The 115,343-nt window shown below is 72.9% G+C and carries 95 protein-coding genes (2 of these 95 running past the window's edge); 52 read left to right on the top strand and 43 right to left on the bottom strand.

What is annotated here, in order from left to right:
- The 11 genes from ACWC9R_RS05120 to ACWC9R_RS05070 all read right to left on the bottom strand — a co-directional run.
- Nucleotides 1–1,192, bottom strand: the 5' portion of a protein-coding gene (locus ACWC9R_RS05120; RefSeq protein ID WP_362607101.1) for a beta-ketoacyl-[acyl-carrier-protein] synthase family protein. It extends 38 nt beyond the left edge of the window; 1,192 of the gene's 1,230 nt are visible here — the first part of the coding sequence; the start codon lies at nt 1,190–1,192; the stop codon falls past the left edge of the window.
- On the bottom strand, nt 1,192–1,455 hold the full coding sequence (locus ACWC9R_RS05115; protein WP_362607099.1) for an acyl carrier protein: 264 nt from the start codon (nt 1,453–1,455) through the stop codon (nt 1,192–1,194). The genes ACWC9R_RS05120 and ACWC9R_RS05115 overlap by 1 nt, the downstream gene beginning before the upstream one ends.
- 345 nt (nt 1,456–1,800) lie before the next feature.
- Entirely contained in the window at nt 1,801–3,411 is a 1,611-nt protein-coding gene (locus ACWC9R_RS05110; protein WP_450729012.1) for an MFS transporter, read from the bottom strand.
- Entirely contained in the window at nt 3,408–4,154 is a 747-nt protein-coding gene (locus tag ACWC9R_RS05105) for a thioesterase II family protein (RefSeq protein ID WP_450729011.1), read from the bottom strand. Before ACWC9R_RS05105 ends, ACWC9R_RS05110 begins: the two co-directional genes overlap by 4 nt.
- A gap of 374 nt (nt 4,155–4,528) precedes the next feature.
- Complete coding sequence (locus ACWC9R_RS05100) at nt 4,529–5,158, bottom strand: dihydrofolate reductase family protein (RefSeq protein WP_450729010.1); 630 nt, start codon at nt 5,156–5,158, stop codon at nt 4,529–4,531.
- 147 nt (nt 5,159–5,305) lie between these two features.
- Nucleotides 5,306–6,718, bottom strand: coding sequence for an MFS transporter (locus ACWC9R_RS05095; protein ID WP_450729009.1), 1,413 nt, complete (start codon nt 6,716–6,718; stop codon nt 5,306–5,308).
- A gap of 111 nt (nt 6,719–6,829) precedes the next feature.
- Nucleotides 6,830–9,406 (bottom strand): AMP-binding protein, encoded by a 2,577-nt coding sequence (locus ACWC9R_RS05090; protein ID WP_450729008.1) that lies wholly within the window; start codon nt 9,404–9,406, stop codon nt 6,830–6,832.
- Nucleotides 9,406–10,881 (bottom strand): MFS transporter, encoded by a 1,476-nt coding sequence (locus ACWC9R_RS05085; protein ID WP_450729007.1) that lies wholly within the window; start codon nt 10,879–10,881, stop codon nt 9,406–9,408. The genes ACWC9R_RS05090 and ACWC9R_RS05085 overlap by 1 nt, the downstream gene beginning before the upstream one ends.
- A 410-nt stretch (nt 10,882–11,291) precedes the next feature.
- Nucleotides 11,292–12,011: a 4'-phosphopantetheinyl transferase family protein gene (locus tag ACWC9R_RS05080; protein ID WP_450729006.1), complete on the bottom strand. Its 720-nt coding sequence runs from the start codon at nt 12,009–12,011 to the stop codon at nt 11,292–11,294.
- A 47-nt stretch (nt 12,012–12,058) separates the two neighbouring features.
- Nucleotides 12,059–13,090: a hypothetical protein gene (locus ACWC9R_RS05075; protein ID WP_450729005.1), complete on the bottom strand. Its 1,032-nt coding sequence runs from the start codon at nt 13,088–13,090 to the stop codon at nt 12,059–12,061.
- A gap of 316 nt (nt 13,091–13,406) precedes the next feature.
- A complete protein-coding gene (locus ACWC9R_RS05070) occupies nt 13,407–14,345 on the bottom strand; it encodes a hypothetical protein (protein WP_450729004.1) in 939 nt (312 codons plus the stop codon).
- Nucleotides 14,346–14,964: 619 nt separating this feature from the next.
- Between ACWC9R_RS05070 and ACWC9R_RS05065 the strand changes: the two genes are divergently transcribed.
- The 5 genes from ACWC9R_RS05065 to ACWC9R_RS05045 all read left to right on the top strand — a co-directional run bounded on the left by ACWC9R_RS05065 (nt 14,965) and on the right by ACWC9R_RS05045 (nt 19,934).
- Nucleotides 14,965–15,933, top strand: a complete 969-nt coding sequence (locus ACWC9R_RS05065; protein ID WP_450729003.1) for an alpha/beta hydrolase — start codon at nt 14,965–14,967, stop codon at nt 15,931–15,933.
- Nucleotides 15,926–17,086, top strand: a complete 1,161-nt coding sequence (locus ACWC9R_RS05060; protein WP_450729002.1) for an acyltransferase family protein — start codon at nt 15,926–15,928, stop codon at nt 17,084–17,086. Before ACWC9R_RS05065 ends, ACWC9R_RS05060 begins: the two co-directional genes overlap by 8 nt.
- Nucleotide 17,087: 1 nt before the next feature.
- A complete protein-coding gene (locus ACWC9R_RS05055) occupies nt 17,088–18,461 on the top strand; it encodes a sensor histidine kinase (protein WP_450729001.1) in 1,374 nt (457 codons plus the stop codon).
- Nucleotides 18,458–19,129 (top strand): response regulator, encoded by a 672-nt coding sequence (locus ACWC9R_RS05050; RefSeq protein WP_450729000.1) that lies wholly within the window; start codon nt 18,458–18,460, stop codon nt 19,127–19,129. Before ACWC9R_RS05055 ends, ACWC9R_RS05050 begins: the two co-directional genes overlap by 4 nt.
- Before the next feature lie 217 nt (nt 19,130–19,346).
- Complete coding sequence (locus tag ACWC9R_RS05045) at nt 19,347–19,934, top strand: hypothetical protein (RefSeq protein WP_450728999.1); 588 nt, start codon at nt 19,347–19,349, stop codon at nt 19,932–19,934.
- 87 nt (nt 19,935–20,021) lie between these two features.
- Here the strand turns inward: ACWC9R_RS05045 and ACWC9R_RS05040 are convergent, their stop codons facing one another.
- A complete protein-coding gene (locus ACWC9R_RS05040) occupies nt 20,022–20,732 on the bottom strand; it encodes a TetR/AcrR family transcriptional regulator (RefSeq protein WP_450728998.1) in 711 nt (236 codons plus the stop codon).
- 162 nt (nt 20,733–20,894) lie between these two features.
- Between ACWC9R_RS05040 and ACWC9R_RS05035 the strand changes: the two genes are divergently transcribed.
- Complete coding sequence (locus tag ACWC9R_RS05035; RefSeq protein ID WP_450728997.1) at nt 20,895–21,851, top strand: NAD-dependent epimerase/dehydratase family protein; 957 nt, start codon at nt 20,895–20,897, stop codon at nt 21,849–21,851.
- Between the two features lie 84 nt (nt 21,852–21,935).
- Here the strand turns inward: ACWC9R_RS05035 and ACWC9R_RS05030 are convergent, their stop codons facing one another.
- Complete coding sequence (locus ACWC9R_RS05030) at nt 21,936–22,475, bottom strand: DUF4232 domain-containing protein (protein WP_450728996.1); 540 nt, start codon at nt 22,473–22,475, stop codon at nt 21,936–21,938.
- A 353-nt stretch (nt 22,476–22,828) separates the two neighbouring features.
- Between ACWC9R_RS05030 and ACWC9R_RS05025 the strand changes: the two genes are divergently transcribed.
- The gene (locus ACWC9R_RS05025) at nt 22,829–25,120 is read left to right on the top strand and encodes an FUSC family protein (RefSeq protein WP_450728995.1); all 2,292 of its coding nucleotides are present in this window, start codon (nt 22,829–22,831) and stop codon (nt 25,118–25,120) included.
- A 41-nt stretch (nt 25,121–25,161) separates the two neighbouring features.
- Here the strand turns inward: ACWC9R_RS05025 and ACWC9R_RS05020 are convergent, their stop codons facing one another.
- A complete protein-coding gene (locus tag ACWC9R_RS05020) occupies nt 25,162–26,142 on the bottom strand; it encodes an NAD-dependent epimerase/dehydratase family protein (protein ID WP_450728994.1) in 981 nt (326 codons plus the stop codon).
- A 101-nt stretch (nt 26,143–26,243) separates the two neighbouring features.
- On the opposite strand from ACWC9R_RS05020, the gene ACWC9R_RS05015 reads away from it, so the two are divergent.
- Nucleotides 26,244–27,467 (top strand): GDSL-type esterase/lipase family protein, encoded by a 1,224-nt coding sequence (locus ACWC9R_RS05015; RefSeq protein WP_450728993.1) that lies wholly within the window; start codon nt 26,244–26,246, stop codon nt 27,465–27,467.
- Here the strand turns inward: ACWC9R_RS05015 and ACWC9R_RS05010 are convergent.
- On the bottom strand, nt 27,464–28,195 hold the full coding sequence (locus tag ACWC9R_RS05010; RefSeq protein WP_450728992.1) for a ribonuclease H family protein: 732 nt from the start codon (nt 28,193–28,195) through the stop codon (nt 27,464–27,466). The genes ACWC9R_RS05015 and ACWC9R_RS05010 overlap by 4 nt on opposite strands.
- A 168-nt stretch (nt 28,196–28,363) precedes the next feature.
- Here ACWC9R_RS05010 and ACWC9R_RS05005 point away from each other — a divergent pair, with 168 nt between their 5' ends.
- On the top strand, nt 28,364–29,584 hold the full coding sequence (locus ACWC9R_RS05005) for an alpha/beta hydrolase family protein (RefSeq protein ID WP_450728991.1): 1,221 nt from the start codon (nt 28,364–28,366) through the stop codon (nt 29,582–29,584).
- A 6-nt stretch (nt 29,585–29,590) separates the two neighbouring features.
- Here the strand turns inward: ACWC9R_RS05005 and ACWC9R_RS05000 are convergent, their stop codons facing one another.
- Complete coding sequence (locus ACWC9R_RS05000) at nt 29,591–30,268, bottom strand: AIM24 family protein (RefSeq protein ID WP_450728990.1); 678 nt, start codon at nt 30,266–30,268, stop codon at nt 29,591–29,593.
- Nucleotides 30,269–30,564: 296 nt separating this feature from the next.
- Here ACWC9R_RS05000 and ACWC9R_RS04995 point away from each other — a divergent pair, with 296 nt between their 5' ends.
- Complete coding sequence (locus ACWC9R_RS04995; RefSeq protein WP_450728989.1) at nt 30,565–32,067, top strand: sugar transferase; 1,503 nt, start codon at nt 30,565–30,567, stop codon at nt 32,065–32,067.
- A gap of 70 nt (nt 32,068–32,137) precedes the next feature.
- On the opposite strand, the gene ACWC9R_RS04990 is transcribed toward ACWC9R_RS04995, so the two are convergent.
- A complete protein-coding gene (locus tag ACWC9R_RS04990; protein ID WP_450728988.1) occupies nt 32,138–33,082 on the bottom strand; it encodes a GDP-L-fucose synthase family protein in 945 nt (314 codons plus the stop codon).
- Between the two features lie 180 nt (nt 33,083–33,262).
- On the opposite strand from ACWC9R_RS04990, the gene gmd reads away from it, so the two are divergent.
- Genes gmd through ACWC9R_RS04975 form a run of 3 tightly spaced genes read left to right on the top strand, consistent with a single transcriptional unit; the run spans nt 33,263 to nt 35,930 of the window.
- A complete protein-coding gene (gene gmd / locus ACWC9R_RS04985; RefSeq protein WP_450728987.1) occupies nt 33,263–34,276 on the top strand; it encodes a GDP-mannose 4,6-dehydratase in 1,014 nt (337 codons plus the stop codon).
- Nucleotides 34,273–34,809 (top strand): DapH/DapD/GlmU-related protein, encoded by a 537-nt coding sequence (locus ACWC9R_RS04980; RefSeq protein ID WP_450728986.1) that lies wholly within the window; start codon nt 34,273–34,275, stop codon nt 34,807–34,809. The genes gmd and ACWC9R_RS04980 overlap by 4 nt, the downstream gene beginning before the upstream one ends.
- Entirely contained in the window at nt 34,806–35,930 is a 1,125-nt protein-coding gene (locus ACWC9R_RS04975) for a glycosyltransferase (protein ID WP_450728985.1), read from the top strand. The genes ACWC9R_RS04980 and ACWC9R_RS04975 overlap by 4 nt, the downstream gene beginning before the upstream one ends.
- Nucleotides 35,931–35,968: 38 nt before the next feature.
- On the opposite strand, the gene ACWC9R_RS04970 is transcribed toward ACWC9R_RS04975, so the two are convergent.
- The gene (locus ACWC9R_RS04970; protein ID WP_450729038.1) at nt 35,969–37,189 is read right to left on the bottom strand and encodes a glycosyltransferase; all 1,221 of its coding nucleotides are present in this window, start codon (nt 37,187–37,189) and stop codon (nt 35,969–35,971) included.
- 186 nt (nt 37,190–37,375) lie between these two features.
- Between ACWC9R_RS04970 and ACWC9R_RS04965 the strand changes: the two genes are divergently transcribed.
- From ACWC9R_RS04965 to ACWC9R_RS04945, 5 genes are all read left to right on the top strand, one after another.
- Nucleotides 37,376–38,881: a hypothetical protein gene (locus ACWC9R_RS04965; protein ID WP_450728984.1), complete on the top strand. Its 1,506-nt coding sequence runs from the start codon at nt 37,376–37,378 to the stop codon at nt 38,879–38,881.
- Nucleotides 38,878–40,542 (top strand): polysaccharide biosynthesis tyrosine autokinase, encoded by a 1,665-nt coding sequence (locus tag ACWC9R_RS04960; protein ID WP_450728983.1) that lies wholly within the window; start codon nt 38,878–38,880, stop codon nt 40,540–40,542. Before ACWC9R_RS04965 ends, ACWC9R_RS04960 begins: the two co-directional genes overlap by 4 nt.
- Nucleotides 40,539–42,110 carry an oligosaccharide flippase family protein gene (locus tag ACWC9R_RS04955; protein WP_450728982.1) on the top strand — a complete coding sequence of 524 codons (1,572 nt, stop codon included), beginning with the start codon at nt 40,539–40,541 and terminating at the stop codon, nt 42,108–42,110. Before ACWC9R_RS04960 ends, ACWC9R_RS04955 begins: the two co-directional genes overlap by 4 nt.
- A gap of 118 nt (nt 42,111–42,228) precedes the next feature.
- Complete coding sequence (locus ACWC9R_RS04950; RefSeq protein WP_450728981.1) at nt 42,229–43,740, top strand: fibronectin type III domain-containing protein; 1,512 nt, start codon at nt 42,229–42,231, stop codon at nt 43,738–43,740.
- A 22-nt stretch (nt 43,741–43,762) separates the two neighbouring features.
- On the top strand, nt 43,763–44,191 hold the full coding sequence (locus tag ACWC9R_RS04945; protein WP_362609032.1) for an adenylyltransferase/cytidyltransferase family protein: 429 nt from the start codon (nt 43,763–43,765) through the stop codon (nt 44,189–44,191).
- Between the two features lie 70 nt (nt 44,192–44,261).
- Here the strand turns inward: ACWC9R_RS04945 and ACWC9R_RS04940 are convergent, their stop codons facing one another.
- Nucleotides 44,262–44,990, bottom strand: a complete 729-nt coding sequence (locus ACWC9R_RS04940; protein WP_450728980.1) for a CDP-alcohol phosphatidyltransferase family protein — start codon at nt 44,988–44,990, stop codon at nt 44,262–44,264.
- 40 nt (nt 44,991–45,030) lie between these two features.
- Between ACWC9R_RS04940 and ACWC9R_RS04935 the strand changes: the two genes are divergently transcribed.
- From ACWC9R_RS04935 to ACWC9R_RS04920, 4 genes are all read left to right on the top strand, one after another.
- A complete protein-coding gene (locus ACWC9R_RS04935; RefSeq protein WP_450728979.1) occupies nt 45,031–46,329 on the top strand; it encodes a glycosyl hydrolase family 28-related protein in 1,299 nt (432 codons plus the stop codon).
- Between the two features lie 203 nt (nt 46,330–46,532).
- The gene (locus tag ACWC9R_RS04930; protein ID WP_450728978.1) at nt 46,533–47,594 is read left to right on the top strand and encodes an HpcH/HpaI aldolase/citrate lyase family protein; all 1,062 of its coding nucleotides are present in this window, start codon (nt 46,533–46,535) and stop codon (nt 47,592–47,594) included.
- Between the two features lie 5 nt (nt 47,595–47,599).
- On the top strand, nt 47,600–48,472 hold the full coding sequence (locus ACWC9R_RS04925) for an HpcH/HpaI aldolase/citrate lyase family protein (RefSeq protein ID WP_362609040.1): 873 nt from the start codon (nt 47,600–47,602) through the stop codon (nt 48,470–48,472).
- A gap of 177 nt (nt 48,473–48,649) precedes the next feature.
- The gene (locus ACWC9R_RS04920; protein WP_450728977.1) at nt 48,650–49,018 is read left to right on the top strand and encodes a hypothetical protein; all 369 of its coding nucleotides are present in this window, start codon (nt 48,650–48,652) and stop codon (nt 49,016–49,018) included.
- Between the two features lie 93 nt (nt 49,019–49,111).
- Here the strand turns inward: ACWC9R_RS04920 and ACWC9R_RS04915 are convergent, their stop codons facing one another.
- The gene (locus ACWC9R_RS04915; protein ID WP_362609076.1) at nt 49,112–49,516 is read right to left on the bottom strand and encodes a hypothetical protein; all 405 of its coding nucleotides are present in this window, start codon (nt 49,514–49,516) and stop codon (nt 49,112–49,114) included.
- 160 nt (nt 49,517–49,676) lie between these two features.
- Nucleotides 49,677–50,960, bottom strand: a complete 1,284-nt coding sequence (locus ACWC9R_RS04910; protein WP_450728976.1) for a PAS domain-containing protein — start codon at nt 50,958–50,960, stop codon at nt 49,677–49,679.
- Between the two features lie 329 nt (nt 50,961–51,289).
- On the opposite strand from ACWC9R_RS04910, the gene ACWC9R_RS04905 reads away from it, so the two are divergent.
- The 4 genes from ACWC9R_RS04905 to ACWC9R_RS04890 are packed head-to-tail and all read left to right on the top strand — an operon-like array spanning nt 51,290 to nt 56,832.
- Entirely contained in the window at nt 51,290–52,663 is a 1,374-nt protein-coding gene (locus tag ACWC9R_RS04905; RefSeq protein WP_450728975.1) for an ATP-grasp domain-containing protein, read from the top strand.
- On the top strand, nt 52,660–54,675 hold the full coding sequence (locus tag ACWC9R_RS04900; protein WP_450728974.1) for a PEP/pyruvate-binding domain-containing protein: 2,016 nt from the start codon (nt 52,660–52,662) through the stop codon (nt 54,673–54,675). Before ACWC9R_RS04905 ends, ACWC9R_RS04900 begins: the two co-directional genes overlap by 4 nt.
- Entirely contained in the window at nt 54,672–56,000 is a 1,329-nt protein-coding gene (locus ACWC9R_RS04895) for an MFS transporter (protein ID WP_450728973.1), read from the top strand. Before ACWC9R_RS04900 ends, ACWC9R_RS04895 begins: the two co-directional genes overlap by 4 nt.
- 22 nt (nt 56,001–56,022) lie before the next feature.
- Complete coding sequence (locus tag ACWC9R_RS04890; protein ID WP_450728972.1) at nt 56,023–56,832, top strand: class I SAM-dependent methyltransferase; 810 nt, start codon at nt 56,023–56,025, stop codon at nt 56,830–56,832.
- A 30-nt stretch (nt 56,833–56,862) separates the two neighbouring features.
- On the opposite strand, the gene ACWC9R_RS04885 is transcribed toward ACWC9R_RS04890, so the two are convergent.
- The gene (locus ACWC9R_RS04885) at nt 56,863–58,017 is read right to left on the bottom strand and encodes an agmatine deiminase family protein (protein ID WP_450728971.1); all 1,155 of its coding nucleotides are present in this window, start codon (nt 58,015–58,017) and stop codon (nt 56,863–56,865) included.
- 93 nt (nt 58,018–58,110) lie between these two features.
- On the opposite strand from ACWC9R_RS04885, the gene ACWC9R_RS04880 reads away from it, so the two are divergent.
- The 7 genes from ACWC9R_RS04880 (at nt 58,111) to ACWC9R_RS04850 (ending at nt 71,803) form a co-directional block, all read left to right on the top strand.
- Nucleotides 58,111–58,686 carry a TetR/AcrR family transcriptional regulator gene (locus tag ACWC9R_RS04880; protein ID WP_450728970.1) on the top strand — a complete coding sequence of 192 codons (576 nt, stop codon included), beginning with the start codon at nt 58,111–58,113 and terminating at the stop codon, nt 58,684–58,686.
- A 411-nt stretch (nt 58,687–59,097) separates the two neighbouring features.
- Nucleotides 59,098–60,399 (top strand): MFS transporter, encoded by a 1,302-nt coding sequence (locus tag ACWC9R_RS04875; protein ID WP_450728969.1) that lies wholly within the window; start codon nt 59,098–59,100, stop codon nt 60,397–60,399.
- 121 nt (nt 60,400–60,520) lie between these two features.
- Nucleotides 60,521–61,816, top strand: coding sequence for a non-ribosomal peptide synthetase (locus tag ACWC9R_RS04870; RefSeq protein ID WP_450728968.1), 1,296 nt, complete (start codon nt 60,521–60,523; stop codon nt 61,814–61,816).
- A 146-nt stretch (nt 61,817–61,962) separates the two neighbouring features.
- Entirely contained in the window at nt 61,963–65,145 is a 3,183-nt protein-coding gene (locus tag ACWC9R_RS04865; RefSeq protein WP_450728967.1) for a non-ribosomal peptide synthetase, read from the top strand.
- Nucleotides 65,145–67,076 (top strand): non-ribosomal peptide synthetase, encoded by a 1,932-nt coding sequence (locus ACWC9R_RS04860; protein ID WP_450728966.1) that lies wholly within the window; start codon nt 65,145–65,147, stop codon nt 67,074–67,076. Before ACWC9R_RS04865 ends, ACWC9R_RS04860 begins: the two co-directional genes overlap by 1 nt.
- A 58-nt stretch (nt 67,077–67,134) precedes the next feature.
- Nucleotides 67,135–68,943 (top strand): amino acid adenylation domain-containing protein, encoded by a 1,809-nt coding sequence (locus ACWC9R_RS04855; protein ID WP_450728965.1) that lies wholly within the window; start codon nt 67,135–67,137, stop codon nt 68,941–68,943.
- Nucleotides 68,933–71,803, top strand: coding sequence for a condensation domain-containing protein (locus tag ACWC9R_RS04850; protein ID WP_450728964.1), 2,871 nt, complete (start codon nt 68,933–68,935; stop codon nt 71,801–71,803). The genes ACWC9R_RS04855 and ACWC9R_RS04850 overlap by 11 nt, the downstream gene beginning before the upstream one ends.
- Before the next feature lie 78 nt (nt 71,804–71,881).
- Here ACWC9R_RS04850 and ACWC9R_RS04845 read toward each other — a convergent pair whose 3' ends face one another.
- The gene (locus ACWC9R_RS04845) at nt 71,882–72,454 is read right to left on the bottom strand and encodes a hypothetical protein (protein WP_450728963.1); all 573 of its coding nucleotides are present in this window, start codon (nt 72,452–72,454) and stop codon (nt 71,882–71,884) included.
- A 316-nt stretch (nt 72,455–72,770) separates the two neighbouring features.
- Between ACWC9R_RS04845 and ACWC9R_RS04840 the strand changes: the two genes are divergently transcribed.
- Entirely contained in the window at nt 72,771–73,280 is a 510-nt protein-coding gene (locus ACWC9R_RS04840) for a mycothiol transferase (RefSeq protein ID WP_450728962.1), read from the top strand.
- A 36-nt stretch (nt 73,281–73,316) separates the two neighbouring features.
- Here ACWC9R_RS04840 and ACWC9R_RS04835 read toward each other — a convergent pair whose 3' ends face one another.
- Together ACWC9R_RS04835 and ACWC9R_RS04830 are read right to left on the bottom strand one after the other, a co-directional pair.
- Nucleotides 73,317–73,820 carry a metallophosphoesterase family protein gene (locus ACWC9R_RS04835; RefSeq protein ID WP_450728961.1) on the bottom strand — a complete coding sequence of 168 codons (504 nt, stop codon included), beginning with the start codon at nt 73,818–73,820 and terminating at the stop codon, nt 73,317–73,319.
- A 62-nt stretch (nt 73,821–73,882) separates the two neighbouring features.
- A complete protein-coding gene (locus tag ACWC9R_RS04830) occupies nt 73,883–74,392 on the bottom strand; it encodes an SDR family NAD(P)-dependent oxidoreductase (protein WP_450728960.1) in 510 nt (169 codons plus the stop codon).
- Nucleotides 74,393–74,636: 244 nt separating this feature from the next.
- Here ACWC9R_RS04830 and ACWC9R_RS04825 point away from each other — a divergent pair, with 244 nt between their 5' ends.
- Both ACWC9R_RS04825 and ACWC9R_RS04820 read left to right on the top strand, forming a co-directional pair.
- Nucleotides 74,637–75,140, top strand: a complete 504-nt coding sequence (locus ACWC9R_RS04825; RefSeq protein WP_450728959.1) for a hypothetical protein — start codon at nt 74,637–74,639, stop codon at nt 75,138–75,140.
- 92 nt (nt 75,141–75,232) lie between these two features.
- Nucleotides 75,233–75,628, top strand: coding sequence for a thiol-disulfide oxidoreductase DCC family protein (locus ACWC9R_RS04820; RefSeq protein WP_450728958.1), 396 nt, complete (start codon nt 75,233–75,235; stop codon nt 75,626–75,628).
- Nucleotides 75,629–75,678: 50 nt separating this feature from the next.
- Here ACWC9R_RS04820 and ACWC9R_RS04815 read toward each other — a convergent pair whose 3' ends face one another.
- Nucleotides 75,679–76,410: a L,D-transpeptidase family protein gene (locus ACWC9R_RS04815; RefSeq protein WP_450728957.1), complete on the bottom strand. Its 732-nt coding sequence runs from the start codon at nt 76,408–76,410 to the stop codon at nt 75,679–75,681.
- Between the two features lie 288 nt (nt 76,411–76,698).
- On the opposite strand from ACWC9R_RS04815, the gene ACWC9R_RS04810 reads away from it, so the two are divergent.
- On the top strand, nt 76,699–77,187 hold the full coding sequence (locus ACWC9R_RS04810; RefSeq protein ID WP_450728956.1) for an EF-hand domain-containing protein: 489 nt from the start codon (nt 76,699–76,701) through the stop codon (nt 77,185–77,187).
- Between the two features lie 13 nt (nt 77,188–77,200).
- On the opposite strand, the gene ACWC9R_RS04805 is transcribed toward ACWC9R_RS04810, so the two are convergent.
- A complete protein-coding gene (locus tag ACWC9R_RS04805; RefSeq protein WP_450728955.1) occupies nt 77,201–78,817 on the bottom strand; it encodes an FAD-dependent monooxygenase in 1,617 nt (538 codons plus the stop codon).
- 634 nt (nt 78,818–79,451) lie between these two features.
- Between ACWC9R_RS04805 and ACWC9R_RS04800 the strand changes: the two genes are divergently transcribed.
- Nucleotides 79,452–80,141, top strand: coding sequence for a transglycosylase family protein (locus ACWC9R_RS04800; RefSeq protein ID WP_450728954.1), 690 nt, complete (start codon nt 79,452–79,454; stop codon nt 80,139–80,141).
- 329 nt (nt 80,142–80,470) lie between these two features.
- Here ACWC9R_RS04800 and ACWC9R_RS04795 read toward each other — a convergent pair whose 3' ends face one another.
- Together ACWC9R_RS04795 and ACWC9R_RS04790 are read right to left on the bottom strand one after the other, a co-directional pair.
- Complete coding sequence (locus ACWC9R_RS04795) at nt 80,471–81,055, bottom strand: LppU/SCO3897 family protein (RefSeq protein ID WP_450729037.1); 585 nt, start codon at nt 81,053–81,055, stop codon at nt 80,471–80,473.
- Between the two features lie 263 nt (nt 81,056–81,318).
- Nucleotides 81,319–81,753: a CBS domain-containing protein gene (locus ACWC9R_RS04790; protein WP_362612207.1), complete on the bottom strand. Its 435-nt coding sequence runs from the start codon at nt 81,751–81,753 to the stop codon at nt 81,319–81,321.
- A 162-nt stretch (nt 81,754–81,915) separates the two neighbouring features.
- Here ACWC9R_RS04790 and ACWC9R_RS04785 point away from each other — a divergent pair, with 162 nt between their 5' ends.
- Nucleotides 81,916–83,943 (top strand): M3 family metallopeptidase, encoded by a 2,028-nt coding sequence (locus tag ACWC9R_RS04785; protein ID WP_450728953.1) that lies wholly within the window; start codon nt 81,916–81,918, stop codon nt 83,941–83,943.
- A 39-nt stretch (nt 83,944–83,982) separates the two neighbouring features.
- On the opposite strand, the gene ACWC9R_RS04780 is transcribed toward ACWC9R_RS04785, so the two are convergent.
- The 3 genes from ACWC9R_RS04780 to ACWC9R_RS04770 form a co-directional block, all read right to left on the bottom strand.
- On the bottom strand, nt 83,983–85,443 hold the full coding sequence (locus tag ACWC9R_RS04780; protein ID WP_450728952.1) for an SDR family NAD(P)-dependent oxidoreductase: 1,461 nt from the start codon (nt 85,441–85,443) through the stop codon (nt 83,983–83,985).
- A 173-nt stretch (nt 85,444–85,616) separates the two neighbouring features.
- Nucleotides 85,617–88,259, bottom strand: a complete 2,643-nt coding sequence (locus ACWC9R_RS04775) for an MFS transporter (protein ID WP_450728951.1) — start codon at nt 88,257–88,259, stop codon at nt 85,617–85,619.
- Nucleotides 88,256–88,807: a MarR family winged helix-turn-helix transcriptional regulator gene (locus ACWC9R_RS04770; RefSeq protein ID WP_450728950.1), complete on the bottom strand. Its 552-nt coding sequence runs from the start codon at nt 88,805–88,807 to the stop codon at nt 88,256–88,258. Before ACWC9R_RS04770 ends, ACWC9R_RS04775 begins: the two co-directional genes overlap by 4 nt.
- 247 nt (nt 88,808–89,054) lie before the next feature.
- Between ACWC9R_RS04770 and ACWC9R_RS04765 the strand changes: the two genes are divergently transcribed.
- A complete protein-coding gene (locus tag ACWC9R_RS04765; RefSeq protein ID WP_450728949.1) occupies nt 89,055–89,447 on the top strand; it encodes a PPOX class F420-dependent oxidoreductase in 393 nt (130 codons plus the stop codon).
- An 82-nt stretch (nt 89,448–89,529) separates the two neighbouring features.
- On the opposite strand, the gene ACWC9R_RS04760 is transcribed toward ACWC9R_RS04765, so the two are convergent.
- From ACWC9R_RS04760 to ACWC9R_RS04715, 10 genes are all read right to left on the bottom strand, one after another.
- Nucleotides 89,530–90,921, bottom strand: coding sequence for a nucleotidyl transferase AbiEii/AbiGii toxin family protein (locus ACWC9R_RS04760; protein WP_450728948.1), 1,392 nt, complete (start codon nt 90,919–90,921; stop codon nt 89,530–89,532).
- The gene (locus tag ACWC9R_RS04755) at nt 90,918–91,637 is read right to left on the bottom strand and encodes a hypothetical protein (protein WP_450728947.1); all 720 of its coding nucleotides are present in this window, start codon (nt 91,635–91,637) and stop codon (nt 90,918–90,920) included. The genes ACWC9R_RS04760 and ACWC9R_RS04755 overlap by 4 nt, the downstream gene beginning before the upstream one ends.
- A 19-nt stretch (nt 91,638–91,656) precedes the next feature.
- The gene (locus ACWC9R_RS04750) at nt 91,657–92,268 is read right to left on the bottom strand and encodes a TetR/AcrR family transcriptional regulator (protein ID WP_450728946.1); all 612 of its coding nucleotides are present in this window, start codon (nt 92,266–92,268) and stop codon (nt 91,657–91,659) included.
- Nucleotides 92,269–92,375: 107 nt separating this feature from the next.
- Entirely contained in the window at nt 92,376–93,242 is an 867-nt protein-coding gene (locus ACWC9R_RS04745) for a 3-hydroxybutyryl-CoA dehydrogenase (protein ID WP_450728945.1), read from the bottom strand.
- A gap of 128 nt (nt 93,243–93,370) precedes the next feature.
- On the bottom strand, nt 93,371–94,543 hold the full coding sequence (locus tag ACWC9R_RS04740) for an acyl-CoA dehydrogenase family protein (RefSeq protein ID WP_450728944.1): 1,173 nt from the start codon (nt 94,541–94,543) through the stop codon (nt 93,371–93,373).
- A gap of 46 nt (nt 94,544–94,589) precedes the next feature.
- Nucleotides 94,590–95,762, bottom strand: a complete 1,173-nt coding sequence (locus ACWC9R_RS04735) for an acyl-CoA dehydrogenase family protein (protein WP_450728943.1) — start codon at nt 95,760–95,762, stop codon at nt 94,590–94,592.
- 35 nt (nt 95,763–95,797) lie between these two features.
- Nucleotides 95,798–97,885, bottom strand: a complete 2,088-nt coding sequence (locus ACWC9R_RS04730; protein ID WP_450728942.1) for an acetate--CoA ligase family protein — start codon at nt 97,883–97,885, stop codon at nt 95,798–95,800.
- A gap of 2 nt (nt 97,886–97,887) precedes the next feature.
- Entirely contained in the window at nt 97,888–98,079 is a 192-nt protein-coding gene (locus tag ACWC9R_RS04725) for a ferredoxin (protein ID WP_450728941.1), read from the bottom strand.
- Between the two features lie 13 nt (nt 98,080–98,092).
- Nucleotides 98,093–99,367 (bottom strand): NADH-ubiquinone oxidoreductase-F iron-sulfur binding region domain-containing protein, encoded by a 1,275-nt coding sequence (locus ACWC9R_RS04720; RefSeq protein WP_450728940.1) that lies wholly within the window; start codon nt 99,365–99,367, stop codon nt 98,093–98,095.
- Nucleotides 99,364–99,774 (bottom strand): hypothetical protein, encoded by a 411-nt coding sequence (locus ACWC9R_RS04715; protein WP_450728939.1) that lies wholly within the window; start codon nt 99,772–99,774, stop codon nt 99,364–99,366. Before ACWC9R_RS04715 ends, ACWC9R_RS04720 begins: the two co-directional genes overlap by 4 nt.
- Before the next feature lie 353 nt (nt 99,775–100,127).
- On the opposite strand from ACWC9R_RS04715, the gene ACWC9R_RS04710 reads away from it, so the two are divergent.
- From ACWC9R_RS04710 to ACWC9R_RS04680, 7 genes are all read left to right on the top strand, one after another.
- Nucleotides 100,128–101,279, top strand: a complete 1,152-nt coding sequence (locus ACWC9R_RS04710) for an aromatic ring-hydroxylating oxygenase subunit alpha (protein ID WP_450728938.1) — start codon at nt 100,128–100,130, stop codon at nt 101,277–101,279.
- A 149-nt stretch (nt 101,280–101,428) separates the two neighbouring features.
- Nucleotides 101,429–102,562: a polyamine ABC transporter substrate-binding protein gene (locus ACWC9R_RS04705; protein ID WP_450728937.1), complete on the top strand. Its 1,134-nt coding sequence runs from the start codon at nt 101,429–101,431 to the stop codon at nt 102,560–102,562.
- 1 nt (nt 102,563) lies between these two features.
- Complete coding sequence (locus ACWC9R_RS04700; protein WP_450728936.1) at nt 102,564–103,466, top strand: ABC transporter permease; 903 nt, start codon at nt 102,564–102,566, stop codon at nt 103,464–103,466.
- On the top strand, nt 103,463–104,299 hold the full coding sequence (locus ACWC9R_RS04695) for an ABC transporter permease (protein WP_450728935.1): 837 nt from the start codon (nt 103,463–103,465) through the stop codon (nt 104,297–104,299). The genes ACWC9R_RS04700 and ACWC9R_RS04695 overlap by 4 nt, the downstream gene beginning before the upstream one ends.
- Nucleotides 104,300–104,304: 5 nt before the next feature.
- Nucleotides 104,305–105,414, top strand: coding sequence for an ABC transporter ATP-binding protein (locus tag ACWC9R_RS04690; RefSeq protein ID WP_450728934.1), 1,110 nt, complete (start codon nt 104,305–104,307; stop codon nt 105,412–105,414).
- 70 nt (nt 105,415–105,484) lie between these two features.
- Nucleotides 105,485–106,798, top strand: a complete 1,314-nt coding sequence (locus tag ACWC9R_RS04685) for a flavin monoamine oxidase family protein (protein ID WP_450728933.1) — start codon at nt 105,485–105,487, stop codon at nt 106,796–106,798.
- Nucleotides 106,791–108,224 carry an aminobutyraldehyde dehydrogenase gene (locus ACWC9R_RS04680; protein WP_450728932.1) on the top strand — a complete coding sequence of 478 codons (1,434 nt, stop codon included), beginning with the start codon at nt 106,791–106,793 and terminating at the stop codon, nt 108,222–108,224. The genes ACWC9R_RS04685 and ACWC9R_RS04680 overlap by 8 nt, the downstream gene beginning before the upstream one ends.
- A gap of 54 nt (nt 108,225–108,278) precedes the next feature.
- Here ACWC9R_RS04680 and ACWC9R_RS04675 read toward each other — a convergent pair whose 3' ends face one another.
- Nucleotides 108,279–109,205 (bottom strand): DMT family transporter, encoded by a 927-nt coding sequence (locus tag ACWC9R_RS04675; RefSeq protein WP_450728931.1) that lies wholly within the window; start codon nt 109,203–109,205, stop codon nt 108,279–108,281.
- Between the two features lie 412 nt (nt 109,206–109,617).
- Here ACWC9R_RS04675 and ACWC9R_RS04670 point away from each other — a divergent pair, with 412 nt between their 5' ends.
- From ACWC9R_RS04670 to ACWC9R_RS04650, 5 genes are all read left to right on the top strand, one after another.
- Nucleotides 109,618–110,742: a PP2C family protein-serine/threonine phosphatase gene (locus tag ACWC9R_RS04670; RefSeq protein WP_450728930.1), complete on the top strand. Its 1,125-nt coding sequence runs from the start codon at nt 109,618–109,620 to the stop codon at nt 110,740–110,742.
- Between the two features lie 225 nt (nt 110,743–110,967).
- On the top strand, nt 110,968–111,153 hold the full coding sequence (locus ACWC9R_RS04665) for a hypothetical protein (RefSeq protein WP_393359432.1): 186 nt from the start codon (nt 110,968–110,970) through the stop codon (nt 111,151–111,153).
- A 276-nt stretch (nt 111,154–111,429) separates the two neighbouring features.
- Nucleotides 111,430–111,720 carry a hypothetical protein gene (locus ACWC9R_RS04660; RefSeq protein ID WP_450728929.1) on the top strand — a complete coding sequence of 97 codons (291 nt, stop codon included), beginning with the start codon at nt 111,430–111,432 and terminating at the stop codon, nt 111,718–111,720.
- Nucleotides 111,721–112,246: 526 nt separating this feature from the next.
- The gene (locus tag ACWC9R_RS04655) at nt 112,247–114,049 is read left to right on the top strand and encodes a M4 family metallopeptidase (protein ID WP_450728928.1); all 1,803 of its coding nucleotides are present in this window, start codon (nt 112,247–112,249) and stop codon (nt 114,047–114,049) included.
- A 126-nt stretch (nt 114,050–114,175) separates the two neighbouring features.
- Nucleotides 114,176–115,343: the 5' portion of an MFS transporter gene (locus tag ACWC9R_RS04650; RefSeq protein WP_450728927.1), read on the top strand. 32 nt of this gene lie beyond the right edge of the window; the window shows 1,168 of its 1,200 coding nt (coding positions 1–1,168); the start codon lies at nt 114,176–114,178; its stop codon lies beyond the right edge, outside the window.

The following is a 115,343-nucleotide window of genomic DNA, read 5'->3' as shown; positions in this document are numbered from 1 at the left end:
CGAAGCCGAAGGAGGTGCTGGCGGCGGCGGACAGCGGCGTGCTGCGCGGGGCCTTGGCCACGATGTCCAGGTCGATGTCGAGGTCGGGGTCCTCGTGGTTGGCGGTGGGCGGGATGGTGTTCTGCTGGAGGCTCATGACCGTGAGGGCCGCCTCGATGGCGCCCGCCGCGCCGATGGCGTGGCCGAGCGCGCCCTTGAGAGAGGTGACGGCGGGCGGCTCGGGGAAGACGGCGTGCAGGGCGCGGGCCTCGGCCAGGTCGTTCAGGCGGGTTCCGGTGCCGTGCGCGTTGACGTGGTCGATGTCCCGGGGCGTCAGGCCGGCGTCGGCCAGCGCCGCGGTGAGGGCGGCCGCGGCGCCCCGGCCCTCGGGGTCGGGGGCGGCGTAGTGGTAGGCGTCGCAGCTCGCGCCGTAACCGGCCAGCAGGGCGCGGGGGCTCGCTCCGCGGGCGCGGGCGTGCTCGGGGCGCTCCAGCACCAGGACGGCGGCGCCTTCGGAGAGGACGAAGCCGTCACGCCCGGCGTCGAAGGGGCGGCAGGCGCCCGCGGGGTCGTCGGTGCGCTGGGACAGCGCGCCCATACGGTGGAAGCAGGCCGCGGGGATGGGGTGGCGGGCGGACTCCGCGCCGCCGGCCAGCACGATGTCGCAGGTCCCGGCGCGCAGCAGGTCGCGGGCGATGCCGAGGGCGCTGGTGCCGGAGGCGCAGGCGGTGGAGACGGCGAAGTTGGGCCCCGTGGCCGTCAGGTCGAGGGCGATCTCGGCGGCCGCCATGTTGGGCACGCTGCGGGTGATGGCGAGGGGCGAGATGTCCAGCGGGCGGCCGGCCGCGAGCTTGGCGAACTCGGCGACATAGCGCTCCATGCTGCCGGTGCCGGTGCCCATGACCACTCCGACGCGTGCGGTGTCCCACGCGGTGGGGTCGAGGTCCGCGTCGGCGACGGCGTGCCGGGCGGCGAGGAGGGCCATGGCGACGAAGCGGTCCAGCCGCCAGGCGGCCTTCCGGCCGACGAGGCGGGCGGTGTCGAAGTCGGGGACCCGGCAGGAGATGTCCACCGGCAGTCCGGCGAGCCCCGGGTCCCGGGCGGCGGTGGACCGGCCGGTGAGCAGCGCGTCCCAGGTCGCCCGTACGCCGATCCCGGCCGGGCTGACGACGCCCAGTCCGGTGACGGCGACCTCGCGGCACTGACCGGGCATCAGCTGCCGCTGTTCGGCGCGGCCGTCAGGGCCTGGTCGGCCTCGCTGCGGTCCATCAGCGCGGCGAGTTCGCCGATGGTGGTCCGCATCGGCACGTCGTCCAGCGAGATCCCGGTGCGCTCCTGGAGCATCAGGCCCATCTCGACGAGCGCGAGGGAGTCCAGGCCCAGCTCCTCGAAGGTGCGCTCGGGGGTGACCTCGGCCGGGTCGAGGTCGAAGGTCTCGGTGAGGGTGCTGGTGATCAGCTCTGCACTGGTGGGCACGGATGACTCCTTCGATTGGGGTGGGGGTGCCGGCCGCCGTGGGCGGGGCGCCATCCGAGGGCTAGGACCTGTCGTCAAACTCCCGTCGTTCGCCCGGGGCAGGCGGGAGTTTGACGACACGCCCTAGGGGTCGCCGCGGACCGGCGCCGCGGGTCCGCGCGGCAGGAGCCCGGGGCACCGTGGGACAGGCGGGTGCGGACGGGGCGTTCATCGTGGCTCCAGGCGGGCGGAGGGGCGGCCGGCACCGGGGGCCGGTGCGCAGGGGTCGGGCTCGCGCTCTACTGTCGCCGACCGCGTCCCCGGGCCAGGAACCTGAAGGCACCTCTGAACGAGTGACTTATCGCTCTATAGCGCCGGGTGCTCCTCTTCCCTGGGCGCCGGCTGCGGTCCGCGGAGCCGGGCGGGGCCGTCTCCGGGCGCGCCGTGGGGGCGGTCCGGCCGGCCGAGCCAGCGGGCGGCGGCCACGGCGGTGAGCAGGGTGACGGCTCCGGCGACGAGGGCGGTGAGGGTCATGGCGTCCGTGAAGGCCCGGCGCGCGGCGGCCAGCACACTGCTGCGCAGCGGGCCGGGCAGCCGCATCGCCTGCGCCGGCACGGACAGCATGCTGTGCCGGGCCGCGGCGGCCACCGGCGCGGGGGCGTGCAGATCGGTGAGGGAGGCGGAGAGCCGGGAGGTGAAGACCGCCGCGAGCAGGGAGCCCTGGACCGCGACGCCGAGGGCCGAGCCGACCTGGCGGGTGGCGTCGTTGATGGCCGAGCCGAGCCCGGCGCGTTCGGTGGCGACCGAGCCCATCACCGACTCGGTGGCCGCGGCCGCCACCAGTCCGGCGCCGACGCCCGCCACCAGCTGGAAGGCCGCGCAGTGCGGGTAGTCGGAGTCCGGGGTGGTGGTCGCCAGGATGGCGAAGCCGACAGACACCAGGGCCAGTCCGCCCACGACGGGGAACCGGCCGCCGAGCCGTGCCCGTACCGGCACCGCGCACACCGCGCCGAGCGCCAGTCCGGCCGGCAGCGGCAGGGTCCGCAGTCCGGCCTGCCAGGGGCTGAAGCCCAGCACTCCCTGGAGGTAGAGGGTCAGCACGAACAGCGCCCCGAACATGGCGAAGGACATCAGCGCCAGGGCCGCGGCGGCCACCCCGATGGCGGGCACCCGCAGCAGCGACAGCGGGAGCATGGGCGCGGGCGTGCGCAGCTGGCGGCGGACGAAGGCGGCCAGCAGCAGTGCGGCGGCGGCGAATCCGGTCAGTGCGGCCGGGCTCGTCCAGCCGCGGTGCGGGCTCTCGGTGATCGACCACACCAGGACCAGCAGCCCCGCGGCGGACAGGGCGGCACCGGGCACGTCGAAGCCGCCGCGCCGCCGGGCACGGGACTCGGGCACCAGGAGCAGGGCCAGGGTGATGAGGACGGCGGCCAGGGGCAGGTTGATCCAGAAGGCGGCGCGCCAGGAGAAGTGCTCCACCAGCCAGCCGCCGATGACCGGACCGCACAGCCCGCCGATGCCGCCGACCGCGGCCCATGCGGCGATGGCCCGGCTCCGCAACCGGGCCTCGGGGAAGAGATGGTGAAGGACCGCCAGGGTCGCCGGCATCAGCAGCGCGGCGCCGGCCCCCATGGTGCAGCGCGCGGCGATCACCTGCCACGGCTGGTCGGCCAGTGCGCCGCCCAGCGAGGCGCCCGCGCAGACCGCCACGCCGCAGACGAAGGAACGCCGCCTTCCCCAGGCGTCGGTGAAGGCGCCCACGGCCAGCACGGTTCCGCCCAGGACCAGGGCGTAGCCGTCGACGATCCACTGGACCTGTGCGGTGGAGGTGTCGAGGCCGCTCTGCAGGTCGGGCACCGCGACGTTGAGGACCGTCAGGTCCAGGCCGAGCATGAACAGGCCGAGACACACCACGGCGGCCGCTGCCGCCCGGCGCCCGGGAACCGCCGGGGCGCGGTCCGGCGCGGCGGCCGTCATGCCGTGGCCACGGGGCGGTTGCGGGTGGCGTCCAGGGTGCCGGCGAGCCGGCCGACCAGGGCTTTGGTCTCGGTGTGCAGGTAGGTGTGGCCGCCGGGGAAGAGCTGCGCCGGGACCGGTGTGGTGACCAGGTCGTTCCAGGCCTGGAGGTCCGGCACTCCGGTGACGGGGTCGCCCTCGCCGCCGTAGAGGGCCAGCGGCACGTCGAGGGGCGGTTCGGGGCGGTGCCGGTAGTGCAGGAGCAGCAGGCAGTCGGCCAGCAGCGGGGTGCAGGCCGCGGCCATCAGGCGGGCGTCGGCGAACAGTTGGTCGGGGATCGGGCCGACGAGTTCCCGGATGCCCTCCAGCCCGGCGGTCAGCCGCGGCGGCAGGCCCGCGGTGTAGGCGTCGAGGTGCGGCGCCGACAGCGAGGACACCGCCAGCAGCGAGGGCAGCCGGCCGTGGGTGCGCCGCAGATGGCGGGTCGCCTCGTAGGCCAGCAGTGCGCCCGCGCTGTGTCCGAAGACGGCGAACGGACGGGGGTCGGTCCAGTCGTCGAGTACCGCGGCGAGCCGGGCGCTGAGGTACGCGGGGTCGGTCAGCGAGGGTTCGTCGGCACGGGTGCCCCGGCCGGGCAGCGCCACGGAGCACGGTTCGATCCAGGGCGGCAGCAACGGCGCCCAGCGCAGATAGCAGTCCGGGCCGGCCCCGGCGGGCGGCACACAGTACAGGCGCAGCGCCGCCTGGGGACGGGCTGCCAGCACGACACGCTCCGGCACCGCCGACGCCGCCGCCACTGACGCCACCGACGTCCCTGACTTCGACCGTTCCGTGAAACCGACACCCACGACACACGCCCTTCGCCTCGCGCTCCACTGGTCCGGGCTCCGCCCGTGCACTGCCGCCGCCCGCAGGGCCGCGCGGCCGTCGTTCCGGGGCGTCCCGGCCGTGGCGCCTGCCGGCCGGCGGGGCCCGGAGACCTCCGGCCGGGCACAGGACCGGTGCCCACGCCGACCCTGCCCTCCCCCGCCCGCGCACTCCACACACCACGCAAGGCGCCGCGCCCCTCTGACACCAACGGCGGCAGCCGGGGCCGGTCATGCCTCGCGGTCGGCGCGAGGCCGCATCCGGGGTCCCCTCACCCCTCCTCGTCGAGCTCGAAGGTGCCGTACTCGGGCTTGCCCGCGCGTGCGTAGACGCAGTACTGGACGCCCGTTCCGGTGGTGCGGGACTCCGTGAGCTTCCAGGCGGTGGGGGCGGCGCCCTCGGCGAAGAGCCGCTTGCCGGTGCCCAGGATCACCGGGTTGATCAGCAGCCGGTACTCGTCGACGAGGTCGTGCTGCTGCAGGGTGCGGATGAGGTCACTGCTGCCCTGGGTCATGAGCACACCGTCGAGCTGCTTCTTGAGCCGTGCGACGGCCTCCGCGGCGTCCCCCTCCAGCAGATGGGAGTTCTGCCACTCCAGACTGCTGAGGGTGCGCGAGGCGACGTACTTGGGCATGGTGTTGAGCTTGACGGCGATCGCGTTGTTCTCGTCGGTGACGCGGGGCCAGTAGGTGGCGAAGATGTCGTAGGTCTTCCGGCCGAGCAGGAGATGGTCGGCGGTCCGCTCGAAGACCCCGGTCATCAGGCCCAGGAAGTCGTCGTCGACGTACGGGACCTGCCAGCCGCCGTGCTCGAAGCCCGCCTCGACGTCCTCCTCCGGCCCGCCGGGGGCCTGCATGACGCCGTCCAGGGTGACGAAGGCGGTGACGATCAGTGTGCTCATGGTGCTGCCCTTCGGGTGCGGAGTCTGCCGGTACCAGGGGTGACTCCCGGGCCGGCGAGAACTCATCGCTCGCCGCGCGACCGGCCGGTCCTGGGTACATACCACGACAACTCGCCACAGTTGCCGTACGCCGTGGACCGCCGCGCCTCAGCCGGCGGCCCGGCCGGGCTCCTTCGGCGTGACGCACAGACACGCGAGGACGGCCGCCGTCAGGTACGCGCCCGCGCCGATGGCCATGGCGGTCCGCAGCCCGGCCGGGAAGCTCTCCGCCGCGGCCAGCAGGGAGCCGCCCAGGGCGACGCCCGCGGCGCTGCCGATCTGGCGGGCGGTGTTGAACAGCGCGGAGGCGGTGCCGGAGTACGCGTCCGGGGCGGCGGACATCACCGTGGCGGTCGATCCGGTGAGCGCGAAGGACGTACCGAAGCCCGCCGCCATCATCGGCCCCACCAGCAGGAGGTAGTCCGGGTCCGGTCCGGCGGCGGCCCAGCCCGCCAGGCCCGCCGCCCCCAGGAGCATGCCGGTGACCACGAGCGGGCGGTGTCCGGTACGGCGGGCCAGCCGCCCGGACAGCACGGAGGCGAACATGGTCATGGCCACCGCCGGGAACAGGGCGAGCCCGGTGCGCAGCGCGGTCAGGCCGCGGAGGTGCTGGAAGTACAGACTGGCCGTGAAGATCATGCCGTAGAAGGCGAAGTTGAACAGCAGGCCGATGGCCGCCCCGCCGCCCATCGCACGGGAGCCCAGCAGCCGCAACGGCAGCACCGGGGTGCGGGCCAGGCGCTCACGCAGCACGAACGCGGCGGCGGTCAGCAGGCACAGGCCCGCTCCGGTGAGGATCAGCGGGTCCGTCCAGCCCCGCCGTCCGGCCTCGTTGAGGACGGTGGTCAGCAGGGCGACCGTCGCGATCAGCGCGCACTGGGCCGGCCAGTCCACGGGCCGGTCGGCGCGCCGGGCCGAAGCGGGCACCTGACGCAGCGTCAGCAGCAGGCAGGCGCAGCCGACGGGCAGGTTGACGAAGAACACCCAGCGCCAGCCCGCGGTGGTGACCAGCAGGCCGCCGAGGAGGGGGCCGGCGGAGGCCGCGACACCGGCCATGGAGCCCCACAGGCCGAACGCCCGGGAGCGCTCGGCGGGGGCCGGGTAGGCCTGCTGGAGCAGGGCCAGGGAGCCGGGCACGATCAGCGCCGCGCCGAGCCCTTCCAGCAGCCGGGCAGCGATCAGGGTCCCGGTGTCCGTGGCCAGTCCGCAGGCCCCCGAGGCGAGGGTGAACACCACGACCCCGGTGCAGAAGATCCGGCGGTTGCCCAGCCGGTCGCCCAGCGCGCCGCCGGTGAGCAGCAGTCCGGCGAAGACCAGGGTGTAGCCGTCGGTGATCCACTGGATTCCGGTGAGCGAGGCGGACAGCTCCCGTCCCACCACCGGGACGGCGACGTTGATCACGGTCACATCGAGGATGACCATGAAGTAGCCCGCACAGACCGCGAGAAGCGGGGCCAGGGACCGGCCCGGGGCCGCAGGCCCGTCCGGTCGGTCGGCCCGGGACCGGTCGGCGCGCACCATGGCGACACCGTAGGGCCGGAACGCGCGCCGCCGGTGCCTTGAGCGGTCCGGCGGCGTGCCGGACGGCCGGCGCCCTCCGGTGAGGTCGGGCGCCGGTGCCGCCGGCCGGGGTCAGCGCTGCGCGCGGGCGTCGAGCCAGTCCCTGACCAGCACGTCGTTGGGTGCTTCGAGCAGCGCGAAGTGGTCGACCGGCAGCCGGTCCACGGCGTCGTCCGGCAGGATGTCCCGCCACTGGCCGAGAGCGGCTCCGGCCGTCCACGGCTGGTCGCCGCCGGCGTCGACGGCTGTCGGTCCGCGGCGGGCGTAGTCGATCTCGCCCCCGGTGTCGCCCTGCAGGATGCGCACCGGCAGGCCGTCGGGCGGGCTCAGCACGAAGTCGTCGAGCACCCGCGCGTTCGAGGCGTACACCGACCAGGCGTCCTCGATCTCCTGCCGGCCGGCGTCCCGCGCCAGGGTCCCCGCGTCCTTGGCCGCCGCGGTGACCGCGGCCAGGTCGAACCCGCCGTCCGCGTCGACGAACCGCTCCGCGGGGACCGGGATCGACCAGCCGACGCGGACGAAGATGTCGAAGGCGTCCTCCAGCCGCACGCGGTGGGCGCCGGGGTCCGGCGGGTCGATGAGCAGGGCCCGCACCTTGTCACCACAGCGGTCGTACAGCCGGCGGGCGACCTCGTAGCCGAAGACACCGCCCAGCGAGAACCCGGACACGCAGATGGTGCCGTACCGGTCGACGTCGTGGGCGAGCAGGACGTCGGCGAGTCCGTCGGCGAGCGCCGCCATGCCCTTGCCGGACAGCTCGGGCGGGGTCTCCATGGCCCACACGGTGTCGTCGGCGGGCAGCATCCGGGACATCGACGCATAGCGGGTGACCGCGCCGGACAGCGGCGGGAGGAAGACCCACAGCCGGTCCGTGCCGGCCGGACGCATCCGGACGAGGGTGGTGCCGGTGGTGTGGTGCGCGGTCGGAATGCCCTCGCGGCGGTCGGACAGCAGCCGCGCCAGCGCGTCGAACCCGGGTGTCCGGTACAGCTCGGCGGCGCGCAGCGGCACGTCCAGCCGCTTGCGCACCTGGGTGATCAGCTCGATCGCCCGGACCGAGTTGCCGCCGACCGCGAAGAAGCTCGTCGTGCCGTCCTGGGGCGGGCTGCCCAGCACCTGCCGCCAGGCCAGCCGCAGTTGCGCCGTGACGTCCGTGGCCCCGTCCTCCTCCCCGGCGTCGCCGCCCGGCCGGTGCTGCGCGCGCTCGGCCAGCGCCGCCTGATCGACCTTGCCGCGGGAGGTCAGCGGGAACTCGTCCACCACGGTGACCTGCGAGGGCACCATGTAGTCGGGCAGCGCGGACGCGAGCTGCCGCACGAGCGCCGCTTCGGGGTCCTCGGGCGGTGCGAGCCCGGGGTCGAGCCGGACGAACGCGGCCAGCAGCCGGCTGCCGGCGCCGTCGAACGGCACGACCAGCGCGTCGAGGACGACGTCCACGGCCAGCAGCCGGGAGACGATCTCGCCGAGTTCCACCCGGAAGCCGCCGTGCACCTTGACCTGGGCGTCGAAGCGGCCGTGCAGGTCGTAGCCGCCGTCGGGCCGCGCGGTGGCCACGTCGCCGGTGCGGTACGACCACTCGCCGTCGCGCACACAGAACGCCGCGGACGACGCCGCCCGCCCCAGGTAGCCACGGCCGACCGCGACGCCCTGGATGACCAGCTCGGACGCGTCCTCCCCGGCGCCGAGCGGGGCCAGCCGGAACCGGACGCCGTCGATCGGGGCGCCGATCGCGACGGGCTCGCCGGGCAGCAGGTCCCGGTAGCAGACGACGACGGCGGTCTCGGTCGGGCCGTAGCCGTTCACCACGCGGGTGCCGCCCGGCGCGACGTTCGCCCAGGAGGTCACGGCGCCCTGGGTCGGCGCCTCACCGCCGGCCATCACCAGCCGCAGGCCCGGTGCGATGTGCCCGGCCGATCCGGCCAGTTCGGCGCCGAAGCGGTTGAACACGCCGGTCGGCAGGCTCAGCACGGTGATGCCGAGCCGGTGGCAGTGGTGGAGGAAGTCCTCGGCTCCGCCGTACACGAACGCCTCGTCCCGGAAGACGAGTTCGCCGCCGACGGCCATCGTGGTGCAGATCTGCTCCAGCGCGAGGTCGAAGGCGATGGAGGAGAAGAGCAGCCGGGTGTCGTCCGAGGTCAGGCCGTACCAGTCGATGGTGCGCAGGACGTGGTTCTCCAGGGCGGCCCGCTCGATGACGGCGCCCTTGGGAACCCCGGTCGAGCCCGAGGTGTAGCCGACGTAGGCGGCCGGTGAGGTGCGGCGGACCAGCCGTTCGTCCAGCGGCGGTCCCGGCTGCGGGCCACGTGCCGGTCCCGCCTCCGTGATCAGCGCGGCCGGGCGGCAGTCGTCGATGATCAGCTGCTTGCGGGGGTCCGGCAGATCCGGCTCCAGCAGGGTGAAGGCGGCGCCGGCCCGGCTGACCGCGGCCATCGCGACGACGGTGTCGAAGCCGACCGGCAGGTCGATGACCACCACGTCCTCGGCCGCTACGCCGAGTTCACCCAGCCGTGCGGCCAACGTGTCCACGGCGGCGGCAAGTTGACGGTAGGTCAGGCGGTGGTCGCCACGGGACAGCGCGGTCTTCTCGGGACGGTCGCTCGCATGCGCGGCGATCGCGGCGCACAGCATGCCGCCGGTTTCCGTAGTCATCAGGCGTTCACCTTTCGCGGACGGGACGTCACGGAGGTACTCGGGGTGGGGGCGGGCAGAACCGCCAGGACGGTGAACGTGGCGACCGCCGCCACCACCGCACCGGTGGTCCAGGCGGCGAACAGGCCGGAGCTGACGCCGTCGGCGAACCAGGCCGCGGCCCGCCCGGAGCCGTGGACGAGCAGGTCATGGCCCGCGCTCACCGACCGGGCCGCGTCCGGCAGGCCGGGCACCGAGGCGATCCGGGACCCGTAGCCCGCCGAGAACACCAGGCCCATGACCGCGACGCCGCCGGCGCCGCAGATCTGCTGGAACATGGCGTTGACGGAGGACCCGACGCCCGCGTCGTCCGGCCGCAGGCTGCTGACGATCAGCGTCAGGGCGGGGCCGACGGACAGCCCCATGCCGAGCCCGCAGCACAACAGGCCCGCGGCGAGCAGCGGATAGCGCAGATCCATGGCGGCCAGGGCACAGAGCGCACAGCCGACGGCGCCCAGGCCGAGGCCGACTGCCACGGCGGCCTTGGGCCCGGTCCGTGCGGTGATCGCGGCACAGGTCAGGGAGGCGGCGGTCAGGCCCACGGCGAGCGGCAGCAGGCCGGCGCCGGCCTGCAAGGGGCTCCAGCCCAGGCCGTACTGGGTGAACTGGCCGGCCAGGAACACCGTGCCGAACAGGGCGAAGAACAGCCCGGACATGGCCACGACGGCCCCGGTGAAGGTCCGCACCCGGAAGTAGCCCAGGTCGAACAGCGGCCGGTCGGTGCGCCGTTCATGGACGGTGTACCCGATGAGCGCCAGCAGGCCGACGGCGCCGAGGCCGCCTCGCAGCCAGCCGGGCAGCCGGTCGTCGGCCGCGAAGATGATCGCCGAGGCGAAGACGCCGACACCGGTCAGCAGCAACAGCGCGCCGACGAGGTCGGGGCGCGCCGCGGTGGGCACCGGTTCCCGGCGCCGGATGAGGGTGGCGGCGCCGGTCAGGGCGATCACCCCGACCGGCACATTGATCAGGAAGATCGATCCGTACCAGAACCGCGTCAGCAGCAGCCCGCCCAGCACCGGGCCGATGGCCACGCCCAGTCCGACGACGGCCGGCCACAGTGCCAGTACGCGACGCCGGCCGCTGTCGGACAGTTCCGTGGCGAACAGTCCGAAGATGCTCGGCACGATGAACGCCGCGCCGACGCCCATGCCCGCGCGGGACAGCACCAGCGCCGGCACCGAGGGCGCGAAGGCACCCAGCAGCGAGGCAGCCGTGAACACGGTGACGCCCACGGCGTACGAACGGCGCGCCCCCATACGGTCGACGAAACCGCCCGCGATGATCAGCGACGAGGCGAACACCAGCATGTACGCGTCGATGGCGAACTGCACGGCCGGTGTACCGGCCCCGAGGGACGCCGAGATTCTGGGTACCGCGGTGTTGATGATGGAATTGTCCGCGGAGACCATGAACAGGCTCAGGTACGCGGTGGCCACGACACCATGGGTGCGCGATATCGGTTTCGGCCGACTTGCTGCCAGCGACATTCGGTTCTCGATCTTCTCTTGAGGCCGGTTGCTAACCGTTGATCAGGAATGCGGTGCCGTCGACGAATTGATGCAGCTGCCGGGCGACTGAGAGGGTGATTGCCGTGGTGCTGTGCCACGACAAGAGAAAGGGTGCGGGGTCGCTTTCCCGGTGATGACCTGGTGTGCCCCCGACGCGCAAGCAATTTTGAGCTTGTCGGCCCCAAACTAGCAGTCGGCCGCGAGGAAGATCAATCGCAGGTGGCTGGGATCACAGGACGTCCGGCCCCGGCCACTGACCGTACATCCGGCCTTGCGGCAAAGGGGATTGACCGGCGCGGTATCGCATCAATACCGCGCCGGAAAAGCACGCCTCTCCGCTACTCCGGGACACGGGCGGCCACGGCCGCCCGGTACCCCTCCCCCGCCTCGACATCACCGATCTCCCAGCCGTCCGGCTGCACGGCCCCGCGGGCCGCCGTCCCCAGGTAGTCCAGGGACGGATCACGGCCGAGGCCGGTCCCCAGGCCCTTGAGGTACGCCTCCTTCCGGACCCAGACCCGCGCGAACGCGGCACCCCGCTCCTCCTCCCGGCAGGCCGTCAACTCCGCGGTCTCGTCGGGGTGCAGGGCGGTGGCGACGTCGAGCACGGACCCGGGGCCGGGCACGGCCTCGATGTCGGCACCGACCGGAACCGCCGCGAGTGCGATCAGGCCGAGATGGCCGGTGTGGGAGAGGGAGAAGTGCACCGGGTTTCCGCGCACGACCGGACGGCCGTGCGGGCCACCGCACAAGGGGCAGGGGTCCCTTTCCAGCGGCACCCGCGACGGCTCGGCTCCGAGGAACCCGCCGAGCAGCATCCGCAGCGCGACATGGGTGACCAGATAGGTGTTCCGGTCCTCCGCACGCCGGAATGCCGCCGCACGGGCCCGCTCCTCCGGACTCAGCGCCGAGGCGGCCGATTCCTCGGCCGCGGACAGCAGATCACCGGTGTGCGTCAGCCAGAGACGCGCCGGGTCACCGGCTTTCAGCGCCCCTGGACGACGGTTCCAGGCGGCGATGCCGAGCGGCGTCGCGGGCCGTGTCGCGGGAATCCTCACCCGCGCAGGATACGAAAATCCCGCGCGCGGCGACGGCGGTCCGCCGGTCAGCCGTTGATGAGGTAGTCGGTGCCGGGAACGAGATGGCCCTGGTGCGGCGCCATGTCGTCCACATTCACCGTCTTGATGATCCAGCGGCTCTGCAGCGCCTCGGGATCGCCGACCTCGACGACCTCCTTGGCGTGGATCGTGTGGTTGTTGTACGTGATCACGAAGTCGCCGGGCTCGATGAAGACCCGCTGTTTGAGGGCGTGCAGGGTGGCGGCGACCTTGGGCACGACGGCCTTGGCCGCCTCGGTGACCCCCACCGTCCGGTTCTCGAAGAACCGCAGGTCCTCGGGGCCCCGGCCACCGATGATCGGGTGCTTGTCCGCGTCGCCGAGCTCGACCCGGCCGCCGCCCATGGTGCTCAGGTCGTCGAAGGGGGTGTAGAACTCGTGGGAGCGCAGCAGCTCCAGTTCCTCCTCGGTGAAGGCGGAGATGACGTCGATGTTCCGGACGAACGAGGTGTAGACCTCGTTCACGGGATTGCTGCGCATACCGACCATGTAGACCTGGTCGGGCCGTACGAAGTGGTTCGCGAGGTCCTTGTGGAAGTGAATCTGCCGCAGCGCCTTCTGTGACTGGCTGCCCTGCAGATGCCGCTGCGGGTAGATGTCCTGGAAGACGTCGCCGTCATTGACGTTGACGTACCCGATGGCCGGGGTGTTCGCCAGCTGGGCGAACAGCGCGAGGAATCCCTCCGCGACGAAGGTCTTCTTCAGCTCGTACTTGGAGCGCACCGGCTGGTCGAAGTCGAACACCGGGACATCGCGGTCGTAGGGGACGTTCTTCAGCACCACGACGGGCTCGGTGCTGCGGTCGCGGGTCGCCAGCCCATCGACATAGGCCCGGAATCGCTCCGGTACCGCACCGCCGGCTATCAGTTGGCCCACCTGGAAGCGGTGGGCGTGGTAGAGGCGATAGGGATTCGCGGTGACGGTGTCGAGTGAATCCTCCAGCGCTTCGCGCTCCGCATCCGTGAACACGAACTCTGGACTGATGGTCCAGCTGGTCCCGATGGCAGCTTCAACAGTCATTACGCTCCTTGTGGGAAATCCCAACCGATGGCGGAGTCAGCTCTTTTCCTTCGACGCACAGCCGGATTACGAGTTCTGTGCTTCGAACCGCAGTCAACTCCCCGGATTTCGCACTGTCCATGCATTTGAGGCAGAGTCAAAATCTTCAACCAACCGCCTCGTTGGCCGTCGGATCGTCTGGTCGGCGCGAAAGTTGACGCCCGTGACGCCGGCCGGACGCCTCCGGTTCCCGAAATGGTTTTTTCTTGACCGAATGAAGAAGTGCGCGGCGCTGCGGCCCGGCCGGACGCAGCGACGCGCACTTCTTACCCAGCCGTCAGAATGACTGAGGGGCGGCCTTTGGCTCTGCGGTGAATTGCGTGAGGATGAGCGCCGAACCGACCGGGGTCAGCACGTGTTTGACCGCTTTGCCCACGCGATGGGTGGCCACCAGGCCACCGTTGCGCAGCGCGGTCACATGCACCGAGGCGGTTCCCGCGCTGACACCCAGCCGGTCCGCGAGTTCGGTGGTCCCGCAGCCGGCTCCGATGTTGAGGAGTGCCGCCGCGCGACCGCGGCCGAGCAGCGCGCCGAGCCGGGTGGCGGCCACCGCCTCGTTGTCGTCCCACAGCCGGCGGTGCCCGGAGGCGGGGTAGGTGACCACGGAGCCTAATTCGTTCGTCAGCAGCACCCTCGTCCGCTGGAAGACCGAGGGCACCAGGATCAGCCCGCGCTCGACGCCGCCCGGCTCACCGCGTACGTCGCGCAGGGTGAGGCCGGGCAGGGTGCGTACGACCTGCCGGGCGCCGCAGGCCGCCAGGCCGTGGGCGCGCAGGGCGACATCGGACTCCAGGGCGGTCCTGATCCGGGGCCAGTCACCGGCGAGGCACTCCTGGAAGAAGGCACGCGCGGCCTCCTCCAGCGGCCCGAGCGCCGCGAAGTCGGCCTCCTGACGGCTGGTCGCCCCGTCCTGCCGGCGGAGCAACTGCCCCGCCACCATTCGCGTCGGGTGCTGCACCGCGGCCTGGGAGAAGGTGACCGCGTGCCGGGCGGCGCACTTCAGAACGCGACGACGCCAGCCGAGCAGGGCCGGATGCTGCCCGCACAGGGCCTCGCCGGCCGCCAGCACCTCCAGCAGCGGCGAGATCAGAAAGCGGCAACCGGACAGCTCCTGCGCGGAAATGCTCAGTGTCACCGGGCCGTTGGACGCCGTCCGGGGCGGCGCCGGCGGGGTCGGCCGCTGACCGGTCAGCGGCGGCTGAGTAGTAAGGGACATCGGGTGTGGTACTCCTCCACTCGACCTTCATGACCGTGGGCAGGCACACCGGCACGGGGTCACGGTAGCGAGCAGTAAAGCCGAACAGCGCGGCAGAGTGGGGGTGTTGGGAGCGGGGCACGGCCGCCGGCGGCCATCACCTGTGGCTGTCCCGCTTACGGCCGTCCCTCCCGGAGTGGGGAGGGAGGCCGCGAACCATTCCGCGGTGGCGGGATATGCCACACGGAAAGCCGGAAGTGCGCACAGGGTCGGCGCTCTGCCTCGGGCACGCGAAACCAAGGGGGCCCTCGGTTTGTGTGCCGCGTATCCGCTGGTGAGCGGGCCCTGATCATAAGCACACATGATCTAGGAACACAGGGCGCTCTCAGATGGTGAGAAGGCGTTCTCCTGTCGGCCTCGGAGCCCCATGACGGGTCGAGTGGCCCACAACACGCCTGCGGTGCAAGCGGGCTGACGCGGTAACAGGCGAGCACTGCTGTGCGCTGCTCCCTCCCCTACCCCTCATACCTGAGAGCCAGCCCGGAAGTACGCTCCCCGGCGGGACGTCGACCAAGCACCCCGCTCCTTACCTTCACTACCGGAAGCACGACCGGCTTCCGGTACGGAAGGACCATCCCCTATGGCGTCCCGCCCGCGCGGCAGCCGTCCGCTGCGCACTCTGCTCGCCGCTCTCGTCGTCACCTCCGTGGTGGTGCCCGTGTCGGGTGCGGCCCGTCCCGCGGCCGTCCCGGCACCCGCCCCGAGGGTCCTCGCCCCGCTGCGGGACGCCGGGCCCGGCGCGCTCGCCGAGCGGTACGCCGTCCACCGCGAGGGCATCCGCGCGGCGGAGCGGATGGCCGAGGCCCACGGCGACCGGGCCCGCGCCGCGGCACTGCGCGAAATGGCAGCCCCGGAACGGCAGTTCCTGTTCTTCGACGGCCGTGACGGCGGCCGCACCACCGAGGTCTACGGCGACCTGGCGCGCGCCGAGCGGATCGCCGTACTGGTGCCGGGCTCGGACACCAACCTCGACCGGTACAAGCGTCTCCGGGACGGCGCCGTGGCGCTCCAGCGGGAACTGGGCGGCCGCTCCGCCGTCATCGCCTGGCTCGGGTACCGGACACCGAGCACGGTGGGCCCGGATGTGCTCACCCCCGGGCGCGCGGCACAGGCCGCTCCCGGACTCCGCGCCTTCGCCGGTGACCTGGCGAGGCTCCGTCCCGGCGCCCGGGTCTCCGTGCTCTGCCATTCCTACGCGGCCGTGGTCTGCGGCCGGGCCGCGCCGGGGCTGGACGTCACGGACCTCGTCCTGTTCGGCAGCCCCGGCGCGGGCGCCGACAACGTCGCCGCGCTGCACACCCCGGCGACCGTGTGGGCCGGCCGGGGCGACGACGACTGGATCGCCGACGTGCCGCACGGGCAGGTGGAACTCCCCTTCGGAACGCTGGGGTTGGGTGCCGATCCGGTCACGCCCGCGTTCGGCGCCAAGGTCTTCCCGGCGGGTCCCGGAGGCCACAGCGACTATCTCGCGCCGGGTTCGGTGTCCCTGCGCAATCTCGCCCGGATCGTCTCCGGCCGGGCGCCCTCCGAGGAGAGCCACGATGCGTGAACTGATCCGGCGGACCGCCGCCATGACGCCGGACGACCGGGACCTGGGTGTCGACGCACTGCGCGCGCTCGCCATTCTCGGGGTGATGCTCGGCCACTGGCTGGTGACCGCGCTGGTCGCCGACAGCGGAACGGTGCGCGCCGTCAGCCCCCTCGGCCTGCTGCCGCAACTCACCCCGGCGTCCTGGCTCTTCCAGACCCTGGCGGTCTTCTTCCTGGTGGGCGGCCGGATGGCGGCGAAGAGCTGGGCCGGCGCGCGGGCCCGGGGCGGAACATACCGCCGGTGGCTCGCTGCCCGCACGGCCCGGCTGTTCCGGCCGGTGGTGGCCGTCCTCGCGATCTGGAGTCTGGTGGCGGGCGCGCTGCTGGTCGCCGGGGCCGGTCTGGAGACCGTCGGCACGCTGGCCCGGCTGGCGCTGTCCCCGCTCTGGTTCCTGCTGGTCTTCGCCGCGCTGACGGCGGCGACTCCGCTGGTCAGCCGGCTGCATCCGCTGTGGCCGCTCGCCCTCGTCCTGCACATCGATCTGATCCGGTTCGGCCTGGGCGGTCCGGCCTGGCTCGGCTGGGTCAATATCGCGGCCGGCTGGCTGGTTCCGTACTGCCTGGGTACGGCCTGGGCCCGGGACCGGCTGCGGAGCCGGGCGACGGGATGGGGCCTGCTGCTCGGCGGCGCCGTCAGCACCGCCGCACTCGTCCTGTGGGCCGGCTACCCGGCGGCCATGGTCGGGGTGCCCGGTGCCGCCATATCCAACCTCAACCCGCCCACCCTCGCGGCCGTCACCTTCGGTCTGGCCCAGTCCGGGGCGGCGCTGCTGCTCCTCGGCCCGCTGCGGCGGCTGCTCCGTCGCCCCGCGGCCCGGGCGGCGGTGGTGCTGATGAACCTCTCGGCGATGACGCTCTTCCTGTGGCACCAGACGGCGATGATGGCGGTCACCGCGATCGGACTGCTCACGGGCGGGTTCCTGCCCGGTCTGCACACCGTTCCCGACGGAGCCGGCTGGGTCCTCGCCCGGCTGGCCTGGCTGCCGGTGTTCGCGCTGGCGCTGCTGGTGTGCTGGGCCGCGTTCCGCACGTATGAGCAGGGGCGACGCGGCGGCACCGAGGCGCTGCGGCCCGGGCGCCCCGTCAGGAGCAGGACGGTGGGGCATGTTTAGGATGCACGATGTGAGCCAGGGGGGCCGGAGAAGCGTGGGTCGGCGGTTGTGGGCGGCCGTGCGGGTGGTTCCGCGTACCCTGCGCGAGGATCTGTGGACCGTGGCGCGGGACCCCCTGCCCCGGTTGCGCTGGCTGGGCCGGCTGCCGCATGCCCATGTGGTGCTGGTGGCGGTGCTGATGGGCTGGCTCAACGCGGTGCAGTACGAGGGGGACCTCGGGCCGGCCGCGCTGACGACGGCTCTGGTGCTCGCGGCGCTCCAGTCGGGCGCCGTGGTCCTCGCGCTGTCCCGCCCGGTGCCCGCCTGGTGGATTTCGACGCTCGCGCTCTTCCTGGCCAGGGACGCCGGTCCGCTCAAGGTCAGCCACGCCCCGCTGTGGTCCTGGAGCATCCCGGGCATCGCCCTGCACGCCCTGGTGCTGTTCCTGCTCGCGCTGCGGGTCCGGCCCCGTGTCGCGGTCGAGGCGCTGGGGCTCTCGCTCCTGGCGGCCATGTCCGCCCTGGTCTTCATGGCGCCGGTGCCGGACCACAGCACCCTGCCGGGTGAGGCCGCTCCGGTCCTCGCGTCCTCCGTCCACGACGTGACGGTCGTCCAGGACGCCGTGACCCTGACGTTGGCGGTGGTGGTGGGCGCCGCGCTGCGCGCCCGCCGGGTGGCGCGCGTCCAACTCGTCGAGCTGGAGGTGCTCACCGCCGAGGAGCGGGCCCGGCGCACGCTGCTGGAGGAGCGCAACCGGATCGCCCGCGAGCTGCACGACGTGGTCGCCCACCACATGACGGTGATCTCGATCCAGGCGCAGGTCGCCCCGCATCTGGTCAAGGACCCCACCGACGAGCTGAGGGAGAACCTCGCGGGCATCCGGGGGAACGCGGTCGAGGCGCTGACCGAACTCCGGCGGGTGCTGGGCGTGCTGCGCTCGGAGGACGCCGCGGCGGACGGTGTGCGGCACGCCCCGCAGCCCACGCTCGGCCGGCTGGACGAGCTGGTCGGCACGGTGCGCGGAGCCGGGCTCACGGTCAGCACCGAAGTCACCGGCGAGCCGCGCCCGCTGTCCCCGGGAGTCGAGCTGTCGGCGTTCCGTATCGTCCAGGAAGCCCTCAGCAACGCGATCCGGCACGCGCCCGGCGCGGAGGTGCGGGTGACCGTCGGGTACCGGGCCGGCGGGGTGGCCATCCGGGTCGCCAACTCCGCGCCGGACCGGCCCGCCCCGCCCTCACCGGGTGCCGGCCACGGCCTGCTGGGCATGCACGAGCGGACCACCATGCTCGGCGGCGAACTCGCCACCGGCCCCACCCCCGACGGCGGTTACGAAGTGACCGCGATTCTGCCCGCCCAGGCCGCGACGCCTGCCGATCCCGGTGAGCCTGTTCCATGACAACCATCCGTGTGCTGATCGCCGACGACCAAGTGATGGTCCGTCAGGGGTTCTCCGTGCTGCTCAACGCCGAGCCCGGCATCGAGGTCGTCGGCCAGGCCGTCGACGGTCTCGACGCCGTCGACCAGGTCGGCCGGCTCGCGCCGGACGTCGTCCTGATGGACGTCCGGATGCCGCGGCTCGGCGGTATCGAGGCGACCCGCCGCCTCACCGAACCGGCCGGTGCCGAGGTCAAGGTCCTCGTCCTGACCACCTTCGACCTCGATGAGTACGTGTACGAGGCGCTGCGCGCCGGCGCCTCCGGGTTCCTGCTGAAGGACGCCTCGGCGAACGAACTCGCCGAGGCCGTACGGGTGGTGGCGGCCGGTGACGCCCTGCTCGCCCCGAACGTCACCAAGCGTCTGATAGCCGAGTTCTCCCGGGTCACCAGCTCGCCGCGCGCCCCGCTCAAGGACCGGGTCGGCACGCTGACGGAGCGCGAGACGGAGGTGCTGTCCCTGATCGCGCAGGGCCTGACGAACGGCGAGATCGCGGAGCGGCTCTTCCTGGCGGAACAGACCGTGAAGAGCCATGTGGGCCGGATTCTGAACAAGCTGAGCCTGCGTGACCGGACCCAGGCCACCGTCTTCGCCTACGAGTCGGGGCTGGTCCGCCCGTCCGGATACTGAGCGGCCCGGCACGAGCCCCACGGCCGGGCCCGGAACGGGTAACCGCAGCTCGCCCGGCATCGGCCTTTGGTCCCCTTTCCGCTCCGCCACGGGGCGGAGCGGCACCCGTCTGTGGAGCGATGCCCGGTGGCGCGGTGGACGGGAGCGTGGTGCTCAGCGGGGAACCGACGCCCTGCCGCACCGGTTCCGGTGTCTGCCTGATCCGCAGGAGGACGCAATGCCCCGCATCCGCCGCCCGTTCGCCGTGGCCGCCACCGCCCTCGCCGTCTGCACGGCGACCGCGCTGCCCCCGGTCCTGACCGGCCCGGCCGCGGCGGCCGGGGCCGGGACCACGGCCGCCCGGCACATGACCGACGAGCCGTCGCTGACGGGCTCCGCCAAGCTCGCGCGGCGGCCCGGCGATAACGTCCACTTCCGCTTCAACGCCCGTGGTTTCGCCGACCGGGCGCGCGGCACCTTCTACGTCAGCCACCACCTCGGCAAGGACTGGGGCGGCTACTTCAAGGGCCGGATCGACTGCCTGCTGACGGGCGGGCCGGTGGCCGTCGCCACCGGCGTCGTGACCGAGACGCACTTCAAGAGCGCACCGGGCCTGCCGCGGGTCGGTGACCTCAGGGGCAAGCGGTTCGGCTTCACCGTCCTGGACGCCGGCCGGAAGGACCGGCTGGGCTACAGCTGGGCGATGGACGGCCTGCCGAAGAACGGCGTCGGCAAGTGCCTGGGCTCGGCCCCGTTCGAGACCCTGGAGAAGGGCGACTTCACCGTCCACCACTGGATGCCGCCGCGCCAGCCCGCCCGCCGCTGATCCACCGCGGCCGACCGGTCCGGGTGCCGGCGCGCACGGCACCCGGTGACCCTGCCGGCCGGGGCCCGCGTCCGCCCCGGTCCGCGGCTACAGCTGGAAGGAGTCGGCCAGGGTGTCGATCTGCGCGGTGAGCAGGGTGCGCGCCCGGTGCCCCATCCCGGCGTACTGGCCGGACACTTCCAGGCTGACCGTGCCGTGCAGCTGCGACCAGGCCAGCACCGTGCCGGCCAGCGCGGTCCCCGCGGCGGCGTCCCGCGGAGCCAGCACGGTGTGCTCCGCCAGCCAGTCGGCGACGGCCTCCTCCGTGCGGACCCAGGCGGCCATCTCCTCGACGAGCGGCCGCAGCGCCTCGGCGGGCGTCCCCGCGGCGAACACCTTCAGGAACGGCCCCAGGACGGCCCGCGCACGCAGCAGGGTGTCGGGCGGCGCCGCGTATCCGGGCAGCGGGGTGCCCTGGATCAGCAGATAGCGGTGCGGCTGGTCGACGGCCCAGTCCCGGTAGGCGTCGGCGAGGGCGTGCAGGGCGGCGCGCGGACCGTCAGCGGGCGCGCCGCCGGCCTGCCCGACGGCCTGCGCCACCTCGTCGTAGGCGTCCCGGATCAGCTCGCTCAGCAGGTCGTCCCGGCCGGCGAAGTAGCGGTAGAGGGCGGGGCCGGACAGCCCCATGTCCTTGGCGATACGGGTGAGCGCGACGGCCTGGATGCCGCCCTCGGCGAGCTGCTGGAGCGCGGCCGCCTTGATCTCCGCGCGGTTCTGTTCGCGGTAGCGCGCCCGGGGGCTGCGTGCCTCGGCGGCCATGGTCTCCTCCTGCGTTCGCGACGGTCTGAAGCAAGCGTGAAGCGTCATCGCCGATCGTAGCCAACAGCCCTCTTGCGATCCTCCATCGCTAAAGTTATGGTCTCTAACCGAAGCGAGGGACCGAAACACGCAGGGCCATCGGCCCGGAGAGAAGGAACCGCCATGTCCGCTGCCTCACACCCGCTGCACGTCGTCCTGGGCGCCGGCCCCGCAGGCACCACGCTCGCCGGTGAGCTCGTGCGCCGCGGCTACGCCGTACGACTGGTCAGCCGCTCGGCACCGGAGAACGCCGCCGAGGGCGTCCAGCCGTTCGCCGCCGATGTGAGCACGGCCGACGGGGCGCTGGCCGCCGTCGCGGGCGCCGCGGTCGTCTACCACTGCGTGAATGTCGCCTATCACCGTCAGGTCGAGGTGATGCCCCGGGTCCAGTCCGCGGTGCTGGGCGCCGTCGAGGCCGTCGGTGCGCGGCTGGTCGTCCTGGACACGCTGTATCCGTACGGCCCGACGCAGGGCGCGGTGATGACGGAGGACACCCCGTGGCGGGCGACCAGCCGCAAGGGGCGGATGCGGGCGCAGCTGGACGAGCGGTATCTCGCCGCCCACCGTGAGGGGCGCGCCCGGGTCGTCCTCGGCCGGTCGGCCGACTTCGTCGGGCCCGGGGTGCTCAACTCGACGCTCGGCGGAGCGGTCTTCCCGGCCGCGCTGAGCGGCGGTGAGGTCCTCGCCATGGGCGACATCGATCTGCCGCACAGCTACACGGACATCCGGGACGTGGCGGCCGGACTCGCCACGCTCGGCACGCACCCGGAGGGCGACGGCCGGGTCTGGCACCTGCCCACCACGCCCGCCGTCACCACCCGCGAGATCCACCGGATGATCGAGGCGCGGGTGGGCCGCCCGCTGCAGCGGGCAGTGCTCACCGAACCCCGCCCCTTCGGGCCGTTCGACGCGGAGTTCATGGCCGAGTACGCGGAGATGTTCTATCAGCACACCGAGCCGCAGATCGTGGACTCCACGGCCTTCGAGCGGGCCTTCGGCATCCGCCCGACCCCGCTGGACGCGACCCTTGACGACACCGTGGAGTGGTACCGCGCCCTGCTGGCCGGCACCCGGAGCTGACCCGGCCGCACGAGCGGCGGCGGGGCGGGAAGAGGCCGGGGGCCGACGCACGGTGCGTCGGCCCCCGGTGCGTTCCGGCAGCGGTCAGGAGGCGCCGGGGGGTGTCGCCGCCCAGGCGGTCACCGCCAGCTTGCCGCCGTCGACCGCCTGGTCGAACGGCACGACGCTGTGCGCGTTGCTGCCCGTCGGCGCGACCTGGAGGTACTTGGCCTGCGCGGACGACGGCCCGGCGTGCGTCCAGACCAGGTCCGCGTAGGCGCTCTTGCCCGGCTTCAGGGTGATCCCGTGCATCCCCGGGTCCTTGGCGAAGTAGGTGTCACCGTGCTGCGCCGTGGTCTTGATCGCCGTGTGTCCGGAGCCCTCCAGCGCCAGCCCCGGGTAGCCGCCTATCGCGCAGGTGCCGCCGCCGGTGTTGGTCACCTTCAGGTAGGTGCCCTGGTGATTCATCCCGGCCTGGCTCGAACCCGCGTCGGTGGTCGTGACCTTCAGCGTCCCCGGCCGGCACGCGCCGGCCGCAGCGGCGCCGGTGGCACCCGCCGCGGAGGCCATCCCGGCACCCGCACCCGCGACCAGCGCGACGGCGGCCGCAACGGTGGCGGCGGAACGCAGCCCACGCATCGTCATCAGTCATCAACTCCCTCTTCTCCGGCACCCGGAGAACATTGCTCGCGCACCACCGACCACCCGCCCGGCTCCGTCGGCACCCCGTGAAGGGGGTCGGGATGCGGACGATCCGGGCCTCGCGGCCGACCGGTGCGCTCTGGTTCGTTTGCGCACCACCCACCCTGGGAGCCGCCACTGATGAACGGCTAACGCCTCACTAACACCAGGAACACCAGGAATGAGGCGTGGGCGGCAAATGTCTGCAAGGGGAGGAATGCGGTGAGTTGAGGGGAGCGGGGAGGGGCGCGGGAGGGCCGGGCCGGTGCGGCGGAAGCCTGTCCGAGCAGGCGTGCGATGCTGGAGCACTCCGGATCATGGCAAAAAATGGGGTGTACGGCGGCGTGCTGGCAGCGATACGGCGGACTGGGACGCGTACCTGGGAGCGCTTCGCGGCATCCGACCCAGGGCTACTGCGGCTGATGGCGGGGCTGCGCACGGTCGGGGCCATCGTGCTCACCCTCGTCGTCCTGGTACTGCTGGACACCGGCGTGACGCTGATGGTCGCGGGCGCCATGACCGCCATGGTGGCCACCTTCGCGGTCAAGGAGAAGGAGGTGCGCGGCCAGGCGCTCACCCTCGCGCTGGGCCTGCCCGTCGCGCTCACCGCGATGTCGCTGGGGGCGCTGCTGCACTCCCTGATCATCGCCGGCGACCTGTTCTTCGTCCTGCTGATCTTCGCCGCCGTCTACTGCCGGCGGTTCGGTGACCGCGGCACCGCGCTCGGACTGATCGGCTTCCAGGTCTACTTCGTCTCGCTGTTCGTGCAGGCCACCGGCCCCACCCTGCCCGAGCTGTATCTGACGCTGGGCGTCGCCTTCGCGTGCAGCGCGGTCGTACGGTTCGCCGTCGTGCCGGAGACGCCCATCCGCACCCTGCGGCGGCTGCGCGAGGCGTTCCGGGCCCGGCTGGCCCAGCTGTTGGCGACCCAGATGGAGCTGCTGGACGCCGGGCCGGACGAGCTCGACAAGGTCCTGGACGACCTGCGGCGGCACACCGCCCGGCTGCACGAGGCGGCACTGATGGTCCAGGGGCACCTGGAGGAGGGCACCCGGGACGCGGCGACGGCGGGGCTGGTGCAACGCCGCGTCGCGGATGCCGAGATAGCCGCCGAACGGCTCGGGATGCTGATCCTCAACGCCCGCAGTGCCGAGCGCGCGGACACCATCACCATGCATCTGCCGGACGCCCCCGTGCCGGCCACCGGGAACCGGATGGGCACCGAGGACGAGGCGATCGCCGCCCTGCACCGGGACCTGAACGCGCTGCTGCTGCTGGTCGCACGGCGCGCGCCCGACGACCGCGGCACCGCGCTGGCCCTGGTGCGCAACCGGCTGCTCGGCTACCGGGAGGAGGACGACCTGCCGCGTGCCTCGGCCGCCGTGCAGGACGTCTTCCGCGGGCTGGGTGAGACCGCGCGCGCCGTCCTGGGTCTGCGGCTGGCGCTGGACGGGCCGCAGGACGAGTCGGACGACTCCCCCGCCACCACACGCTCGCGTGAGGAGTTCGACGCCGAGGACCTCTCGATCGTCGGGGCCGACGAGTCCGAGGACCCGGAGGAGGACCGCACCGGGCTCGAACGGCCCACCACCCGGGCCGCGTTCCAGGTCGCGGTGGGATCGACGCTGGCCATCATCGGGGGCGAGTTCCTGTCCAGCCAGCGCTGGTACTGGGCGGTGCTGACCTGCTGGGTGGTCTTCCTCAACACCGCGTCCACGGGCGAGATCCTGGTGAAGGGCTACCGCCGGCTGGTCGGCACGGTCCTCGGCGTGGTGGCCGGTGTGGCGCTGGCCGGGCTGGTCGGCAACCACACCTGGACGGCGTTCGCGCTGGTGCTGCTCTGCATCTTCGGGATGTGGTTCACCGCGCCGCTGTCGTACGCGCTGATGTCCTTCTTCACCACCGCGATGCTCGGGCTGCTCTACACCCTGCTCAACACCTACAGCCTCGATGTGCTGGTGCTGCGCATCGAGGAGACCGCACTGGGCGCGGCCTGCGGCATCATCGGCGCCGTGGTGGTCCTGCCGGTGCACACCGACCGCCGTACGGACGAGCTGCTGGGCACGGTGCTGGTCCGGCTGCGGGACGTGGTCTCCGCCGCGGTGGAGCAGCTCAGTGGCGGGCCCGCCGTCGACCTGCTGGCCAAGGCCCGCGATCTGGACACCGCGCTGGACGAGCTGCGCGCCTCCACCCAGCCGTTGACGCACCCGATCACCCCACTGCGCGGCCGCCGCCGGACCGTCCGCTATCTGGTGGCGCTCCTGGAGACCAGCGCCTATCACGCCCGTTCCCTGGCGGCGACGGCGGAACTCGTGCCGTACAGCAAGACCATCGCGGCCGATCCGCGCCTCGCCCGCGCCGGCCGGCGCATCGGCCAGAACATCGATCTCCTCGTCGCCCGGGTGCTGGAGGAGACCACGGAGGGCGAGGTCGACTCGGGTTTCAGTATCGCCGCGATGCTGGAAGCGGCCGGCTCGGGGGCGCTGCAGTCGGGCACCGTCACCTTCCGCGTGCTGCGGCATCTCCAGCGTCTCGACGAGGGGGTGGTGGGTCTGGCCCGTCCGCTCGACGTGCCGGTGTCCGGGCCCAAGGCGGGCAAGACCGGCTGAGCGGGCCGGTCGCGGTCCGGCGCTCCCGGGCGCCCGTGCGGTCAGCCGTCGAGGACCGCGCCGTCGTACCGGGCGAGCAGCGCCCGCTCCTCCTCCGGGGAGTAGCCGGCCTCCAGCGGCGGCTCTCCAGCCGCGCGGTCCCAGGCCAGGACGTCGGCCGCGGTCACCTCCAGCGGGGTCGCGGGCAGGCCCGCCGCGCGGGCGCGGGCCGGACTGCGCTGCTGTGTCGGCCACTCCGTCCGCTCCGTCCGCACGAGCGGGAACATCGGCGGCCGCCCCTCGGGCGGCACCGGAACGATCTCGGCCTCCGTGCCCGCCACCCGCGCACACGTCTCGATGAGCCCGCCGAGCGTGGTCGGCTCGTCCGGCCCCACCGCGTGGAACGCGCCGGGACGCGCGTCGACGAGCAACTGCACCACCAGACGGGCCAGATCACGCGAGTCGATGACCTGCACCGGCTGTCCGGGGTCGGCGGGCAGGGCCACCCGTCCGCCGCGCGCGGCCCGGCGCACCCAGTACGTGAAGGCGCCCTGCGGGTCGTGCGGCCCGGCCACCCTTCCCGGCCGCACGATGGTGGCCCGTGCGCCGTACCGGGCCATCACATCGTCCTCGCAGGCCACCTTGAGCGGGCCGTAGGTGTCCTCACGGAGTTCCTCGGTGTGCCGCACGGGCGGGCGGCGCGGGGTGTCCTCGGTCGAGCCCGGTCCCACCCCCGTGTGCTGGTACACCGCGTGGCTGGAGACGAACAGGTATCGTCCGGCCCGGTCCCCCAGCGCGTCCATCGCCTGCCCGACATGCCGTGGCACATAGCCGCTGACATCCACGACCGCGTCCCACCTGCCGTCGCGCAGCGCCTCGTAGTCACCGGTCTCCCGGTCACCGATGAGCCGCGGCACCCCGGGGAACAGCCCGCCCCCGGTCCGCCCCCGGCCGAACAGGGTCACCTCGGCGCCTGTGCGCAGTGCATCCTCCACGATGGCGCGGCCCACGAACAACGTCCCGCCCAGTACCAGAATCCGCATGGTCCTGGACGCTACCGGCCCGCACGACACGGCGCGGCACGCCGCGGGGAGGGGCCGGAAAATGATGTGCGGATCAGGAATCCGGTTGACAGGCTGGGATCATGACCGCTCAGCCTGACCCCGCCCCCCGCTCCGCCGGTACGCCCCGGGCAACTGACTGGACCACCACGCCCGTTACCGCGGACCTGCTGCGCGGCGCGCTCGACCTGGAGCGCACCGAGCGCGGGGTGCTGCCCCACCGGCTGCCGGCCCGCGCCCGTGCCCAGTGCACCGACGGGCAGCTGGCCATGGCGGAGGCCCAGCCCTCCGGCGTACGGCTGGTGTTCCGCACCCGGGCCACCACCGTCGAACTGGACGCCCTGCGCACCAAGACCGCCTACCGGGGCGCGCCGCCCCGCCCCGACGGCGTCTACGACCTGTTCGTCGACGGGCAACTCGCCGGGCAGGCCGGGGTGAGCGACGGCAATATCCTGATGGTGGACATGACCACCATGACCGCGGAGACCCGGCCCGGACCGGCCGGCACCGCCCGGTTCACCGGTCTCCCCGACCGCGTCAAGGACGTCGAGATCTGGCTGCCGCACAACGAGATCACCGAGCTGATCGCCCTGCGCACCGATGCCCCCGTCGAGCCGCTCCCGGAGGCGGGCCGCAAGAAGTGGCTGCACCACGGCAGTTCGATCAGCCACGGTTCCGACGCCGCGAGCCCCAGCGCCACCTGGCCCGCGCTGGCCGCCACGCTCGGCGGGGTGGAACTGACCAATTTGGGCCTGGGCGGCAGCGCCCTGCTCGACCCGTTCACCGCCCGCGCCCTGCGGGACACTCCGGCGGACCTGATCAGCGTCAAGATCGGCATCAATCTGGTCAACGCCGACCTGATGCGGCTGCGCGCCTTCACTCCGGCGGTGCACGGCTTCCTGGACACCATCCGCGAGGGCCACCCCACCACCCCGCTGCTGGTCGTCTCGCCCGTGCTGTGCCCCATCCACGAGGACACCCCCGGCCCCAGCGTCCCGGACTTCAGCGACCTCGGCGCGGGAAGGCTCCGGTTCGCGGCCGCCGGCGACCCCGCGGAACGGGCCGCCGGGAAGCTGACGCTCAACGTCATCCGGGACGAACTGGCCCGCCTGGTGAAGCAGCGGTCGGCCGACGACCCGAACCTGCACCATCTCGACGGCCGCGCCCTCTACGGCGAGGCCGACTTCGCCGAACTGCCGCTCCCCGACCAGCTCCACCCGGACGCCGCGACCCACCGCCGCATCGGCGAACGCTTCGCCGCGCTGGCCTTCGGCGCGGACGGGCCGTTCGCTGCCGGGCGGGCTTAGGCCGTCCCGTCCCCCGCCCCCGCGCGGCAGGCGGGGTGTCCCCAGCCCTCCGGGTTCTTGGTGATGGGTTCGCCCGCCGCGTAGGAGCGGCCGCAGCGGCAGCGGCCGGGGAACTTGGCCTTCAGCGTCCGGGTCGACTTGCCCGGGGAGCGCCGCTGCGGTGCGGAGGCCTTCGCCGCCGCCGGGCCGGTGGCGCGGCGGGTGCCGGCGGTCCGTACGGCGTCGGGGGCGGGCGGCGGCTCCGGGGAGCCGAGCGCGCTGCCGGCGGCTTCCTGGGCGAGCGCGGCCTGGCTCGCCGCCCGGTCGGCGAAGTCGTTGAGCGGGTCGCCGTCCACCTGGTGCGCGGGGACGTACCGGAACTCCACGGAGCGGCCGGTGAGCAGCGCGTCGATACCGGCGACCAGTTCCTGGTTGGCGACCGGCTTGCCCGCGGCCGTCTTCCAGCCCTTGCGCTTCCAGCCGGGCAGCCAGGTGGTGACGGCCTTCATCGCGTACTGGGAGTCCATCCGGATCTCGATCGGGACGGCCGGATCGGTGGCTGTCAGCAGACGTTCCAGTGCCGTGAGTTCCGCGACGTTGTTCGTCGCGGTGCCCAGCGGCCCGGCCTCCCACCGGACGACGGTTCCCGCACCGTCGGCGAGGACCCAGGCCCAGCCCGCGGGCCCGGGGTTTCCTTTCGAGGCGCCGTCACAGGCGGCGATCACGCGTTCAGCCATGAGCGCGATCATGCCAGGCGGCGGCGCGCCGCGCGAAGCCGCCTCCGCGGGCCCGCGGAACGCCTGCCCGGCTCCGGCGTGCGCTTCCGCGCGGGGCTCCTACGCTGGAACACAGGCCCGTGCCACGAGCCGGGGGCAGCGGACGTGCCTACGGCGTGCCCGGAGTCGCCTGGAGTCGCCATGACGTACCGGTTCAGCGAGAACGAGCAGTTCAACTACGAGATCCTGCTCGCCCTGGGGTCGGCGTGGCGGCAGGGCGCCGATGCGGGCGAGGTGCTGACCGCCGCGTCCGCCACCGCGGACGGCGATGCCGAGACCTGGGTGTCGACCTGGGCCGCGCTCGCGCGCACGGTCCGCGCCCAGGCCGAGAAGTGCGCCGCCGACGGGCGGGCGGTCAGTGCCCGGGACGCGTTCCTGCGGGCGGCCGGCTACTTCGGTACGGCCCTGGTGGCGGTGGACGGATGCGCCGATCCGGAGGCACGGCTGAGCGAGCTCTTCACGGAGCACCGCGCCTGCTTCGACCGCTTCGCCGCGGCCTGGGACCCGCCGGCCGAGCGGGTCGCGATCCCCTATGAAGGGACTCCGCTGCCGGGCTACCTCGTCAGCCCGCCGGGCCGTGAGGGCGCGCTGCCGACGGTGATCGTCAACAACGGGAGCGACGGCCCGATGTCCGCCGCCTGGACGCTGCTCGGCGCACCGGCGGTGGCCCGGGGCTACCGTGCGCTGCTCTTCGACGGGCCCGGCCAGCAGTCCATGCTCTTCGAGCACGGGGTCACCTTCCGTCCCGACTGGGAGCACGTCATCACGCCGGTGGTGGACTTCCTGGCCGCCCGTGACGACGTCGACGCACGACGCCTCGTCCTGGCGGGGATCAGCCAGGCCGGTTACTGGGTGCCGCGGGCCCTCGCGTTCGAGCACCGGATCGCCGCCGCGGTCGCCGATCCGGGCGTCGTCGATGTCGTGGAGAGCTGGTGGCACCACCTCGGCCCGGAGCTGCGGGCGCTGTGGGACTCCGGTGACCGGGAGACCTTCGACCGGGTCATGAACGAGGCGCTGGAGGAGGCCCCGGCGCTGGGTGCCATGTGGCGCTGGCGGGCCAAGCCGTACGGCATCGCCTCCCCCTTCGAGCTGCTCACGGAGGTCTGCGCCTACACGGTCGCGCCCCTGACGGACCGGATCACCACCCCGCTGCTGATCACCGACCCCGAAGGGGAGCACTTCTGGCCCGGTGCCTCGCGGCGCCTGTACGACGCCCTGCCCGGCCCCAAGGAACTGGTCGCCTTCTCCGCGGCCGAAGGCGCGCATCTGCACTGCGAGCCGATGGGCCGCGCCCTGTTCGAGCAGCGGGTCTTCGACTGGCTGGACGCGCGCCTGGCCCCCGGGGCACCGGCCGGGGGCTGATCCGGATCAGTTGCCGGTTTCCTTCTCCGGGCGCAGCTCGCTGGGCCGTACGATCACGAACCCCTCGCCGTCCAGGCGGAGTTGGACAGCCTCACCCGAGCCGCCGCGGAGCATCGAGCCGAGGCTCTGCGAACGCTGCAGCGAGGTCTGCAGCGTGCTGCTCCAGCCGACCACGGCGTCGGTGTCGACGAAGACCGGGGACTGCGGGGACACCGGGATGACGAGGGGGTTGCCCTCACAGATCACACCGAGCCTGCCCTGGCCGCTGAAGACGGAGTTGAAGAGTCCGCCACCGGCCATTCCGGCACCCTTGACAACCTTGATCTCGTAAGAAAGGGACGGGTCGAAACACAGCACATTCCGGCCATTGACGGTGAGGGTGTCTCCGGCGGCGAAGTCGATGATGAAGCAGTTGGCGGCCTCGTGCGCGAACCACACCTCGCCGCGGCCCCGTACGGCCATCAGCGCCAGCCCCTCGCCGGTGACCGCGCGCTTGAGGAAGTTCCCTATGCCCTGTCCCTGCTTCTCGAACTGCAGGTCACCGCGGTACGCGACCATCGAGCCCTGCCGGGCGTAACACTCGCCGTCCAGCGCGTACTTGAGCGATTTGGCGTTCTGCTGCGTCATGCCGGGTGCGGTGGCCTGGGTGGCCATGTTCTCCGAGGCGAAAAGGTCACTGTGCATGACCGGCATGCTATCCAGGGGTGTACCTGACACACCGGAAAACCTACGGCGGCGGGTGCTGCCGGGCCGCGGGCCGGGACTCGCGCCCGGCCCCCTGATCCCCTCCCCGGGCGTCGGCCGAAACCAGATCACGTGTTCACGAGCTTGTAAACAATGAGACACAACAACACTCAAATTAGGTAAACCACAGCAGTCGGGCGCAACGTGCTCTAGCGTCACGTCCGACACGGGGGCGGTTGTGTGGCCGGGGGGCTCCAACCGCACCAGAAGTGAAGGGGACGACCAAGTGGGGGGCCATGGGGTTGTTCGAAGCTGCCGGGACACGGGTGATCGACTCACCTGCCGGTACAGCCAAGGTGGATCGCGCACCGGAACGCGAGGCGAAGGAAGGGCACGGGCCGACCGAACGGCGGCTGCGACAGCTGGCGTTGGCCGTCGACGCGGGCGCCGCCGTGCTGCCGGTGGGGCTGCTCTGTGCCGTGACACGGCAGCCTCAGCCGCTGCTCATCGCGGTGCTGGCGGGAGCCTCGTGGCTCGCCGTGGGGGCATCGAAGAATCGTTACAGCCGGAAGGAGCCCGCCGAGGACGACGCCGCCCTGCCCGTCTTACGGGACTGGCTGACCATGCTGGGCGTCCTGGCCGTCGTCTGCGTCGTGGCGCGGCTGGAGGTCTCGCTCCAGGTCTGTGTCGTGGCGCTGCTGCCGTGCCTGGCACTGGGCGTGGCCCGGCGCCGGCTCGTACACCGCTATCTGCTGGCCATCCGGCGTCGCGCACAGGCGCTGCGCCGGGTGCTGATCGTCGGGGAGGCGGGCGCCGTCGACACGGTGCTCGCGGAGCTGGCGCACCGCACCGACCATGAGTACGTCGTCGTCGGCAGCTGTCTCGTCGGCGAGGAGACCACCGACACGGCGGTGCCCGTACCCGCCCGGCTCGCCGCGGACGGGAACGCGGCCGAAGCGGCACGGGACGGCGAGACCGTCCTCGGGTGCGCCGCCGAAGTCGACGCCGACGTCGTCTTCGTGGCGCCCGGCCGTCAGTTGTCGGCCGCGCGGGTGCGGCGGCTCGCCTGGGCCCTGCACGACGGGGGGCGGAATCTGGCCATACTGCCTGGCCTGCTCGATGTGTCGCAGCACCGGGTCCGGCTCGCGAAGGCGGCGGGCCTGACGGTGATGCACATAGACCCCGCGACGCGGCGCGGCATGCCGGTGCTGCTGAAGCAGATCACCGACCGGCTGGGCGCACTGCTGCTGCTCCTGCTGCTCTCCCCGGTGTTCGCCTTGGTGGCGGCCGCGATAAGGCTCTCCTCCAACGGGCCGGTGTTCTACTGGCAGATCCGGATCGGCCAGGACCTGATGCCGTTCCGGATGTGGAAGTTCCGCACGATGGTCGTCACCGCCGACCGGATGCGGGCCGCGCTGGAGACGGCGAACGAGCACGACGGGGCGATGTTCAAGATGCGGCGCGATCCACGGGTGACCCCCGTGGGCCGGCTGCTGCGCCGCTTCTCGCTGGACGAACTGCCCCAGCTGTTCAACGTCCTGGCCGGCCATATGTCCCTGGTCGGGCCGCGGCCCCCGCTGCCCGAAGAGGTGGAGCGGTATGACGGGACCGAGCTGCGCCGGCTGTCGGTGAAGCCGGGGCTGACCGGGCTCTGGCAGGTCAGCGGGCGGTCCGACCTCTCCTGGGACGAGACCGTCGCCCTGGACCTGAGCTATGTGGACAACTGGTCCTACAGCCGTGACATAGGGGTGCTGGTCCGTACCGTGCGTGCCGTCGTGGACGGGCGCGGTGCGTACTAGCGGTCCGCGGAGTGCGTCCGGCGCCTCGCCGCGAGGCGGGCGCCGGGCACACGGCACGGTGCGGGAACGGTCACACGGAAGCGGGCTCCGCACGCCACGCCTGATAGGTCCGGGCGATGCCCTCGGCCAGCGGAATGGTCGGCGACCAGCCCAGGGCACGCATCCTGCTGATGTCGAGCAGCTTGCGCGGGGTGCCGTCGGGGCGGGACGGGTCGAAGGAGATCCGGCCCTCGTACCCGACCGCGGCGGCGACACAGGAGGCCAGGTCGGCGATGGTCAGGTCACTGCCGCAGCCGACGTTGACCGTGTCGTCGCCGTCATAGCGGCGCAGCAGCACCTCGCAGGCCGCGGCCAGGTCGTCGACGTGCAGGAACTCGCGCAGCGGGGTGCCGGTGCCCCAGAGGGTGAGTTCCGGCAGCCCCTGCTCCTTCGCCTCGTGGAAGCGGCGGATGAGCGCGGGCAGCACATGCGAGGTCTCCAGGTCGAAGTTGTCGCCCGGCCCGTAGAGGTTCGTCGGCATGGCGGAGATGAAGGAGGCTCCGTACTGCCGGCGGTAGGAGCGGATCTGGACGAGGCCGGCGATCTTGGCTATCGCGTAGGCCTCGTTGGTGGGCTCCAACGGCCCGCTCAGCAGGGCCTCTTCGGTGATGGGCTGGGCGGCGTGCTTGGGGTAGATACAGCTCGACCCGAGGAACAGCAGCCGGCGCACCCCGGCCCGGTGCGCGCCCGCGATGACACTGAGCTGGATGCTCAGGTTGTCCTCCAGGAACTGCACGGGGTAGGTGCTGTTGGCCATGATTCCGCCGACCTTGGCGGCCGCCAGGACGACGGCGTCGGGCCGCGCCGAGCGCAGGTACTCCTCGGTGGCGCCGGCGTCCCGCAGGTCGAGTTCGGCACGGGTACGGGTCAGCACGTCGTAGCCCCGGTCGGTCAGCCGCCGGGCCACGGCGGAGCCCACCAGGCCCCGGTGGCCCGCGACGAAGACACGAGCGGGTGTGGGCAGCAAGTCATCCATGGGCCGGATTGTGTCAGTCAACCCGATACGCCCACCCGCTATTTCAGGAAATATCTGCCGCCCGACGCTCTCGACCGGCGACGTCGGAGCGGGTAGCGTCCACGCCCCCGCGGTCCGCCGGCGCGTGGGTAACTCAGCAAGTCCAATCCCGATGCACATCACTTCTCGTGGGGGGAAGCCATGCCGAAAACCGCGGTCATCACCGGAATTACCGGTCAGGACGGGTCGTATCTCGCCGAATTGCTGCTGGGCAAGGGCTATGAGGTGCACGGGCTGATGAGACGCTCGTCGAGCTTCAACACCGAGCGCATCGACCACATCTACCAGGACCCGCACACCCCCGACCGGCGGCTGCTGCTGCACCACGTCGACCTGTCGGACGGGGTGGCCCTGGTGAACCTGCTGCGCGACGTGCAGCCGGACGAGGTCTACAACCTCGGGGCCCAGTCCCATGTGCGGGTCTCCTTCGACGCGCCGCTGTACACCGGTGACGTGACCGGGCTGGGCGCCGTACGGCTGCTGGAGGCCATCCGCGCCAGCGGGGTGCAGACCCGGCTCTACCAGGCCTCGTCCTCGGAGATGTTCGGCGCCACCCCGCCGCCGCAGAACGAGTCGACGCCCTTCCACCCGCGCAGCCCGTACGGCTGCGCCAAGGTCATGGCCTACTGGTCCACGGTCAACTACCGTGAGGCCTATGGCCTGTTCGGGGTGAACGGGATTCTCTTCAACCACGAGAGCCCGCGGCGCGGCGAGACCTTCGTGACCCGCAAGATCACCCGGGCGGTGGCGCGCATCCAGGCGGGCCTTCAGGAACACCTCTACCTCGGCAACCTCGACGCCGTCCGCGACTGGGGCTACGCCCCCGAGTACGTCGAGGCCATGTGGCGGATGCTCCAGCAGGACGAGCCCGACGACTACGTGGTGGCGACCGGAGTGGCCGCGACCGTACGGGACTTCCTCCAGGCCGCCTTCGACTCGGTGGGGCTGGACTGGGAGCGCAGTGTGCGCTTCGACCCGAAGTACGAGCGGCCCTCCGAGGTGGACGCGCTCATCGGCGACGCGTCCAAGGCCAAGAACCTGCTGGACTGGTCGGCGAAGGTGCAGTACGACGAACTCGCCCGGATCATGGTGGAGTCGGACATACGGCAGCTGGAGGACGAACTCTCCGGTCACCGGGTGCGGGTGGACCGATGACGGTCACCGCCACCGACCGCCGGCTGAGCGGCTTCACCGGCGCCGGCTACGACAAGGGCCGGGGGCTGCTGATGCAGGTCGCCTGGTTCGTCGTGCTCAACGTCGTGTTCACGAAGTGGTGGTGCCCGCCACGGCTGCGGCCCCCGCTGCTGCGGCTCTTCGGCGCCCGGGTCGGTGAGCGGGTGCTCATCCGGCACCGGGTACGGGTGCAGTGGCCGTGGAAGCTGACGATCGGCGACGACGTCTGGGTGGGTGAGGAGTCCTGGCTGATCAACCTGGAACCGATCACTATCGGCCATGATGTCTGTGTGTCCCAGGGTGCCCTGTTGTGCACCGGCAGCCACCAACGCCGCTCCCCCACCTTCGAGTTCGACAACGCGCCGATCCGTCTGGAGCCCGGCTCCTGGGTGGCCGCCCGTGCGATGGTGCTGCGCGGGGTCACCGTGGGGGCGGATGCGGTCGTCGGGGCCGGCGCGGTCGCCCACCGCGATGTGCCGCCGGGGGCCGTGCACACCACCGGGGGTGCCGTATGAGGATCACCCATGTCGTGACGCTGGTCAGCGATGACGGGGCGTACGGCGGTCCGGTGAGCGTGGCCACCGGGCAGCTGGGCGAACTGGCCTCGCGGGGGCACGAGGTGGAGCTGGTCTCGCTGTGGCGGGGCCGGAGCGCGCCCCCGCGGTCCGTGGACGGGGTGCCGCTCCGCGCCCGGACCGCCCGCACGCTGGTGCCGGGGCAGGGCTTCCTCGGCCTCTTCCACCCGGCGCTGCTGCCCACGCTCTGGCGGCGGGTGGGCAAGGCCGACGCCCTGCATCTGCACGCCGGGCGGGACCTGGTGTCGCTGGCCGCGCTGGCGGTGGCCGTGGTGCGCCGCCGGCCGTTCCTCGTACAGACCCACGGCATGGTCCAGCCGCGCGGCTCCGCCGTGGCCCGGCTCTTCGACCGGGTCTATGTCCCGCTGCTGCGGCGGGCGAGCGCGGCGCTGGTGCTCACCGACGAGGAGGAGACCGGGCTGCGGAAGGTGCTGGGCCCGCGCGGGCCACGGCTGGTCCGGCTCCCCAACGGGGTGCGCTCCCGCCCGGCCGACACGGCGCGCGGCGAGACGGATGTGCTCTTCCTCGCCCGTCTGCAGAGCCGCAAGCGCCCCGAGGCGTTCGTGCGGATGGCGGCGCTGGTGCACGACAAGCGACCCGAGGTGACCTTCACCCTGCACGGTTCGGACGAGGGCCGGCTGGCGGAGGTCCGGCGGCTGATCGCCGAGGAGGGGCTGGGCGAGGTGGTGACGTACGGCGGGGCCCTCGACCACGACGCCGCGGTGCGGCGGACGGCGCGGGCCACCGTGTACGTCCTGCCCAGCGTCGACGAGCCGTTCCCGATGAGCGTGCTGGAGTCGCTGGCGGTGGGCACCCCGGTGGTCTGCACCGGCAGCTGCGGGATCGCCGGTGCGCTGCGGAAACGTGAGGCGGCGATGGTGACCGACGGTTCACCCGAGGAGCTGGCGGACGCGGTGCTGCGGCTCCTGGAGGACCGGCCGCTGCGGGAGCGCATGACCCGCGCGGGGCACGCGGCCGTCGAGGCGGAGTTCTCCCTCGCGGCCGTGGCCGACCGGCTGGAGGAGTGGTACGGGTCCCTCGCCCGGACCGGCACCGGCTGACCGGAGCGGCGGGGGCCGGCCGCCCCCGCCGCCCCCGTTCACCGTGCGGCGGCCCGACCGGCCCGGGCGACCCGCAGCAGCTCGGTGATCCGCTCCAGGCCGGCCCGGCTGCTCAGCCGCTGCTCGACGTACCGCGGCCCCTGGGCGCCCAGCCGGGCCGCCCGTCCGGGCTCCTCGGCGAGCGCGCGGACCTCCGCCAGCAGCGCCTTCGGGTCCTCCGGCGCGAGCACCGTCCCGGCACCCGAGCGCAGCACCTCCTGCGCGGTGCCCCCTTCGGCGGCCACCGAGGCGATCACCGGCCGGCCCGTCATGAAGTACGAGGTCAGCTTGGACGGCAGACTCATGTCGAGCACCGAGGCCTTCTGCGTCACCGCGAGCACATCGGCGGCGGCGAGCACCTCGGGGAAGTCCTCGGCGCCGGCGGGCGGCAGGAAGGTCAGCGCGGAGACGTCCGCGGCGAGCCGTTCCAGGTGCGCGCGCTGGTTGCCGTCCCCCATGAGCACGAACCGCACCGGCGCGGCCTCCTGGTCCGCCAGCCGCGCGGCCTCGACCAGCACCTCCAGCCCCTGCTTGAGGCCCATGTTGCCGGCGTGCAGCACCACGGTCTCCCCGGCGGACCAGCCCAGGCGCTCCCGGGTGCGGTCCCGGTCGCCGCTCGGGCCCTGTACATGCGTCCAGTTGGGCACCACATGCACCCGTGCGCGCGGCACGCCCATCGCGGTGACCCGGTCCACGAACGACTCGTGCACCACCCCGACGACGGCCGCCTGGCGCAGCACCCGGGCCTCCACCGCCCCGGCCAGCGCGGCGGCCCGGCCCCCGCCCTGGATACCGCTCTGCTCGGCGGCGGCCCCCATCAGGTCCTGGACGACCACGACATGCGGGACCCCGGCCTGCCGTGCCAGGCGCCCGCCCAGCACTCCCCCGGCCAGACTGGGCATCTGGGAGAGCACCACGTCGGGGCGGATACGCGGAGGTGTCAGGGCGCCGTGGACGAGGATGCTCGCCTCGAACAGCGCCCGGCGCAGGGCGGTCTGGTGCGGCGGTACGGTGTGCCGCCTGCGGTGCACGGTCACGCCGCCGCGGCGCTCCCGGACCCGCCACCGGCCGCGGTAGCCGTCGGCCACCCGCCAGGCGGGGTAGTGCGGCATGCCGGCGAGGACATGGGTGTCGGCGCCGGATGCGGCCAGATGCTCGGCGATCTGGGTCGAGTACGGCCCTATGCCGGTGTGTTCGGGTGCGTAGTTGGTCGAGACCACGAGCACACACCGGCCCGCGAACGAGTCTTCCACGAATGGCCCCCCTCAGGATGTGCGGTCATCGTAGGAGCCCGCCGCGGCCCGCGGGCTGTGAATTGGGTTGCGATTGTGTCCCGAAGGCGACCTTGTTTTCCTGATGTCCCTTAGATTGTGGTCGCTGGTGGGGAGTTGGGGGGAGGTGGGCCGATGCCGCACGGGAACCGTCCGGGCGCCGCGGTGCCGGTACGCGGTGTCGCCGCGCTGTGCTGCTGGGCGCTGCTGCTGGTGGTGCTGCTGCCGGTGCTGATCCTGCAGTCGCTGGACGCCCGTTTCGGCGCCGCGCTCGCCGTGCAGTGCGTGGTGGTGGTGCACACGGGAGCGGCGCTGGCCCGGGTGCTGACCGATGTCCGGGCTCGGCTGATCGCCTTCGGTTTCTGGCTCTTTTCCTACGTGTGGCTCGGGCTCGCGCCGCTGGCGATGCTCGCGACGGACGCGTACCCCCGGGGCTTCGTCGTCGACGCGAACACCGCCTTCGTGACAACCGCCGTGGTGGAGACGGGACTTCTGGCCTACAGCGCGGGATCGGCGGTGGCGTCCTGGCGGTCCGCGCGCACCTCCACGGTGCTCGAACCGGTGCTGGCCCGGCGGCTGTCGCCGGGGCGGGTGCTGCTGCTGTGCGGTGCGGCGCTGCTGCTGACGGTCGCGCTGATCCCGGGACAGGGCGGGCTGTCGGCGTTCTTCCTCAGCCGGCAGGCCGCCAACGAGGCGGCGGCGCAGGCGGCGCCGGCCGCGTCCGCCGACCGGGCGATGGCCGCCTGGGCGCTGTCGGTGCCGGCCTTCTGGGCGCTGGTGGGGCTGGTGCACGTACCGCGCTTCACCGCCGGCGACCGGACCCTGCGCGGGTTACGGTGGCTGCTGCTGCCGTTACTGGTGGCGGTGAACGTGGTGGTCAACAACCCCATCAGCCAGCCGCGGTTCTGGGCCGGCACGGTCCTGCTGGCGCTGCTCTTCGGCGCGTCCTGGCTGCGCGGGCCGCGGGCCTTCCGGTTCGGCGCGGCGGCCGTGGCGGCCGTGGTGCTGGTGGTCTTCCCGTACAGCGACTACTTCCGCTACGACAAGCGCGAGGCGGTCCAGGTCGTCTCGCTCGCCGAGCAGTTCACATCCAACGGTGACTATGACGCGTTCCAGCAGATCGAGACGGGCGTGGACTATGTCGATACGCACGGCTTCACCCCGACGGCCGCGCTGGGACCCCCGCTCTTCTTCGTGCCGCGTGCCGTCTGGCCCGGCAAGCCCGATGACGCGGGCATCCTGCTCGCCCGGCACGCCGGCTACACCTTCGAGAACCTCTCCGCGCCGTTGTGGATCGAGTCGTACATGTGGGCCGGCTTCCCGTCGGTGATCGCGGTCTTCGGCCTCATCGGCGCGGTGGGACGCCGCATCGACGATCTGCGGCACCGGCTGCGGCACCGCTCGGGGACCCTCGCCGCGCTGCTGGTGCCGGCCTTCGGCTTCTACCAACTGGTCCTGCTGCGCGGCAGTCTGATGGCCATCGTGGGCCCGCTCGCGCTGCTGGTCTGCATCCCGCTGCTGATCACCCGTAAACCGGGACGGCGGACCTCTCCGCCGTCCGCGGAGGACCCCGGGCACACCTCGACGTCCCCGGCGCACCGCGCCGCCTTGCCGCAACCCACAGGAGGAGCACGTACGTGAGCGTCTTCGACGAGCCCGCGGAGGAGCCGGACCAGATCCGGGACCAGCTGCGCCAGCTCTTCCGGTATCGCGCCCTGGTCGTCCTGGGGCTGGTGCTGGGCATGCTCGGCGGTGGCGCCGTGTCCCTGCTCGGCGGCTCCACCTACACGGCGACCGGCGAGGTCGTGGTGCACGCGATCAGTACGGCGCCGTTCGAGGCCGGCGGGGTCTCGGTGGACAAGCAGATCAGCATGGGCACCGAGCGGCAGATCGCGCAGAGCGCGTCGGTCGCGGCCGGTGCGGCCAAGGCACTGAAGCTGGACACGGAGCGGGCCGCGCTCCAGCGCGATCTGCGGGTGAGCAATCCGCCCGAGACCCAGACCCTGATGTTCGAGTACAGCGCGGACTCCCCGGACCGGGCGTCCGCGCTGGTCAACGCCTTTGTGCACGCGTATCTCGACTACCGGCAGGACGCGGCGACCCAGCGGATAGACAAGACGGTCAGCAAGCTGAGCGACGAGCTCAAGCCGTTGCAGGAGCAGCGCAAGGTGCTGGACCGGCGGATCGCGGCCGGCAGCGGCGGGCGGGCCACCGATGAGTCCGAGCGCAGCAACCTGGTGTCGGAGATAGCGGATCTGCAGGGCCGGATCTCCAGTCTGAAGTCCCTCGACACCACGCCCGGCGACATCGTCCGCAAGGGCGATCCGCCGGCCTTCCCGTCCAGTCCCGGCCTGGTGGTGCTGCTGCTGGCCGGGGCCGTGGTCGGTCTGGTGCTGGGCATCCTGGCGGCCTGGGTCCGCTCGGTGCTGGAGCCGCGGGTCCGCTCGGTGGCGGATGTGCAGGACAATCTGCGGGCCCCGGTGCTGGGCATCCTGCCGCGCCGGCAGGGTGGTGCGGAGCTGCTGGAGGTCGGGCGCAGCGGCCGCGGCAACCGGGCGGAGGCCTACCGGACGATCGCCTTCCGGCTGGTCCACGACCAGCGCTTCGCGGGCCGCGGCAGCCTGCTGGTCGTCTCCCCCCGGGAGCACGCGGAGGCCGTCTCGGTGGCGGTCAACCTGGCCGGCGCGTTCGCCGAGATCGGCAACGACATCCTGCTGGTCGAGGCCGATCTGCGCACTCCGCAGCTCGCCCAGCGGCTCCCGGTGCACCCCGGTCACGGCCGTCCGGTGCCGGGCGGCTGGGCGGAGGGTGAGCGGCTCGCCGTGGACGCGGGGGCGGACGGGCGGTTCGATCTGCTGCCCGGCCGGGAGGTGCCCAATCCGGCCCGTGCCCTGTCCTCGCCGCAGTTCGCACGGCTGCTGAACACGGCGTCGGGCCCGAACGAGAACGTGGTCGTCGTCACCGGGCCGCTGCTGTCGCACGCGGACGGGCTGGCCGTCGCCAAGCAGGCGGCCGGTGTCGTGGTGGTGTGTGACCTCAACGAGGTCCGGCGGGACGACCTGGACCGGGTGTGGGAGCTGATCACCGGCGCCGGCGGGCACATCCTGGGAGCCGTCCTGGACAAGGGCGGCCGCGGGACCTCGCTGCGCCGGCTGTCGGACGGCGGACCGACGCACCGCAAGCGCGGCCGGGGCCGTCCGCGGGCCGCCGCGGTGACCCCGCGGCCGGGCCCGCCGCCGCGCATCGGCCCGCCGCAGGAGGGCCCGCGCCTCGACGCCGACACCACCTCGCTGCGCAGGTGACGGGCATCCGTCCGGCGGACCCGGCCGGCCGGCCCGCACCGGCGGCCACGGACGGGACCGCGGCCGGCGGGGGCGGCGTCGGCAGGACCGCCCGGGGCAGTATGTTCGGCCTGGCCGGCTCGGCCGCCAACGCGCTGTTCGGGTTCGTCCTCGTCGCCGTCGTCACCCATGGCCTCGGGGCCGGCGGGGCCGGTGCGGTCTTCACGGGTGTCGCGGCCTTCACCATCCTGAGCAACGCGCTGAAACTGGGCGCCGACACCGCGCTGGTCCGCTTCGTCTCCCGGGACCTGGAACTCAGCGGCGGCGCCGGCGTTCCGGGGCTGCTGCGGATCTCGGTGCTGCCGACGCTGCTGGCGAGCACCGCGGGCGCGGTGGTGCTGCTGTGCTCCCCCGGGCTCGCCGGTCTGCTGCTGCCCGAACTCGATCCGGGCCAGGCCGTCGCGCTGGTACGGCTGTTCGCGGTCTTCCTGCCGGTGACGACGGTGGCGCTGGTGCTGCTCGGGGCCACCCGGGGGTACGGCTCGGTGGTGCCCTTCGTGGGTGTGGAGCAGATCGGGAAGCCGGCCCTGCGGGTCCTGCTCGCGGTGCCGCTGGTGCTGCTCGCCCCGAGCGTGGCCGGGCTCTCCGCTGCGTGGCTGGTGCCCGGGGTGCTGGGGGCGGTGGCCGCCGGTGTGTCGCTGCGCCGGTCCCTGCGCGCGCATCCGGGTACGGGTCAACCTCCTTCGCAGGCACGGGAGTTCTGGGCGTTCGCCGGGCCGCGGGCGGTCTCCTCCGTCTTCGACATCACCGCGGTGTGGATCGGGGTGATCCTGCTCTCGGTGCTGGGCACCGGCACCGACGCCGGCATCTACACCGCGATCGGGCGGCTGGTCACCGCGGGGACGCTGCTCCAGCTGGCGATCCGGCTGGCGGTGGCGCCGCAGATCAGCCGTCTGACGGCGGGCGGCGAGGCGGCCGGGGCCCGTCATCTGCACGGGGTGTCGACGCGCTGGATCGCGCTGTTCTCCTGGCCCGTGTTCCTGGTCCTCGCCGCCTTCCCCCGGACCGTGCTGTCGCTCTTCGGCCCCGGCTTCGGTGACGGCGCGTCGGGGCTGGTGATCCTGGCGGCCGCCTGTCTGGTCAATGTCGGCGTCGGCAACGCGCAGACGGTCATCCTCATGGCCGGGCGGAGCGTCTGGAACCTGGTGGTCGCGGGCACCGCGTTCGTGCTCCAACTGGGCACCGGTGTATGGCTGGTGCCCCGGTACGGGGTGCTGGGGGCGGCGGTCTCCTGGGCTCTGGCGATCGTGGTGGACAACGGTGCCTCGGCGCTGCTGGCCCGCTACCGCCTGGGCTTCCGCACCGTCGACCGGGGTTATCTGTACGCCGCGGCGATCGGCCTCGTGACGGTGGCGCTCCCGGTGTCCGCCCTGCGGTTGCTTTTCGGCGACAGCCTTCCGGGCGCCCTTTTGGGAATTGTTTTAGCCATTGGGGCTTTCTGCGCCGCCGTCTGGCGCTATCGTTTGCCGCTGGGGGTAGGGGAGTTCTTCGGGGCGCTGCGCAAGCGTGGTTCGGGAAACTCACAGTGAACAGTGGGCCCATTTCCGCACAGAACTCTTCGTGTCACCACGTCCTACCCTGACAATTCCGATCGCGCCATGCTTCCAGGGGGGACCTGTGCGCCAAAGAAGCAGACCTGTCCATCTCTTGCTCGCCGCCGCTGTGCTGGGCACCGCGGCAACGGCCCTTTCCGCCGGTCCCGCGCAGGCCACCGGTGAATCCACCGTCACCGCCGATCCGCTGAGCACGTGGCAGACCGATGGCATCGTGTGGGCCATGGCCTATGCCAAGGGCATCGTTTACGTAGGAGGCACCTTCAGCCACATCCGGCCGCCGGGCGCAGCCCCCGGCTCATCCGGAGAGCTCGCCCGCAAGAACTTCGCTGCCTTCGACGCCAAGACCGGCGAACCGCTGTCGTGCGCCCCGGCGTTCACCGGCGGCACGGGCACCATCCGTGCCATGAAGGCCTCGCCCGACGGCTCGAAGATCTACATCGGCGGCTCGTTCGGGAAGGCCGGCCCGGTGGGCCGGTCCAACACGGCCGCCCTCAACACCTCCGACTGCACCATCGGCGCGGACTGGCAGCCGACGGTCAGCTCGACCGTCCGGGCCCTGGACGTCACCGCCGACACGGTCTACGTCGGCGGCGGCTTCGACACCGTCCAGGGGCAGACCCGCGAGCGGATCGCCGCACTGCGGCCCGACGGCGAGCTGCTCCCGTTCAAGGCGACGATCCGTGGTTCCTCGGTCGGCAACGACCCGACACCGGCGGTCAACGCCATCACGGTCGCTCCCCAGCTCAACAAGGTCATCATCGGTGGCCGGTTCACCTCGGTGAACGGCAGCTGGCTGACCGTGCACGCGCTGGCCGGGCTGGACGCGACGACCGGCCGGGTCGTCAACTCCTTCAGCGGCTGGATTCCCCAGCGGTCGGCGGTCAAGTCGCTCGTCAACGACGGGACCAACTTCTATCTGGGCGCCGAGGGCACCGGCGGCGGGGTCTTCGACGGCCGCGCCGCGGGCCGGCTGTCGGACGGCGGGCAGCTCTGGAAGGACACCTGCCTGGGCGCCACCCAGGCGGTGCTGCCGTACAAGGGCGTCCTCTACAGCGGCTCCCACGCGCACGACTGCTCCAACACCCCCGGCGGGTTCACCGACATCAGCAACCGTCAGCACTTCCTGGCGCAGTCGATCTCGGACAAGACGATCCTGCCGTGGTTCCCGGACACCAACGACGGGATCGGCGAGCAGATCGGCCCGCGGGCGCTGACCGTGGGGGACGGCATCCTGTGGGCGGGCGGCGAGTTCACCACCGTCAACGACGCGCCGCAGCAGGGTCTGACCCGGTTCGCGGCGGCGCCGGACACCGGGGCGCCGCAGGTGCCGCTGCTCAGCGGTGCGAGCGGGTCCCGGGGCAGGATCACGCTGAACTGGAAGGCCTCGTGGGACCGGGACGACGGTGTCCTGACCTACAAGATCTACCGGGACGGCGAGTACCTGACCTCGGTCAACCAGGATTCGCGCTACTGGAACCGCCCCAACATGAGCTACACGGACACCGTGGAGCCCGGGACGCAGCACCGGTACTCGATCGAGGTCACCGACGGCACGAACGTGTCCGGGCGCAACGGCCCGGTCTATGTGACCGCCAGGAACTGACCGAACGCCGAGTGGGGGGTAAATGACGCACCGAGTAGGTTATGCGCCCGGGGTCTATGACCTGTTCCATGTCGGGCACCTGAACATTCTCCGGCACGCCAAAAGCCAGTGCGACTATCTGGTGGCCGGTGTCGTCTCGGACGAAATGGCGGTGCAGGCGAAAGGGCAGGCACCGGTCATTCCGCTGACCGAGCGGCTGGAGATCGTACGCAGCGTCCGTTTCGTGGACGCGGCGTTCGTCGAGACGGTGCCCGACAAATTGGAGACCTGGCAGCAGGTGCGGTTCGACGTCATTTTCAAGGGCGACGACTGGCGGGGTACACCCAAGGGCGACAAGCTCGAAAAGGACTTCGCCACGGTCGGGGTCGAGGTGGTCTATTTCCCCTACACCGTGCACACCTCGAGCACCCTGCTGCGTACGGTGCTCGACGGGCTCGCGAATTCCGCGTGACCGGATGACCCGGTCCGGTGTGCCCGGACCGGGTCGCCCGCCCTGGTGAGAGCTGCCCGTCCCCGGCCCGTCAGCGGCCGGGGGCGGACAGCTCCCGGTACCACTTCACCAGGAACGCCACCATGAACAGGAGATGGGCGGCGAGCAGGCAGCAGTACGCCACCAGGAACGCGTCACGGCTGCCGAACAGCAGGAACAGTGCGCAGAACACCCCGTAGTCGACCGGAAGCAGGGCGACGGAGCGCAGGGTGGAGGCGGGTGCCGCGGGCGCCGGGCCGGTACCGTTCCGCAGCCGGTCGGCGCGCTTGAGCTGTTCGGTGAGGATGCCGCCGAAGAACACCATCACCGCGGCGAACTGGAAGGCGACGGGAAGGAACAGATACCGAGGGTCGGAGAAGCCGAAGTGGCGGTAGAACGAGACGAGTACGGCCATGTGGAGGGCGAGCATCTTCGCGCAGTCGACCACATGGTCCAGCCACTCCCCCGCGGCACTGCCGGTTCCGGTCAGCCGGGCGAGCTGTCCGTCGGCGGAGTCCAGGGCGAAACCGAGGAACAACGCCGCGAAAATGCCCGCCGCCGCGGCGGGCGAGGGGCGGAGCACCGCAATCATGACCACACCGGCGAAGGTGAAAACCCCGCTGATGAGGGTGACTTGATTGGGTGTCAGTCTGAGACCGTAGCCCGCGGCGGCTAACACCCGGCCGGCCGGCCGGTTCACATAGCGCGAGTACAGGGACACTCCCTTCGCGGATTTCTGGGCCGCAGACAGCTGTCTGATCGCATAACCGAACTGGCTCATGTCCCCCACCTGATGAATGGACCCCCGAAGGAGCAACATCATGGCAGGCAGGACCTCTCCGTCAACCGGTGGCGCCGATCGCCGGACGGTTCTGGCGGGTACGGCGGCGGCGCTCGCGGCCGCCCTCACCGGGTGCGAGCCGGCGTCCCCTGCCTCCCGGCAGTCGTCCGACGGCGCCCTGACGCCCGTGGTCACCGGCCACAAGCCCAAGGGCAAGGACGTCATCGACGTGGTGGCGGACTTCGGCGCCAAGGGCGACGGACGCACCGACGACAGCCGGGCGTTCGCCCGTGCTTACGCCTACGCGGCGGGCCGGGTCTGGGACCACATCGGCCGGACGGTGATCGACATACCCGCCGGCACCTACCTCATCCGCAAGCCCCACGCCCTGCTCGACGCCCCCGGAGGGAAGCTCAAGGCCAACGGCTTACGGTTCCGCGGGGCCGGCAAGCGCATGACGCAGCTGCTGTTCGCGCCGTCCGACGGCGAGAACGCCTACCTGTGCCGCAACGAGGACAGCTGGGCGAACGTGATGTTCGAGCAGCTGGGCTTTGTCGCGGCCACCCCCGGCGCCTCGTTCTTCTACTCCTACTCGACCGGCCAGGCACAGGACTACCGCTTCACCGAGTGCGAGTGGACCGGCGAGTGGACCTACGGCCTGGCCCTCGACGGCAGCAACACCAACTCGGAGATGCGCTGGGACGCCTGCCGGGTGGGCGGTGCCTACCGCAAGGCGTTCCTGTACTCCGGGCTGTCGGAGAAGTCGCTGAGCCACCGCCAGCAGGACCAGTTCCTCAACTACTGGTTCAACGACATGAAGGTCGAGTACGCCTGGGGCAACTTCCTGGAGTTCCCCTACGGCGGTTCCATCACCTGCCGCGGCGGCTCCTACATCGTCACCGGCCGCCGCCCCGAGGACGCCGGCGAGTACGGGCGCACCAGCACCTTCTTCCGCTTCCCGCGCGGTCCGCACCACGACTCGGTGCAGCGCTTCCACGCCGAGGACATCCGTTTCGAGGTGCGTGACCCGGACACCGTCGTCATCGACTGCGCCTGGGACAGCGGCACGGTGCACTTCAACGACTGTGACGACACCGCGCACGCCTTCAAGTCCTTCGCCGAGGAGAGCAGCCCCCATCGCTACCGCATCGGGTCACAGGGCCCGCTCGTGCGGTACGACTCCTGCCAGCTGTCCGGGCAGCACTCCTACGAGCAGGACGGCGGCGGCGCCGGCCCCCGGGCGCGCTACGACATGTGCCGTCTGCGCAACCACGCCCCGGAGGACTTCGTCAAGGGCGCGGGCGACCGGGTGAAGTTCGTCGACTGCGTGGGGTCCTGAACGGGCCGCGGAGGGCGGGAACCCGGCGGTCCGGGAACACCGCTGACGGCCCGTGCGTCCGGCGTCCGCCTCTTCGCCGACGGTGACCAACGGCACACATACTGGTCAGTAATGTTGCCCTGGTCGGGCCTAGAGTGAGGCCCGCAAGGGCGCCGCCGGGCACCGGCGGCCGCCCGCCCCTCCGAGCCGACCAGGGAGACTGCATGCGTTCTCCGAAGGACTTCTTCCGCCCGCTGGCAGTCGGGGCGCCCACACCGGTACGCGAGGTACCGTTCCGGCCGTCCCGCATGATCCACTTCTTCGACCCGGGCAACGAGAAGATGGCCGCCAAGGTGCCGTCCCTCGCGCCCACCGTGGACGTGCTGCTGGGCAACCTGGAGGACGCGGTCGCCGCCGACCGCAAGGAGGCCGCCAGGTCGGGCCTGGTGAAGATCGCCAAGTCCACGGACTTCGGGGACACCCAGCTGTGGACCCGGATCAACAGCCTGGACTCGCCGTGGGCGCTGGACGATCTGCTGACGCTGGTCACCGAGATCGGCGACAAGCTCGACGTGATCATGGTGCCGAAGGTCGAGGGCGCCGAGGACATCCACTACGTCGACCGGCTGCTCGCCCAGCTGGAGGCGAAGGCGCAGGTCCGGCGGCCGATCCTGGTGCACGCCATCCTGGAGACCGCGACCGGTGTCGCCAATGTCGAGGAGATCGCCGGGGCCAGCCCCCGGATGCAGGGCCTCTCGCTCGGCCCCGCCGACCTGGCTGCCAGCCGCCGGATGAAGACCACCCGGGTCGGCGGCGGGCACCCCGGATACCTGGTCCGGGAGGACCCGCACGGCGCGGACGGCACCGCCCCGCGGGCCACCTTCCAGCAGGACCTGTGGCACTACACCCTGGCGCGGATGGTCGACGCCTGCGCGGCGCACGGCATCCTGCCGTACTACGGGCCGTTCGGTGACATCAAGGACACCACCGCCTGCGAGGACCAGTTCCGCAACGCCTTCCTGCTGGGCTGTGTCGGTGCCTGGAGCCTGCACCCGGTGCAGATCGGCATCGCCAAGAAGGTCTTCTCGCCCGCCCCCGCCGATGTCGCCTGGGCCCGCCGGGTCATCGAGGCGATGGGCGACGGCACCGGTGCGGTGATGATCGACGGCAAGATGCAGGACGACGCCACGTACAAGCAGTGCCAGGTGGTCGCCGAACTCGCCGACGCCCTCGCCGCCCGCGACCCCGAGCTGCGCGACGCCTACGCCGCGGCCGAGAAGGAGTAACACCCGTGTCCGACGCGATCCTGCGACCGCGCCGCTCCGTGCTCTACATGCCCGGTGCCAACGAACGCGCCCTGGAAAAGGCCAAGTCCCTGCCCGCCGACGCGCTGATCCTCGACCTGGAGGACGCTGTCGCCCCCGACGCGAAGGCCGACGCCCGCAAGCGGGTCGCGGCCGCCGCGGCCTCCGGGGAGTACGGCTACCGGGAGGTGACGATCCGGGTCAACGGCCCGGGCACCGCCTGGCACGCCGACGACCTCCGGGCCGCCGCCGAGGCCGGTCCGGACGCGGTGGTGGTCCCCAAGGTGGACTCCGCCGACACCGTGCGGGAGGTCGAGCGCGCGCTGGAGGCCGCCGGCGCCCCGGACCGTACGGCCATCTGGGCCATGGTCGAGACCCCGCGCGCGATGCTGGACGCCCGTGCGGTCGCCGCCGCCAGCGAGCGCCTCACCGTGCTGGTGATGGGCACCAACGACCTGGCGAAGGAGCTGCACGCCGAGCATGTGCCCGGCCGGGCCCCGCTGTTGACCGGGCTGTCCCTGGCGCTGCTGGCGGCGCGGGAGTCCGGCAAGGTGATTCTGGACGGCGTCTACAACGACGTGAAGAACGCCGAGGGCTTCGAGGCCGAGTGTGTGCAGGGCCGGCAGTTCGGGTTCGACGGGAAGACGCTCATCCACCCGTCGCAGGTCGAACCGTGCAACCGGGCCTTCGCCCCGTCCGCCGACCAGGTCGCCCACGCGCGGAAGGTCATTGACGCGTTCGACGAGGCCACCCGCGAGGGGCGCGGCGTGGTCACCGTAGACGGCCGGATGATCGAGAACCTGCATGTCGAGGACGCCCGCCGCATCCTCGCCGTCGCCGAGGCGATCGCCGGACGCTGAGAGGGGCACCCGCTCCCGCGGACGGCCGTCATGGCGGCGCGGCGCCAGGGCCGTCACGGTGAATCCCATAATCGGACAGGGTGAATACGCGGGACCGGCCGTTGCTCAGGCTTGGTGATGCCGGGCATCCGGGATAGCAAGATCCCCGGGTACCAACCATGAGCGCGGGAGCACACTGTGAAGAAATCGGCACGCGTCAATGTCGTGATGGCAGGAGCCTGCGGTCTGCTCCTGGCCGCCGGTACGGTCTCGCCCACCGTGGCGTGGGCGGCGCCGTCCGGCGGCGACGGGGTCTCCAACAGCGACACCGTCGCCCGCTTCGACGCCCGGTTCCGCTGCGCGCACCGGGCCCGGTTCTGTATCAACGGGCCGGTGCTCAGCGGAAACCCCAGGAGATCGCAGAACGTTCATGTCTCCGGCACCGTCAGCAACAGCGGCAGCCCGACCAACACCAACGCCAACACCAACGACGACACCGGTGGCACGACCGGCACGGCGACGAAGTCCGGCAACAACGAGCAGCACATCCACCACCACCGCGACTGAGACGGTGTGTGCGTCGGACGGTGTGTGCGGCGGCCCGCTCCGGTCCCGGGCGTTCCGGGGCCGGAGCGGGCCGTGGCCGCGGCGCGGTGCGGATCAGTGGCGGAAGAGGCCGCCGAGTCCGAGGACGCGCTGGATGTTGTTGCCGCTGCCCGTCGACGCACCGGTGACCGCGTTGGCGCCGTTGGTGGTGCCGTTGGTGTTGGACAGGTTCCCGCTGTTGTTCGGGTTTCCGTGGTTGATGAAGTTTCCGCTGTGCAGGCTGTTGCCGCTGTTCACCGGCCCGTTCACACAGGCGTGGGGCGATGCCAACACCGGTGACCTGTAGTGGACTTGGCCCAGCCGGTTGTTGCAGACCACCCCGTTGACCATGCCGGTCACGGTGCCCACGTCGGCGTTCGCCACCGTGGAGAGCAGAGAGTCCGGGATGGTCACCGCCTGGGCGGTACCGCCGCCGAGGAGCACCAGCCCGCACGTCCCGATGACCGTTCCCGCCTGCATGAATCTTCTCACGACGCTCCTCGCCTCTTCATCCTTCTGATGCCAGACGTATCGTGCTGCCGCGGTCGGCCCGCACCGGCGTTCAACCCGCGGTGAGCAAACCCCCGGCGGCCACAATCAGCCGGGTGGCCCACAGCCGGAGCAGGTCCGCGGCGGCCCGTCAGGTGACGCTGTGCGGATGGCAGGCGGTGGCCGAGCGCGGCGGCCAGGCCTGGGGGGCGAGGATGCCCAGCACGTAGGCGCGCGCGACCAGGGCGGGGCGGGTCGGGGCGTCGAGGAGGTCGCGCAGACGGCTGAGGTGGTAGTCGACGGTCTGCCGGGAGAGGTGCAGGGAGGTGGCGATCTCCGCGTTGCTGCGCCCGGCGGCCAGCAGGGACAGGATGCGGACCTGGGTCGCCGTCAGCGGTGGATGGGGCTCGTGGGCGAGGCTCTGGTGAGTGACGACAGCCCAGACGCTGGTGGCGCGGTCCGCGCTCCGGCCCACCGTCGTCAGGTGCAGCCGGGCGCGGCGCTGCCGGCCGCGGGCGTCCATGAGCACGACGGTGGTCTGGATGCGCCGGCTGCGGCGGGCTATCAGATCGAGCCAGCTGCGGTGCAGTCCCGGTAATTCCGGGGCCGGGCCGAGCACGGTGTGGGCGCGGCGGCCGACGAGGTCGGAGAGCCGGGTCTGCAGGAGTTCGGCGGCCGCGGCGCTGGCCTGCTGGATGCGTCCGCCCGCGGAGATCAGGGCGCACGGCAGGCCGCTGTGGTCGCGCAGCGCGTGCAGGCTCTCCTCGGCCTCCCGGCGCTGGCGCAGCGCGCGGGTGTAGTCGCTGATGTCGATGTAGATGCCCGCCACGCAGGTCTGGCCGGCCTCCCGGACGGGGAAGCGATGGCCGACCGCCTGCCCGCCGGTGCCGTCGAGGCGGTGGTAGGTGAGGGTGTGCCGGACCGGTTTGCCGCGGTCGAGCACCTCCCGGTCCAGGACCAGCACCCGCGCCGCGTCGGCCGGGCCGTCGATGTCGGTGACGTCCTTGCCGATGATGTGCTCCGGTGTGGTGCCGTACAGATGGGCGTAGGCGTGATTCGCCCAGAGGTAACGCCCGGCCGCGTCCCGGATGAACGCCGCGGCGGGTGCGAGGTCGGCGAAGGCGTCGTAGCGGCGGGGTACGGCCGTACGGGGGCCGACCTCCACCGCCAGTCCACGGGAGCGGCCCTGCCGGGGGACGCCGAGGGGCCAGTTCACATCGAAGACACGACCGTCGAACTGCGCCTGCCAATGGCTGGTTTCGGGTGCCTCGGCCGGTCCGCCGAGTTCCTGGCGCACGGTGTCGAGGAACCGCTGGGCCGTCACGGTGTCGTCGAAGGCACCACCGCCGCTGTCGATCACGCGTAGCTCGCGGTCGGCCTCCCACCAAGACACCGGAAGGTGTTCGAGCAGCGACTTCAGACTGGTCTCGTCCACGACGGGCCCCTTAGTGGTGAGGAGTTCAACGGGTTTCGGACGGCGCGCCCTCGCCATGCGTATCCCCCGGGGGCGGCCGGCATGCCCGGTTCTCGGCCGATCTGGCGACATCCGTGCACCCTGGCGCAGATTCGCCATACGGCATCACAGAACCTTCACGGCGGAATGACGGTATCCACAACTCTGGCATTTGCCTGAGCGGATGCGGCCCGATGAGGGGAACGGTGGGCCGCACGGCTGCTTCGCTTGAGGGACGGCGTTCGCATCCCGGGGGACCGGGCGTTGTCAGCAGTTCCGAGGGTTCCCATCTGAAAAGGAGTCGGTTTCCAGTGAGCAAGGTGCTGTTCGTGTATGCCAAGGGTGGTCCGCCCTTGGGGTACGCCCTGTCACGGGTCGCCGCACGGTCGGCAGTGCACCTGCTGGCGCTCAGCGCGCTCCCTCCCACCGTGGCCACGTCCGTGGACCGGCTGTGCGACTCGGTGCTGAGTCCCGCCGAGTCCGAACGCCGCGACCTGGTGTCCCTGATCGTCTCCCGGGCCCAGGCGGTGGGCGCGGACGCGGTCGTCACCTTCTCCGAGTACGCGGTCGTCGCGGTCGCGGAGGCCTGCGAGAAGCTCGGTCTCGCCGGGGCGGGCGGCAACTGCGCCCTGGCCCGCGACAAACGGATGATGCGCCGCACCTGGCAGGAACAGGGCATATCCCAGCCCCGGTTCCGCCCGGTCGCCACCGAGCGGGATCTGCACGACGCGGCCGCCGCGCTCCGCTTCCCCCTGCTGCTGAAGGCCGCCTGGAGCGCCGGCTCCACCGCGCACCGCACCCTGCGCTCCGCCGAGGACGTGCCGGCGGCCTGGGAACGGGCGCGGGAGGTCATGGCCGAGTCCGCGCAGCTGGGGTACGCCGAGCTGCATGTGGCCGACGCCGGGGCGGACTTCCTCGTCGAGGAGATCGTGCCGGGCACCGCCACGGACTGGTTCGCCCAGGAGGGCTGGGGCGACTACGTCAGCGTCGAGGGCGTCGTCGTGAACGGCGGCTTCCGTCCGGTCTGTCTCAGCGGGCGGATGCCGACGGTGGAGCCGTTCACCGAACGCGCGGGCATCACCCCGGCGGCGCTGCCGCCCGAGGCCGAGCGGCGCATCGTGGCCCTGGCACGCGAGGCCGTCGATGCGCTGGGGCTGCAGAACTGCGGTACCCACACCGAGATCAAGCTGGGTGCCGACGGGCAGATGTGGGTGATCGAGACCGCCGCCCGGTTCGGCGGGGCGATGACCGTCCCTCAGATCGAGGAGGTCTTCGGGCTGGACCTGATCGGCATGCTCACCGACCATCTGCTGGGGCGTCAGGTCACCTGGCCCGACGCGGTGCGCACCCCGCAGGAGGCGCACGGCGCGGCCGGTTCGCTGGTCGTGCTGGCCGTCGACGGTGCCGGTGAGGCCTGGCCGGACCAGCGGCTCTGGGACTTCCCGACGGTGCGGAACGCGGTGCCGCTCAGCGCCGGCAGCCATCTGTCCGTGGTCGCCGAGAACTCCCTCCCGGACGGGACGCCGGTACCGGTGTACGACCCGGCCGCGGGCGCCAACACCATGGCGGCGCTGTGCCTGCTGTCCGCCGTCGACCCGGAGACCGTGATCCGCGACTTCCGCACGCTGGTGGACGCGCTGCCCGGTGTCCTTCCCACGGCCGGCACCACGGAGGTGCGCTCATGACCACCACCGCCGTTCTGCCCTCCGGTGCCCCGGGGCCCGTCGTCGACCGCACCGTGATCGGGGAGAACCTCTCCCTGCCGCTCTTCCGCACCCTCTCCGGGGTCCTGGCCGGTCACCCGTACCTCAAGGTCGTGGTGGACCGGGCCGAGGACACCTGGCACCTGCTCGACACCGCCGTCCACCCGTTCCACGTCAACTACATCGCCACCCGCGTCCTGGGGATGGATCTGGAGGAGCTGGACTCCGGCCTGGACGCCTTCAACTCCTCGGTCTACATGGACCCGGAGCGCCGCTTCCTGCTGGGTGTGCTCTCCCTGCACACCGATGAGGACGCCGAGGGCCGGGAGCGGCCGTTCCTCGTGATGGAGACCACCGAGGCCGACACCATGCACGGGCCGCTGCTGGAGGAGTTCTACACCTTCGTCCGGCACCGGGTCGACGGCCGCCTGCCGCTGCTGCTGAAGCCCGCGAACCACGGGCAGGAGCACGAACTCGCCGCGATCAGCGACGTACGGGTGCCGCGCATCCTCGGCCATCAGCTCTTCGGCAACCGCACCCGCACCCCGCTCAACCCGGGGGAGGCCGTCGGCCGGCTCCGCTACTTCCGGACCCTGGAGGAGTACGCGGCGGCGGCCGACGGGCTCGGCTGGTCCGACATCGTGGCCATGCCGTGTCTGCCGGACGACGTGCCGCGGGTGGCCGGCTTCCTCAACACCTCGCCGGGCACCCCGCTCTCGCACACCAATGTGCTGGCCTCCGGGTGGGGCATCCCCAACGCGATCGTCCGCGATCTGGAGCGCATGGTCGACGCGGACGTCCTCGACGGCGCCTGGGTCCGCTACCGGGTCCAGGACGACGAGATCACGCTGGTGCCGCTGCCCCATGCCCCGGCGCTGGACGCCCCGGCCTGGCACCAGCAGCGCATCCGGATGGAGCCGCCGCTGCTGGAGGACGTGCCCGCGCTGTGGCTGCACCGGCTGCGCCGCTCCGACCGGGACCGGTACGGGACCAAGGCCGCCAACCTCGGCGAGCTCCATCACGTCCTGGACAGCCGCACCGCCGACCTCACCGCCTTCTACGGGCAGCCGCGCCCGCCCCGTGCCGACCTCTTCGGCCACCTCGCGGCCCGGCTCGGCACCAAGGACGCGACGGGCGCCGAACTGCGGTCCCTGGCCGCCGACTTCGTGGCCGGGGTGATCGCGGCGCCCAGCGGGATCGCCCTTCCGTTCGCCCTGCAGCACCGCTTTCTGACGTCCTCGCCGGCCGTGCAACAGGGCCTCGGCAAGCTCAAGATGGCGCTCGAACTCGACGCCGTCGACGCGCTGGACGCGGTCTGTCTGCATCTTCAGCAGCTGATCCGCAACACCCCGATGCCCGAGGACGTCTCCCGCCAGATCACCTCGGCGCTGCCCGGCGGCCCGGACACCCGCAACCGGCTCGTGGTGCGCTCCTCCTCCAACGCCGAGGACCTGCCCGGGTTCTCCGCGGCCGGGGTCTACGACTCGATCACCACGGTCCACGGCGCGGACGAACTCCTCGACGCGGTGCGCCAGGTGTGGGCCTCGCTGCTGTCGCCGCGCAGTGTCCGGCTGCGGCACCAGGCGGGCATCTCCCTCGACGACACCTACATGGGCGTGATCATCCAGGAGTACGTGCCCGCCGACCTCGGCGGTGTCCTGGTGACCTGCAACCCGACCCGGCGCGAGGACTTCCGCAACGTCTACCTCAACTGCTCCCCCGGCTCGCCCGAGACGGTCGTCGACGGCACGACGCTGCCGCTCCAGTACCTGTACAACACCGTGGAGGGCGGCGGCCGTACGGTCGCGCTCGGCTCGTCCGGCCAGGACCTGCCGGTCGGCACCCGGGACAAGCTGGCCCGGCTGGCGCTGACCGGGCGGCTGCTGCAGTCCCACTTCAGCGAGGACGATCTGGACCATCCGCTCGACATCGAATGGCTGATGACCGATCAGGGGGACTTCCGTCTGGTCCAGATCCGCCCCTACGCGCTGTGATCCGCCGGATCACCGGCCCGTTGCGCGCCCGCCGGCTCCGGACCGCGGGCGCGCCCCTGACCCCGCGGGCCCGCCGGATCATCCGGCTGAACAACGGCTTCCAGCTGCTGTTCAACCTGCTGTGGTGGATGCCGGTCTTCTACGCCTACCAGCGGGAGGCGGGGCTCTCCGACGGGCAGATCTTCGGCATCCAGAGCATCTACTACGTCGCGTTCTGCCTCTTCGAGATCCCGACCGGGATGGTGGCCGACCGGATCGGTGCCCGCAACTGTCTGCGGGCCGGTGCCGTCGTGATGACCGCGGCGAACCTGGCACCGGTCGTCGCGCCCAGCTACACCGGTTTCCTGGTGCACTTCCTGGCCATCGCCGCCGGCCGCTCGCTGACCTCCGGCGCCGCCAGCGCCTATCTCTACGACGGCCTGGAGGCCGAGGGCGCGGGCGAGCACTACCTCAAGGCCGAGGGGCAGGCGCGGGCGCTGGGGCTGGCCGCGAAGGTGCTGTGCTGGCCGCTGGTCGGTCCGCTGATGGCCCTCGCGCACGCCACGCCATATGTGCTGAGCGCGGCGAGCGCGGCAGGCTCGCTGGTCTGTGCCGTGGTGCTGCCGCGGCAGGCCGCGGCCCGGAACAGCGGCCCCGGCGCCGGGAAGGGGTCGCGCGGCGGGCCGGTGTTCCTGCGCGACGCCCTCTCGGCGCTGCGCTGGGTGTGGGCCACGCCCTGGCTCGCGCTGCTCATGGTGCAGGGCGTCGCGGTGTTCACGCTGTCCCGCATCTGCCAGGTCAACCTCTTCCAGCCGGTGCTGCTGGACCACGGCATCCCGGAGGGCTCGCACGGCGGGGTGCTGGCCGCGATGACCGTCGCGGAGGCGGTGGCGTCGGCCCGTCCGCAGTGGCTCGGGTCGCGGCTGTCGCCGGTGGCCTGGGTGTCGCTGCTCAGTCTGGCGATGGCGGGCACCCTGGCGGGCAGCACGCTGGGCGGGCCGTGGACCGTGATCGCCCTGCTGTGCCTGTTCGCCGCGGTCACCGGTTTCGCCTATCCGCTCCAGCGCAAGCTGGTCAACGACGCCATCCCGGCGGGGGCGCCGCGGGCCACCCTGCTGTCCGTCGAGAGCATCGTGGACCGGGGGGTGTGCGCGCTGGCGGCCGTGGCGGCGGGCGCCTATCTCTCGGCGGGCCGGCTGGACGCGCTGCTGTGGCACAGCGCGCTGGCCACCGGTGTCGTGATGGTGGTCCTGCAACTGGTCCTGCGGCGTACGCCGGGCCGGCGCCGGAAGCCGCCCGCGGCGGAGCCGGCCACGGAGCTGGTCACCACAGCAGGAAACCCCTGAGCACCACCGTCATACTGGGGGCGTGCGGGATACCGAAGCCGGGCGCTACGGCGAAGGCCTGTTCCGCCCGGAGGAGACCGGCGAGGCCGGCCGTATCGATCTGGGCGCGCTCGCCTATGACGAGGTGAGCGCGGCCCGGCTGTCCGCGCTGGGTGCCGGGCCCGGGTGGCACTGCCTGGACGTGGGCGCGGGCACCGGCACCCTCGCGCGCCGGCTGCTGGAGTCGGCCGGTGTCACGTCGGTCCTCGCGGTCGACCGTGACACCCGGTGCCTGGACGCCGCCCGGACACCCGGGCTGTCGACGCTGACCGCCGACATCACCGCGCCGGACTTCGATCCCGGCCGGTTCCAGCTGGTGCACGCGCGGTTCGTGCTGATGCATCTGCGTGCGTGGCGCCGCATGATCGCGAAGCTGGCCTCGCTGGTGGCGCCCGGCGGGGTGCTGGTGCTCAGCGACGCCGTGGACCTGACGACCGCCGGGGCGCCCGCCACCCCGTACACCACGGTCATGCGGGCGATGTGGCAGGGCCTGCGGGAGTCCATCGGCACGGACATCTCCTGGGTGCCGGACTACCCGTATCTGCTGCGGGAGGAGGGCCTGCACCGGGTGGCCGCCGAGATCCATGTTCCCCCGTTGGTGCCGGACGGTCCGCTCAGCCGCTTCTGGGCCGAGACCTGGGACCGGGCCCGGGGCGCCATGCTGGCGACGGGGCAGGTGGACGAGGCACGGATCGAACGGGCCCGGCGGGCGCTGGCGTCGGACGAGTGCCCCGGTCTCTCCCCCGGGATGCTCACCGCGTGGGGCTGGCGGACCGAGGAGGGCCGTCCGTGACGGTGTGCCACCGGCGGACGGCCCGCCCGGTCAGCCGGTGGCGTGCGGCCGGGCGGCCTTGGGGAGTTGCTGGGTGGAGCAGTGGATTCCGCCCCCGCCCTCGCCGATGTTGTCGACCGGCACGGGCACGATCTTCCGCCCCGGATACTGCTCCCGCAGGATGGCCGCCGCCCTGCTGTCGGCCTTCCGGTCGCCGAAGCGCGGCATGATGACCGCGCCGTTGGCCACGTAGTAGTTGACGTAGCAGGCCAGGAAGCCCTTCCCGCGCCGTCCGATGTCGGCCGGCTCGGGCAGGTCGACGACCTCCAGCCGCTTCCCGCGGGCGTCGACGGCCCGCTCCAGGACCTCACGCGCCTGCTCGTAGGCGGCGGTGAAGGGGGTGCGGGGCGCGTGCGCGGCAGGAGTGCTGAGGACCACGACGCCGGGTGCGGAGAACCGTGCCAGCGCGTCGATGTGATAGTCCGTGATGTCCTTGCCCTTGACGCCCTTGACCCAGATCACCTTCGTGGCGCCGAAGGTGTCCTGGAGCGCCCGCTCCAGGTCCTCACGGGAGCTGCCGGGGTTGCGGTTGTCGTTGACCAGGGAGCTCTCGGCGACCATCAGCGTTCCCCGGCCGTCGCCCTCCACCGCACCGCCCTCGCTGACGAACGGGGCCTTGATCCTGGGGAGATGTGCGTCGGACAGGATCGAGCGGGCGACCAGGCGGTCGCGGCCGTGTTCCTGTTTGCCGCCCCAGCCGTTGAAGTTGAGGTCCACTCCGGCGACGCCGTCGGGGCCGAGCACGAAGACCGGTCCGGTGTCCCGCATCCACAGGTCGTCCACCGGGATCGGCACGACCTCCACCCCGGAACCGCACGCCCGCTGCGCCGCCTTCGCGTCCCGTTCCCCGGCCAGCAGCAGGACCGGCTCGAACTCCGCGATGGTCCGGGCGAGCCGGGCGATGTCGGCCCGTACTCCGGCGGTGTCCGGCCCCCAGATCCGCCGGCTGGGCCAGGACAGGTAGGTCGCCTCGTGCGGATGTGCCTCGTCGGGCAGCCGCCATCCACCGGCGGGCCGGTCCGCCGCGGGGACGGCGCCGGCTCCCTGTGACGCCCGGGCGCCGTCCGGGGTGCCGCAGGCGCTCAGGGCTCCCCCGAGGGCGGCGACGGCGGCCGTCCGCAGTGTCTGACGTCGGGATATATCCATGATCAGCTCCCTGACTGAAAATTTGGTCAGGACGATGGTAGGGCATGATCGGAGTCGAGCCACCTCGATTTCCTCGGACAGCGGGAGCACGCGATGCCGGACAGGCCCACCCAGATCCTCGAAGCCGCCGCCCGGCTGATCGCCCGGCGGGGCGTCCGCGGGCTGCGTGTCGAGGAGGTTTCCGCGGAGGCCGCCGTCTCGACCGCGCTGATCTACTACCACTTCAAGGACCGCGCCGGACTGCTGCGCCGCACGCTGGAGTTCATCAGCCGGCGCGCGGTCCGCTACACCGACGCCGCACTGGATACCTCCGACGATCCCCGGGTCCAGCTCACCGAGATGCTGCTGCTGGAGATCCAGGACTCCCCCCAGGTCAAGGAGAACAGTGCGGCCTGGGGCGAGTTGCGCGCCAGCGCCGTCTTCGACCCGGACCTGCGGGAGCTGCTGGCCGACGCGACCCGGGAGTGGGTGGAGGATCTCGCCGGCCTTCTGCGGCAGGCCCAGGAGGCCGTTCCGGGCGCGGCCGGGACCGACCCGTACGCGGCGGCCGAGCGGCTCACCGCGCTGGTCGAGGGCCTGAGCGAACGCTGGCTGAGCGGCACCACCACGCTTGAGCGGGCCCACGAACTGCTCCGCGGCGCCGTCGACACCGAACTCCGGCCCGGCTGACGGGTTTTGCACGCACACGGGCGCCCCCGCCACTACGGCGGGGGCGCCCGTCTGTCGTGGGCCAGGAACCCGGAAACCGCCCACGGGAGCTGTCCACCGAGGGCACCGGAAGCGGACTCCCTCCCGGATGGCATAGCGGATGAACTCAGCGCTTCGGTCAATAAGCGGACATCGACGGCTGTTTTCGGTCGGAGTCCGTCACGTGACACTCTGCACGTGATCACCCGTTCTCCACCGGCTTACCCCCTGGCCCACCCCTCCCACCAGGCAAGGCGTCAGGTGGCAGTCATCCGGCAGTTGCCCGGATCTGGCGGAGAATTTTCTGTCTTGAGGGGGAAATGGTGAAGAAAGCCGACCGAAAGTGTGCATCTGGTTTTGACCCTGACCGGTCGGTCCGCGATGGTCAGTCGCATGCCCGCCATACCCCGACCCGCGGCCAGCGGCCCGCTGCGCCTGCGCGACTTCCGTCTCCTGCTCGCCGGTGCCGCGACCGCGCAGCTCGGCTCCCAGGTCACCCTGGTCGCCCTGCCCCTCGTCGCGGTGCTGGAGCTCAACGCCCCCGCCTTCCAGGTGGGGTTGCTCACGGCCGCGGAGACCGCCGCGTTCCTGCTGGTCGGACTGCCCGCCGGGGCCTGGGTCGACCGGATGCGCAAGCTGCCGCTGATGATCCGGGCCGATGTCGTACGGGCCCTGGCGATGGCGAGCATCCCCCTGGCCGCCGTCGCCGGAGCGCTGACGATGGCACAGCTCTACCTCGTCGCCCTGGTCACCGGAGTGGCGACGGTCTTCTTCGACGTGGCACACCAGAGCTTCGTGCCGCACCTGCTGCCCAAGGATCAGCTGGTCGCGGGCAACGGGGCGCTGGAGACCATCCGCTCCACGGCGCAGGTGGCCGGTCCCGGGCTCGGCGGCGGTCTCGTCCAGCTGCTCGGCGCCTCCCTGGCCATCGTCGCCGACGCCGTCGGATACGCGCTCTCGGCGCTGTTCCTGCGGGGCATCAGGCAGTCCGAGAGCCGCCCCGAGCCCGTGCCGGGTGCGTCGCTGCGCCAGGACATCGGTGAGGGCCTGCGGTTCGTGTTCGGGCACCGTCTGCTGCGGGTGATCGCGGTGACGACCGGACTGGCGAACTTCTTCACCGCGACGCTGATGGCCACCCAGACCGTCTTCCTGGTCCGGGTGCTCGGACTGGCGCCGGGAGTGGTGGGCCTCGTGCTGGCCGCCTCGGCCGTGGGCGGGCTCGCCGGCGCCCTGTGCGCCGGCCGACTCGCCGCCCGGCTCGGGCAGGCCCGGATCATCTGGCTGTCCGCGCTGGTCACCGGCCCGTTCGCGCTGCTGTGGCCGCTCTCCGGGCGCGGCGCGGGTGCCGCGCTGTTCGCCCTCGGCTCCGGCGTGGTCTTCTTCGGTGCCGTCGTCTACAACGTCGCGCAGGTGAGCTTCCGTCAGGCGCTCTGCCCGCCCCGGCTGCTCGGCCGGATGAACGCCACCCTGCGCTTCCTGATGTGGGGCACCCTGCCGCTCGGTGCGCTGGCCGGCGGTGCGCTGGCCGACGCGTTCGGCGCCCGTACGGCGCTGGCGTGGTGTGCGGCCGGATTCCTGGTCGTGCCGCTGCCGCTGCTGCTCTCCCCGCTGCGCCGGATGCGCGAGCTGCCGGCCGCCGAGGCGCCCGAGGACCCGGCAGCCACGGACCGGGCCGAGCCCGCGCCCCTCGGCTGACGGCCGGCCGCCGCGTCCGGCGCCGCCCCTCCTCCCCCCTCCTCCCTCTGCTCCCCCCTGCACGGCTTTCCCACCCGCATCCCCTCCGGTGATGCGCGTCAGTCCCGACAAAGAGGATCACGTGCTCAGCATCACGAGCCAGTACCTGGCCCGCTTCCGGCAGCTCGACGCCGGTGCCGGCACCCCGGTTCTGCTGCCCGTCACGGGCGCCCAGCGTCGCTTCGCCCTGGTGCGTGCCATGGACCCGGCCGGGCGGCCGGATCTCGTGCCGATGTTCTTCGCCTTCCCGCGCGGCACGGTGGACCCCGTACGCCTCGCGGCCGCCGCGAACCAGCTCGCCGCCCGGCACCCGGTGCTGCGGGCCCGGCCCACCGTGCTGCGCGGCACCCCGGCGCTCCGTCTGGAGCAGCCGCAGGTCCCGGTGGTGCGGGAGGTGTGCGCGCCCGGTGAGGACGCGGCGGCCGTGCTGCGCCGTGCCCTGACCCGGTGGACGCCGGAGGGGGCGCCGCTGCGGCTGTTCCTGGTGCCGGACGGTCCGGAGGGGACGGAGGAGGTGCTCGCCGTCGTCCTGGACCACAGTGCCTGTGACGGCCAGTCGCTGGCCCGGCTCGTCGCGGAACTCGGCGACGCCTACGAGGAGGGAACCGGCGCCGACGGCCCCTCGCCCGCCGAGGTCGCCGCCGAGCTGGACGCCTACCGGGACGCGGTGCTGCGGCAGCTCGACGCGGAGGAGCGCGCGGGCGCGCCGGAGGCCATGGCGTACTGGGGCGCACGGCTGCGCACGGTGGGCGAACGGGCCCCCGCGGCCCGTCCGGAGCCGCTCTCCCCCGGTGCGCCGCCGAGCGGCTCGGCCACGCTGCGGCTGCCCGTGGCTCCCGACGGAGTGCCCTTCCCCGAGCTGCTGAACGCCTGCCGGGCGGCCGCCGCGGTGCTGTACGGAGCGGGCCATGTGGTGCCGCTCGGCTACCCGTGGGGCGGCCGCCCGGCCGGTGCCGCTCCCGTGCTCGGCTGCTTCCTCAACACCGTGGTCTTCCCGGCCGACACCGGTGACCGGCCCACCGCGTCCGCGACGGCCGCGGCCTGGTGGGACGACCTGGACCACGCGGGCACGCCGTTCGACGCCGTGGTGCACGCCGCCCGTGCGGCCGGCTCCGGCTGGCGCGGCGGGCTCGACGGCATGCTGACCGTCGACGACGCCCGCCGTCAGCCGCCGCTGCGCCTGGGCGGGGTGAACGGCCGGGAGATCCATGTCGACGGCCGGGCGGTCCGCGGCCCCTTCGCGGTGTCCGTCACCCAGGGGCCCGAGCTGCGGCTGCGCATGGTGTGGGACCGCGCGGTCCTCCCCGACGGCATCGCCGAGAGCGCCTTCACCGCCCTCGCCGACGCGGTGCGGACCCCCGCGCCGACGGCCGGCTGACCCATGCCACGGGGGCCCGCCCCCGCACCCACCACCGACACCGCCAGACCCGCCGCGCGATCCGCGGCGCCGTCTGCGCGCCCACCGGCCGGGCCCGACCATGCCCGGCCGGAGCACATCCACCCCGACGACCTCAGGGATCGCCCATGCTTCCGCTCTCCTCCTCGCAGGAGATCGTCTGGCTGCACGAGCAGGTGCAACCGGGCAGCCGCGCCTACAACTTCACCGCCGCCCTCGACCTGTGGGGCACGCTCGACACCGACGCGCTGCGCGACGGGCTCGCCGCCACCCTCGACCGGCACGCCGGACTGCGGCTGGAACTCGTCGCCGTCGCCGGGGCGATGCCGGGACAGCGGGTCGCCGACGCCTGTGCGCCGCGGCTGCGCACCGTGGACCTGAGCGGGGCGGCGGACCCGGAGAGCGCGTTCCAGGAGCTGCTGCGCACCGAGGCGGAGACGCCGCTGGACACCTACGAGGCGCCGCTGCTGCGCTGGACGCTGGTCCGGCTGGCGGACGACCGGCACCGGCTCATCCACGTCGAGCACCATCTGATCCACGACGGCCACTCGTTCGCGATCCTGCTGCGGGACGTGTTCACCGTCTACCGGGGCCGCGTCCTGGGCGAGCCGGTGGAGCTGCCGGCCGCGTCCTCGTACGCCGACCACATTCGTGCCCGGTCCCAGGACGAGGCGAGCGCGGAGCGGCGGGACGGTCTGGAGTTCTGGGCCGGCGCGCTGCGGGAGATGTCCTACGACATGCCGCTGCCCGGTCTGGCCCGGCCCGGTGCCCGGCGCCGGCACCACGGCGGCCAGTTGCGCCAGTCGATCGGCGCGGATCTGGCGGAGCGCCTCCGCGCCCACGCCAGGGAACGCGGTCTGACGCCGTTCGCCACGCTCCTCGGGCTCTTCGCCGAGCTGCTGCGCCGGCACAGCGGGCGCGCCCAGATGGTGATCGGCACCGCGGTCGGCAACCGCCCCCGCGGTTTCGAGGACGCCGTGGGCATGTTCGTCAACACCATCCCGCTCGCGCTCCGGCTGGACCCGGCCGCCCCGGCCGAGGAGTCCATGGACGAGGTGACCGACACCCTCATCCGCGCCCTGCCGCACCAGGAGGTGCCGATCCAGGAGCTGACCCGCGCGCTCGGGCTGCACACCTCCGGCGCCGACAACCCGCTGTTCGGCGTCATGTTCAGCGCCCACGACGCGGAGCTGCCCGAGATCGACGTCCCCGGTCTGGACATCACCCTGTTCGAGGGCTTCAACACCGGCACCACCCGCTTCGACCTGGACGTGGTGCTGCTGCCGGACGACCGGCGCGGGGTCGGCCTCCGGCACGGCGCCGCGGGAATGACGCTGGTCTGGGACTACGACGCCGACATGTTCGGTGAGGACGTGGCGAAGCTGCTGGCCGGGCGATTCCTCGACCTGCTGCGGGGGTATCTCGACGCGCCGGGCACCGCGCTCGCCGACCTGGCGCCGCCGCCGGTGCCGCCGGCCCTGCCGGCCGCCGCTCCGCAGGCGCCGCGGCACGACCCGCTCGACCCCGCCACCGCCCACGACCCCTCGCTGCCCGCGCTGCTCGTCGGCGCCCGCAGGATCACCTACGGGGACCTGGCCGACCGGGTCGCCTCGCTCGCCGAGCGGATGCGGGCGGCGGGGGTGACGGCCGGTCAGCCGGTGGCCGCGGTGCTGCCCCGTGGTGCCGACTCGGTCGTGACGCTGCTGGCCTGTCTGCGGACCCGCGCGGTGTACTGCCCGCTCTCACCGTCCGACCCGCCGGCCCGCCTGACGCTGCTGCTGGAGCGGCTGAGTCCGGCGCTGGTGCTGACCTCGGCGGACGCCCCGGTGCCCGTTCCCGACGGCCTGCCCTCGGCCACCGTCGACGCCGCGGTCCTGCCGCCGGCCCGGGACGCCGGTACCGTGCCCGATGCCGCGTACCTCATCCACACCTCCGGCTCGACGGGCATCCCCAAGCCGGTCGCCGTCGGCCGCGCGGCGCTGGAGAACCATCTGACCGGAGCGGCCGAGCGGTTCGGCCTGCGCCCGGGTGACCGGGTGCTGCTGTTCGCCCAGCCGTCGTTCGACGTGTCCCTCGAAGAGGTGCTGCCGTCGCTGTACGCCGGGGCGTGCCTGGTCGCCCCCGAGCGGGAGGTCCCGACCGGCACCGAGCTGGCCGAACTGCTGGCCGCCGCCCGGGTCACCGTGGCCAACCTGCCCACCAGCTACTTCCTGGCCACCCGTCAGGAGATGCGCCCCGCACTCCGCGACGGCCACTGGGCCCCGCGGCTGCTGGTCCTCGGCGGTGAACGGCTCCCGGCGGACGCGCTGCGCGCGTTCCTGGCCGACACCGACAGCACCGTGCTCAACGTCTACGGCGTCACCGAGGCCGCCATCAGCTCCACCGTCCACGAGATCACCCGGGACGGTCTCGTCGACGGGGCGGAGATTCCGCTCGGCACCGAGCTGCCCGGCGAACGGGTGTATGTCCTGGACGCCCACCACCGGCCGCTGCCGGACGGCGCGGTCGGCGAACTGGCCATCGCCGGGGCGGGGTTGGCCGAGGGCTACGTCGGCAACCCGGAGGTCACCGCAGCGCGCTTCCGCCGTATCGAGGCGCTCGGCGGTGAGCGGGTCTACCTCACCGGCGACCGCGGCTACCGCGGCCGCGACGGGCTGCTGTACTTCCTGGGACGCCTGGACCACCAGATCAAGCTGCGGGGTTACCGGATCGAGCTGGAAGAGGTCGAGGCGGCCGCCTCGGCCGCGCTCGGCGGCCGGTCCTGCGCCGTCGTCCTGGACCGTGAGGCCCCCGGCGGGCCCCGGCTGGTCGGCTTCCTGGAGAGCGCGGACGAGGACGGGCCGTGGGACGAGCAGGCGCTGCACACGGAGCTGAGCCGACGGCTGCCGAGCGCCCTCGTACCGGGGCGCTGGGCCCGGCTCGACGTCATGCCGCGGCTGGCCGGCGGCAAGCCGGACCGGACCGCCCTGACCCGCAGCGCCGCCGCGCTGGAGCCGGCCGCGCCCGCCGAGGAGCCCGGCGCCGGGATACCGGAGGAGCCGGCCGATCCGATGACGGCGCTGCTCGTCGAGGGCTGGCGGGAGGCCCTGGGCCACGACCGCTTCGAGCTGTCCTCGGACTTCTTCCGGGCCGGTGGTCACTCGCTGCTCGCCGCGCAGCTGGCCTCCTGGCTGGAACCGCGGCTGGGGAAGCGTCCGCCGCTGCGGCTGCTGTTCCAGAACCCGGTGCTGACCGACCAGGCCGCCGCGCTCGCCACCGTCGGCACCGCCGCGCCCGTTCCCGCCGCCTCGACCACCGTGACGGAGTCCTGATGACCCAGCAGATGACCGCCCCGACGGCGGCTCCGGCGACCGCCGGACAGCACACCCCGCAGCCCGGCACGCTCAGCATCGCCCAGGGCGCCCGTCCCGCCGCCGAGGGCGTGACCGGAGTCCTCGCCCGTTTCGAGGAGTGGGTCCACCGCGCCCCGGAGGCTCCCGCGGTGGTCGACGGGGAGCACCGCTGGACGTACGGGCAGATCGACGCCGCCGCGGCGGAGACCGCGCGGGCGCTGCGCGACCGGGTGGGGCCCGGGGACCTGGTCGGCGTCTGCCTGGACCGGTCGGCCGCCCTCGTGGTGACGGCCGTCGCGCTGGCCAGGATCGGCGCCGTGTATCTGCCGCTGGGGCCCCGTCCCGGTGAGCGCCGCACCGACGCCGTCACCGAGGATCTGAACGTCCGCTGTCTGATCGGCGATCCGGCGCTGCTGCCGCCCCGGCACCGGACGGCCGACCGGATGGACCTGGCGCTGCCCGCCGAGGGGGCCAACGCCACCGCCACGATCGTGGCGGCGTTCGCCACGCCGGGTGCCGCCGCGCACTCCGCGCCCGAGGGGGCGTTCTACGCCGTGCTGACCTCGGGCTCCACCGGCCGCCCCAAGGCGGTGGCCGTCGGTGAGCCCGCGCTCGGCGGGCTGCTCGACTGGTACCGCACCACGACCGGACTCGGCCCCGGTGACCGGCAGTCGCTGCTGATCGGTGTCGCCTTCGACCCCCATCTGCTGGAGCTGTGGGCCGGGCTGACGTCCGGGGCGGCCCTGGTGCCCGCGCCGGACGAGGTCCGCTGGGACTCCGTGGTGCTCGCCGACTGGTGGCGCACGGCCGCCGTGTCGGTGTCGGTGGCCGCGACCCCGATGGTCGAGCCGCTGCTGGACCGTCCTTGGCCGAAGGGCCTGAGCCTGCGTCATCTGATGGTCGGCGGTGACCGGATGCGCCGCCGCCCCGGCGCGGAGGTGACCGCGACCGTCCACAACGCCTACGGCCCGGCCGAGGCCACCGTGATCGCCACCGCCTACGCCATGTACGGCACGGACGAGGCGGCCGGTACGGACTCCGCGCCCCCGATCGGCGGTCCCGTACCGGGCGTGACCGTACTCGTCGCCGACGCGGACGGCCGTCCCGTCGAGCGCGGCACGGAGGGCGAACTCCTCATCGGCGGCAGCGGGCTGGCGCTCGGCTACCTGGACCCCGAGCTGACCGCGCGCCGCTTCACGGCCGCGCCCGAGGGCCTCGGACTGCCGGGCGTGGAGCGGGTCTACCGCACCGGGGACCGGGTGCGGATGGCGGCCGACGGGCAGCTGGAGTTCCTCGGCCGCCTCGACGACCAGGTCAAGATCAGCGGGGTCCGGATCGAACCGGCCGAGGTGGAGGCCGCGTTCGAGCAGGACCCGGCGGTGCTGAGCGCCGTCGTCACCGCACCGCGCACCGCCGACGGCCCGGCCCGCCTGGTGGCGTACGTCCGGGCGGCCGCCGGCTCCGGGCTCACCGCGGACGCGCTGCTGCCCGCGCTGCGGACCTGGCTGCCCGAGCAGGCCGTCCCCTCGGACGTGCGGTTCGTGGGCTCCTTCCCGCTGGACGCCAACGGCAAGGTGGACCGCGCCGAGCTGACCCGGCGGGCGGCCGACAGCGGCCCGTCCCGCGCCGACGGCACCGCACCGGACGGCGGCGCGGCCGACGGTGCCACGCCCGGTGAGCGGCTGGTGCTGAGCGCCGTCCGCGATCTGCTCGGCCGGCCCGGCATGTCCCTGGCCGACAACTTCACCGGGGCCGGCGGCACCTCCGTGCTCGCCGCCCGGCTGCTGACCGTCATCGAGAAGGAGAGCGGCGTCCGGCTGCGCGCCCCCGAGCTGCTGCGCCAGCCCGATCTGCGCGCCGTGGCCCTGCTCGTCGACCAGCGCGCCGCCCGGCAGCCGGCGGGGGCCTGAGATGACCGCCCGCACCCCCGCGACCCCGTTCTCCCCCGACACCCGGAAGGAAGGCCCCGTGCCCACCGAAGGCACTCCGTCTCCCGCGGCCGGTCTGCCGGCCCTCGTGGCCCGGCACGCCGCGCGGACCCCGCACGCCCTGGCCGTGGCGGACGGCGACAGCACGCTCACCTATGCGCAGCTCGTCTCGTCCGCCCGAGCACTCGCCGCGCATCTGCGGGCGCACGGTGTCGGCGCGGGTGACTCCGTCGCCCTGCTGATGCCCCGCAGCGCCCGGACGGTCGTCGCGCAGCTCGCGCTGTGGTGGGCGGGCGCCGTGTGTGTGCCGCTCGATCCGGCCCATCCGCGGGCCCGTTCCGAGGCCTTGGCAGCCGAGGCGGGTGCGACGCTGACCGTCGGAGACAGCAAGCTCCTGGAGTCCGCGGAGCTGGGCGGCGCCACCCTGGCGCTGCCGGCGGAGCCGCTGGTGGACGACGACCGGCTCCCGGCGGCCGAACCGGGCCCGGACACCGCCGCGTTCATCATGTTCACCTCGGGTTCCACCGGCCGCCCCAAGGGCGTGGCCGTGCCGCACCACGCGATCGCCGAGCTGGTCTCCGCGCCGGCGTACCTCACCCTCACCGCCCGCGACCGGGTGCTCTTCCACTCGCCGATGACCTTCGACGCCTCGACCTTCGAGGTGTGGGGCGCGCTGGCCAACGGCGCCGCGGTGGTGGTGTGCACCGCCGAACGGCCGTCGTTCGAGGACCTGGCCCGGCACGTGGAGCGCCACGGCGTCACCGTCGCCTTCTTCACCACCGCGCTCTTCCACCAGCTGGCCGGCCGCCGCTCCCGGATCTTCTCGGCGCTGCGCACGGTGGTCGTGGGCGGCGAGGCGCTGTCCGCGCACCACGCCCGCGCGGTGCTGCGCGCCTTCCCCTGGCTGGAGCTGGTCAACGGCTACGGGCCGACGGAGGCGACGACCTTCACCACCACCCACCGTGTCACCGACGCCGACTGTGACGGCCAGGTGCCCATCGGCCGGCCGGTGGCCGGTGCGACCGTGCACCTCCTCGACGACGACGGCCGGCCGGTCCGGGACGGGGTGCCGGGCGAACTGTGGATCGGTGGCAGCCGGCTGGCGCACGGCTACACCGGGCGGCCGGAGCTGACCGCCGAGCGCTTCGTCCACCACTCCGGGCCGGGGCGCCTCTACCGCACCGGCGACCTCGTCTCCCGGCGCCCGGACGGGCTCCTGGAGTTCCATGGGCGCACGGACGACCAGGTGAAGGTCCGCGGTTTCCGGATCGAACCGGCCGAGATCGAACACGCCCTGCGGGAGCGGCCCGAGGTGGCGGACGCGGCCGTGACCGTGCACCGCCCCTCCCCCGAGGACTCCCGGCTCGCCGCGTTCGTCGTGGCCGCGCCCGGTCCGGTCCCCCGCCCCGACGCCCTGCGCGGCCATCTCGCCGCCGTGCTGCCCGCCCATCTGGTGCCCGACGAGGTGCGGTGCGTGGACGCGCTGCCGCTGACCGCCTCCGGCAAGGTCGACCGCCGCGCCCTGACGGACCTGCTCACGGCGGACGGGTCCGACGCCCCGGCCGGTCCGCTCGGTCCGCTGGAGCAGGCGGTCGCCGAGATCTGGAGCCGCTCGCTGGGCCGCGAGGTCACCCGCGCGGACGCCGACTTCCTCGCGCTGGGCGGCCACTCGCTGCTGGCCCTCGCCGTCACCGACGACCTGCGCGAGGAGCTCGGCGTCGAGCTGACCCTCGCCGACTTCTTCGCCGCCCCCACCGTGGCGGGTCATGCCACGCTGGTCGAGCGTGCGCTGCTCGCCCTGCACAGCGATCTGCGCCCCGGCGCCCCGGAGGACACCGATGGCCACTGACACCCCCGCCGCCGCGGCGCTCCAGGAGGAACTGCTGCGCCGGGCGCGCTCCCGCACCGCCCGCCCCGCACCCGTCCCCGAGGCGGTCCACCAGGGTCCCGCGCCGCTCTCCCACGCCCAGCGCCGGATGTGGCTGATGGACCGGCTGGGCGGGGGCGGCGCCTCGTACAGCGTGCCGTTCGCCACCCGGCTGCGCGGTCCGCTCGACCTCGACACGCTGGCCACCGCGCTGACCTCGCTGGTGCGCCGCCACGAGATCCTGCGCACCCGGTACGGGCAGCGGGACGGTGAGCCCTACCAGGAGGTGCTGCCGGCTCCGGAGGCGATCGCGCCGCGGGTCGTCGAGGCGGACGCCGACGGTGCCGCCGCCCTGCTGGCCGAGGAGGCACACCGGCCGTTCGACCTCGCCACCGGTCCCATGCCGCGCGCGCTGGTGGTGCGGCACGGGCCGCAGGACCACACCGTTCTGCTGACGTTCCATCACATCGCGCTGGACGGCGCCTCGCTGGAGACCGTGGCCGGTGAACTCGCCGCGCTCTACTCGGCCGCCACGGAGGGCACCACGGCCGGGCCGCAGCCGGCTCCGCCGCAGTACGCGGACTTCGCCCGGCGGGAGCAGGCCGCCGCCGACCGCCTCGAACAGGGCCTGCGCCACTGGGAGGACCGCCTCGCGGGAGTCTCCCCGCTGCGGCTGCCCCGCCCGGCGCACCCGCCCGCCGACAGCGGCGCCCGGCCCGCCGGTACGCACACCGTCCCGCTCGACCCGCGGGTCCCGGCGGCGCTGCGCGCGCTGGGCCGGGACCACCGCGCCACCCTGTTCACCGTGGCCCTCGCCGCGGCCTTCGCCGCCCTGCACCGCTTCACCGGCCAGGACGACCTGGTGATCGGGGTGGCGGGCAGCCACCGGCAGGGCGCGGAGATGCGCGGGCTGGTCGGACTGTGTGTCAACACCCTCCCGGTGCGGGTGCACACGGGCGGCGACCCGTCGTTCACCACGCTCGTGGAGCGGGTGCGGGAGGCGCTGCTCGACGCCCAGGAGTCCCGCGAGGTGCCCTTCGACCTCATCCTGGAGCGGCTCGGCGCCGGTGCCCGCGGCACGGACGGCACGGCCCTGATCCGGGTGACCGCGGACGTGCTGGGGGAACCCACCACGCTGCGGCTGCCGGGCACGGTGGGCGAGTACGTCGAGGTCGGCCCCGCCGAGGCCAAGTTCGACCTCTCCTTCGGCCTGGTGGACACCGACGCCCCCGCCGGGCTCGTCCAGTACGGCCGGACCGCGCTGGACGAGGAGGCGGCGGCCGGTCTCGGTGCGCACTACGCCGCCCTGCTCACCGCGGTCGCGGACGAACCGGGCCTGCGGCTCTCCCGGTTGCCCGGTGCGCTGCCGGCGCCGCGGGACGGGGCCGACGCGCATCCGGCCGACATGCATCCGGCCGAGGCGCTGCTGCGGTCGCACACCGGGGTGGCCGACGCCGCGGTGCTGGAGCCGGCCGGCGGGCCCCTGCTGGCGTACGCCGTGCTGCGCGAGATCGGTGGCCCCGCACCGGCCGAACTCCGCTCCCGGCTGCGGGCCGCGCTGGCGCCGGACCTGGTGCCCGCCGTGGTGACCCTGCTGGACGCGCTGCCGCGGACGGCCGACGGCGCGCCCGACGTGTCCCGGCTCCCCGGAATGCCGTCCGCGCCCGCGCCGGAGGGCGCCTGCGCCGAGGCGGTGGCCGAGGGTTTCCGCGCGCTGCTGGGCCGTCCGGCGGGGCCGGACGAGGACTTCTTCCTCCTCGGCGGTCACTCGCTGGTCGCCGTCCAGCTCGCCGAACGGCTGCGCGGGGCGCTGAAGCTGCCGTTGACCGGGCTGGACATCATGCAGGCCCGCACCCCGCGCGCGGTCACCGCGCTGCTGGACACCCGCGCGGCGGAGCGGGCCGCCGCGCCCGCGGTCACCACGTCCGGTCCGCGGCGCTCGCGTGAGGGCACGGTCCTGGTCACCGGCGGCACCGGCGGCGTCGGCGCGTTCGTGCTGCGCGAACTGGCCGCCAAGGGACGCCCGGTGCTGGCGCTGGCCCGCCCCGAGTCCGCGCATCTGGTCGCCGGGGACGGGGTGGACGTCATCGAGGGCGACCTCACCGACCTGGACGGGCTGCGCAAGGCCGTCGACGGCGCCGACGCGGTGATCCACGCGGCCTGTACCTTCACCCGCCCCGAGGTCGATGTGACCGCGATGGCGGCGATGGTCGGCGCCTGGTCGCGCGGCCCGTTCGTCTTCGTCAGCAGCGTGGACGCCTATGGGCACCCGGCCGGTGAGTGGGTGGCGGAGGAGTCCGCCTCGGCCCAGCCGCTGAGCCCGTACGGGCAGGCGAAGCTGGACTGTGAGGCGCTGCTGCTGGGGGCCGCCGGTTCCCAGGGCCGGGGCGGGGCGAGCGCCGTCCGCTCCCCCCTCGTCTGGGGCCCGCACCAGCGGCTGCGGGACCAGTTGCGCTGGGGCGCGACCGGTCTGCTCTACCAGGCCGCGCGGGAGGGCCGGCCGGTCGAGCTGCCCCGGCCGGGCACCGGCGGTCATGCCTGGTTCGGTGCGGCCTGGGTGCATGCCGCGGCCCTGGCCCGGTCCGTGGTGTCCTGCCTGGACTCCCCCGTGCACGGCGTCGCCAACGCCGTCAGCGGACATGTCACCTGGCGGGACCTCGCCGCCACGCTGGCCGAACTGCTCGGCAGCGACAGCGAGATCCTCGAAACGGACGAGGTCCATCCGGACCTGGACCACCGCTGGCACTACCACTCCGACCGGCTGTCCCGGTCCCTACGCCTGCAGCCGGGCGAGGACTGGCGCTCCGTCCTGGCCGAGATGGCGGGACCGTCCGAGCGGTGAGCCGCCCGGTATGACACCGAAGCGCCCGGTGGCTCCCCGGCCACCGGGCGGGCTCCTTTCGTCGCCCCCGTCCGCGGATCAGACGGCCAGGAACGCGGCCGCGGTCGCGGCACCGAGGGCGGCGCCGGCCACGGTCTGGGTGACGGAGTGGTACCCCAGCGCGACCCGTGACCAGCACACCGCGGTCGTCAGCGCACCGGCCGCCAGCCACCACGGGGAGTGCACCACCGCCAGCAGCGCGACGACGGCGGCGGCGACCGCGGAGTCCACCGAGATCTTCCAGACCGTGTTGACCGTCAGGAGAACGACCGTCATCGCCCACAGGGCGAGCATCGCGACCAGGATGCCGGCCGGCGCCCGCCCGAGGACCATGACGAGCGTCCCGGCGCCGATGGACGCCAGGATGACGAGGAAGATCGGCGCTCGCTTCGTACGGTCCACGACATGCCGGTCGCCCCATGTCCCGCGCCGGCGCTCCCATTCGATGTAGCCGGCCGGGACGAGCCCGGCGCACAGCGCCCCGAGCAGACCCCACAGGATGCCGGTCCAGTCCCCCGCGGCCGCCCATCCGATACCGAGCATTCCGGTGAGGAGGACGTTGCGGGGCTGGAGTATGTCGGTGACGGCGCGGGCGGTCGTGGCGTGGCTCATACGGGAACCTTCGTGTTCGGGTGAGATCCGGGAGAACGTACGCGGGACAACGCACCGCCCTGTCACCGGGGGTGACACCGGATCACGCGAACGGGCTCACTTTCCTGAGCCGGATCACCGTAACAAGGCCGAAATGCCGCCTTTCGGCCTGCCCCTCGCCGTTTCCCGCGCTCCGCTTGCGACCATGGGCGGGCTGCCGGGGCTGATGCCCTCCGGGGTGCCCGACCACCGCGGGAGCGCGGCACATCGGTCCACCGGTACCGGTTGTCCGCGGAGTCTCCGCGTGCAGCCGTCCGCCGCCGCAAAGGAGCCCGCCATGAACGCCAGCACGGACCTGCTCGTCGACGCCTTCGGACGTATCCGGGAGAGCGTCGAGGACGCGGTCACCGGGCTCGACCCGGAGGAGCTCGCCACCCGTCCCGAGGACGACGCCAACTCGATCGGCTGGCTGGTCTGGCACCTCACCCGCATCCAGGACGACCATGTCGCCGGGGTGGCCGGCACCGAGCAGATCTGGACCGCGGACGGCTGGTACGACCGCTTCGGGCTCCCCTTCGACCCCGACGACACCGGATACGGCCACACGGCCAAGCAGGTCGCGGCGGTACGGGAGCTGACCGCCGAGCTGCTGACGGACTATCACGGCGCGGTGCACGACAACACCGTGCAGTACCTCGCCGGGGTCGACGACAAGGACATGAAGCGCGTCGTCGACCGCGCCTGGACGCCGCCGGTCACCCTGGGCGTCCGGCTCGTCAGCGTCGTCGCCGACGCCCTCCAGCACGCCGGGCAGGCGGCCTATGTGCGTGGCCTGCTCGGTCGTTGAGCGCCCGGCCGGGCGGGGCGGCCGGCCACCGCGCGCTCAGCGGAGGCGGGGCAGCCGGTGCAGCTCCACCGCCGTGAGCCGGCCCGCCGTGATCTCCGCCGTCATGTAGGTGCAGTAGGGCTGCCGTCGGCGGTCGGTCGGCGATCCCGGGTTGAGCAGCCGCAGCCGGTCGCCGGCCGTGGAGTCCCAGGGGATGTGGCTGTGCCCGAACACCAGCACATCGAGGCCGGGGAACCGTTCGGCGCACCGGCGCTCCCGCCCCCGCGCGGCACCGGTCTCGTGCACCACGCCGAGCCGTACGCCCGCCAGTTCCGCGTACGCCACCTCGGGCAGCCGCGCCCGTAGTTCCGGGCCGTCGTTGTTGCCGTACACCCCGATCAGCCGCCGGGCGCGGGCCGTCAGCAGGTCCAGGGTGGCGGTGTCGACCCAGTCGCCGGCGTGCACCACGACGTCGGCGCGCGGCACCTCGTCGAGCAGCCGGGGCGGCAGCACCTTGGCGCGCCGGGGCAGATGGGTGTCGGACAGGAGCAGGAGTCGCACGGGTCTCTCCTCGGGCCGTACCGGCGGACGCGGCCGGGTGCCGGGTGCCGGGTGCCGGGTGGTCAGCGTTCCTGGGCGGTGGGCCGCACCGCCTCGTGCGCCGCGCGCAGCAGATGCGGCAGCGCGGCATGGGACATCCGCAGCACGGCCCTGAAGTTGAGGTCGACCATCCGGTCCCAGTCCGCGGGGTCGCTGTCCTCCACCGCGCCGCGTGCGCCGAAGCCCGCGTTGTTCACCAGGAGGTCCAGCCGCCCGAAGTGGTCCAGGGTCTGCTCGACCGTCCGGCGGGCCTCGGGCGCGGCGGCGAGGTCGGCGGTCAGGGCGAGGGACGCGCCACCCTGCGTACCGATCGCCTCCGCCAGCTCCTCCAGCCGCTCGGTACGGCGGGCCACCAGCGCGAGGGAGCAGCCCTCCCGGGCGAGCGCCAGGGCGGTGGCCGCGCCGATGCCGCTGGAGGCGCCGGTCACCAGCGCCACACTGCCCGACAGCGGCTTCCGGCCGGCGCCGGCGCCCGCCCCGGAGGCGTCCGGGCCCGCCGCCCCCGCCTGCTCACTCACTCCGGTGCCCTTCACGTCCCGCTCCTCCCGCTCGGTTTCCCCGGCCGTCGAGGGGGCCTACCCCTGGGACGGGCACGTGGCCCGTGCCCGCCCCACTTCCGCATGCCCCTTCCCCACTGCTGTCCGCCCTCACCATCTGCCCCACGGAGAAGGCCGGTTGGCCCGGAATCCGCGGTACGGCATGCCCCTGGACGCGGTGCGCGGGGCCGGACACCGGGTAGGAATCCAGGAACCCCCCTTGCGCTCCCGGGAGCTGCTCATGAAGCACACGCATCCCCTGCCCGGCGACATCGGACTCACCCGGATATCCGGCCTCACCGGCCGGCTGATCCGCTTCGGACAATGGCTCAACGGAGACGGCTTCGCCGACTACCAGCACGCCTTTCTCGTACTGCCCGGCGACCGGCTGCTGGAAGCCCAGCCGGGCGGTTCCCGGATCGCGCCGCTCACCACGTACGACGGCACCGACGTGCTGTACGTCTGCCCGGAAGGGCTCACCGAGCGGCAGCGCACCGCCCTCTGCACGGCGGCATCCGCCTACGTCGGGGTGCCCTACAGCTTCCTCGACTACCTGGCGATCGCCGCGCACCGCTTCCACCTGCCCCTCCCGGGGCTGCGCCGCTATGTGGCCAGCACCCGGCACATGATCTGCTCCCAACTCGTCGATCAGGTCTATCAGGACGCCGGTGTCCATCTGTTCGCCGACGGCCGCTGGCCGGGCTACGTGACACCGATGGCCCTGTACACCCTGCTGGCCGGCTGACGCCCCACAGGTGGGCTCGACGGCACCCGGAATTCCTGCCCGGTAACCTGGCGCACGTCAGGACATTCCACCGGCGCGAGGGGGACCGGACCATGCGGCGGCAACCCGTACTCGTCTACGACGGCGACTGTGCCTTCTGCACGTCCTCGGTGCGGTTCGCGCAGCGGCGGCTGCGTCCGCGCTGCGCGGCCACGCCCTGGCAGTTCGCCGATCTCGCGGAGCTGGGCGTCAGCCGCCGGCGTGCCGAGCACGAGGTGCTGTGGGTGACGCCGGCCGGCGCGGTGCACGGTGGCGCGCAGGCGGTCGCCAAGCTGCTGCTGAGCGCACCGCGCGGGTGGCCGGTCGTGGGCGCGTTGCTCACGCTCCCGCCGGTGCGCTGGATCGCCCATGGGGTCTACCGGCTGATCGCGCGCAACCGGCACCGGATGCCGGGCGGGACGGCGGCCTGTGCGCTGCCGTCCGCGCCCGCCGCCCGGAAGCCGGTGTAGCGGGCTCACATCGGCGGTCCGTGGCGGCGTCCGGCCGGGCCGATGCCGCGTCAGGTGCCGGGCTTACGGCCGTAGACGTAGACGTCATCGCCGTTCTTGAGCAGGGACCAGTACTTCTTGGCGTCGTTGCTGCGCATGTTGACGCAGCCGTGCGAGCCGGGCGCCGACCAGACGCTGCCGCTGATGGAGTGGAACGCCTGCCCGCCGTCGAAGAACTGGCTGTACGGCATGGGCACGTGGTAGATCGTCGACACATGGTGCAGATGGCGCCAGTAGACCTTCTTGGCGCCGGTGCGGGTCTCGTACCCGTCGCGGCCCGTACGGACCGGTACCGGCCCGAAGACCAGCTTCCTGCCGTCCTGAATCCAGCTGAGCTGGCGGGTCAGGTCGACGCAGGCTATCCGCCCCTTGTTCGTGGGGCAGTTACCGGCCTTGTTGGGGTTGTGCCCGGCGGCCTGCTGCTGGGCCACGACACGCATCACGCCCCAGGTGACGGGCCCGGCGTAGCCGATGTTCGGGGTGATGCCGTGGCTGGTCTGAAAGGCCCGGATCGCCCGGCAGTCGGCGGTGGACTGCCGGCCGTCCACCGGCAGCCCGAGGAACTTCTCGGCCTGCTTCTGGTACGGGCCGCGGCCCGCGGTGCACGAAGAGGCGGTGGCGGCCTGGGCCGTGGAGCCGAAGGCCACCGTCAGCGGAACGGTCAGCGCCGTCACGGCGAGCGCCGCGCCCGCCCGACGACCGGCGCCGGACCGCGGGACACGCAGGTTCAGTCGTCTTTTCATACCCCGTAGGACTGTTTGCCCGACCCGCCGGTTGCAGGCGTGACCGACCCGAAATATCTGATACGTGATCCGCTCCCCGGCGGACGGCACGGCGCCCGGTCCACCGGGGAATTGCGACGCCCGCCTACAGCACCGCGACCTTCGGCCGAGGCGACGAACACGCCCCCCTCGATCACCCTGCGCTGTCGCATCGCCACTTAATGTGCTCATGACGGACGGTCGCGGCGCCCGTGGCCGTCCGCCTCCCGGGCTCCGTCAGGAGTCACCCCCGCTCAGAAGGGATGACGCATGATCACCGATGCGCTGCGTGCGGAGTACGAGCACCGCTTCACCCTGTACGACACCGACGGCGACGGCTATCTGACCGCACAGGACTTCACCGACCGCGCGCGGCTGCTGACGGAGGCGGTGGGCGAACCGGCGGACTCCCCCAAGGCGCGGGCGCTGGATGCGGGGATGCGGCACACCTTCGAGCAGCTCGCCGCGATGGCACGGGTCGACGCCATGGGGCGGCTGGACCGGAAGCAGTTCGTCGAGGCGTTCGCGCGCGCGAGCGCGTCCGGGGCGATCGGCAACGTCGTCGGGCCGTCGGTCGCCGCGACCATCGCCCTCGCCGACTCCGACGGGGACGGTGTGGTCAGCCAGGAGGACTTCACCGTGGTCCACCGCGCGGCGGGACACTCGGACGCCCAGGCGGCGGAGGCCTTCCGCGCCCTGGACCAGGACGGAGACGGGCGGCTGCTGGTCGAGGCCTGGCCGGTGGCCGGCGGCGCGTAGGGCTCTGGCGGCCTCATCCGCGGAAGGTCAGGGCGAGGTGCTCCGTCAGCCGCGGGCCGCTCACCGGGGCGTCGCGCAGCCCCAGATAGCCGTCGGGACGGATGAGGAATCCCTCGCCGCCGCGTGCGCCGTAGTTCCGCCGGAACGTGTCGAGGCTGTCGCGGACGACGGGCAGCAGCAGACCGTCCGTCCCGAGCCGCGGAGCGGCGATCAACCAGACGCCCAGCTGCCCCTGCGCCGCGCGCCGCGCCGACGCCACCACCTCGTCGTACGGCGCCAGTTGGGCCTCGTCGTCCGCGTAGAGCAGCAGGGTGTGCTCCTGGCCGCGCAGCAGGTCGAACAGGCGGGACGGGAAGGTGGTGAGGTCATGTCGGAGGCCGTCGCAGTCCGGTGCACGGTCACCGGCCGCGGGGCCCTGGCACGGCTGCCCGTCCGGCCCGACGATCGGGCTGCCGCGGTAGCCGACGAGCAGCTGGGCCTCGCGCCGGATCACCGTCGACGGATCGTCGGGGTCCGCCTGGACGCCGCCGCCGGCGTGCCGGACCGTCCGCTGCACCACTTCCTCGCCCACGGGACGGCGCTCGGCGTCGTAGCTGCTCAGCAGTCCCGCGCTCGCGGTCGACCGCACCGCCAGGGCCACCTTCCACGCCAGGTTGTAGGCGTCCTGGATGCCGGTGTTCATGCCCTGGGCCCCGGTGGGCGGATGGATGTGGGCGGCGTCTCCCGCGACGAACACCCGGCCTTCCCCGTAGCGGTCCACCAAGCGGTGACTGATACGGAAGACCGAGGACCAGCGGAGCGAGGAGGCCAGGGTGGGCTGCGGCGCGAGCCGGTCCAGGACCGCCTGGATGTGCGGGAGGCCGGGCGTGGGGCCGGACTCCAGACCGTGCGCCACCTCGTCCCCTCCCGGGTGTGGTGACAGGGAGAGTTCCGGCGGGACGAGCATGGACATCCGGTAGCGGTTGCGGCCGGGCAGCGGGATGCAGACCAGCAGGTCGTCGGTGCGTCCGTCGCTCTGGTGCATGGCACGGACCGCGTAGCCGGGCGGCAGCTCCCAGTCGACCTCGACATCGCCCAGCATGTACTCCTCGGGGAAGGAACCGCCCTCGAAGCGCAGCCCGAGCCCCTTGCGGACGGCGCTGTGGGCGCCGTCGCACCCGAGGAGGAAGCCCGCGCTCACCCACTCCTGGGCGCCGGACGGCAGCGCGAGACAGACCCGGACCTCGTCGGCGTCCTGCTCGAAGCTCACCAGCTCCGTGCCGCGTTCGACATGGGAGCCCCAGCGCGCGAGCAGTTCCGCGAGAATGCGTTCGGTGGCGTACTGCGGAAGGGCGGCGAAGCGGTAGGGCACATCCGGCGGCAGGGACAGCTCGATCCGCGCCTGCTCCGTGCCGTTGACATAGATCAACTGCCCCCGGAGCGGAGCCGCGGCGGCCAGGGCCTCCCGCGCCACCCCCATCCGGTCCCAGATCTCCAGCGTCCGGGGCTGAACCCCCACCGCCTTGGCGAACGGCTGCGGCGCGGACAGCCGGTCGACGACACGACACCGCACCCCACGCCGCCGCAGCTCACAGGCCGCCGTCAACCCGACCGGCCCCGCCCCGACGACCAGCACATCCACCTCGGCCATGGCAGCCTCCCGGGCCGGAACCACCCTCCTCCCCCAAGGGAACACAGCGGGGTCGGCCTGTCATCTCGGTGGCTTTGCGCCTCCTCCGGGCTGCGCTCTCCCGCCATCCGGATCGCGGTGGCCGGCGCACCGCGATGGTGAGGGTGCCGCCCCGCTGCAACTCCCCCGGTGGAGGCCGTTCCCCGCCCGTGGGAGCCGGGTGCCCCGCCGATCCTCGCCGCCGGCCGCGCGGTGACACCGCCGGGACCCGTGCGCGGTGCATGCGTACCTGCGCAGCGCGTGCATCACGTGCGCCGGTTGCGCTCGGCGGACACCCCCCGGCCGACCAGGTGATCGCCGGGCCGCTGGTGGTCATGCGCCTACGGCCTGAGCGGTGCGCCCCGGCCCGTCTGAACAGGTGCGCCGTGCGCAGGCACGGCCGGGCGCCGACGGCAAGGGGGCAGGCCGTATCGCGGCGGCGCTACCGCGCGCTCTGCCGATAACAACTCGGGCCGTGGTTGTCTCTTCCCCGTCGAATTCATGGCGCCGTGCGGAAAACGCAGTTCGAGCTCCATTCGAACGCGATACGCCGCACGGCGCCAGGTTTCCTGAATGACTGCCAGGCAACTGCGCGGCGAGCGACGGGAGTAAAGGCATGCAATTTCCTCAGGTAGCGAAATCGACGGCCCGGAGTGAATTCCGGGGCTATGGGACCCGGGGGGTCACGGCGGCAGCGGTCCTGCTGGCGGCCGGTGCGCTGAACCTGGCCACCGGACAGCCCGCCGAGGCCCGGAGCGGGACATGGGACCGCCTGGCCGGCTGCGAGAGCGGCGGGAACTGGCGCACCGACACGGGCAACGGGTTCTCCGGCGGGCTGCAGTTCGCGCACTCCACCTGGCACTCGTTCGGCGGCGGCGCCTATGCCTCACGGGCCGCGCGGGCGACCCGGGCCCAGCAGATCAGGGTGGCGGAGCGGGTGCTGGCCCGTCAGGGCTGGGGCGCCTGGCCGGCCTGCTCGGCCTCCCTGGGCCTCAACTCGGCCACCGCGCACCGCACTCCGCGGAGCGCCGAGGCCCGCCCCGCGCCACAGCGGCAGGCCGCTCCCTCGTCCCGCGGCCGGGTCCGGCATCCGCAGTCCCATGAGAAGCGCCACAAACTGGGGCGCCATAGGAGTACCGGCGGCAGGGTCGTCGTCAATGCCGGGGACACGGTGAGCGGAATCGCCTACGCGCACGGCTGGGGCTGGCAGGAATTCTACCGGCTCAACCAGCGCGTGATCGGGGCGAATCCGGATCTGATTTTCCCCGGTACACGACTGGCCGTGCCGCACGCCGGCGCCCACTGAGCGCCCTCCGGAATTCCCGGCCGGCGCATAGCACGGCGATCCCGGAATTCCGATGAAACTCCGCCTCCGCACCGCGCGGTGGCCCGCCGGAGGGGACGGGCCACCGCGCGGAAGGGCGGCGACGGCAGGGAGGTGTAAGGCGCCTGCCGGGAAGGGGGTGGTCCGTCCGCGGCATCGTGGACGGACCACCCCGCGCTACGTGCGACGCCAGCGGCTGGCGCCGGAGTGCGTGCACGTGGTGCCGGATTTGGTGCGCGGGGTGGCGGAGTGCGATCGGGCCAAGGCCATTGCGCCGACGCCCGGTTCCCGAAGCCCGACTCCCGGGCCTTCTACGGCGCGCCGGCCTTCTCACCGACGCGCGACATGCAGAGATTCAACGTCTCGTAATGGCCGTCGAGTTGGCGGTACCGCGTTTCGCCGGGGCCGCAGGTGGCGCCGGTCTCCTTCTTGAGGACCTTGTACTTCGCTCCGGGCTTTTCGCAGCCGATGAGTTCGAGGTCCGGTTCGTCGTCCGTGCCGCCCGTCTGTTCCAGGCAGTCGCCCACCTTGGCGAGTCCGACGCTGCGGGGGTCGACCTTGGGGGGCTTGTGGGCCTCGGCGTTGTACTCCTCCTGGTGGAGCACCACCCAGGTGGCGATGCCGCCGAAGATCGCCAGTGTCACGAGGGCACGGACGAAGCCGGGTATGCGGATCTGCCGCGGCGGCCGCCCACCGGGGCCTCCGGGTGCGGGGCCGCCGGTCACCGGACCGCCGGGGTGGCCGCCCTGCTGCGGCATGCCGGGCCCGCCGTACGGGGCTTGGCCCTGCTGGCCGTACGGCGTCTGCGGCGGGCCGTACGGCGGCTGGCCGGGCTGCCCGTAGGGGTGGTGACCACCCGGTGGCGGCGGGTAGCCGCCCTGCGGCGGGGAGGGCATGGACACAGGAGCGTCCCTTTCGTCGTCGCAGGACCGCACGACGGGCGCGCGGTGCCTCGAACCGATGTTGATCAACGCAGGCTAACGGGTGGGATCACCGCAGGTGGCGGTGGCCCCACCCGGCGCTCGGCGGCGCTCAACCGGTCCTGAACACCGACGCCGGGACATTCCTGAAATGGCGTGAGGAAAGGCGTGCGGAGGCGCACTTACGTGCCCGGCCGGCCGTCGTGCCGGTACGGGCGGACGACTCCGCCTGCCCCGCGTCAGGCGGGCGCGTACACCTTGCTGGCGAACTCCGCGATCTGCGCGTCGCTGAGGTTCTTGGCGAGGTTGGCCTCGGTGATCATTCCCACCAGGCGGTGGCCGCCCCTGACGTCGATGACCGGCAGCCGCTTGATGTGGTGCTGCTCCATGGTCTGCAGGACCTCGTTGGCGTCCGCGTCCGCGTCGATCCAGTGCAGCGTCCCGCCCATGGAACCGGCCTGCACCGTCGCCGGGTCGATCCCCTCGGCACAACAGGCGACGACGATGTCACGATCGGTGATGAGTCCCGTGAGCCTGTTGTTGTCACCGCAGATGGGAAGGCAGCCGACGTCCAGGTCCCGCATCATCTTCGCCGCGTCCCGCAACGATTCGTGTGCACCCACACAGTGCGCTCCACCGGACATGATGTCTCGGGCTCGCAACTTGGTGGCCATGATTCCTCCTGTCTCAGGAGTGTGTTTGCATGCCTCGCCTTCGATCTCACCACGGATGGACCGGCGACGCTCACCGGGACGGACCGGAGCGCGGTGCCGCGCCGGGCCGCCTTCCGGTTCGACCGCCGGACCCGGCGCCGTGTCCGGGCGTAGTGTCGGTCCGTGACGACGTCGAATCCCTTCTTCGAGCCGAGTGATCTGCCGTACGCGCTGCCGCCGTTCGCGCTGATCCGGAACGAGCACTTCCGGCCCGCGTTCACCCGTGGCATGGCCGACCAGCTGGCCGAGGTGGCGGCGATCGGCGGCTGCCCCGACCCGGCGACCTTCGAGAACACCGTGGAGGCGCTGGAGCGCAGCGGTGCGGTGCTGGACCGGGTGCGCCGGGTGTTCTTCAACAAGGTGGCCGCCGACACCGACGACGAGATCCAGGCGCTCGAGGTCGAGATCACTCCCCAGCTGGCCGCCCATGACGACCGGCTGCTGCTCGACGCCGCCCTGTTCGGCCGCCTGGACGCGCTCCACGCCCGGCGCGAGCGGCTCGGGCTGGACGGCGAGCAACTGCGGCTGCTGGAGCGCCACCACACCCTGCGGGTACGGGCCGGTGCCCGGCTCGGTCCGGAGGAGCAGCGGCGGCTGCGTGGACTGAATGCCGAAATCGCCGCGCTGTGCACGGAGTTCGGGCAGAACCTGCGGGCGGCCACCGCGGACGCCGCGCTGGTGCTGGACCGTGCCGAGCAGCTCGCCGGGCTGCCCGCTGACCGGATCGCGGCCGCCGCGGAGCAGGCCCAGGCCCTCGGCCACTCCGGCAGGTTCGTGCTCAGCCTGAAGAACTTCACCTGCCAGACCGAACTCGCCGCGCTGGAGGACGCCACGCTGCGCGAGCGGCTGCTCACCGCCTCTCTGGGGCGCGGCATCGACAGCAACGGCCCGGTCGCCGTCGGCCTGGCCGGGCTGCGCGCCGAGCGTGCCGCGCTGCTCGGCTACCCCAGCCACGCCGCCTGGGAGGTCGCGGACCGGACCGCGGGCACCACGGACGCCGTCGAGGAACTGCTGCGCCGGCTGGTCGCGCCCGCCGTCGCCAACGCCGAGCGCGAGGGCACGGCGCTGGCCGAGGCGGCCGGGGTGGCGGAGATCAGCGCGGCGGACTGGCCGTACTACGCGGAGCGGGTGCGCAGGGAGCGGTTCGACCTCGACGCGGATGCGCTGCGGCCCTATCTGGAGCTGACGGCCGTGCTGCACGACGGCGTCTTCCACGCCGCCGAGCTGGTCTACGGCATCACCTTCACCCGGCGCCCCGACCTGACGGCGTACCACCCCGACGCGCAGGTCTACGAGGTGCACGACGCCGACGGCGGTCCGCTCGGCCTGTACATCGGCGACTTCCACGCCCGCGTGTCCAAGCGGGGCGGCGCCTGGATGGAATCGCTGGTCCCGCAGTCGCGGCTGCTCGGGCAGCGTCCTGTGGTGGTCAACAACCTGAACGTCGCCAAGCCGCCGGCGGGCGAGCCGGTGCTGCTGACCTGGAGTGAGGTCACCACGCTGTTCCACGAGTTCGGGCACGCGCTGCACGGGCTGTTCTCCGATGTCCGCTACCCGCTGCTGTCCGGGACCCAGGTGCCCCGCGACTTCGTGGAGTTCCCCTCGCAGGTGAACGAGATGTGGGCGGACCGCCCCGAGGTGCTGGCCCACTACGCCCGGCACCACCTCACGGGTGAGCCGCTGCCGGCCGAACTCCCGGCCCGGCTGCGGGAGGCGGAGACCTTCGGCGCGGGCTTCCGGATGGTGGAGCACCAGGCCGCCGCGGTGCTGGACTGGGCCTGGCACTCCCTTGCCGAGGGCGAGGTGCCGGCCGCGGACGCGGCGGAGGCGTTCGAGGCGGCCGCGCTGGAGCGCTACGGGCTGGCGCCGGCCGCGATCCCGCCGCGCTACCGCACCGGCTACTTCGCCCATGTCTTCAACGGCGGCTACGCGGCGGGGTATTACGGCTACCGCTGGGCCGAGGTGCTGGACGCCGACACCGTGCGCTGGTTCCGGGAGAACGGGCGCACGGTCCGGGAGAGCGGTGAGATCTTCCGCCGGGAACTGCTCAGCAGGGGCGGCAGCGTCGACCCGCTGGCGGCGTTCCGCGCGGTGGTCGGGCGCGACCCGGAGATCGGGCCGCTGCTGGACCGCCACGGGCTGACCGGCTGATCCCCGGGGCGCCCGCCCGGCGGCGGGCGCCGTGCCGGATCACCAGGCGGCGGGCGCGTAGTCCTTCAGGAAGCAGCCGAAGAGGTCCTCGCCCAGCTCGCCGCGGACGATCGGGTCGTACACCCGGGCCGCTCCGTCGACCAGGTCGAGCGGGGCGTGGAAGCCCTCGTCGGCCAGCCGCATCTTGTCGGGGTGCGGACGCTCGTCGGTGATCCAGCCGGTGTCCACGGCGGTCATCAGGATGCCGTCGGCCTCCAGCATCTCCTGTGCGCTGGTGCGGGTGAGCATGTTCAGCGCCGCCTTGGCCATGTTGGTGTGCGGGTGGCCGGCGCCCTTGTAGCCGCGGCTGAACTGGCCTTCCATCGCCGAGACGTTGACCACGTACTTACGGCGCGCCGGGGCCGCGGCCATCGCCGGACGCAGCTTGCTCACCAGCAGGAACGGGGCGGTCATGTTGCAGAGCTGGACCTCCAGCAGCTCGACCGGGTCGACCTCGTCCACCTTCTGAATCCAGCTGTTGCTGGCGTGCAGATCCGGTACCAGCCCGCCGGCGTCGATGGCGGTGCCCGCCTCGATCCGGGCGGGGGTGGCCGAACCGGTGGTCAGGGCGAGGGCGGTGAGGTCGGCCGCGGTCAGCGCGCCGGGCGTGCCCGCGGCGGCGGGGAGGGCGGCGGGGGCACCACTGCCGAAGTGACCGAGGACGAGCGAGGCGGGCAGCTCCCCGGCCGGCAGCGGGGCGGACTCGGCGGCGAGCAGCTGGCCGTACGCCTCGGGCGACCGGCGGACGGTCTGGGCTGCGTTGTTGATCAGGATGTCGAGCGGGCCTTCGGCGCTCACCTCGTCGGCGAGCGCGATGACCTGGGCCGGGTCCCGCAGGTCGATCCCGACGATCTTCAGCCGGTGCAGCCAGTCCGCGCTGTCCGGCATCGCCGTGAAACGGCGGATGGCGTCGCTCGGGAAGCGGGTGGTGATCGTGGTGTGGGCGCCGTCGCGCAGCAGCCGGAGCGCGATGTACATGCCGATCTTGGCGCGGCCGCCGGTGAGCAGGGCGCGCCGGCCGGTGAGATCCGTACGGGCGTCCCGGCGGGCCCGGTTCTCCTTGGCGCACGGCGGACAGAGCTGGTGGTAGAAGGCGTCGACCTCGACGTAGCGGGACTTGCAGGTGTAGCAGGAGCGGGGCCGCTCCAGGATTCCGGCGAGTTCCGTGGTGACGGAGCTGGCGAGGGACAGGCCCTGGGTCTCGTCGTCGATCCGGTCGGGCGCGCCGGTGGCCGTGGCCGCGGTCACCGCCCGGTCGTTGGCGGTCTTGGATGCCCGGCGTTCCTGCCGGCGCCGCTGCTTCACCTTGCGGTAGATGCCGGCGGTGGCGCGCCGTATGGCGATCGCGTCCGGGTGATCCAGCGGCAGCCCGTCGAGCTCTTCGAGCACGCTCAGGCAGACCGCCATCCGCTCCGAGTCGATACCCGTGCCATCGGCCCGGCCTGTTTCGGTCACCGTCATCGCCGCTGCCGCTTTCCTGGGATCGTATGTTCTATTCACGCTTCGGCGGAACTGTACGTAGAGGGGGGCCGCCGCGCCAAACCCGGTGGCGGCCCCGGGCCCGGGGAACGGGCCCGAGAAGGGGGCCCGGCGCTCCGCGCGCGCCGGGCCCCCTCATGCCGGTCTCGCCGGCGTCATCGCACCGGGTCGTGCCCCAGCTCGATGTCGAACTCACCGTGCCCGGCCGCCGCCAGGTGCAGCGGGGCGGCCACCGGCGGATAGCCGCTGGCGATCACGGTGTACTCGCCGCTGTCGAGGTCGGTGAAGGCGTACGCACCGTCCTGGCCGCTGGTGGCGGTGCCGACCACCTGGCCCGCCGGGTCCAGCAGGGTCACCCGGGCATCGTCCACCGGGGTGCCGTGCACCGTGCGGACGGTGCCGCGGATGCGGGCGCCGGGTGCCAGGCGGACCTCGTACCAGTTGCGGTGGCCCGTGGTGACCTCCACCTGGAGGGCGGACGGGCGGTGGTGCTCGGCGCTGACCGCGAGGGTGTAGCCGCCGGGGGTGAGTTCGGCGAACGCGAAGCTCCCGTCCTGGCCGGCCACTCCGGACGCCACGACCTCACCGGTGACATCGGTCGCCACGACGAGCGCGCCGGGCACCGGGGCGTCGCCCTTCTCCTCACGGACCTCGCCCGAGAGACCGGCCGCACCGCCGAGGGTCAGGTCGAACGACACCGGCTCGCCGCCCACGACGACGGTCACGGCCTGCGGCTGCCGGGCTCCGGCGGAGCCGATCAGCACATAGGTGCCGGCGCCCGTCGTGGGCAGCGCGTAGCCGCCGTCGGCCGCGGTCGCGGTGCGGCCCAGCTGCCGGCCGTCCACGCTGATCAGGGTGACCGCGGCCTGCGGAACCGGCCGGCCGCCGCCGTCCCGTACGGTGCCCCGGATGTCCGGGCCGGTCGCTCCCGGGGCGCGGTCCGCGGGAGGCGCGGACACCGCGGCGAGGGCGGACACCGGGTCGGCGCCCGCGGCTCCGCCGGGCCCGGCCGGCGCCGTGTCCGGCGCGCTTTCGGCACCGTCCGCGTCCCCGTCGGCACCGGTCACCGCCGTGTCGGCACCGGCCGCCGTGCCGCCGGCCGCGGCCGCGTCGGCCTCGGCGTCGGCCTCGGCGCGGGCCTGGAGACCGGAGATCTGCCGCAGCGGGACCTCCTTGATGAACCACATCAGCAGGAAGGCCAGGGCGACGACGACCGCGCCCATGAGGAAGACGGTGTGCATCGAGTCCGCGAAGCCACGCTTGAACGGCTCGGCCAGCCGCGGGTCGAGGTGCTGGATGAACGACGAGTCGCTGAGCACGCCCGAGGAGTCCGCGCTGCCGGGGTGCTTGAGCATGTCCAGCACGGGCTTGTTGGCGGGGTCGCGCAGCACCGCGGGGTCGTGCAGCGCGGCCTGGAAGCGCTCGGTGGACGCCGCGTCCTTGAACGCCCCGGAGATCTTCTCGCCGACGGTGCTGAACAGCACCGACAGGAAGATCGCGGTACCGGCGGTGGCGCCCATCTGCCGGAAGAAGGTGGACGAAGCGGTCGCCACGCCCATGTCCCGCGGCGGCACCGCGTTCTGCACGGCCAGCACCAGCGTCTGCATACAGCCGCCCAGGCCGAGGCCGAAGACCAGCATGTAGACCATGGTCTCCCACAGCGGGGTGTCCCACTGGACCCGGAAGTGGAAGAGCAGCATCGCCGCGATCATCAGCGCGGTGCCGATCAGCGGGAAGATCTTGTAGCGACCGGTCTTGGCGGTGATCTGGCCCGACGCGATGGAGGCGATGAACATCCCCGCCATCAGCGGCAGCATCTCCAGACCCGACTTGGTGGGGCTGGCGCCCTTCACCAGCTGGAGGTACTGCGGGATCATCAGCATCCCGCCGAACATGCCCATACCGATCAGCACGGACAGCACGCTGGTCTTGCTGAAGGTGCCGTTGCGGAACAGCCGCATCGGGATCAGCGCGTCGTCACCGATCCGCCGCTCGACGAGAATCCAGGCGATGATGCCGACGACGCCGGTCACATAGCAGGCGACCGACCGGGACGAGTCCCAGCCCCACTCCCGGCCCTGCTCGGCGACGAGCAGCAGCGGGACGACACCGACGGTGATGGTGAGCGCGCCCCACCAGTCGATGCGGTGGTCGCGCCGGGTGTGCGGGATGTTGAGGACCTTGGCGACCACGAACAGCGCGATGATCCCGACCGGCACGTTGACCAGGAAGACCCAGCGCCAGCCGGTGATGCCGAGCAGCTGGTCCTGGCCGGCCAGGGCGCCGCCGATCAGCGGGCCGGCGACGCTGGACGTGGCGAAGGTGCCGAGCATGTACCCCTGGTACCGGGCACGTTCCCGGGGCGGGACGATGTCAGCGATGATCGCCAGCGCCAGCGACATCAGACCGCCCGCGCCGAGCCCCTGCACCGCGCGGAACGCGGCGAGTTCGGTCATCGAGGTGGAGAAGGTGCACAGCACCGAGCCGACGACGAAGACGGTGATCGCGGTCAGGTAGTAGGGCTTGCGGCCGTGCAGGTCGGACAGCTTGCCGTACAGCGGGGTGGCGATCGTGGAGGTGATCAGGTAGGCGGTGGTCGCCCAGGCCTGCTCGCTGAGGCCGTGCAGATCGTCGGCGATGGTCCGGATCGAGGTGCTGACGATGGTCTGGTCGAGCGCGGCAAGGAACATCCCCAGCATCAGACCGCTGAGGATGGTGAGGATCTGACGGTGAGTCAGTACTCCTGGTCCGGGTATCTCCCCGGTTCCCGCCCCGGGCGGGGAGGTGGCAGTGCTCATGTACGTACGTCTCCCTGCTCCACGGCGGCACCCTGGTCTCCCCCGGGACCCAGCCGTGTGTGTTGTCGTTCTGCCATGTCCTCGTTGAGGCGGCCCAGCAGCCGGATCAGGTCGGCCCGGTCCCGCGGCGACCACGGTTCGAGGAGCGCGGCGAGTTCGGCGTCGCGCTGACGGCGGTACTGCGCGAACGCGGCACGCCCCGCCTCGGTCGCGGCCAGCAAGGACCCGCGGCGGTCCTCCGGATCGGGACGACGGGTCACCAGGCCCCGCTCCACCAGCGAGCGCACCTGACGGCTGACGGTCGACAGATCCAGGAACGCGTCGGCGGCCAGGTCGGTCGCCCGCTGGTCCCCGCCGACCACCAGCCGGGCCAGCAGCACCCGGTCGGCGGCGCCGCCGTCGGTCTTGGCGCGCTGCTTCCAGGCCGCGATCAGCCGCGAGAAGCGGACAATCTCCGTCCCCAGTCCGGCGGCCGCCTCGTCCAGCCCCGACGCGGCGGTGACCTGCGGTCCGCCCCGGTCGCAGGCATGGACCGTGCCCTTGCTCATCGTCGTGATCCTTCGCGGTGATGTTGGTCGGCCCGTTGAACACCTTGCTTGTATCCAGCAAGCATAGCGGCTGGAATCTGCCGCTCGGCACCGCCCAACACCGGCGCACGGGAGAGGGTATGGGGCGCGGGGAAGCGGACTTGCCCCCGTATATGCTCCGCCGCGCACCGCGTGAGCGGCGCACCTCCACCCAGCGGCGGGAGAAAACCGGACAGACCCCGCCCCTCCGAGCGGCCGGGAGACCGTTGTGCACCTTCCCTCTGAACTGCTCGCGCTGCTGCGGCGGCCGAGCACCTGCTATCTGGCCACCTCGATGCCCGACGGTTCCCCTCAGCTGACCCAGACCTGGGTCGACACCGACGGCACACATGTGCTGATCAACAGCGTCCGGGGCCATGTGAAGACCCGGAACATCGGGCGCGACCCCCGCGTGGCGGTCGCCGTCTCCGACCCGGACAACCCCTCGCGCTTCTTCCAGGTGCGGGGCCGGGTGGTCGAGACCACGACCGAGGGCGCGGTCGACCACGTCGAGCACCTCGCCCAGAAGTACCTCGGGGAGCCCTACCCCTGGTACGGGGGCCGCGACGAGGAACGCGTGCTCTTCGTCATCGCACCGGAGAGCATCAGCAGCATGGGGTGAGCCCCGCCTCCCGGATGAGGTGAGGCCCGTCTCCCCGTGCTGGGAGACGGGCCTCGCGTGACGGGGCGCGCCCCGCGTATCCCTACGCGTCGGTCTCGTCCTCGCCCTGGTCCTCCTCCTCGTCCTCGCCGAGCTGCCGCACCACCTCGTCCGGGTCGGCGAGCAGCCACGGCCGTCGGCCGAGCGACGGGTGGTCCCCGCGGAACGCCGCCACCACGGCCGCCGCCTCCCGCAGGGAGCACCGGTCGGGGCCGGACAGTTCCCGGGTGAGGACGACCGCGTTGTCGAAGGCCACGTACCGCTCGGTCAGCAGTTCCTGCACCGCGTCCATGCCCTGGTCGGCGAGGACGGCGGCGCATTCCGCGGTGAGTGACGCGAACCAGGCGGCCCGTTGGCGGTAGGCGGCGGTGTCGCCGCGGCCGGCCGACGCGAAGGTGGGCCGCAGGGCCGCCGCGAGACGCTGGATGTACCCGTACTCCACCCAGCGGCCCGGGAGCGTGAGCCCGCTGCGGTCCGGGTACTCCTTGCGCAGCTCGGACCAGTCGCCCTCGATCTCCCAGAGGGTCCGGTGCAGCACCGGCTGACGGTCGTAGGTGCCGTCGTCCACGCCCCGGAACACCTCGCGCAGCAGGGCGAAGGGCAGCGCGGTGCACTCCGCCAGCAGGACCGCGTCATAGAGGTCCTTGCCTTCCGGATACTCGTCGCTGACCAGCCAGAGCACCTTCCAGGCGAGCGACAGCGCGCGGGTCGCGGCACGGACCTCCACCGGTGCGGTGCCCTCCGGTCCGCGGATGCCGGCCGGCTCCGCGGGGACGGGCAGCCGCTCGGTGAAGACGAAGTCGAGCTGGACGCTTCCCCCCGGTACCCCGTCGGCCGCGGCCGTCCACGGGATGACGAGGCGCCGGCCCGGTACCCGGTCGTAGGACCAGATCTCGTCGGCGGCCGCGGCGTGGGCGTCGAGCCGTACCGGACCGCCGCGGTGGGACAGCTCCTCGGCCGCCGCGGCGATGCCGTCGAGCATCCGGTCCGTACGCGGGTCCGTCAGCTGCCAGGTCGCCGGCTCCACGACGAAGTCGAGGTCCCCGGGCTCCCGCGCCGCGTCCCCGAACCAGGACGCCAGCAGCATGCTGCCGCGCAGGACCAGATGGCCGGCCCACGGGGACCGCGCGATCGCGGTCAGCACGTGGTGCAGCGCGTGCCGCCGCGCGTCGTACCAGCGCTCGCCGACCGCGGCGTCCGCGAAGCTCGGCTCGCCCAGGCGCATCCCGAAGTCGTGGTGGGCCGCCGCGGGGTCGAACACCGGGCGCTGCACCACACCGTCGTCCGGCACGGGATGCAGCGTGGCGGGCAGATCCATCCGCGCCCGCGTCGCCTCGTCGGGCCGGGACCGGGGCACGGCCACCGTGTCCTTCCACGGTCCGTACCGGAGCGCCCGCCACTCCGCCGCCGGACCCGTCTCGCCGGTCCCCGTCATACGCCGCTCCGCTCCCCCGTCATGGTGTGTTCCTCGTCCAGCCAGCCCGCGTCCAGCGCGATGTTCCCGTCGTGGACCACGAACTCGCGCTCGACGGAGGCTATCCGCTGTCCCACGGCACGCAACTCCCTTACCAGGACGTCCAGTCGCCGTCCCGCGGTCGCCAGGCCCACCCGGTGGCACCGCTGGGTCACGAAGCGCTCCACCCGGCCGTCGGACCGCGCCCGCCGGGCGTTGCGTGAGAGGTGGGCACCGTGCCCGGCGGCGAGGGTGAGCAGGGCGCCGACGGGAGCGGAGCGTGCCAGGACCAGCTTGAGGTGGTGCTCGAAGTAGTAGGCGGGACCGAGCGCCGCGGCCTCGTCATCGGTGCCGGGGACGCCCGTGGTCCACGGGGTGGCCTCGATCTTCGTCCGCAGGACGTCGAACCCCGCGGCCCGCAGCCCGTCCGCCGCCGCGGCGGCCCGCGCGCGGATCTCCTCGTACGTCCCGGTCCCGTGCAGCGTCAGCATCGGCTGCGAGGGCGCCTCGCCCCGTTCCAGCAGGATGTGGACGGACTTCATGCGCCGCGCCGCCGCATGGGCGGTCAGCCGTCCGGCCACCTCCGGGTCCCCGTCATCCCGGACGGTGAGATGGACCTCGAACTCCCCCACGAAGGCGGGTAGTTCGGCCGTGGTCGTCCGGTACGCGGGCGCCACGGCCCCGTCGTTCGTGCTCATCCGGAAATGATCACATGGTTCAGATCGCGGGGAAGGCGTCGGGAACGCCGAGCGTTCCCGCGACGGCGCGCCAGATGGCCGCCTGGGCGGCGGGGAGGTCGATCCTCGGGTCGCCCAGCATCAGCCGGATTCCGAAGCCGTCGCTCAGTGCGAGCAGCAGGGTGCTGGTCGCGTCCACGTCGCAGTCGGTGAACTCGCCCGACGCGATGCCCCGCCGGATGGCCTGGCCGAGCCAGCTGTGCAGCTGGTCGTAGAGGTCGACGGCGAGCCGCTGGGCGGTCTCGTCGCGCAGCGCCCGTACCCACAGTTCCTGCCACAGCCGCCAGTCCTGTCGCAGTTCCGGGTCGGTGGGCAGCATGTTGTGCAGGATGCGGGCCAGGACCACGGAGGCGGGCACCGTGTCGGCGTCCCGTTCCAGCTCCGTGCCGGTCTGCGCGAAGGAGTGGGTCATCGCCTCGGTGAAGAGGCGCTCCCGGTTCTCGAAGTGGTAGTGGAGCAGGGCGGTGGACACCCCGGCGTGTTCCGCGACCATCCGCATGCGGATCTTCTCGAAGCCGACCTCGGCGATCACTTCGCACGCGGCGGACAGAATCCGTTCCCGCGTTTCGAGAGTGCGTTCAGCCTTGGCCACGTGAGTGCTCCCCGGGTCGGTGTCGGTGTCCTCGGCGGGCTCGGCGGGCCCGTCCCGTCCATCTTCCCGCATCACCGCCCCGGGCCGCCCGTCGCCGCCGGGTGTGCTCAGGGGTACCGGTGGAAGCCCCGGCCGGTCTTGCGGCCGAGCAGGCCCGCGTCCACCATCCGGGCCAGCAGCGGCGGGGGCGCGTAGCGCGGTTCGCGGAACTCCTCGTACAGCGACTCGGCGATCGACCGGGTCGTGTCGAGGCCGATCAGGTCGGCCAGCGCGAGCGGCCCCAGCGGGTGGGCGCAGCCCTGCCGCATCGCCCGGTCGATGTCGTCCGCCGAGGCCGCGCCGGACCCGGCCATCCGCACCGCGTCCAGCAGGTAGGGCACGAGCAGGGCGTTGACGATGAACCCGGCGCGGTCCGGGGCGTGCACCACCTCTCTGCCCAGGACGTCGGCGGCGAAGGTGTGGGTCCGGCGGGTGGTGTCGTCGCCGGTGAGCAGGGAGGGCACCAGCTCGACGAGCGGCAGCACCGGAGCGGGGTGGAAGAAGTGCAGGCCGATGACCTGCTGGGGGCGTGCGGTGGCGACGGCGAGGCGGATGACGGGGAGGGAGGAGGTGTTGGTCGCCAGGATCGCGTCCGGCCGCCGGACCACCGCGTCGAGCCGGGTGAAGACGGCCAGCTTCGTCGCCTCGTCCTCGGCGACGGCTTCGACGACCAGGTCGCGGTCGGCCAGCGCGTCCGTCTCGGTGCCGACCGTGAGGGCGGCGAGCGCGGCGTCCCGGTCCCGGGCGGTGAGTTTGCCGGCCGTGGTGGCGCGTTCCAGGGAGGCGGTGATCCGGCGGAGCCCGGCGTCCGCGGCGGCCCGGTCGGTCTCGACGACATACACCTCACGGCCCGCGCGGGCACATACCTCGGCGATGCCGGAGCCCATCTGACCGCAGCCCACGACCCCGACTCTCTCGATGGTGCTCGGGTACATCGCTCCTCCTCGTCGGGTGTTCCGGGTGTGTCGCGGGACCCGCCGGCGGGTCCGTGGCTCCGGTACGGGGCCGGTCCGCGGTCCCCCGGCCCGGGTCCGGGGACACGGGCCGGGGGCGCGGTGCGGGGTCAGCCGGCGGTGGGCATCTGCAGAACTCCCGTGCCCCGCTTGACCAGTTCACCGGCGATGATCAGGCGCTGGATCTCGGAGGTGCCCTCCCAGATGCGGTCCACCCGCAGCTCGCGGTAGAGCCGTTCGACGGGGTAGGAGCGGTCGTAGCCGCGCCCGCCGAAGATCTGCACACAGCGGTCGATGACCCGCCCGGCCGCCTCGCTCGCCGCGAGCTTGGCGATGGCCGCCTTGGCGTGCAGGGTCTTGCGGTCGACGGTGCCCTCGTCGACCTCCCAGGCGACCTGGTGTGCGTAGGCGCGGTTGACGGCGGTGTCGACCGCGCAGTCCGCCAGCATCCCCTGCACCAGCTGGAAGTCGGCGATCGGCGACCCGAACTGCCGCCGCTCCACCGCCCAGTCCCGCGCCAGCCGGAGGGCCCGTTCGGCGGCGCCGGTCGTCCGGGCGGCGATCATCAGCCGTTCCTCGGTGAACCAGGACCGGGTGATGTCATAGCCCTTGCCGACGCCGCCGAGCACGGCGTCCTCGGGGACCTGCACCTCGGTGAAGGTGAACTCGGGGTGCTCGTAGACGAAGGTGTGCATGAAGCGCGGCACCCGCGTCATCTCGATGCCCGGGGTGTCCTTGTCGACGAGGAAGAGCGTCGGCTCCCGGTCCGGGCCCGCCGCGGCGAGGACGATCATGAAGTCGGCGTGGTCGCCGACGGTCACGAACCACTTCTCGCCGTTCAGCGTCCAGCCGTCGGCGGTCCGCGTCGCGGTGGTCGCCAGGTTCTGCGGGTCGGAGCCGGCGCCGGGTTCGGTCACCGCGTAGCAGTCGCGGCGCTCGCCGCGGATGACCGGTTCGAGGTAGCGCGCCCGCTGTGCGGGGGTGCAGAAGCGCAGGGCGTTGGCGGGGCGCCACACGGTGTCCCAGAGGGCGCCGGTGAGCTGCCCCAACTCCTCCTGGACGATGGCCTGTTCCAGGATGGTCAGCCCGGCGCCGCCCCACTCCCGGGGCATGTTGACGGCCTGGAGACCGGAGGCGAGGACGGCGTCACGGATGGCGGCGTGGTTGTCCGCCGTCAGGCCGTTGTTCTCCTCGCAGTCGGTTTCGTACGCGGTGAGGGTCTCGGTGAGTGCGCGCGCGGTGCGCTTGAGGTCCGCCTGGCGGGGGGTGAGACGGAAGTCCATGTCAGTCCTCGAAGTCGGTGGGAGCCGGGCCGGGTGGGGGCGTGTGTCAGGGCAGGGGCAGGCCGAGGGCGCGGGTGCCGCGCTTGATGAGTTCGTTGGCGATGATCAGACGCTGGATCTCGGAGGTGCCCTCCCAGATGCGGTCCACCCGCAGCTCGCGGTACATCCGCTCGACGGGATGGGAACGGTCGTAGCCGCGGCCGCCGAAGATCTGCACACAGCGGTCGATGACCCGCCCCGCCGCCTCGCTCGCCGCGAGCTTGGCCGTCGAGGCTTTGGCGTGCAGCGTCTTGGAGTCGGCGCCCGGCTGGTCGGCCTCCCAGGCGACCTGGTGGGTGTAGGCGCGGTTGACGGCGATGTCGACCGCGCAGTCCGCCAGCATCCCCTGCACCAGCTGGAAGTCCGCGATCGGCGACCCGAACTGGCGGCGCTCCACCGCCCAGTCCCGCGCCAGCTGCAGGGCGCGTTCCGCGGCGCCGGTGGTGCGGGCCGCGATCATCAGCCGTTCGTCGGCGAACCATTCCTTGGTGAGTTCGTAGCCGTTGCCGACGCCACCGAGGACGTCCTCGTCGGGCACGAAGACGTCGGTGAAGGTGAACTCGGGGTGCCCGTTCACCGCGGAGTGCATGAAGCGCGGCACCCGGGTCATCCGGACGCCCGGGGCCTGCTTGTCGACGAAGAAGAGAGTGGCGGCCCGCTCCGGTCCCGCGTCGGCCTGCACCAGCAGGAAGTCGGCGATGTCCCCGCAGGTCACGAACCACTTCTCGCCGTTGAGCAGCCAGCCGCCCGCGGTACGGGTGGCGGTGCTGGTGCCCGAGCCGGGGTCGGAGCCCGCGCCGGGTTCGGTCACCGCGAAGGCGTCGAAGCGCTCGCCCCGGATGACGGGGAACAGGTACTTCTCCCGCTGGGCCTCGGTGCCGTACGCCAGCACGTTCGCGGGCCGCCAGGGGATGTCCCACAGGCAGTTGGTGACCTTGCCGAACTCCTCCTCGACGATGACCTGGTCGAGCAGGGACAGCCCCGGGCCGCCCCACTTCTCGGGCATGTTGATGGCGTAGACACCGGCGTCGATCGCGGCCCGGGTCAGTTCCCGGACGGTGTCGGCCGGCAGCGGCCCGCCGGCTTCCTCGGCCTGGTCCTCGTACCGGATCAACAGCGCGGTGTAGGCGGCGGCGCGGGCCTTCAGATCGGCCTGTCGGGGGGTGTAGCGGAAGTCCATGGTGTCCTCCGTGACGGCGGGCGTGGGGCGGGGCGTCAGGCCAGTACGGCGCGGGCGTCGAGGGCGAGGGCGCCGTCCGGGCGGACGAGCAGCGGGTTGACCTCGATCTCGGCGATCTCGGGGTGGGCGGCGGCGAGGGTGGTGAGGCGCTCGATCACGGCCGCCGCGGCGGCCACGTCGACCGCGGGCCGGCCGCGGACGCCCTGGAGGAGCGCGGCGGTCCGCAGCCCGGTCAGCAGCTGTGCGGCGCGGGCCGCCGGGACGGGTGCCAGGGCGAAGGCGACATCGTGCAGCGCCTCGGTGAGCACCCCGCCCAGGCCGACCATGGCGACCGGACCGAACCGGGGGTCGCGCCGCACCCCCACGATCAGCTCGACGCCGTCCGTCAGGTCGGCCATCGCCTCGACCGAGTAGGAGGCGGCGCCGAGCCGGGCGTGCATCTCCCGGAAGGCGGTGACGAGCGCGACCCGGTCCGGCAGTCCCAGGGCGACCCCGCCGGCGTCGGACTTGTGCAGGAGGTGGAGGGCCTTGAGAACGTACGGTCCCTCGAACGCGTCTGCGGCGGCGGTCAGTTGGGCCTCGTCGGCGATCTCACGGGCCTCGGGGAAGGGCACTCCGGCGGCGCTCAGCAGGGCGCGGACACCGTGGTAGCCGGGGTCGGACAGCGGCGTCGCGGCCGGTGGCAGGGGGCGGACGCCGGGCGGGCCGACGGTCTCCCCCGCCGTCATGGCGGCCAGCGCGCGGGCCGCGTCCTCGGTGGAGGCGAAGACCGGTATGCCGGCCTCCACCAGCGTGCGGCAGCTGGGGGCGTCCGGGAACATCGACTGCACCACCAGGGGTTTGGCAATTCGAGTGGCCTGCTCGGCCATCTGGTGCGCGGTCTCCAGCTCCCCCGCGGCGAGTGCGCTGCCGCCGCCCGTGGTGCCGCTCTCGGCCGTCGGACCGCCCAGCCCGCCGGTCGCCGCCGAGTAGCCGCCGAAGTACCCGGTCAGCAGGACGGAGTCGACCTCGTCCAGAGCGAGCAGCGCGCCGACGGTGTCGCCGTAGGAGTGCGGGTTCCGCTCCCCCATCCCGGCCAGGTCGACGGGGTTGCGCACCGAGGACTGCTCCCACAGCAGCGCGCTGAGCCGCTGCTGTGCGGCGGGCCCGAGTTCGGGCACGGCCAGTCCGGCGGACTCGGTGGCGTCGGCGGCGATGGCGCCGTGGCCGCCGCCGTCCGTGCAGACCGCGGTGCGGTGTCCGGTGGCGCGCCGCCCCCCGTTCAGTGCGGCGAGGACCACGGTCATCTCATGGGGGGTGGCGACGAGTTCGACGCCCGCGTCGCGGCAGGCGGCGGCCACGACATCGGCGGAGGTGGTCAGCGCGCCGGTGTGGGACTGGGCGCTGCGCGCCGAGGCGGTGCCCCGCCCGGCGGTGAGCAGGACCACCGGTTTGCCGGCCGCGGCGGCCGCCTCGGCGAAGGCCCGGCCGTCGCCGAAGTCCTCCGCGTAGACGGCGATGGCGCGGGTGGCGTCGTGCCGGGCGGCGTCGTCGATGAGGTCGACGAGGGTGACATCGGCCTGGTTGCCGAGCGAGACGAAGCGGGAGAAGCCCAACCCATGCGGGGCGCAGCGGAGTTGGAGTTCGAGTGCGAGGTTGCCGCTCTGGCTCAGCAGGGCGATGCCGCCGGGCGCGAAGCGGTCCGAGGCGAGGTAGAGCTCGGTGGTGTTGTCGGCGATACCCAGGCAGTTCGGGCCGACGAGGACGGCGCCGGCGGCGCGTACCCGGTCGGCGATCGCCCGCTGGCGGGCCAGCCCGGCGGGTCCGGTCTCGGCGAAGCCGGCGGTGATACCGACGAGGGCACGGGCGCCGCAGGCCAGCGCGTCGTCGACGGCGGCCTCGAAGCCGGGGCCCGGTACGGAGATCACCACGAGGTCGACGGGTTCGCCGATCCCGGCGAGCGAGGTGGCCGCGGTGCGCCCGAGGACCGTGCCGCCCCGGCGGTTCACCAGGTGGACGGGCCGGCGGCCGGGGGCCCGCAGGGCCTGGGCGGCGACCGCGTGGCCGTACTTCGCCGGGTCGTCGCTGGCACCGACCACCGCGACCGACGCCGGGTCGAACAGGGCCGACAGATCACGTCCCATGGTCACCTCTCCAGCCGGAGCGCGGAGTTGGGGCAGGCCTCGGCGGCGGCGCGGGCGGCGTCCTCGGCGGCGCCCGGCGCGGGGTCGGCGGTGACGGCGGCATAGCCGAACTCGTCGAGGTCGATGAGGTCCGGTGCGGGTTCCTGGCACAGGCCGTAGCCCTGGCAGCGGGTGGCGTCGAGACGGAGTTTCACGGCGGTCGTCCTTTCAGCGGGGAACGGGGGCGGAGCGCGGGCGGGGCACCGTACGGCGGGCGACGTGCGGGACCGGCACGGTGAGCCGTCCGGCGTCGGCGGGCGCGGCGCAGTCCGGGCAGGGGGTGTCGAGGTGGGCACGGACCAGGTCGGGGAACGCGCGCAGCAGGCTGCCGGCCGTGCCCGCGGCGGCGTCGAGCAGACCGCAGGCGCCGCGGCCGGGCAGGGAGGTGGACCAGCGCCCCAGCCGGGTGAGGAGCCCGGTGTCGGCGGTGCCGTCGGTCAGCGCGCCGACGGCGTCACGGACCGAGCCGGTACCCGCGACGCAGATGCCGCACTGCCGTGCGCTCTCGGCGGCGAGATGGGCGACGGCGGCGGAGGCGAGGGACACCGGGCACTCGTCGGGGGCGAGGAAGCGGATCGCCCCGCAGCCCAGTGCCGTGCCCGCGGCCGCGAGGGTGTCGGGGTCCAGCGCGAGGTCGAGCCGGCCGGGGCCGATCAGCCCGCCGAAGAGACCGCCCATGAGCGCCCCGGCCGGCTCGGGGGTTCCCTGGGCGCGCGCCAGGGTCCGCAGGGTGCAGCCGTAGGGCACCTCCACGAGCAGGGGTTCGCCGCCCCTGCCGGAGAGCGTCACCAGCGTGCTGCGGACGGTGCGGTGGCGTCGTTCCGGGTGTGCGGCGACGAGCGCGATACGGGCCAGCGTCTCGACGTTGGCGACGAGGGTCGGGGCGCCGCCGACGCCCTGCTGGTAGGGGCGGGGCGGTTTGGCGGTGGGGAGTGCGGGGCCGCCGTTGATCCGGCGGACGACGGCGGTCTCCTCCCCCGCGACATAGGTGTGCGGGGTGTCGACGACCTCACAGGGCAGCCGCGGTGTCCGCTCGGCGAGGGCGCGGCGGACGCGTTCGCCCGCCGTGGTGTCGGAGACATAGACGTAGCCGCGTTCCGCGCCGGTGATCTCCGCGGCGCGCGCCAGCCCGTCCAGGACCAGATGCGGCCGGGCCCGCAGCAGCCAGCGGTCCTTGACGGAACCGGGCTCCCCTTCCTCGCCGTTGGCCACGACGACGGGGCGGGGCCCGGCGTCGCGGACGGCACGGAGCTTCGCGGCGGCCGGGTAGCCGGCCCCGCCGCGTCCGCGCAGGCCGTCGAGCCGGTCGAGGAGTTCCGCCGGGCCGATCGCGGTGCGGTGGCCGCCGGCGGCCGCATACGCCGCGGCGTCCTCGGTCACGTCCGGTGCCGCACCGAGCACGGAGGGCGTGCCCCGCGGTATCAGGGAGTCGGTCCCGGTCATCCTCGGTCTCCGTCCGGTGGGGCGGCGCGCAGGGTGCGCACCGCGCGTTCCAGGGCGCCGCGGTCCGCGGCCGTCCGCTCGTATCCCGGTCCGGGGAGGCCGATCAGCATGCGGTGGTGGTCGAGCACGACCTCGGCCGCGCGCAGGGCGGCCCGGCGGCCGCCGGGGCCGGCACGGTGGGCGACCTCGGTGACCAGCCCCGTCACCTCGGCGAGGTAGCGGAGCCAGCCGCGCTGGGTGCCGTGCAGGATCAGGCGCTCCACGCGCCGCCGTTCGGCCTCGGCCGCCTCGGCGGGGGCGTCCGTCGTCCGCCGCGCGGCGGTCCGCAGGGCCGCGACGGTGGCGGGCAGTTCCCGTTCGGGTTCGGGAGTGAGCCCGAGCCAGATCAGGTTCCGACGACCGCTCATGCGTGCCTCCGGGGAGAGGGGTGGGTGCCGGCACGGGTCGGGTCAGGGCGGCCGGGTGGGGGCGTTGCCGTGGCTCGGTGCCGGGGTGAGATGCCGTGGTGCGGGGGTTCGGCCGACGGTGTCGGGGCGTACGGCGCCCGCTCGCTCGCGGGTCCGTACGACGGGGCGCCGGAGCGGCGACACCACTAAGCTAACTAATCAATTAGTCAGGACACAAGTCTTGACTTCGTTGAAACCCGCCAGCAATCTGACTGACCAATTAGTCAGCACGGAAGCCGGTCCGCCGGCCAGGGGCGTCCCCCCACGCCCGGCCGCTCCGCCCGGCACCCGTGCGGCATGGAGGAGTGACCCCGATGCACCCCGAAGCCACCACGACACCGACGGCACAGGACGTCCCCGGGCAGGCACTGCCCGCCCGCTACTACACCGACCCGGCCACGGCCACCGCCGAGACGCGGCACATCTTCGCCAGGTCCTGGCAGCTCGTGTGCCACGAGTCCGACCTCCCCGGCCCCGGCGCACGGCTCGCCGCCACCGTCGCCGACCGCGAGGTCCTGGTCGTCCGTACCGAGGACGGCACCCTGGCCGGACACCTCAATGTGTGCCGGCACCGCGGCACCCGGCTGGTCGCCGCCCCCGAGGCGTCCGGCAAGGCCATCCGCTGCCCGTACCACGGCTGGACGTACAAGCTCGACGGACGGCTGGTCGGTGCGCCCGAGGCGCGGCAGATCCCCTGCCTGGACAAGCCCGCGCTCGGTCTTCTCCCGGTCCGGGTCGAGTCGTTCCTCGGGTTCGTCTTCGCCAACCTCGACCCGGACGCGGTGCCGCTGGCGGAGCAGTGCGCCGGGCTGGCGGAGGCCGTCGGCCACTACGCGGGGGCCGATCTGGTGCCGGTGGGCCGCAGCCGTATCCACGATCTGGCCGGTGCGGAAGTACAGCACGCCAACTGGAAGGTCGCCGTCGACAACTACCTGGAGGGCTACCACGTCCCGGTCGCCCACCCCGGGCTGATGCGATTGCTCGACTACCAGGGCTACACCAGCGAGATCGACGCGTCCTACGTCCTCTTCGCCTCACCGCTGCGCGACAAGCCGTCCTCGAACTGGGCCGAGCGGCTCTACCAGCGCCTCGCCTCCCCCATGCCCGGTCTCACCGAGGCCGACCGGCGGATCTGGCGCTACGCGGTGATCTACCCCAACACACTCATCGACTTCTACCCCGACCATGTGCTTGCCTGGACCGCCATACCGACGGCGGTCGACCGGGTGGCCGTCCCCGGCGCGTTCTACACACGCCGCGGCACGAGCGCACGGACCCGGCTGGCCCGCCGGCTCAACATCCACATCGGCTGGATCACCAATGACGAAGACGCCGAACTGGTGTCCCGGGTCCAGAAGGGCCTCGGCACCCCGGGCTTCGAGCCGGGCCCCCTGTCCCGCCGGGAAGCCGCGGTCGGCTGGTTCGCCGACCGGGTACGCACCGACCTCGGTGACGCGATGGGCTGACCCCCACCGGTGAGACAGCGCCACGAGCCGTCCCCCTCGGCGCGCGACGCCCCGCGCCACGGCTGAACAGGTCCCGCACGGAGGACAGGGCTTCCGTGCATCCGTGACCGCTCCCTGAAGCAGCGCTCATCCCCTACGGAGAGGACCTCATGTCCCCCGAGGAACCCCCACCTGTGTCCCGGCGCGCGCTCCTGCGCACGGGCGTCGCCGCGGCGCTCGGCGCCGGCCTGGCCGGCTGCGGCTTTCTGCCGGAGGACCGCGACGCCTTCGGCGACCCGGACCGGCCGATCGACGTCAAGGTGGACGGCGACCTGGTGTATTTCAACTGGGCGGACTTCGTCGCCCCGGCGGTCTTCGACGGCTTCGAGAAGAAGTACGGCGTCAAGGTCATCCAGTCCAACTTCGACTCGATGGAGGGCATGGCCGCCAAACTCAACGCCGGGAACCGCTACGACATCATCTTCCCCAGCGCGAAATGGGCGCAGCGGCTGGCCGACGGCCGGCGGCTGCGCCGTATCGACCACTCCCGGCTGCCGCACGCCGACGCGGTGTTCGGCAGGTACCGCTACTTCGCCGACCCCTGGTACGACCGCCGCTCCGCGCACACCGTGCCGTTCACCATGTACAAGACCGGGATCGGCTGGCGGAAGGACCGGATCGGTGAGGACCTGGCCGGCTCCTGGGACGACCTGTGGAACCGCCGGGCCAAGGGACAGGTCTTCGTCCTCGACGACCGCGACGAGGTGCTCGGCATGGCCGCGCTCAAACTCGGCCTGGACATCGGCACCTCCGACCCGCACGACCTCGCCCGTATCACCGCCACGCTGCAGCGCCTCCGCCCCCGGCTGCGCGGCTTCTCCAGCGACAGCTACAACAACCTGCTCAACGGCAACGCGGTGATGACCCAGGCCTGGAGCGGTGACATGGCCGCCATGCTCGGCCAGGCCAAGGACCCGTCCGTGCTCGGCTTCGAGGTCGCCAGGGAGGGCGCGCCGATCAACTCGGACTGCTACGCGATCCCCGCCAACGCCCGGCATCCCGGCACGGCGATGCTCTTCATCGACCACATGCTCAGACCCGAGAACGTCCGCAGGAACATCGAGTACATCGGCTACCCGATGCCGGTCGGCGGCAGCGAGGACGTCTACGCCGCGATCGTGAAGCCGTTCCCGCAGTGCCTGGTCGGCCCCGACGACCTCAGGGCCGACCTCTTCTTCCGCAACGCGTCCTCGAAGGGCGAGCAGGCCCGCGATGCCGCCTGGACCCACGTGAAAGCCGGCTGACATGGCACAACGCACCCCCTCCGGAGCACTCCGGGACCGGCGCGGGCGCTCCGCGTCCGGCACCCGGCTGTGGACCTGGCTGATGCTCCCCGGCACCCTGTGGATGACCGGGTTCCTGATCGCCTCCCTGGTCCTCGTGGCCACCCTGGCCCTGGGCACCACCGACCCGCTCGGCAACCCGCGGTTCGGGTTCAACCTCGACAACATCGCGGCGATGGCCGACCCGGCCTACCGCATCGTGCTGCTGCGCTCGCTGGCCTTCGCGCTGATCGCCTGCGTCGTCTGTCTGATCGTGGCCTATCCGGTCGCCTACGCCATCGCCCTGCACGGCGGCCGGTTCAAGAACCTGCTGATCGCCGCGATCGTGGTGCCGTTCTTCGCCAACTACCTGGTGCGGATGTACGGCTGGTCGGTGGTGCTGTCCGACGGCGGGCCGGTGCTGAAGGCGCTGCGCGCGGTCGGGCTCGCCGATGCGCACACCAAGATCCTGCAGAGCGGGGTCGGGGTGATCGCCGGGCTCGTCTACGGCTTCATCGTCTTCATGATCATCCCGCTGTACGCGGCACTGGAGCGGATGGACCTCTCGCTGATCGAGGCGGGACGCGACCTGTACGGAGGGCCGTTGCGGACCTTCTTCTTCGTCACCCTTCCGGCGACCCGGCAGGGTGCCGCCGCCGGCGCCGTCCTGGTCTTCCTGCCCGCCATGGGCGACTTCGTGAGCGCCCAGCTGATGGGCGGGCCGGACCAGATCATGATCGGCAACCTGATCCAGGACAAGTTCTTCCAGGGCCAGAACTGGCCGCTCGGCTCCGCCCTCACCATGCTGATGATGGCGGTGCTCTTCCTCGGGATGCTCGGCTATCTGCGGCGCACCCGCAAGGACGAGGCGGAGGCCGCCCGATGACGCGCCGTCCCCCGCACCGCCGCGGCACCGACCGCAGGCCCCGGCTGGCCCTCGCGGTCACCGCCCTCTTCTTCCTCGTCCTCTACCTCCCGATCGCGGTGGTGGTCCTCTTCTCCTTCAACGGGCAGAAGTCCCTCACCGTCCTGAAGGGCTTCAGCCTCCGCTGGTACTCCGCCTTCTTCCACGACAACGTGCTCATCGAGTCGCTCGGGATGAGCCTGCGGGTCTCCCTGGTGGCCATGGCGGGCTCGGTGGTCCTGGGTGTGGCGCTGGCTCTGGGGCTGGTGCGCTGCCGTACCCGGCTCGGCTCGCTGGCCGGCCTGATCATGCTGGTACCGCTGATCACCCCGGAGATCGTCACCGGTGTCGCGGCGATGCTGCTCTTCAAGGGCATGGACATCACCCTCTCCTCGGGCACCGTGATGCTCGCGGAGATCACCTTCTCCATCTCCTATGTGACGGTGATCCTGCGCGCGCGGATCGCCGCCCTCAACCCGGAGGTCGAGGAGGCCGCGATGGACCTGGGCGCCACCCGGTGGCAGGCGCTGCGCCTGGTCACCCTGCCCGCGCTGCTGCCCAGCATCCTGGCCTCCGCGGTGCTCGTCTTCGCCCTGGTCTTCGACGACTTCGTGCTCGCCTACTTCACCACCGGAGTGGACCCGCAGCCGCTGTCCGTCCGTATCTACTCGGCGATCCGGTTCGGCGTCCAGCCCACCATCAACGCCGTCGGCACGCTGATGCTCGCCGGTTCCGTCGGCCTCATCGGTCTCGCCCTGGCCATCCCGCGTCTGTTCGGCCGCCGCGGTGGCCTCGATCTGCTCTCCGGGAAGTGACACCCATGACCTCCTCCGACGCCCCCTGTGCCGGCGCGGCCCCGGCCGGCGCCCCGCCCGCCGTCCGGCTGGACCACGTCAGCAAGAACTACGGCGGTTCCTACGCGGTACGGGACCTCTCCATGGACATCGCGCCCGGCGAGTTCTTCTCCCTGCTGGGCCCCTCCGGCTGCGGCAAGACCACCTCGCTGCGGATGATCGGCGGCTTCACCGACCCCACCGCGGGCACCGTCCTGCTCAGCGGTGCGGACGTGACCGCGCTCCCGCCCGACAAGCGCAACGTCAACACCGTCTTCCAGAGTTATGCCCTCTTCGACCATCTCTCGGTGGCCGACAACGTGGCCTTCGGCCTCAAGCGCAAGGGCGTCGGCCGGGCCGAGATCCGCGAGCGGGTCGGCGTGATGCTGGAGCGGGTGCAGCTCGGCGGGCTCGGCGACCGCAAGCCCGGCACGCTCTCCGGCGGCCAGCGCCAGCGGGTCGCCCTGGCCCGTGCCCTCGTGAACCGGCCGCAGGTGCTGCTGCTCGACGAGCCGCTGGCCGCGCTCGACCTCAAGCTGCGCCGGCGGATGCAGGTGGAGCTCAAGCAGATCCAGCGCGAGGTCGGCATCACCTTCGTCTTCGTCACCCACGACCAGGACGAGGCGCTGACCATGTCCGACCGGGTGGCGGTGATGAACGAGGGCCGGGTCGAGCAGTGCGGCACGCCGGAGGACGTCTACGAACACCCCGCGAGTCGCTTCGTGGCCTCCTTCATGGGGACCTCCAACCTGGTCCCCGGCACCTACCGCGACGGGCGGGTGGTCCTCGACTGCGGCCCCGCGCTGCCGGTCGGGGAGCGCGGCGGCGTCGCCGACGGCAGCAGCGTCAGCCTGTCGATACGGCCCGAGAAGATCTGGCTCTCCGACTTCGAACCGGGCATGGCGCTGGTGCAGGGCGTGGTGCGGGAGACCGTCTACTCCGGCCCCACCACCACCTATCTGATCGAACTCGCCCCCGGCGTCACGGTGTCCGTACTGGAGCAGAACACCGACCGCTCGCGCATGGAGGACCGCTGGAGCGGCGGCGAGAGCGTGGAGATCGGCTGGCGGCCGGAGCACTGCCTGGTCCTGGACTAGGACCTGTCGTCAAACTCCCGCCTGCCCCGCGGCGCCTGGCCCGCCCGCCGACAGCAAAGGAAGCTTCCCCATGAACCACGATGTCATCGTGCTCGGTGCCGGGCTCGCCGGGCTCGCCGCGGCGCGGGACCTGAGCGCGGCCGGTGCCGACGTCCTCGTCCTGGAGGCCCGTGACCGGGTCGGCGGACGCGTCGAGCAGGCCGTGCTGCCCGACGGCCGGCTGGTCCAGCTCGGCGGCGAGGTCGTCGGCCGGGCCCACACCGCCTACCTCGCGCTGGCCGCGGAACTCGGTCTGACCCTCGTCCCCAGCTATGTCGCCGAGCCCGGACGGATGGCGCGGGCCACCGCGGAAGGCGTCTCGGCCGGCGACCCGCCGCACTGGTTCGGCCCCGGCGACGAGGCCTGCCACCGCCAGGTCACCGACGCCTTCGTCCAGCTGGCACGGACCGTGGACCCGCAGGACCCGTGGGCCCATCCGCACGCCGCGGCCCTCGACCGGCTGTCGGTCGGTGCCTGGCTGCGCGGCGAAGGGGCGAGCCCGGCCGTCGTACGGCTCTGGGAGATCGGCCAACTCGCCCTGGCCAGCGGCTCCTACGAGCGCACCTCGCTGCTCGCCGCGCTGCGCAAACACGCCGCCGTCCCCGGCGCCGCCCCCTACACCTACGAGGACTGGGAGGGCCTGCGGGTCGCCGAGGGCTCGGCGACGGTGGCGCTGCGGATGGCCGCCGCACTCGGCCGGCGCATCCGGCTCGAAGCGCCCGTCGAGGAGGTGGCGGTGCGGCCGGGCGGCTGCCGGGTGCGGCTGTCCTGCGGGGAGAGCCTGACGGCGGACGCCGTGGTCAGCGCGCTGCCGGTCGGTCCGCTCCGCTCGGTCGCCCTCACCGGTGTCTCCGCGGCCCGGGTCGCCTCGCTGCACCGTCAGCGGCAGGCCGTCGCCGCCAAGTTCGCCGCGGCCTACGACAAGCCCTTCTGGCGCAAGCTGGACCTCAACGGTCTCTCCGAGTGCGAAGGCGTGCTCGGCAGCACCTGGCCGCAGAGCGAGGGCATCCTCTCCGCGCTGATCCCGCCCGAACGCTACGGCGTCCTGCTGGGTATGCCCGCCCCGGTCCGGGACCACGAACTGCTCTCGGACGTGGCACGTCTCTACGGTGCCGAGGCCTTCCAGCCGTTCACCTCGTATCTGCGCTGGTGGGGCACCGATCCCTGGACCCAGGGGTATGTCACGCAGTGGAACCCCGGTGATGTCACGGCGGTGGGCCCGCTGCACGGCACCCATGAACCGCCCTTCTACGTCTGCGGCTCCGACCAGTGGGTCGCCGGCTACATGGAGGGCGCGGTGCGCACCGGCCGCGCGGCGGCCCGGGAGGTGCTCCGTCATGGCTGACGGCCCCACCCGCGCACCGGTCCGCAACCACCTCGCGGGAACGGACCGCCCGGCGGCCTCCGGCGCGACGACGGACCTGGTCGACCCCGCCACCGGCGCGGTGCACGGCAGCGCGCCGCGCTCCGGCCCGTCCGACACCGACGCGGCCTGCGCCGCCGCGGAGAACGCCTTCGCCCGCTGGTCGCTGACCACCCCCGCCGAGCGGCAGCGGGCGCTGCTGCGGATCGCCGACGCGGTCGAGGAGCACGCGGACGCGCTGGTGGCCGCGGAGGTCGGGGACACCGGCAAGCCGCCGGGGCAGTTCCGCGGCGAGGAACTGCCCGCGGTCATCGACACCTTCCGCTACTTCGCGGGGGCCGCGCGCCGGCTGCCGGGCGCGGCCGCGGCCGAGTACACCGAGGGCCGCACCTCGCTGGAGCGCCGCGAACCGGTCGGGGTCTGCGCCCAGATCACCCCCTGGAACTACCCGCTGATGATGGCCGCGTGGAAGGTCGCCCCGGCGCTCGCCGCGGGCAACACCACCGTCCTGAAACCCGCCGACACCACCCCGTCCGCCACCGCGCTGCTCGCCCGGATCGCCGCCGAGCACCTGCCGCCCGGGGTGCTCAACGTGGTCTGCGGGGACCGCGACACCGGGCGGTCCCTGACGGCGCACCCGGTGCCCCGGCTCGTCGCCGTCACCGGCAGTGTCCGGGCCGGGCAGGAGATCGCCGCCACCGCGGCGGCGGACCTGAAACGGGTGCATCTGGAGCTGGGCGGCAACGCGCCGGTCCTGGTCCATGAGGACGTGGACGTGGCGGCCACCGCGGCCGAACTCGCGGCCGTGGCGTACTACAACGCCGGCCAGGACTGCACCGCGCCCACCCGGTTCCTGGTGCACCACCGCCGCCATGACGCGTTCGTGGCCGCGTTCGCCGCGGCGGCGCGGGCGCTGCGGACCGGGCCGCCCGACGATCCGGCCGCCGACTACGGCCCGCTCAACAGCGCGGCCCAACGGGCCTCCGTACAGGGCCTGTTGAGCCGTCTGCCGGACCATGCCGAGGTGGTGACGGGAGGTACGGCGCCGGAGCGGCCCGGCTGGTTCCATGCCCCCACGGTGGTGGCCGGGGTGCGCCAGGACGACGAGATCGTGCAGGAGGAGATCTTCGGCCCGGTCGTCACGGTGCAGCCGTTCGCCGACGAGGCGGAGGCCCTCCGCATGGCGAACGGGGTCCGGTTCGGTCTGGCGGCGAGCGTGTGGACCGGCGACCACGCGCGTGCGATGCGGGCCACCCGCGCCCTGCACACCGGGATCGTCTGGGTGAACACCCATGGCACCACGGTGTCGGAGATGCCGCACGGCGGGGTCAAGCACTCCGGCTACGGCAGCGATCTGTCCCTCGCCGGACTGCTGGACTACACCCAGGTCAAGCACGTCATGCTGTGAGCCGGCGGCTCCCCGGGCGCGGCCGGGCCGAGGAAGCCCGGTGTCCCGCGGGGCTCAGGTGTCCGCCGCCCCGGGCGCCGTACCGGTGTCGTGTGCGGTGGCCGGCGCCTTGTCCTGGGCCCCTGTCAGGTCCTGGGCCAGGGCGACGCCGGAGAGCAGCACGGCGCCCCACAGGACCAGTCCGACGCCGATCGCCTCGGGGATCAGCCACCAGCCGGTCCGCACCCGCTCGTCGTACAGCGTGACGCCGAGCGACAGGCTGACCAGCGCGTCGCCGAGGGTGAGCACCGGCTGCGAGGCGGTCAGCGGGCCCGACTGCATGGCGTTCTCCAGGAGGAAGATGGCCAGTACGCCGGTGAGCGCGAAACCGTAGGTCTGCCAGCTGCTGAAGAACGCGGCGGGGCCGCCGGTCTGCCAGGCGTGGGTGGCGTCCTTCAGCATGGCCGCGGTGAGGGCGTACCCGACCGCGGTCGCCCCGGCGAAGCAGGCGGCCCGTACCCCGCCCGCCCCGCGGCGGAGCGCGGCGACGACCGCCGTGGCCATCACCCCGGCACAGACCACCAGGGCGGGCACCCAGCGGTCGAAGGGGGCGTGGGTGGTGCCGATGGTGGGCGCGGCGGCGGCGAGGGCGGAGCCGAGGCCGACGACGAGCAGGGCCACACCGGTCCAGCCGGTGCGGGAGATCTGCCCGCCCAGGAGGACCCGTCCGATGAGCAGGGCGAGGGGCAGTTCGAGGACGAAGAGGGGCTGGACCACCGACAGTGCGCCCTGCGACAGCGCCAGCGCCTGGAAGCAGGCCGCGGCGACGACCGCGAGCATCCCGCCGATCCAGACGGCACGGTGCAGCAGGTCGACGAGCAGGCCGAGGCGCAGTCCGGCGGAGAGCGGGACCGTACGGGCGGCGCGCCGCTGGAGGACCGTGGCCAGCGCGTTGCTGGCCGCCGCGAGCACTGCGAACAGTACGGCCGGCCACGTGGCCACGGCCCACCTCCTCGTCGGCCGCCCCGGGCTCCTGAGCGGGGCCCGCACCGCGCCCGGGCGGGCGGCGGGGGCGGCGCTGTTCTGGGGCCCGACGCTATCCGGCGGCCGGCGGGGACCGCCCGGCGACACGGGCGCCGGGGGGCCGCATTCGCTGAGCCGGGCGGATGCCTACCGGGTGCCGGGGCGGCCGCGTCCGGGGGGCCGGGCGGCCGCTTCCCAGGGCTGGGAGGCCGGGCGGACCGCCGGGCGGCCTCCCAGCGGCCACTGACCGGGTGCCCGTCGACGCCCACCCCGATTCACGCGGTATAAAACAGTGCAAAACAGGCATATTCCTGCTAGGGCCCGTCCGTCCATGATCCGCCGGACAGGCCCTGGCCGACATGGACCGCTGGACCGCTGGTCAGGAATGCCTATGCCCTCCCCCTCCCCCCGATGGCCCCGATACGTCGAGTTCGCCCCGAGCGTCCTGGTCGCCGGAGGCCTCGTCTGGGACGCGTTCTCACCGGCCGACTACTGGGGCGACCCGATGCTGACCGCGGCCAGCGTGACGGCCGGTGCGCTGTTCTCCCTGCGGCACACCGTGGCGATCGGCATCGCCATCGTCGGCGGGGTCTTCGCGCTGACGGTGAAGGACGGCACCGCCGGCGACATCGTGGGGTATCTGGAGCTGATCAACACCCTGTTCGCCGCGCTCATGGGGGTCGGCGTCAACCGGGTGATCGCCCGCCACGGACGCCATCTGGACGTGGTGCGCACGGTGGCGGAGGCCGCCCAGCGCGCCGTGCTGCCCGCACCGCCGGAGCGCGTCGGCCCGCTGGCCATCGCCGCCCGCTACCAGGCCGCCCAGAGCGAGGCCCGGATCGGCGGGGACGCCTATGCCGTCCAGCGGACCCCGTTCGGCGTCCGGCTGCTGATCGCCGATGTGCGCGGCAAGGGCCTGGGCGCGGTGAGCGCGGTGTCGGTGCTGCTGGGCGCGTTCCGCGAGGCCGCCGAGGAGGAGCCGGACCTGCCGACGCTGGCCGACCGGATGGAGCGCGCCCTGCTGCGGGAGAGCGAGAACACCTCCGAGGAAGACCGGCTGGAGGGCTTCATCACGGCCCTGATCTGCGAAGTCCTCCCTGGAGCCGCCGGTCTGCGGATGCTGAACTGCGGCCACCCGGTGCCCTACCTCTGCCACGGCGACCAGGTACACGCCCTGGAGGACGCCGAACCGGGGCTCCCCCTGGGGATGGGCACCCTGGGGCTGGAACGGACCCGCCCGGCCGACCGGCCGTTCCCGGCGGGCAGCACCCTGCTGCTGGTCACCGACGGGGTGACGGAGGCCCGGGACCACTCCGGACGGTTCTACGATCCCGAGACCCAGCTGGCGGGCCACGGCCCGTTCCGGGGACCGCAGGACGTGATCGACCGCCTGGTGCGGGACGTCGAGCACTGGACCGGCGGCCCGCGCGACGACGACATGGCGGTCCTCGCGCTCACCCGGCAGGCGGAGGGCGGGAGACGGATTCCCCTCAAGGCAAGCAGCTACAGCCGCTGACCCCGGAGGGGGACACCAAGACCCACCGCTCCCGTGCGCCGCTCCTCGGCGGCCGTGAATTCCCGTCAGCACTCCGCACCCGCCGCCACTTTGCGCCTTTTCCTTCCCCCTTGGGGAATTTCGTCGTGTGCTGCCGAGAATCCGGGGCGGGAGGTGAGATGATCAGTCAGACCATCAGCATCCGCACCGAGCGACTCCCCCGCTCCCGCGCAGATGGGAGTTGATGTGTCCGACAACAGATCAACCCTGCTGAGTCAGCGCGCCGCCGTCATCTTCCTCCTCGGCGCCCTCGCCGCCATCGGCGCCGGCGTGCTCACCCTCCTCAACGGCGGCACCCCGGCTTCCGCCACCCTCGTCGGCGGCGCCTCCTTCGGTGCGGCCGTCACCTTCTTCCATACGGTCATCGACTGAGCCTCCTCTCAGTCGAGCCCCATGCACCCGGCAGGCCCCGGCGGGCCTGCCGGAACACGGACCGCGACCGTCCGGGCGCCGACAGCCCTCCCGCCACGTCCTTCATCGAGTGATATTTGAAGGTTCAGTGATGGCGGGTTCCGGTGCCCGGACCGCTCCCGGCGATCCGAGCGGAATCCGTGCCGCCGCATGCGGTGCGCCCCCGCACCTCCAGTGCCAGACTTGAGGGACCGCGCCCGGCTGCCGGCCGAGGCCCTTGCCGCCGAGGGGAACATCATGACCTGGGCATCTTGGACCACAGTGGGAATCCACGCCCTACCCGGCGCCGTTCGCACCACGGAGATCGGCGTGATCAACGGCGACCTGACCATACACACCACCTGGTCGGAGAACCTGGCTCATGTAGCTGTGCAGTACACCGGGGCGTCGGACTGGTACACCATGGCCGGCAGTCCCGTCCCGTGCGATTCCGAAGAGGCCAGCCGCACCTTCCACCAGGCCGTCGTCGAGGCTGTACGCGGCGGCGAGCGGGCCGACGCCTCCCTCGACGAACTCTTCCCCCGCTAGGTCATCGCCCTGACCTCCGCCGGCCCCGACCCGGCCGGCCCGGCACGCGCCACCGCGCCGCAGCCGCCGGCTCCCCCGCACCCTCTCGCCGCCCGCCCGAGCCGTACACCTGACCCGCAGACCTGACCCGCGGACCCGAGCGGCGATGCGGGTGACCCGACGCCCGTCAGCGCGGGCCGGATGACATTGGCCATCCGGCCCGCGCTGACGGCTGTGCGGAGTCGGCGGACCCACCCCCGCCCGTCCCGGTAGCAGATCAAATTTCCGCCCGTCTTCCGGGCAACCATTTCGCGCCACCCCATGTCTCCTCAGTTAGACCACAGTTGGTCACCTGTTGGCTACTTAAAGCTGACCAATTGTTAAATTTCGCCCATGGATCTCGATTCCTGATCATTTCTCTTTACATGCCCATGCCAGACATACCAGGGTTTGCGCGGGGCCCCGCGGCCCCCGCGGTGCACAACAGCACCGCGCGTACGGGCGGTTGGTGAGCCGACCGCCCCCGCAGCGCTAAGGACCCACATCAGTGCGTAGACCCCACATACGCAGACACCGCCTGGCCATCGCGGTCGCCGTGACGACGGCCGCCACCCTCACCGCGGGTGTGGCAGGCAGTGCCTCCGCGACCCCGCCGGCCTCGCCGGTGACTGCTTCCTCCTCAACTCCCGCCTCCCAGAAGGTGGTTGACACGGCCCGTGCCGCCGCCTACGCGCACGGCGAGGCCACCGGAGTCAGCAAGAAGGACACGCTCGAAGCCACCGACACGCTCGTCGACCCGGACGGCCGGCAGCATGTCCGCTTCATCCGGACCCACCGCGGCATGCCGGTGCTCGGCGGCGACCTCGTCGTCCACCTGACCGCCAAGTCGGCGTACGAGGGGGTGACCCGGGCCTTCCGCCACCAGGTCGACATGAACGGCACCAAGCCGAAACTGTCGGCCGGAGAGGCCCGGACGAAGGCCGCCGCCGTGGGCAAGGGCGAGGCCGGCGACGCCGAACTCGTCGTGGACGCGCGCAACGGCCGTACCAAGCTGGCCTACCAGGTGCAGGTGTCCGACAGCCGGACCGCCGAGTCCGGTGGCACCCGTACGGTCGTCCTCGACGCGGCGTCCGGCACGGTGCTCAGCAACGTCCAGGCCGACGACTCGTTCCTGTCCCCCGGCCTCCAGCGCAAGCTGCGCGCGCGGGGCGAGCGGCTCAACCCCGCGACCGGGCTGTTCACTCCTGCCGCGCCCGTCACGGAGAAGGCGGCGAAGCCCGGATACCCGGCCGCGGCCAAGGGCACCGGCGCGTCCTTCTTCGTCGGCAGTGTGCCGCTGTCCACCACCCGGACCGGCAAGAAGTCCTACGTCCTCAAGGACTCCACCCGCGGCAACACCGAGACCCGGGACGCCCGCGACAAGGAACTGGACAAGTTCAGCAGCGGCAAGCCGTTCACCAGCACCACCAACCGCTGGGGCAACGGCACCACGAGCAACCGGGCGACCGCCGCCGTCGACGCCCAGTACGGCGTCGCCAGCACCCTCGACTTCTACAAGAAGACCTTCGGCCGCAAGGGCATCAAGAACGACGGCCGCGGGGCGCGCGCCCTGGTGCACTTCGGCAACAAGGTCGGCAACGCCTTCTGGTCGCCCAACTGCGGCTGCATGCTCTACGGCGACGGTGACGGCCGGACGTTCGCCAAGCCGCTGGTCGTCCTGGACGTCACCGGCCATGAGCTGTCCCACGGCGTCGTCGACGCGACCGCCAACCTCCAGCCCACCCGGGTGGACATCGAGGGCAACCAGTTCGGCGAGCCCGGCTCGCTGAACGAGTCGCTGGCGGACATCTTCGGCAGCGCGGTCGAGTTCGCGACCAACAACCCGAAGAACCCGCCGAACTACCTGCTGGGCGAGAAGCTGGGCCTCGACCAGAAGTTCCTGCGCCGTCTGGACAAGCCGTCCCTCGACAAGCTCGAAGGCGCGGTCGACTACTGGTCGAAGGCGTCCTACGACACCGAGGTGCACGCCGGTTCCGGTGTCTCCTCGCACGCCTACTACCTGCTCGCCGAGGGCAGCGGCAAGAAGACCATCGGCGGTGTCACCTACAACTCGCCGACCTACGACCGCTCCAAGGTGACCGGCATCGGCCGGAGCAAGGCCACGGCGATCTTCTACCGGGCGCTCACCCGGTACATGGTCTCCACGACCGACTTCCACGACGCCCGGGTCGCGACCCTGCGCGCGGCCAAGGACCTGTACGGCGCCAAGAGCACCGAGTACAAGACCGTGGACAAGGCCTGGGCGGCCGTGAACGTGAAGGCGTCCAACACGCCCTCCGCCAAGCACTGATCCGCCCCGCACCGGACACAGCGTGGTGCCCCCGCCGACCGCGGGGGCGCCACGCCCGTCCGTTTCCGGGCCCGGTCCCTCCAGTGGGCCTCGACGGCACGGCCACGGAAGCCTACGTTTGAGGCCATGATCATCGATCGCACCGGCGGGACCCGGCGGCTCGGCTATCCGGCGGCGGCAGGCGTGTTCGCCGTCGGCATGGCCGGGACGACGCTGCCCACCCCGCTGTACGGGCTCTACCGCGCCCAGCTCGGGTTCTCCGAGCTGATGGTGACCGTGGTCTTCGCCGTGTACGCCCTCGGGGTGATCACGGTCCTGCTCCTGGCCGGCAATGTCTCCGACGAGGTCGGGCGGCGGCCGGTGTTGCTGTGCGCGCTGGGTCTGTCGGCGGCCAGCGCGCTCTGTTTCCTCTTCGAGGGCGGGCTGCCGATGCTGCTGCTGGGGCGGGTGTTGTCCGGCTTCGCCGCCGGGCTGTTCAGCGGCGCCGCCACGGCGGCCGTGCTGGAACTCGCCCGGCCCGGCCAGGAAGCGCATGCGGGGTTCGCCGCCACCGCCGCGAACATGGGCGGCCTCGGCTGCGGCCCGCTGCTGTCCGGGCTCCTGGCCCAGTACGCGCCGTGGCCGCTGGCCCTGCCGTTCCTGGTCCATCTCCTGCTGCTGGCCGGGGCGGCCGTGGTGACCTGGTTCCTGCCGGAGACCGCAGGCTCGCCGCACCGCCCCCGGAGGCTGCGGCCCCAGGGACTTCGGCTCCCGCCCGAAGTGCGGGGCGTCTTCGCCCCGTCGGCCGTCGCCGCGTTCGCCGGGTTCTCCCTCCTGGGGCTGTTCACCGCGGTCGCGCCGAGCTTCGTCGGGGAGACGCTCGGGGTGCACAACCTGGCCGTCGCCGGACTGATCGTCTTCACCGTGTTCCTGGGCTCCACCGCCGGGCAGTCCCTGACGGCACGGGTCGGCGTCCGCAGGGCGCTGCCGGGCGGCTGTCTGGTGCTGGTGCTGGGCCTGTCGCTGGTGGCCACCTCGCTGGCCCTGACCTCGCTGCCGCTGCTGGTCATCGGCGCGGTGTGCGGCGGCGTCGGCCAGGGCCTGGCGTTCCGGGCCGGACTCACCACCGTGGGCCACGCGGCACCGCCCGAGCACCGCGGCGGCACCATCTCGGCCTTCTTCCTCGTCGCCTATCTCGGCATCTCGCTGCCGGTGGTCGGGGTCGGCGCGCTCGCGCAGGCGCTCGGCCTGCGCGACGCGGGCCTGACCTTCTCCGCCTGTGTCATCGCGCTCGCCATCACCGTCGGCCTCTACG

It is taken from the genome of Streptomyces sp. NPDC001219 (assembly GCF_053597915.1).
This window is presented reverse-complemented; position numbering and strand designations above follow the sequence as displayed.

Bases quoted from the DNA above. Each gene is read 5' to 3' on its own strand.
- ACWC9R_RS05095 (WP_450729009.1), bottom strand. From the start codon at position 6,718: ATGGTGCGCGCCGACCGGTCCCGGGCCGACCGACCGGACGGGCCTGCG.
- ACWC9R_RS04770 (WP_450728950.1), bottom strand. From the start codon at position 88,807: ATGAGCAAGGGCACGGTCCATGCCTGCGACCGGGGCGGACCGCAGGTC.
- ACWC9R_RS04715 (WP_450728939.1), bottom strand. From the start codon at position 99,774: ATGAGCGGTCGTCGGAACCTGATCTGGCTCGGGCTCACTCCCGAACCC.
- ACWC9R_RS04865 (WP_450728967.1), top strand. From the start codon at position 61,963: ATGCTTCCGCTCTCCTCCTCGCAGGAGATCGTCTGGCTGCACGAGCAG.
- ACWC9R_RS04705 (WP_450728937.1), top strand. From the start codon at position 101,429: ATGTCCCCCGAGGAACCCCCACCTGTGTCCCGGCGCGCGCTCCTGCGC.
- ACWC9R_RS04860 (WP_450728966.1), top strand. From the start codon at position 65,145: ATGACCCAGCAGATGACCGCCCCGACGGCGGCTCCGGCGACCGCCGGA.
- ACWC9R_RS04875 (WP_450728969.1), top strand. From the start codon at position 59,098: ATGCCCGCCATACCCCGACCCGCGGCCAGCGGCCCGCTGCGCCTGCGC.
- ACWC9R_RS05005 (WP_450728991.1), top strand. From the start codon at position 28,364: ATGACGTACCGGTTCAGCGAGAACGAGCAGTTCAACTACGAGATCCTG.
- ACWC9R_RS04965 (WP_450728984.1), top strand. From the start codon at position 37,376: ATGCCGCACGGGAACCGTCCGGGCGCCGCGGTGCCGGTACGCGGTGTC.
- ACWC9R_RS04800 (WP_450728954.1), top strand. From the start codon at position 79,452: ATGCAATTTCCTCAGGTAGCGAAATCGACGGCCCGGAGTGAATTCCGG.
- ACWC9R_RS05000 (WP_450728990.1), bottom strand. From the start codon at position 30,268: ATGCACAGTGACCTTTTCGCCTCGGAGAACATGGCCACCCAGGCCACC.
- ACWC9R_RS05090 (WP_450729008.1), bottom strand. From the start codon at position 9,406: ATGACTACGGAAACCGGCGGCATGCTGTGCGCCGCGATCGCCGCGCAT.
- ACWC9R_RS05015 (WP_450728993.1), top strand. From the start codon at position 26,244: ATGACCGCTCAGCCTGACCCCGCCCCCCGCTCCGCCGGTACGCCCCGG.
- ACWC9R_RS04695 (WP_450728935.1), top strand. From the start codon at position 103,463: ATGACGCGCCGTCCCCCGCACCGCCGCGGCACCGACCGCAGGCCCCGG.
- ACWC9R_RS04680 (WP_450728932.1), top strand. From the start codon at position 106,791: ATGGCTGACGGCCCCACCCGCGCACCGGTCCGCAACCACCTCGCGGGA.
- ACWC9R_RS05020 (WP_450728994.1), bottom strand. From the start codon at position 26,142: ATGCGGATTCTGGTACTGGGCGGGACGTTGTTCGTGGGCCGCGCCATC.
- ACWC9R_RS05010 (WP_450728992.1), bottom strand. From the start codon at position 28,195: ATGATCGCGCTCATGGCTGAACGCGTGATCGCCGCCTGTGACGGCGCC.
- ACWC9R_RS04735 (WP_450728943.1), bottom strand. From the start codon at position 95,762: ATGGACTTCCGCTACACCCCCCGACAGGCCGATCTGAAGGCCCGCGCC.
- ACWC9R_RS04795 (WP_450729037.1), bottom strand. From the start codon at position 81,055: ATGCCCTCCCCGCCGCAGGGCGGCTACCCGCCGCCACCGGGTGGTCAC.
- ACWC9R_RS04845 (WP_450728963.1), bottom strand. From the start codon at position 72,454: ATGAGCCACGCCACGACCGCCCGCGCCGTCACCGACATACTCCAGCCC.
- ACWC9R_RS04745 (WP_450728945.1), bottom strand. From the start codon at position 93,242: ATGTACCCGAGCACCATCGAGAGAGTCGGGGTCGTGGGCTGCGGTCAG.
- ACWC9R_RS04730 (WP_450728942.1), bottom strand. From the start codon at position 97,885: ATGGGACGTGATCTGTCGGCCCTGTTCGACCCGGCGTCGGTCGCGGTG.
- ACWC9R_RS04740 (WP_450728944.1), bottom strand. From the start codon at position 94,543: ATGGACTTCCGTCTCACCCCCCGCCAGGCGGACCTCAAGCGCACCGCG.
- ACWC9R_RS05100 (WP_450729010.1), bottom strand. From the start codon at position 5,158: ATGAGCACACTGATCGTCACCGCCTTCGTCACCCTGGACGGCGTCATG.
- ACWC9R_RS04790 (WP_362612207.1), bottom strand. From the start codon at position 81,753: ATGGCCACCAAGTTGCGAGCCCGAGACATCATGTCCGGTGGAGCGCAC.
- ACWC9R_RS04810 (WP_450728956.1), top strand. From the start codon at position 76,699: ATGATCACCGATGCGCTGCGTGCGGAGTACGAGCACCGCTTCACCCTG.
- ACWC9R_RS04710 (WP_450728938.1), top strand. From the start codon at position 100,128: ATGCACCCCGAAGCCACCACGACACCGACGGCACAGGACGTCCCCGGG.
- ACWC9R_RS04980 (WP_450728986.1), top strand. From the start codon at position 34,273: ATGACGGTCACCGCCACCGACCGCCGGCTGAGCGGCTTCACCGGCGCC.
- ACWC9R_RS04660 (WP_450728929.1), top strand. From the start codon at position 111,430: ATGACCTGGGCATCTTGGACCACAGTGGGAATCCACGCCCTACCCGGC.
- ACWC9R_RS04990 (WP_450728988.1), bottom strand. From the start codon at position 33,082: ATGGATGACTTGCTGCCCACACCCGCTCGTGTCTTCGTCGCGGGCCAC.
- ACWC9R_RS04900 (WP_450728974.1), top strand. From the start codon at position 52,660: ATGACCACCACCGCCGTTCTGCCCTCCGGTGCCCCGGGGCCCGTCGTC.
- ACWC9R_RS04940 (WP_450728980.1), bottom strand. From the start codon at position 44,990: ATGAGCCAGTTCGGTTATGCGATCAGACAGCTGTCTGCGGCCCAGAAA.
- ACWC9R_RS05030 (WP_450728996.1), bottom strand. From the start codon at position 22,475: ATGACGATGCGTGGGCTGCGTTCCGCCGCCACCGTTGCGGCCGCCGTC.
- ACWC9R_RS04670 (WP_450728930.1), top strand. From the start codon at position 109,618: ATGCCCTCCCCCTCCCCCCGATGGCCCCGATACGTCGAGTTCGCCCCG.
- ACWC9R_RS04690 (WP_450728934.1), top strand. From the start codon at position 104,305: ATGACCTCCTCCGACGCCCCCTGTGCCGGCGCGGCCCCGGCCGGCGCC.
- ACWC9R_RS04780 (WP_450728952.1), bottom strand. From the start codon at position 85,443: ATGACGGTGACCGAAACAGGCCGGGCCGATGGCACGGGTATCGACTCG.
- ACWC9R_RS04805 (WP_450728955.1), bottom strand. From the start codon at position 78,817: ATGGCCGAGGTGGATGTGCTGGTCGTCGGGGCGGGGCCGGTCGGGTTG.
- ACWC9R_RS04840 (WP_450728962.1), top strand. From the start codon at position 72,771: ATGAACGCCAGCACGGACCTGCTCGTCGACGCCTTCGGACGTATCCGG.
- ACWC9R_RS05035 (WP_450728997.1), top strand. From the start codon at position 20,895: ATGTCCGCTGCCTCACACCCGCTGCACGTCGTCCTGGGCGCCGGCCCC.
- ACWC9R_RS04975 (WP_450728985.1), top strand. From the start codon at position 34,806: ATGAGGATCACCCATGTCGTGACGCTGGTCAGCGATGACGGGGCGTAC.
- gmd (WP_450728987.1), top strand. From the start codon at position 33,263: ATGCCGAAAACCGCGGTCATCACCGGAATTACCGGTCAGGACGGGTCG.
- ACWC9R_RS04880 (WP_450728970.1), top strand. From the start codon at position 58,111: ATGCCGGACAGGCCCACCCAGATCCTCGAAGCCGCCGCCCGGCTGATC.
- ACWC9R_RS04720 (WP_450728940.1), bottom strand. From the start codon at position 99,367: ATGACCGGGACCGACTCCCTGATACCGCGGGGCACGCCCTCCGTGCTC.
- ACWC9R_RS04995 (WP_450728989.1), top strand. From the start codon at position 30,565: ATGGGGTTGTTCGAAGCTGCCGGGACACGGGTGATCGACTCACCTGCC.
- ACWC9R_RS04755 (WP_450728947.1), bottom strand. From the start codon at position 91,637: ATGAGCACGAACGACGGGGCCGTGGCGCCCGCGTACCGGACGACCACG.
- ACWC9R_RS04700 (WP_450728936.1), top strand. From the start codon at position 102,564: ATGGCACAACGCACCCCCTCCGGAGCACTCCGGGACCGGCGCGGGCGC.
- ACWC9R_RS04915 (WP_362609076.1), bottom strand. From the start codon at position 49,516: ATGCAGGCGGGAACGGTCATCGGGACGTGCGGGCTGGTGCTCCTCGGC.
- ACWC9R_RS05050 (WP_450729000.1), top strand. From the start codon at position 18,458: ATGACAACCATCCGTGTGCTGATCGCCGACGACCAAGTGATGGTCCGT.
- ACWC9R_RS04945 (WP_362609032.1), top strand. From the start codon at position 43,763: ATGACGCACCGAGTAGGTTATGCGCCCGGGGTCTATGACCTGTTCCAT.
- ACWC9R_RS05045 (WP_450728999.1), top strand. From the start codon at position 19,347: ATGCCCCGCATCCGCCGCCCGTTCGCCGTGGCCGCCACCGCCCTCGCC.
- ACWC9R_RS05055 (WP_450729001.1), top strand. From the start codon at position 17,088: ATGCACGATGTGAGCCAGGGGGGCCGGAGAAGCGTGGGTCGGCGGTTG.
- ACWC9R_RS04760 (WP_450728948.1), bottom strand. From the start codon at position 90,921: ATGACGGGGACCGGCGAGACGGGTCCGGCGGCGGAGTGGCGGGCGCTC.
- ACWC9R_RS04935 (WP_450728979.1), top strand. From the start codon at position 45,031: ATGGCAGGCAGGACCTCTCCGTCAACCGGTGGCGCCGATCGCCGGACG.
- ACWC9R_RS05040 (WP_450728998.1), bottom strand. From the start codon at position 20,732: ATGGCCGCCGAGGCACGCAGCCCCCGGGCGCGCTACCGCGAACAGAAC.
- ACWC9R_RS04685 (WP_450728933.1), top strand. From the start codon at position 105,485: ATGAACCACGATGTCATCGTGCTCGGTGCCGGGCTCGCCGGGCTCGCC.
- ACWC9R_RS04930 (WP_450728978.1), top strand. From the start codon at position 46,533: ATGCGTTCTCCGAAGGACTTCTTCCGCCCGCTGGCAGTCGGGGCGCCC.
- ACWC9R_RS05060 (WP_450729002.1), top strand. From the start codon at position 15,926: ATGCGTGAACTGATCCGGCGGACCGCCGCCATGACGCCGGACGACCGG.
- ACWC9R_RS05025 (WP_450728995.1), top strand. From the start codon at position 22,829: ATGGCAAAAAATGGGGTGTACGGCGGCGTGCTGGCAGCGATACGGCGG.
- ACWC9R_RS04815 (WP_450728957.1), bottom strand. From the start codon at position 76,410: ATGAAAAGACGACTGAACCTGCGTGTCCCGCGGTCCGGCGCCGGTCGT.
- ACWC9R_RS04820 (WP_450728958.1), top strand. From the start codon at position 75,233: ATGCGGCGGCAACCCGTACTCGTCTACGACGGCGACTGTGCCTTCTGC.
- ACWC9R_RS04850 (WP_450728964.1), top strand. From the start codon at position 68,933: ATGGCCACTGACACCCCCGCCGCCGCGGCGCTCCAGGAGGAACTGCTG.
- ACWC9R_RS05070 (WP_450729004.1), bottom strand. From the start codon at position 14,345: ATGTCCCTTACTACTCAGCCGCCGCTGACCGGTCAGCGGCCGACCCCG.
- ACWC9R_RS04775 (WP_450728951.1), bottom strand. From the start codon at position 88,259: ATGAGCACTGCCACCTCCCCGCCCGGGGCGGGAACCGGGGAGATACCC.
- ACWC9R_RS04825 (WP_450728959.1), top strand. From the start codon at position 74,637: ATGAAGCACACGCATCCCCTGCCCGGCGACATCGGACTCACCCGGATA.
- ACWC9R_RS05075 (WP_450729005.1), bottom strand. From the start codon at position 13,090: ATGACTGTTGAAGCTGCCATCGGGACCAGCTGGACCATCAGTCCAGAG.
- ACWC9R_RS04885 (WP_450728971.1), bottom strand. From the start codon at position 58,017: ATGGATATATCCCGACGTCAGACACTGCGGACGGCCGCCGTCGCCGCC.
- ACWC9R_RS05065 (WP_450729003.1), top strand. From the start codon at position 14,965: ATGGCGTCCCGCCCGCGCGGCAGCCGTCCGCTGCGCACTCTGCTCGCC.
- ACWC9R_RS05110 (WP_450729012.1), bottom strand. From the start codon at position 3,411: ATGACGGCCGCCGCGCCGGACCGCGCCCCGGCGGTTCCCGGGCGCCGG.